The organism is Stenotrophomonas sp. Marseille-Q4652 (assembly GCF_916618915.1).
Classification (GTDB): Bacteria; Pseudomonadota; Gammaproteobacteria; order Xanthomonadales; family Xanthomonadaceae; genus Stenotrophomonas.
In genome coordinates, this window is sequence record NZ_CAKAKE010000001.1 from 3227595 (window position 1) to 3331609 (window position 104015).

Sequence of the window (104015 nt, forward strand, 5' to 3'; positions counted from 1 at the left end):
AGTTCGTGCAGGACTTCGTAGTAGGCGATCTCCGGCTGGTAGCCGGCCTCGACCAGGGTTTCGAAACCGGCCTGCACCAGCGAGGAGGCACCACCGCACAGCACCGCCTGCTCGCCGAACAAGTCGGTCTCGGTCTCTTCCTTGAAGGTGGTCTTGATGATGTTGGCGCGTGCGCCACCGAGGCCGGCGGCGTAGGCCAGCGCCAACTGCTCGGCCTTGCCGCTCCTGTCCTGGTAGACCGCGTAGATGCACGGCACACCACGACCGATCTCGTATTCGCGGCGCACCAGCGCGCCCGGGCCCTTGGGCGCTACCAGCACCACGTCCAGGTCCTCGCGCGGAGTGATCATCCCGTAATGCACGTTCAGGCCGTGGGCGAACAGCAGGCACGCGCCCTTTTTCATGTTCGGCGCCAGCACGTCCTCGTACAGCTTCTTCTGCACCATGTCCGGGGTCAGCACCGCCACCAGGTCGGCATCACGTACCGCCTCGGCCGGCGACTTGACGGTGAAGCCATCGGCGGTGGCCTTGGCCTCGGTGGGGCCGCCGGCACGCAGGCCGACGACGACGTCGTAACCGGACTCGCGCAGGTTCAGCGCGTGGGCGCGCCCCTGGCTGCCATAGCCGACGACGGCGATCTTGATCTGGGGCTGGGCGTTGCTGGTCATGGTGCGGATTTCCTTGCAGTGGAAAGAAGAACGGCCGGTGCGTCAGGACGCAGCGGCCGTGGAATGACGGGGCAGCGGACGACGGCACGACATGCCGCGGGCCGCGTCGGTGCGGGTCGAACAGTTGGGGGAAGCAGGCTTGGAGTTCATGGTTTCAGGTGAAATCGAGGCTGGAAACGAAAAACCCCGCACCGGGGTCGGTGCGGGGTCTCTGATCGAATCTGGCTTTTTTCGTTTACGCGCCAGCTCGTCCCGCACCTGTGGGTTCGGTAATAAGGACGAGTACGAGGAGCGACGCGACGACAGGTGCCGGAGTCGGGCGCAGCTCGGAGGCGGTGTGGCAGTGCAACATGAGGCCGAGTAAGCACCCGGCTTTCCCCATTGTCAACACCTTGCGAAGGAAAATCCGCCTGTCTTGGTGGAACATCTGCGGAACCCTTGTCGCACAAGGATGGTTGCCGTTGAAATCGTTGCGGAGGCAACTTTTTCAGCTCCCTGTATGCGCGTGGTGCGCGGGAAGTGGCCTCCGGGCGGCAGAACGGGAGCCCGCTGGTGGCCGACACGCCTATCGACGTTATGGTGGGCGTCCGATCCATGATCCGATCCTGCCCATGCTCCTGCGTCCGCTTGTTGCCGCCCTCCTGCTTGCCCTCGTGCCCGCCACCGTGGAAGCGGCTGACCGCATCACCGGCCACGCCTTTGCCACCCGTTCGGAAGTCATTGCCCCGCATGCCATGGCCGCGACCTCGCAGCCGCTGGCGACGCAGATCGCTCTGGACGTGATGAAGTCCGGTGGCTCGGCGGTGGATGCGGCGATCGCCGCCAATGCCGCGCTTGGCCTGATGGAGCCCACCGGCAACGGCGTGGGCGGTGACCTGTTCGCGATCGTCTGGGATCCAAGGACGCAGAAGCTGTACGGCTACAACGGTTCCGGGCGCTCGCCCAGGTCACTGACCCTGGCCGAGTTCCAGCGCCGCGGGCTCAAGGAGATCCCGGCGCACGGCCCGTTGCCGGTCTCCGTGCCAGGCACGGTCGATGGCTGGTTCGCCCTGCACGAGCGTTTCGGCCGCAAGCCAATGGCCGAGAACCTCGCCCCGGCGATCCGCTATGCGCGCGAAGGCCATCCGGTGGCCGAGGTCATCGCCTACTACTGGGACCGCTCGGTGCCACGGCTGTCGCAGTATCCCGGCTTTGCCGAACAGTTCACCATCGACGGGCGCGCGCCACGCAAGGGCGAGATGTGGCGCAACCCGAATCTGGCCGACACCCTGCAGCAGATTGCCGATGGCGGCCGCGATGCGTTCTACAAGGGCCCGATCGCGCGCACCATCGACGCCTACTTCAAGGCCAACGGCGGCTTCCTCTCCTACGAGGACATGGCCAGCCACCAGGGCGAATGGGTGGAGCCGGTGAGCAGCAACTACCGCGGCTATGACGTGTGGGAGCTGCCGCCCAACAGCCAGGGCATCGCCGCGCTGCAGATCCTCAACATCCTCGAGGGCTACGACTTTGCGAAGATCCCGTTCGGCTCGGCCGAGCACGTGCACCTGTTCGTCGAGGCCAAGAAGCTGGCCTTCGCCGACCGCGCACGCTTCTATGCCGACCCCGCGTTCTCGCCGGCCCCGGTGCAGCGCCTCATCTCCAAGGGCTACGCCGCGCAGCGCCGCGCGCTGATCTCGATGGACAAGGCGCTGCGCGAAGTGCAGCCGGGCACGCCGAAGCAGCTGGAGGAAGGCGACACCATCTACATGACCGTGGCCGATGCCGACGGGATGATGGTCTCGTTGATCCAGTCCAACTACCGCGGCATGGGCAGCGGCATGGCCCCGCCCGGACTGGGCTTCATCCTGCAGGACCGCGGCGAGATGTTCGTGCTGCAGAAGGGCCATCCCAATGGCTACGCACCCGGCAAACGACCGTTCCAGACCATCATCCCGGCCTTCATCACCAAGGATGGAAAGCCGTGGGCGAGCTTCGGCGTGATGGGCGGTGCGATGCAGCCACAGGGCCATGCGCAGATCGTGATGAACCTGGTCGATTTCGGCATGAACCTGCAGGAGGCCGGCGACGCGCCACGCATCCAGCACGAAGGCTCGACCGAACCCACCGGGCAGGGCACGGCGATGAGCGATGGCGGTGAGGTGAACCTGGAGACCGGCTTCCCGTACGAGACCGTGCGCGCGCTGATGCGCAAGGGCCACCGCGTGATCTTTGCCGATGGCCCGTATGGCGGCTACCAGGCGATCGCGCGTGATCCGGAAAGTGGCGTGTACTACGGTGCCTCGGAAAGCCGCAAGGACGGCCAGGCGGCGGGCTACTGAGGCGGAGCGCCACACGCTGCGCAGCTGGCAGCGCATGCAATGCCTCAGTCGCGGTCGATGGTCCGTGCGGCTTCGGCGCGGATCTCCTGCTGCGCTGCGGCCTCGCGCTGCACCCACTCCTCGATCATCTGCCGGGCACGCAACGACTTGAGCCGCTCGCGGGTGAACTCCGCATCAAGCACCCGGTACAGCGCCACCATCACCAGCACCATCAACAGCGCGAACGGCAGCGCGGCGATGGTGATCATACCCTGCAGTGCGGCCAGACCGCCGGCCAGCAGCAGGACCGCGGCGATCAGCGCCACTGCCACGCCCCAGGCCAGCTTGCGCGCCAGCGGCGGGTCCCCTGCCTCGTCGGTGGACATGCTGGCCAGCACCAGTACCGCCGAATCAGCCGAGGTCACGAAGAAGATCACCAGCAGCACCAGCGCAAGACCCGACAGCAGCAGCGAGCCGGGCAGGGTGCCGAACAGGGCGAACAGCACCGTCTCGTAGCCCTGGGCCAGCTGCTCGGCCAGGTCGATGTGCCCGAACAGCTGCGCCCACAGCGCGCTGCCGCCGAACACCGAGAACCAGAAGAAGCCCAGCAGCGAGGGCGCCAGCACCACGCCCACCACGAACTCACGCACGCTGCGGCCGCGCGACACGCGGGCGATGAACGCACCGACGAAGGGCGCCCAGGCAATCCACCAGGCCCAGTAGAAGATGGTCCAGTCGGCGACCCAGGTGCTTCCGGAAAACGGTGACATGCGCAGGCTCATCGTCACCAGCTGGTTGAGATACGAACCCAAAGTCGTGGTGAAAGTGTCGAAGATGAAGCTGGTAGGCCCCAGCGCCAGCACCGCAAGCAACAGGACTCCGGCCAGCACCAGGTTGAGGTTGGACAGCCATTTGATGCCGCGGTCCACGCCACTGCTGGTGGACAGCATGTAAAGAATGAAGGCGATGGCAATGATGCCCATACGCACGCCGGTGCCCGCGGAAATGCCAAACACGCGCTCCATGCCGGCCGCGATCTGGATGGTGCCAAAGCCCAGCGTGGTGGCCACGCCGATCGCGGTGGCCACCACGGCGGCGATGTTCACCACATGGCCGACCATGCCACGGTGATGGCGGCCGATGAGTGGCTGCAGCATGTCACTGATCAATCCGCGGCCGTTGCGGTTGTACTGGAACCACGCCATCGCCAGACCAATGAGCGCGTAGATCGCCCACGGATGCAGGCCCCAATGGAAGAAGGAATAGCGCATGGCGGCACGTGCCGACTCCATGCTTAGCGGTGTGAGTCCCTCCGGGGGTTTGACGAAATGTGATACCGGCTCGGCAGCGCCCCAGAACACCAGGCCGATGCCCATGCCGGCGGCGAACAGCATCGACAGCCAGCTGGCGCGTGAGAACTCCGGTTCGGCTTCCTCGCCGCCAATGCGCAGGTTGCCGAAGCGGCCAAATGCCAGGTACAGCAGGAAGCTCAGGGACAGGAATACCACCAGCAGGTACATCCAGCCGGCGGCGCCGATCACCCGTGCCAGCGCGTGCTGGACCACTTCGTTGAAGGTATCGGGGAACAGGCCGGCCAGCACGACCAGTGCGGCGACCAGCGCCATCGAGATGCGGAACACCATGTCGGGGCTTCCTTAGTAAGCCAGAGCGTGCGCCGGCTGCGGCGCGGATGAATGCGGCAAGGCTACGCAGGACCCTGTAACGGCGGTGTCGTCCGGTCGGCGCGCCCGGGGCTTTGTGATCTAATGTGCGCCGAAGCGGGGGTACCGGATCCAGGTCCGGTTGAGACAGTCCCTTGGAACCTGATCCGGCTGATACCGGCGTAGGGAGCTTTGGCAAAGCCAAGCGTGCGTGTGCCTGTGTCGTGCAGGTGTCGCGTGCGCGGGTCAATGCGCCACCGCTTCGTTCCGTTACCGCGAATTCCTCGCACGCCCGCTCCGCGTGGGCTACCAGTAAGGACGAAACGATGAATGCACAGCTCCTCGCCCTGCAGCAACAAGCCCAGCAACTGTCCGAGGCGGTGACCCGCCCGATTCCCGGCTCGCACAAGATCCACGTCCAGGGCTCGCGCCCGGACCTGCGCGTGCCGATGCGCGAGATCACGCTGACGCGTACGCCCACGGCGTTCGGCGGCCAGGAGAACGCGCCGGTCACGGTGTACGACCCGTCCGGTCCCTACACCGATCCGCAGGCGGCCATCGACCTGTGCGCCGGCCTGCCGGCGCTGCGTCGCGGCTGGATCGAGGAGCGCGGCGATACTGAACTGCTCGATGGGCTGAGCTCGGCGTTCGGCCGCAGCCGCGAGAACGATCCGCGCCTGGAGGCGGTGCGCTTCCCCAACCGCGTGCTGCCGCGCCGGGCAAGGGCCGGGTCCAACGTCACCCAGATGCACTACGCGCGCCGCGGGATCATCACCCCGGAGATGGAGTTCGTCGCCATCCGCGAGAACCAGCGGCTGGAAGCGATACGCGATGCCGGCCTGCTGGCCCAGCATCCGGGCGAGAGTTTTGGCGCCAGCGTCCCGAAGATCATCACGCCCGAATTCGTGCGCGATGAGATCGCCCGCGGCCGCGCGATCCTGCCCAACAACATCAACCATCCGGAAAGCGAGCCGATGATCATCGGCCGCAACTTCCTCACCAAGATCAACGCCAACATCGGCAACTCCGCGGTGTCCTCGGGCATCGCCGAGGAGGTGGAGAAGCTGGTGTGGGCGATCCGCTGGGGCGGCGACACGGTGATGGACCTGTCCACCGGCAAGCACATCCACGAGACCCGCGAATGGATCATCCGCAACTCGCCGGTGCCGATCGGCACGGTGCCGATCTACCAGGCGCTGGAGAAGGTCGACGGCCGCGCCGAGGAGCTGACCTGGGAGATCTTCCGCGACACGCTGATCGAACAGGCCGAGCAGGGCGTGGACTACTTCACCATCCACGCCGGCGTACTGCTTCGCTACGTGCCGCTCACCGCGAAGCGCGTCACCGGCATCGTCTCGCGTGGCGGCTCGATTCTGGCCAAGTGGTGCCTGGCCCACCATCGCGAGAATTTCCTCTACACCCACTTCGAGGAAATCTGCGAAATCATGAAGGCCTACGACGTGGCCTTCTCGCTGGGTGACGGCCTGCGCCCGGGTTGCATCGCAGACGCCAACGATGCGGCCCAGTTCGGCGAGCTGGAAACGCTGGGCGAACTGACGAAGATCGCGTGGAAGCACGACGTGCAGACCATGATCGAAGGCCCCGGCCACGTGCCGATGCAGCTGATCAGGGAGAACATGGACAAGCAGCTGCGCGAGTGCGGCGAGGCGCCGTTCTACACGCTGGGCCCGCTGACCACCGACATCGCTCCCGGCTATGACCACATCACCAGCGCGATTGGTGCGGCGATGATCGGCTGGTACGGCACGGCGATGCTCTGCTACGTAACGCCCAAGGAGCACCTGGGCCTGCCCAACCGCCAGGACGTACGCGACGGGATCATGGCCTACAAGATCGCCGCGCACGCGGCCGACCTGGCCAAGGGCCATCCCGGCGCGCAGGTACGTGACAACGCGTTGTCGCGCGCGCGCTTCGAGTTCCGCTGGGAGGACCAGTTCCACCTGGGCCTGGATCCGGAGAAGGCCAGGGAGTTCCACGACGAGACCCTGCCCAAGGAGGCGCACAAGCTGGCGCACTTCTGTTCGATGTGCGGCCCGCACTTCTGCTCGATGAAGATCACCCAGGAAGTGCGTGACTACGCCAGCGAACGCGGGGTGGATGCCGAGGCCGCGCTGCAGGCCGGCATGGCAGAGAAGTCGGCCCAGTTCCGCGAGCACGGCGCCCAGGTGTATCGCGCCGAGTGATCGGATGGGCCCCGGTGGCGCCGACCCGGCGCCACCGGGCTTTACATGGCTTCCCCAATGGCCGTGCTAGCGTCCGGCCAACTGCAACGGAGGCCCGGTCATGTCGCTCAAGCTCGCATCCCCCTGGTTGCTGCTGTCCTGCTCGCTGTTGCTGCTGGCTGCCTGCAGCAGTGCCCCGCGCATCAGTGCCGAGGCCGATCCCACGGCCGATTTCAGCCGCTACCGCAGCTTCGCCTTCTACAACCCGCTGGCCGTCGAGCAGCAGGGCTACAGCACCATGACCAGCAACCGCCTGCGCATAGCAGTCCGCACGCAGATGGAGGCGCGCGGCTATAGCTACAGCGAGGGCAACCCGGACCTGTGGGTGAACATCAACGCCTACCTGCAGGAGAAGACCAGCGTCAGCACCATGCCCGAGGTGGACTACGACTGGTACTACAGCTACCGCGCCCGCGCCTACGTTTCGGTTCCGCACTGGCGTGACCGCACCACTGTGCGCCGTTATACCGAGGGCACGCTCAACGTGGACATCGTGGATGCCCGCGAGCGGCGGCTGGTGTGGGAGGGCGTCGCGGTCGGCACGGTCGGACGCATGGATCCGCAGCGGCGTGACGAGAAGATCGACCAGGCCGTCAGCGGCATCTTCGCCCGTTATCCGTACCGGGCCGGGGCGCGCTGAGCGGCACGGGAGCCAGTCCGGCAGCCGCCACGTCGTAGCAGTGCTGCGGTTTACAGCGTTCCATCCGTGATGGGGTGGCGGTTTGCCCTGTGCGCTCATCCGGGTAGCCGCGCCTTCTGCGGAACGCCGGCGGAACAAGGCCTGTGCGTGACGGCAGCGCCGAAGCGCCGGAAAGCAGACAAAAAATCGCGCCCGGAGGCGCGAATCGTGTCGCAGTTATATTGAATGCTTCGGCGAGAGAGAGCCTGGTGTCTACCGTGCTAAGGGCACGGTTAACATGGCCTAGGCTAGTATTCGGCCCCTGGGATTCATTTGCCTTTTGCGCTTGGCCTTTTTGCCGAGTGTGGCGACTGATCCGTTCCCGCCAGGCCTACGATCCCGTGTACGTGGAATGCCCCTGAACCAACAAGATCCTCAGATGTCCGACAGGATCGCCATTGGCCAATGCATCGTCGTGCTCTCCGCACGCGAGGTACACGCACCCAATGCCCGCCGTCCGCACCGCATCACGCCCAAGGCGCTGGGCGTGCTCCTGGCGCTGGTGCGTGCCGAAGGCCGGGTGGTGACGCGCGAGGAACTGTTCGCCGGGGTCTGGGCCGGCACCGCGCCGACCAACGATGTGCTGACCCAGGCTGTCACCCAGCTCCGCAAGGCCTTTGCCGCCGGCGAAGAAGCACCCTATATCGAGACCATCGCCAAGACCGGTTACCGGCTGCTGGCACCGGTGCAGTGGCTGGACGAACCGGTGGCGGCCTCCATGCCGGTTGAAACCGCGCCAGCAGCGGAGCCGGTGACGGTTCCCACTCAGCCGGCAGCTCCCGTGGCCGGCAGGCGCGCTCGCCGGGCAAGACAGTACCTGCCCGCGCTGGTGATCGTGGTGCTGCTGTGCGCGACGCTGGGCATGGGCTGGCTGCTATGGCAGCGCGACGCCGGAGCCAGTGCGGCGCGCACCGCGGAAGGTCCGCGCGTGGTCGGCAGCCCCGGGCGACCCTACCGGCTGATCACCGCCTCGCCCGGTTTCGAGGTCAATCCGACCGTGTCGCCCGATGGTTCGCTGGTCGCCTACGCGACCGAGGAGCCCGGGAGCGGGACCAGCACCATCCACCTGCAGGCCACGGGCAATGTGCCCGCACGCCGGCTGGTCGTCCCGCCGCCGGGGCATATGGACCGGTTCCCGGCCTGGTCGCCGGATGGCCGTCAGATCGCCTTCGCCCGGTTTGGACCGCAGGGCAGCTGCGAGGTACTGATTGTCAGTGCCACTGGCGGCGCCCCGCGTCGCGCGGTGTCCTGCGACGGCACCGAGATGCTCAGCTTTGACTGGACCCCGGCGGGCGACGGCCTGGTGTTCGGCACCATGACCGGCGCCGACGCCAGCCGCGGCATCCGCTTGCTGGACATCGCCTCCGGGCGCTGGACTGCGCTGGACTACCCGATCGGTGATGGCGACTTCGACTACGCGCCGCGCTTCTCCCCGGACGGACGGCACATAGGCTTCGTCCGCAATCCGCAGCTCGGCACCCTGTGGTGGATGCCCGTTACAGGTGGCCAGGCCGAGCCGCTGACCGAGGATGCCGCCGAGATCCGTGGCTGGAGCTGGCTGCCGGACGGGGCAATCGTGTTCGGTCGGCGCGTGGACAGCGAGGCGCGCCTGTACCGGCTGGACGTGGGTACCCGCACCCTGCGCGACCTCGGCATCGACGATGCACAGATGCCGGCCGTGTCGCGTGCACACAACGTGCTGACCTTCGTGCACCGGCAGCCGCATTTCGGGCTGTACCGCGTGCCCCTGGGGGGCGGTCCGGCCGAGCGCCTGTTCCCGTCCTCCGGCCGCGACACCCAGCCGATGGTTTCGCCCGACGGCGAGCAACTGGCGTTTACTTCGGACCGTTCCGGTGTGGTGGCGCTGTGGTGGGGACGGCCTGGGCAGCCCGACACCGTACGCATGATCGAAGGCGTGGTTCCCGAGACCCGGCAGCCGCCGGCCTGGTCGCCGGACAGCAGGCACCTGCTGCTCACCGGGCGTGACCGCCACGACCGGCCGCTGATCCACGAGGTTGCCCCGGACAGCGGCCAGGCGACGACCCTGCCGGTGCCGTCGGAGGTGCCGCTGCAGGCGATCTACGGCGCGCGCGAGAACGAGCTGCTTGTGGTGGAGCAGGGCGGTGACGGGCGCATGGGCACGCGCCTGGTCCTTTTCGACCGCAGCGTGACCCCGTGGCGCCGGCTCGCGGTGCTCGAGGGGGTCACCCAGGCCCAGTTCGACCGGGTCCGCGACCGGGTGCTGTTCACCCGTCCCGCGGGCGGACTCTGGCAGGTCGCCCCTGATCTGGATGCGGCCAGCGTGCAGGTTCTGGATCCGGCCCTGCCGACCCGCTGGCGTTACCGGACCTGGGCGCTGCTGCCTGATGCGCAGGTAGCGTATCTGTCCACGCAGGGTGAGTGCGCCAGCCAGTTCAGCCTCCTGAGTGGGCCGGCGTCGACCCGCTGTCTGGACAGCACGCGGCTGAGTTCGAGCAATGGCTTCAGTGCCGCCCCGGACGGCCAGTCGCTGTATGTGGCCATGGCCCCGGCCGACGGCACCGACATCGCGGTGATGGAGGTCCAGCAGGAGCCCCGCGTACTGCTGTCCGGCTTCTCCAAGTGGTTGCCACTGTTGAAAAAAGACAATTCGTGATTCTTTCGGATTGGCCTCGGTGAGAATTCGTGGCGATCTCGTGAGGACATCCTGATTCCAGCGACCTGATCCGGCAAAACCTCCGGCCTGCAATGGCAAAGCCGAGGTTTTCATGCGTCAGTTGTTCTGGGCCGATCGTGGCCAGTCCCTTTCCCTGGACCATCGCGTCGACGAGGGTGCGGTCAGTGCCTGCATGGGCGCGGCCCGGCTCGGCAGCCTGCAGACCTCCGGCGCGGCCTTCACCGTGTGGCTGCAGTTGCGCGGCAGCTCGTGGGTCGAGGCCAAGGAAGGAAAGTTCCGCCTGCACCGCGGCGAGTGGATCGCCTTCGAGAAGGAATCCCGCCCGCTGGTGCAGGCCGGTCGTGACGGCCTGTGCATCGGCGTCAGTCTCAATGCCGAGGCGCTGCGCACCCTGGGCGAACTGGCCGATTGCGGTCTGTATGCCGGCCGCGGCAGGACCACGCGCCACGAGGCGCGTGTCGCCCTGCGGCTGTGGCGTGACGGAGCCCAGCCCGATTCGGGCACGCAGTCGCTGCGCCCGATCCTGCTGCACCTCGCCTCGCTGCAGCGTGAGCTGTTGGATTCGGTGCAGCGCTGCCCGGGGCGTTCGCGCAGCCGCAAGCGCCAGGTGTTCGGCCGCATGCAACGCGCCCGCCTCTATCTGGAAGGCAACAGCCACCGCGTGGTCCGCATCGGCGAACTGGCCGAGCTGGCCAACTTCTCCAGCTGGTATCTCTCCAAGACGTTCCAGAGCCTCTACGAGGAAAGCCCGCAGGCGTTGTCGGCGCGCCTGCGCCTGGAGCGCGCGGCGCAACTGCTGCGCGATACCGACATGATGATCGGCGAAGTTGCCTCGGCCAGTGGCTTTGACAACTGCTGCAGTTTCGCGCGTGCGTTCCGTGCGCACTTCGGGACGACGGCCAGCCGCTACCGCGATGCTGCGGCCGCAAACCTGCCGCCAGAGTCGGCAAAGTCTAAGGGCGACTCCCGCAAAACCAGCGCTGCCGGCCGAACGTAACGTTCAGGGGTGTTTAACACACCACTAACGTAACTGGAGAGATTGATGAAGTTTCGTACTCCCGCAGTGCGGATGGGCCTGCTGCCCGCTGGTATCGCGATCGCGCTGACCCCGGCGTTCGCTTCCGCGCAGGAAGCCAAGGCGACCACCGACCTGGACCGTATCGAGGTCACCGGTTCGCGCATCCGCGGCGCCAACATGGAAACCCAGCAGCCGATCCTCACGCTGAACCGCGAGGCTCTGGAACAGCAGGGCTTCACCAGCGTTGCCGACGTGCTGCAGAACTTGACCTCGGCCGGCTCCCCGGCGATCTCGCGCGCTGAAGCCCTGGCCTCGGGCGAGAACGTGGGCGGCTACTACATCGACATCCGCAACCTGGGCGCCAACCGCACCCTGGTTCTGATGAACGGCAAGCGCCTGGGCGCCACCACCGGCGGCTACCAGGACCTGAGCCAGATCCCGATGTCGGCCATCGAGCGCATCGAGATCCTGAAGGACGGCGCCTCGGCCATCTACGGTTCGGACGCCATCGCCGGCGTGGTCAACGTGATCACCCGCAAGCGCTTCGACGGTGCTGAAGCCCAGGTCTACGTCGGCCAGTACGGCGAAGGCGACGGCGACACCACCCAGTACTCGTTCACCCTCGGTGCGGAAGGCGAGCGCGGCGGCGTGACCCTGTCGGCCGAATACTCCAAGCAGGACCCGGTGTTCGCCAAGGACCGCTGGTTCTCGCGCGACGGCGGCCTGGGTCCGAACTCGACCCCGGATGACTGGAGCCCGGTGAGCCAGAACGGCTCGTGGAGCGGCCCGTGCGGCGCCGGCGGTGCCACCGCATGGTGCACCCTGAACCCGAACGGCGATCCAACCAACCCGGCCGATTACCACCCGCTGACCCCGGCCGAGTACGCCAACTCCAACCAGCAGATGATGCTGCAGACCGGTATCGAGCGTAAGTCGCTGTACGTCAACGGCAACTACGACCTCACCGACGCCATCACCTTCAACGCCGACATCCTGTACAACGAGCGCAACACCGAGCAGCAGATCGCCGGTTATCCGTACCAGTCGGGTTCCTTCGAGACCCCGCTGTCGGCTGACAGCGCGTTCAACCCGATCGGCAGCGACGTCAGCTTCCGTCGTCGCCTGTGGGAAGTGCCGCGCACCACCGACAGCCAGATGAAGACCGTCCGCTTCGCCCCGAGCCTGAGCGGCTACTTCGAGGCCGCCGGCAAGACCTTCGACTGGAACGTCGGCGCGCTGTGGAACCGCAACCAGACCACCAAGTCCAACCGCGGCGACATGAGCCTGATCGCCGCCCGCCAGGCCCTGGGCGAATCCTTCGTCGACGGCAACGGCGTGGCCCGCTGCGGCACCGCTGCCGATCCGATCGACGGCTGCTACGCCTGGAACCCGCTGCTGCCGTACGGCGTGGCTGGCGCCGGCTCGCTGGCTGATCCGGACCTGCAGAACTTCCTGTTCCCGATCTACACCACCACCGGCACCACCAAGACCACCAGCCTCACCGCTGACCTGGCAGGTTCGATCGTGAGCCTGCCGGCCGGCGAACTGGGCTTCGCCATCGGTGTGGAGCACCGCGAGGAAGACGGCCGCTACGTGCCGGATGCCTTCGCCCAGTCGGGTGAGTTCACCGGCCTGGCCGCCACCACCACCGCCGGCAAGTACGAGCTGGACGAGGTTTACCTCGAGCTGAACATCCCGGTGCTGGCCGACGTGGCCTTCGCCAAGGAACTGACCGTCAACGTTGCCGGCCGTTACTCGGACTACAGCAACTTCGGTGACACCACCAACGGCAAGTTCGGCATCACCTGGCGTCCGACCGACGACCTGCTGGTGCGCGGCACCTACGCCGAGGGCTTCCGTGCGCCGTCGATCGACAACCTGTACGGCGGCATCGGTGCTTCCTTCGAGAAGTTCACCGATCCGTGCTCCGTCGGCGTCCCGGGCAGCGTGGCTGGCAATGCCGCCTGTACCGCCGCCGGCGTTGCGCCGACCTACGTGCAGCTGGGCCAGGGCTACGTGCCGTGCACCTCGTGGCCGTGCCAGACCCCGGACCAGTTCATCTCTGGCTCGAACCCGAACCTGCTGCCGGAAACCTCCAAGAGCAAGACCGTGGGTCTGGTGTGGAGCCCGCGTTTCGTCGATGGCCTGGACATCTCGCTTGACTGGTTCAACTACCAGATCAAGGACATGATCATCTCCGACAGCGTCGACCGCATCCTGCGCGACTGCTACGTGCTCGGCAATTCCGCCCGCTGCGAAGGCATCGTGCGTGCTGCCGACGGTCACGTCTCCCAGCTGTTCTACGGCCTGGCCAACCTGGGCCAGATGGAGACCGAGGGCTACGACCTGGGCGTGAAGTACCGTCTGCCGGAAACCTCGTTCGGCCAGTTCAGCATCGACTGGCAGACCACCTACACCGCCAAGTACGACGAAGCCAACCAGAACGCCGCTGGCGAAGACATCACCATCGGCAGCGTCGGTTCGCCGGGCATCTTCCGCGTGCGTTCCAACCTGGGCGTGAATTGGTCGCTGGGTGACTTCGGTGTGAACTACACCGCGCGTTACTACTCGGGCATGAAGGAAGGCTGCATCACGCTGGATGACGGCTGGTGCGACCAGCCGAACCGCTACGCCAACGGCGAGTGGGATCCGGTGCGCACCACCGGCTCGAACACCTTCCACGACCTGCAGGTCAACTGGCAGGCTCCGTGGAACGCCACCATCGCGGTTGGCGCCAACAACGTGTTCGATCACCGCGGTGCCCTGCAGTACTCGGCTCCGAACAGCGATTTCGCCTACTACGGCGGCTTCGACATCGGTCGCTTCATCTACATGAAGTACACCCAGCGCTTCTGATCCATCGAAGCGTGAACTGAGTAACAGAAGGGCGGGCCGCAAGGCCCGCCTTTTTTCATGCGCGTGGTTTGCGATGACCTGCGGCGTGGTGTCTGGGCCGTCAGCGTGTGCGTGGGGCAGTGGCGCTGCGTGGCCTGCGCACCCACCACGCAACGCGTGGTCCACGCCTCAGCAGGATTCGGTGCGGGAGAGCTTGGAGGGACCGGACGAGCGCTTGGTCACCCGCACGCTCAATGCACACGGGAAGCCCGCAGCGGATTGTCCGGCAGCGGAGCAGGCAGACGAAGGACGGTGGCAGCACAGCCACAGCCGTGGCGCCTTGGGGCGGCAGCTGGGTGTCAGGCTGGATTACAGCAGCGCCGGCCAAGGCCGGCGTGAGGCATGCGGGGGCAGCAGGTGCCCCCGGGGGGTATCAGGCTTCGAGCGCGAGGCCGCTGAGCGCGGCAGCCTGCTCGCGCCAGGCATCGAGCTTGGGCAGCATCCCGACCTTGGCCAGGTATTCCTCGTTGACCGCAGCACCGGAGACCAGCGCCGTGGCGACGTGGACGGCACCGGTGACCCAGAAACTGCGCAGGTTGGAGCGCTGCGGCTGCATCTGGAAGGCCACGGCCTCGATGATCGGCATTGGCAGTCCCCACAGGCCCAGCAGGTAGGCACCGGCCTCGGCGTGGCCCGGGCGGTCGTCACCGGCCACCTGCGGTTCGCGTTCGTTGCGCACGCCCGGCAGCAGCAGGCCGATGTCGGCCAACAGCGCGGCGGTGGCACCGAGGTCAGCGCTGGAGGCCGGCAGCAGCTTGCCCGCCATGCGCGAAGCGGCCAGGGCGCGCATCTGCAGCGCATTGCGCTCGGCGTTGGACAGCGACTGGCCGGAGAACACCTCGCTGGCCAGCACCAGGTCGCGCAAGGTGGACAGGCCCAGACGGGTCACGGCCGCGCGCAGGTCGGTGATCGAACGGCCGGTGTTGAAGAACGCGGAATTGGACAGCTGCAGCACCTTGGCCGCGACGCCCGGGTCGCCGGCGATCAGGTCGGCGATCCTGGCGGTGTCGCAGTTCTCGTCCTCTTCCAGCGCGTGCTTGAGGCTGAGGTACAGGTGCGGCGGCGAGGGCAGCTTCTCGATGCGGCCGATGGAGGTGCGCAGGTGCGGGCTGTCCAACAGCTCGCGCAGCTCTTCCAGGCTGGTCAGTGCGTCGAGCAGCACTTCCGGGCTCAGCGGCAGCGGCAGGAAGCGGTGGGCCACGCCGATGATCCGCGCCGGCGGCGGGCGGGTGCTGCTGTCCGCGTCGATCAGCGCGATGCGGATGGTTTCCGGGCGCAGTGTGCGGATCTGGCCGAGCAGGGTGGCGGCAGTCAGGTCAGGCAGGTGGGGGGCGGTGATGACCGCATCGACCGGGCTGGACGCGATGGTGGCGATGGCGCCGTTGCCATCGGCAACCCGCTGTACCTGCCATTCGTCACCCAGGTCACCGATGTAATCGATCAGGTCAGCCGGCAGGCTGGCCTCGTCGCCGACAAGCAGAATACGCAAGACACTTTCCCCGATATCGCCGGCCGGACTGCGGGCCGGAATGCTGCATGAAATGTAGCCAATGCCCGCCGAAAGGTCATCGGGGACACGCCTGAAACGTGACCCCGATCTTGCCAGGCCAGCCCGGGGCTGGCCTGACGGGGCTCAGGCCAGGCTGGCCTTGTAGGTCTTGTTGGCCTCGATGAGGATGCGCTTGGCCTCCTCGGCGCCGCCCCAGCCTTCGACCTTGACCCACTTGCCCTTCTCCAGGTCCTTGTAGTGCTCGAAGAAGTGGCCGATGCGCTCCAGCCAGTGGCTGGACACCTGGCTGATGTCCTCGACGTGGGCATAGCCGCTGAAGATCTTGGCGATCGGCACGGCCAGGATCTTCTCGTCGCTGCCGGCCTCGTCGCTCATCTTCAGCACGCCGACCGGACGGCAACGGACCACCGAGCCCGGGACCAGCGGCAGCGGCAGCACCACCAGCACGTCGGCCGGGTCGCCGTCGCCGCACAGGGTGTTGGGCACGTAGCCGTAGTTGCACGGGTAGCGCATCGGGGTGGAGAGGATGCGGTCGACGAAGATCGCGCCCGATTCCTTGTCCACTTCGTACTTCACCGGCTCCGAATCCTTCGGGATCTCGATGATGACGTTGATTTCATCCGGCGGGTTCTTGCCCGGGGATACGAGTTCCAGACCCATGCGCCTGCTCCGAACTTTCTATTGGAAAAGTCCGCCATTCTACGATGCCCGGTTTTGCGGCGCACCAAAGCCAGCTACGTCATTGGTCGCAGGACCTCGCCCATTCAGTTTTTGGCAGGCTCCCCGCCACCCGCCGGCGGGGAGCCGCCCGGTCACAGCAGCGGTACCAGCAGCAGGGCCACGATGTTGATGATCTTGATCAGCGGATTGATCGCGGGGCCGGCGGTGTCCTTGTACGGATCGCCGGCGGTGTCGCCGGTGACCGCGGCCTTGTGCGCCTCGCTGCCCTTGCCGCCGTGGTGGCCGTCCTCGATGTACTTCTTGGCGTTGTCCCAGGCGCCGCCGCCGGTGGTCATCGAGATCGCCACGAACAGGCCGGTGACGATGGTGCCGATCAGCAGGCCGCCCAGCGCCCGGGGCCCGAGCAGCAGGCCCACCACCACCGGCACCACCACCGGCAGCAGCGAGGGCAGGATCATTTCGCGGATCGCCGACTTCGTCAGCATGTCCACCGCGCGGTCGTACCGCGGCTTGCCGGTGCCCTGCATGATCCCGGGGATCTCGCGGAACTGGCGGCGGACCTCTTCCACCACCGCACCGGCGGCCCGGCCCACCGCCTCCATCGCCATCGCGCCGAACAGGTAGGGGATCAGTCCGCCGATCAGCAGGCCGATGATCACGGTGTGGTCGGACAGGTCGAAGGCAAAGACCTCGCCGGGATTGCTGGCCTGCAGGTTGTGGGTGTAGTCGGCGAACAGGACGAGCGCGGCAAGGGCTGCCGAGCCGATCGCATAGCCCTTGGTCACCGCCTTGGTGGTGTTGCCCACTGCATCCAGCGGATCGGTGATGTCGCGGATCGCCGGCGGCAGTTCGCTCATCTCGGCAATGCCGCCGGCGTTGTCGGTGATCGGGCCGTAGGCATCCAGCGCCACGATCATCCCGGCCATGGACAGCATCGCGGTGGCGGCGATGGCGATGCCATACAGGCCGCCGTGCAGGTGCGCGAACCAGATCGCCGCGCAGACCGCCACCACCGGCAGCGCGGTGGACTTCATCGACACGCCGAGGCCGGCAATGATGTTGGTGCCGTGGCCGGTGGTGGAGGCGGCAGCCACGTGCTGCACCGGCTTGTACTGGGTGCCGGTGTAGTACTCGGTGATCCATACGATCAACCCGGTCAGCACCAGCCCGATCAGCGCGCAAAGATACAGGTTCAATGCACCGTAGCTCGAGCCGGCCATCAGCTGCGTGGTCACCGGCCAGAATGCGATGGCCGCCAGCACGCCGGAGACGATCACGCCCTTGTACAGCGCACCCATGATCGAGCCGCCCGGTTTTACCTTGACGAAGAACGCGCCGATGATCGAGGCGATGATCGACACGCCGCCCAGCACCAGCGGATACAGCACCGCGTTGGGCCCGATCTGCTCGAGCATCAGCCCGCCCAGCAGCATCGTGGCGATCACCGTGACCGCGTAGGTCTCGAACAGGTCGGCGGCCATGCCGGCGCAGTCGCCGACGTTGTCACCGACGTTGTCGGCGATCACCGCGGGGTTGCGCGGATCGTCCTCGGGAATGCCGGCCTCGACCTTGCCGACCAGGTCCGCGCCGACGTCCGCGCCCTTGGTGAAGATGCCGCCACCCAGGCGCGCGAAGATCGAGATCAGCGACGAGCCGAAGGCCAGCCCCACCAGTGCGTGCAGGTTGTCGGCCAGCGCCAGTCCCATCCGCTGCAGCACCCAGAAGTAGCCGGCCACGCCCAGCAGGCCCAGTCCGACCACCAGCATCCCGGTGATCGCACCACCGCGGAACGCCACGTCCATCGCCGCACCCAAGCCGCGGTTGGCGGCCTCGGCCGTGCGCACGTTGGCGCGTACCGACACGTTCATGCCAATGTAGCCGGCGGCGCCGGACAGCACCGCGCCGAGCGCGAAGCCGATGGCGGTATACCAGCTCAGGAACAGACCCACGAGGACGAACAGCACGGCGCCGGCAATGGCGATCGTGAGGTACTGGCGGTTGAGGTAGGCGCGCGCGCCTTCCTGGATGGCGGCGGCGATCTCCTGCATGCGTGGGTTGCCGGCGGGTTGGCGCAATACCCAGCGGGCCGAAATGATGCCGTAGACAATGGCGACGATGGCGCACAGCAGCGCCAGCGGAAGTCCGTAACGTTCCAGCATGTCCCCTCCCGGGTGATGGATGACATCCAGCGACGGATGAATCTCTCCACGGCGGGCACTACGGGCTGCAACCGATGACCAACCCGTTCAGACCGTGCCCGGTCTTCAAGCGTGTGGCGGTGTTCAGCAATCCCTGGTGCGGCGAGTATGCGGGCAAAGCCTGCGCAGCCGCCAGCACGTGCGCGTGCGATGCGTCACGCAGCGCACGTTGATTGGTGCGCAGGGATGTGCGCCGCGCTGCAGCACCGGGGTTGCGCCTTGGCGGCCGGTTCAGATCGCCGCTGGCAGGGTGGGACACCCGATGGTCAGGAGTGCCGCCATGTCCCCTCGTTCCCTGTTGAGCCTGGTCCTGTTGCCGCTGGCCGCCCCGGTGGCGGCCCAGGTGCCGGAGATGCAGCGCCCGGCTGCCAGCGCGCAGGCCGACGGCGTGGTCCACACGCTGCGGCAGATTCCGGAAGCCTGCGCGCGCCTGGAAGGAGTGTTCACCGGCGAGGCCGGCAATCCATATCGCTACAGCGCCGTGCGTACCAGCGAGCAGTGCCAGGCACGCGCAAGGTTCGTGGATTTTGACAAGGCCAGGCCCAGCGAGGCGAAGGGCTGGAAGCTCAACGACGTGATCCGCGTGCCCCGTGCGACCTGCCCGTCGCAGCAGGCGGTGGTGCGGGTCTGGCGCCTGCCGGTGCAGCAGGCGCCCAAGCTCGATGGCCAGGGGCAGGCACGCATCTATCTGGAAGAAGCCAGGCAGCAGGCCGCCGCCGGCGCCATGCCCAAGGTGCCGCTGTATGCCGCGAAGCTCACGCTGGAAGGCAAGGCCTGCCGTTGATGGGGGCAACAAAAAGGCCCGGACAACGACATCGTCCGGGCCCTGGGGTAGCGCAGTAGCTGTCAGCCGCCCTTGCAGTCCTTCAGCCACAACACCCGGTCGATCTGGTTGTAGTAGTCGACCACGCCGACCAGGTTCACCCGCTCGCTGGGACGCAGCGCCAGTGCATAGGCCGCCTGGCTGGGGGCGAAGGCGCAGGTGATCGAAACCGTTTCGAAATCGACCGCCGTGCGTCCACCCACGTCGAAACCGGCGTTGTAGGTGCCGCCGCTCTTGAGCACGCCGGTGACGCGACCGCTGATCGCGTAGGTCTTGCCCTTGTAGCGCGGCTCGATCGCCGCCGGGTTTTCCTTGTGCTGGGTACGCAGCTGGTTGGCGAAGGTGGCGGCGCTGATGTTCACCGTCGACGCTTTCGGCGTGCTGGCCGCCAGTTGCGCACCGGCTCGGCCCGGTTGCACCTGCCCCAGCAACCTGCACATCTCGGCACGGACCCCGTCGGCACGCGCCACCGCGCCTGGGCTGAGCTTGACCATCATGCCCACGGTGCCGAGCCCGGCGTCGTGGGTGGCGGTGACGATCATCGGCACCGAGCGGCGGGTCGCGGTCTGCGGCTCCTCGATCAGCATCGCGCCGGCCTCCACGTCTTCGCTCACCACGTCCATGTTCGCGTTCTTGGCGATCACCCGCATCTGGCCAATGGCGTTGGCCACGGTCAGGTCCTGGTGGCTCACCGAGGCGGTGTAGGTGGTGCCGGTGATCGGGTTGCCCTTCTTCTGGAAACTGCTTTCGCAGGTATTGGCGAAGACGGACGGAGCTGCAGCGAGCAGCATCACGGAAAACAGCGCATTGCGCTTCATCGATACGGTCCTTGTATGCGTTCCGCAGGTTGCGGAGGTCGGGTCGGCGGCCGGCCGTGTCCTGTCGGCCGGCGCTGATTCTAGGCCCCACGTCCATGGGTGGCCTCTACCCTCGTCACATTTCTGCGCTTGCTCAGCCTTCCCAGGCGGGCAGTTTTTTCGCCACCCCGACGTTCTTCAGCTGCACGTAGCGCGGCAGGCCGTCGCGGCCGTAGGGCAGCGGCGCCTCACCGCGGATCAGCGGCTGTAGGTAGCTGCGCGCACGCTCGGTGATGCCAAAGCCATCCTTGCGGATGAAGCCGGCCGGCAGCTTCTTCTCGTGGTTGGCGACCCTGGTCAGCGGCGCGGCCTCGATCTTCCAGCGGTAGGGCGCGTCGGAGGTGCGCACGATCACCGGCATCACCGCGTTCTGGCTCTTGAGCGCGAACTGCACCGCCGCCTTGCCCACCGCCTGCGCCTGCTCCCAGTCGGTCTTCGAGGCGATGTGGCGGGCGGAGCGCTGCAGGTAGTCGGGCAGGGCCCAGTGCACCTTGAAGCCCAGCGCGTCCTTGACCCGGGCAGCCAGCTGCGAGGCCACGCCGCCGAGCTGGGTGTGGCCGAAGGAATCCTTGCCACCGCCGGCATCGGCGACGAACTTTCCGTCTGCGGTCTGGATGCCCTCGCTGGCCACGACCACGCAGTAGCCGACGCGGTCGACGACGTCCTTCACCCTGGCCAGGAAGCGCGCCTCGTCGTACGCGCGCTCGGGCAGCAGGATGATGTGCGGGGCCTCGTCCGGACCTTCCCCGGCCAGCCCGGCCGACGCCGCCAGCCAGCCGGCGTGCCGGCCCATCGCCTCGTAGACGAACACCCTTGTCGAGGTGTCGGCCATCGCGGCCACGTCCAGCGCGGCCTCGCGCACCGACACGGCGGTGTACTTGGCCGCCGAGCCGAAGCCGGGCGAGGCATCGGTCACGGCCAGGTCGTTGTCGATGGTCTTGGGCACGCCGATGCACGACAGCGGATAGCCGAATGCCTTGGCCAGCTGCGAGACCTTCAATGCGGTATCGGCCGAGTCGTTGCCGCCGTTGTAGAGGAACCAGCGCACGTCGTGGGCCTTGAACACCTCCAGCAGCCGCTCGTACCGGGACCGGTCCTCGTCCAGCGACTTGAGCTTGTAGCGACACGAACCAAAGGCGCCGCCCGGGGTGTGTGCCAGCGCGGCAATGGTGGCGGCCGTTTCGCGCGAGGTATCGATCAGGTCTTCACGCAGGGCCCCGAGAATGCCGTTGCGTGCGGCCAGGACCTTGACCTTGCGGGCGCGGGCCTCGCCGATCACGGCCGCGGCAGTAGCATTGATCACGGCGGTAACGCCACCGGACTGGGCGTAGAGCAGGGTGCCTTGGGACATCGCGGGGCGCTCCGTTGGGTGGGGGGACAAGCGGGACATTATGCGGATGCGGTAAGCTGCGCTTATTGCGGTGCAGCGTGACGGTCTCCTCAGTCCCGCGCGTTGTCCCCTCCGGTTTTTTTCCACATTGGGAGTCAGGAATGCGATTGGTTCTGTTGGGGCCGCCCGGTTCGGGCAAGGGAACTCAGGCGACCCGCCTGAAGGAACAACTGCAGATTCCGCACATTTCCACCGGTGACCTGCTGCGCGCCGAAGTGGCCGCCGGCACCGAGCTTGGCCTGCAGGCCAAGGAAGTGATGGCACGTGGTGACCTGGTGTCCGACGACATCCTGCTGGGCATGCTGGAATCGCGCCTGGGTCGCGATGACGTCGCCAAGGGTTTCATCCTCGACGGTTATCCGCGCAACGTGGCCCAGGCCAACGCGCTGGACGGCCTGCTGGCCAAGATCGGCCAGCCGCTGGATGCCGTGGTGCAGCTGGACGTGGCCACCGAGCTGCTGGTCGAGCGCATTGCCGGTCGCGCCAAGGCCGAAGGCCGCGAGGACGACAACCCCGAGTCGGTGCGCAAGCGCCTGCAGGTGTACAACGACTCCACCGCCCCGGTGATCGGCTTCTACGAAGACCGCGGCACCCTGGCCAAGATCGACGGCGTGGGTTCACTGGACGAAGTGCTGGCCCGCATCCTGGCGGCAATCAAGCGCTGAGGCCTCCACAGTCCGTGCCGCCTGGCGGTGCGGGCTGCGCAGGCCGCCGTGCAATGCGCCGGCCCGTACCGGCCGAAAGATTCCGGGCAAAAAAAACCGGACCCGGTCGTTGCGACCGGATCCGGCAGGCGCGTATGACGCGTTGATACCAGCTTGAGGGCTTGCTCAGGGCCCCGCAGCGTGAGCTCCCGTGGGGATGGCCTCTTGGGGAGTAGGACCAATCGGGGGTGCTGCGGCTGGCACGGCGCACATTCTACGGACCTGTTCAGGCTTGGCTATCGGGGTTTCCCCGACAGCGCCCGGCGAATGTTCCCGCACAGGCGTAGTCCCGGCCACCGCGCACGTACCGCTGCGCCGGCGCATCGGCGACAATCAGGCGCATGAGCACGATCCACATCCTCGGCATTGCCGGAACCTTCATGGGTGGCGTGGCCGCCCTGGCGCGCGAACTGGGCTACCAGGTCGAAGGCAGTGACCAGGCGGTGTACCCGCCGATGTCCACCCAGCTCGAGCGGCTGGGTATTTCCCTCAAGCAGGGCTATTCGCCGGAACACATCTCCGCTGGTTGCGAGGAAGTGGTGGTCGGCAACGCGCTGTCGCGCGGGAACCCCGCGGTCGAGGCCGTGCTCGATGCAGGCCGGCGCTATACCTCCGGTGCGCAGTGGCTGTCGGAAAAGGTGCTGCCCGGGCGTGACACGCTGGCGGTGGCCGGCACCCATGGCAAGACCACCACGACCACGATCCTGGCCTTCCTGCTGCAGGCGGCCGGGCGCGAACCGGGTTTCCTGATCGGTGGCGTGGCTGAGGACTTCGGCGTTTCGGCGCGGATCGGCCAGGGCCGCGAGTTCGTGGTCGAGGCCGACGAGTACGACACCGCATTCTTCGACAAGCGCAGCAAGTTCGTGCACTACCGCCCGCTGGTGGCGATCCTCAACAACCTCGAATACGACCACGCCGACATCTTCCCGGACGTGGCCGCGATCCAGCGCCAGTTCCACCATCTGGTGCGCACCGTGCCCGGCCGCGGCCGCCTGATCGTCAATGGCGAGGACGAGCGCCTGGCCGAAGTGCTGGCGATGGGCTGCTGGACCCCGGTCGAACGCTTCGGCTTCGATGTGTCGATGGAGTGGAGTGCGCGGCTGGTCAACGAGGACGGCAGCGCCTTCGCCGTCCTGCATCGCGGCGCGGAAGTAGCCACGGTGCAGTGGTCGCTGCTGGGCCGGCACAACGTGCTCAACGGCCTGGCCGCGCTGGCGGCGGTGCATGCCATGGGTGTGGATGTTGCCGCAGTGGCGCCTGCGCTGGCCGGTTTCCACAGCGTCAAGCGGCGCATGGAAGTGATTGGCCAGGCCAGCGGCATCACCATCTACGACGACTTCGCCCACCATCCGACCGCCATCCACACCACGCTTGAGGGCCTGCGTGCGCGCATCGGCCAGTCGCGGATCGTGGTGGCGATGGAGCCGCGCAGCAACTCGATGCGGCTGGGCGCGCACGCCGATGCGCTGGCGCCTTCGCTGGATATCGCCGATGCGGTGGTGTTCCTGGCGCGGCCGGAACTGCCGTGGGATGCGGCGAAGGTGATCGACGCGGTGCGTGGTGATGCCATGGCAGTGGCCGATACCGACACGCTGCTGGCGCGGCTGCAGGCACAGGTGCAAGCGGGTGACCTCGTGGTGTTCATGTCCAACGGTGGCTTCGACGATGCACCGCGGCGCTTCCTCGCGCTGCTGCAGCACGCGCAACGCTGAGGCAACGACGGGACAGTGCGCCTGCCCTGGCCCGATGGGTGGGCTGCGTTACCATCGCCTCCCTGTTTCCGCTTTGCTTTCGTGCCGATGAGCCTTCCGCAGACCCTGCCGCTGTTCCCCCTGCATGGCGCGTTGCTCCCCGGGGCCGCACTGGGGCTGCGCGTGTTCGAGAGCCGCTACCTGGACCTGGTGCGCGAGTGTGGCCGCCAGGGCAGCGGCTTTGGCGTGTGCCTGATCCTCGACGGCGAAGAGGTCGGCGCGCCGGCCACGCCAGCCGCGTGGGGCGTGGAAGCGCGGATCGAGGATTTCGACGTCGGCGCCGACGGCGTGCTGGTACTGCGCCTGCGCGGCGGCCGCCGTTTCCATGTCGAGCGCACCCGCGTGCGTGACAACGGCCTGGTGGTGGGCGAGGTGCAGTGGCGCGAGCCCGACAGCGACGACGAGCTGCGGCCCGAGCATGCGCTGCTGGGCACCCTGCTGGAACGCATCCTCGAACAGGCCGGCGGCGAGTTCGCCAGTGCCGGTCCGGCGCAGTTCGAGCAGGCAGCATGGGTTGGCTGGCGGCTGGCCGAGCTGCTGCCGCTGGATGAGGAGCAGCGCCTGCTGCTGCTGCAGGAAGACGACCCGCACCAGCGCCTGGAACACCTGCTGGACTGGATGCCGGGCTGAGCGCAGGGCACGCACGGCGCCCTTTCGTTTACTCCGGGGCGCTTGCGTCGCTGCGGATCAGCAGCACCGGCATGTGCGTGTCGGGATGGATCTCGCTGCGATGGGGCAGATCGCCCAGCGACTGCAGCACCGCATTGAGCGCCGGGTCCACCCCGCGCAGCGGCCGCCACAGCCCGATCAGGCGGAAATGCCGCTGGTAGCGCAGGGTCTGCGCGCTGCCCAGCCACAGCGGCGTGTCGCCCGGCGAGAGCTGCGCCGGCGCCGGCCACAACCGCAGCGCGTATTTTTCGCCAGGGGCATCGCCATCGCGCAGCAGCAGCAGCGATTCGACATGGGTATCCAGCGTGGCCGGCAGCACCGGGACGTCGTCGGTGTCCGGGGTTGCATCCAGCATCAGCAACGCCTGCTCCCAGCCGGCCTGCGGCTGCACCCGCCAGCCCTGGGCTTCCAGTTGCTCGCGCAGCGGCTGTAGCGGACCTGCCAGCTGCACGTCCAGCGGCCAGCGCTGGTCGTCGTCGAATTCATTGCGGCGCGAGGGCAGTTGCTGCCAGTCGGCATTCCACCACTGCCCGGCATCGATCTGCACCACGGCCGGCGGCGCCGGCTCGAACTTGGCCAGCTTCAGCGGGATGTTGCGCGGGGCATACCACAGCCCAGCCAGCACGAACGCTCCGTAGAACAGCCAGGACACCGGCTTGATCCAGAACGAGCGGTTGAAGCGGCGGCGGTAGGCGACGCCCAGCACCAGCAGCCAGAAGATGCCGAACAACATGCCGCCGATGACATCGCTGAGCCAGTGCGCGCCCAGGTAAAGGCGGGCAAAGCCGATCACCGCGACCACGCCGCCGGAGACCATGTACGGCCAGACGCGGGTGCGTCCGGGCAGTTCGCGGGCGATCAGCACGGCAAAGAAGCCGAAGGTGATGGTGGCCATGGTCACCGCCACCGACGGGAAGCCGAAACCGCTGCTCGCTGCCGGCGGACGCACCACCTGCATGGTCGTGCCCAGCAGCTTGGTCAGGGCCAGGCCGAAGGCCAGTGCCGCCAGCCAGTGCGCGGCGGCCATCCAGCGCCGGCGCCAGGCCAGGTAGGCCATGCCGGCACCGGTGGCCGGCAGCAGCACCTGCCAGTCGCCCAGTGAGGCCAGCGCCGCCATCGGGTAGTCGGCCAGCGGGTTGCGCAGGGCCAGCATCGCCTCGTGCACGGCCAGGTCCAGGCCCAGCGGCTCGCCGTGCGCCAGCACCACCATCAGCAGCGCGAACCAGCCCCAGCCCAGCACCAGCAGCATCACCGCCAGCATCGCCAGCGGCACCGACTCGCGTCGGGACGGGTCGAACACCGCCACCGAGTAGCGGCCCAGCAGCGGATGCCGCTGCGACCAGTCCAGCAGTCGCGCCAGCCAGCTGTCCATGCGCGCGGCCGACCAGCGGTAGCCGTACAGCACGATCGCCCACACCAGGCCGAGGACCACGCCCAGCAGCGCCAGCACCATGAACAACCGCCCGGCTACCGCGGCCACCGCGTCATAGGCCTGGCCCAGCATCCAGCCCGGCAGCAGGAACAGCACCGCCCAGGAGAGGCAGGCCACGGCGCTGGCCTTGGCGTATCGCAGGAAGGGCATGTGCGCGATGCCGGCAATGGCCGGCACGAACGGGCGGATCGCGCCGACGTAGCGCGCCACCAGGATCGACTTGAACGCGTTGCGGCGGAACATCAGCTCGCCGCGGTCCAGCAACTGCGGGTAGCGCCGGAACGGCCACACCCCGCGCAGGCGGTTGCCCCAGCGGCGGCCAACCCAGTAGCTGATGCCGTCGCCGGCAAAGGCGCCCACGGCCGCGCAGGCCACTGCGTAGGGGCCGGAAATCTCGTCCAGGCCGATCAGCACGCCCACGGCGATCATCAGCGGCAGGGCGGGCACGATGGCGCCCAGCACGATTACCGCGTCACAGAACGCGATGGCGAAGATGACCGCACCAGCAAGCACGGGATGGGCCGCGATCCATGCGAGCGTGGCGTCGATCCAGGAATTCATCGCGGAATTATAGGGGGCCGCCCCGTCGCAGTCGGCTTCCGGTGCGCATCGAAGCCATCATCCATCCGGTCACGATTCAGTGAGGTCCGCAACGGACCCACGCGCCGGCGCCCTAGAATGGGGCGATGGACGACCTTCACGGCAGCACCGGCAACGCACTGAAATCCGACAGCTTCGGCCGCATCCTGCTGGTGCGGCAGGGGGGCGAGCGCTTCGTGCGCCGTGACCTCACCGCCACCCCATGGTGGCTGCGGGTGCCGGCCTGGTGGCTGGCCCGGCGCGAGGCGCGGGCGCTGCAGCAGCTGGGCGACATGCCGGCCACCCCGCGCCTGCTGCGCTGGGACGGGCGCTGGCTGGACCGCAGCTTCATGGCCGGCGACGCGATGTACCAGCGCCCCCCGCACGGCGACGTGGCCTACTTCCGCGCCGCCCGGCGCCTGCTGCAGCAGCTGCACCGGCGGGGGATCGTCCACAACGACCTGGCCAAGGAAGCCAACTGGCTGGTGCTGGAGGATGGCAGCCCGGCCCTGATCGATTTCCAGCTCGCCGTGTGTGGCAATCCGCGCTCGCGCTGGATGCGGCTGCTGGCCCGCGAGGACCTGCGCCACCTGCTCAAGCACAAGCGCATGTACTGCCGCGCGCACCTGACCCCGGTCGAGCGGCGCGTGCTCAAGCGCCACTCGTGGGTGCGCGACCTGTGGTTCCGCACCGGCAAGCCGGTCTACCGCTTCGTGACCCGCAGGATCCTGCACTGGGAAGACAACGAGGGGCAGGGGCCCAAACCCTGATCGGCGACGATCATCCCGCCGGCGCCGGGAATTGCCTAAAGTGACCGCCTCCAAGGCACCTGCAGACGGCAGATCCATGACCTCCCTCGCTGGCAAGACCCTGTTCATCACCGGTGCCTCGCGCGGCATCGGCCTGGCCATCGCCGAGCGCGCCGCGCGCGATGGCGCCAACGTGGCCATCGCCGCCAAGTCCTCGGTACCCAATCCCAGGCTGCCGGGCACCATCCACAGCGCCGCCGAGGCGGTCAACGCCGCCGGTGGTCGCGCCCTGGCGCTGAAGTGCGACATCCGCGAGGAAGACCAGGTGCGCGCTGCGGTGGCCGCGACCGTGGACACCTTTGGCGGCATCGACATCCTGGTCAACAACGCCAGCGCGATCTGGCTGCGCGGCACCCTGGATACGCCGATGAAGCGCTTCGACCTGATGCAGCAGGTCAACGCCCGCGGCAGCTTCCTGTGTGCCCAGGCCTGCCTGCCGTACCTGCTGCAGGCACCCAACCCGCACATCCTCACCCTCGCCCCGCCGCCGAACCTGGACCCGAAGTGGTGGGGGCCGCACACCGGCTACACCCTGGCCAAGATGGGCATGAGCTTCGTCACCCTGGGGCTGGCGGCCGAGTTCGGCCCGCAGGGCGTGGCGGTCAACGCGCTGTGGCCGCGCACGGTGATCGCCACCGACGCGATCAACATGATCCCGGGCATCGACGTGGCCGGCTGCCGGCGTCCGCAGGTGATGGCCGATGCCGCGCATGCGGTGCTGGTGCGCGAGGCCGCCGGTTTCAACGGCCGGTTCCTGATCGATGACGAGGTGCTGGCCGAGGCCGGGATCACCGACCTGTCCGGTTACGCGGTCGACCCGGCCCACCCGCTGGAGCCGGACCTGTTCCTGGACTGAGCGTGGCTCAATCCTGCGGTCGCGGCAGCTCGTGGCCGCAGCGGTTGCAGTAGCGCGCCTTGTGCTCGTGACCCTCGTGGCCGCAGATCACGCAGCCGCGGTGGTCCAGCCGGCTGATGTCCTCGCCGCGCAGCATGGTGCCGGCCAGCTCGGCGGTGTAGATGCCGGTGGGCACGGCCAGGATCGAGTAGCCGATCAGGATCAGCACCGAGGTGATGAAGCGGCCCAGGGTGGTGTGCGGGACGATGTCGCCGAAGCCCACCGTGGCCATCGTCACCACCGCCCAGTACATGCTGGCCGGGATGTTGGAAAAGCCGCGCTCCGGCCCTTCGATCACGTACATGAGGGCGCCGGCGATGATCGCGATGGTGACCACCATGAACAGGAACAGCAGGATCTTGCGCCGGCTGCGCCACAGCGCGTGCATCAAAACGCCGCTTTCCTCGATGTAGCGGGTCAGCTTGAGGATCCGGAACAGGCGCAGGATGCGCAGGGCGCGCACCACCAGCAGGCTCTGCGCGCCGGGCACGAACAGCGACAGGTAGGTGGGCAGTATCGACAGCAGGTCGATGATTCCCCAGATGCTGAAGGCGTAGCGCAACGGCCGCCGCACCACCAGCAGGCGCAGCGCGTACTCGACCGTGAACAGTGCGGTGAAGACCCACTCGATCACGTAGAACCACGTTGCCCAGTCGTGGTGCAGGCGCTGCACGCTGTCGAGCATGACCACGCCCACGCTGGCCAGGATCGCCACCATCAGGATCAGGTCGAAGTCGCGCGCCGGCCGGGTATCGTGGTGGTAGATGATGTGGAACCAGCGGTGGCGCCAGCCGCTGCTGCGGGCCGGGTTGAGCTGGGGGGTACTGAACAGTCTCATGGCCGCCATTGTGCCGCGGGTCGGCGGATGGAGGACAATGGGCGCTTTCCCCTCTCCCCCTGCTGCCACCATGACCGCCACCGACGCGCTCCTGTCCAAGTCCTCCTACTACCTGCCGGTCTACGCGCCGCGCCAGCTGGTGCTCGAGCGCGGCCAGGGCGCGCGCGTCTGGGACGTGGAGGGGCGTGAGTTCATCGACCTCGCCGCCGGTATCGCGGTCTGCTCGCTGGGCCACAACGATCCGGACCTGAAGGCCGCGCTGCTGGCCCAGGCCGAGAAGATCTGGCACGTGTCCAACGTGTTCTACACCGAGCCGGCGCTGCGCCTGGCCGAGGAGCTGGTGACCGCCTCGAAGTTCGCGCAGCGCGTGTTCTTCTGCAATTCCGGCGCCGAGGCCAACGAGGTCGCGATCAAGCTGATCCGCAAGTGGGCGACCAGCGCCGGCCGCGAGCCGGGCAAGCGCACCATCGTCACCTGCCGCGGCAGCTTCCACGGCCGCACCCTGGCCACGGTGACCGCCACTGCCCAGCCCAAGTACCAGGCCGGCTACGAGCCGCTGCCCGGTGGCTTCCGCTACATCGACTTCAACGACGTCGCCCAGCTGGAAGAAGCGATGGCTGCTGGCGACGTGGCCGCGGTGATGTTCGAGCCGGTGCAGGGCGAGGGTGGCGTGGTCCCGGCCTCGGCCGAATTCATGGCCCGCGCCCGCGCGCTGTGCGACGAGCACGATGCGCTGCTGGTGTTCGACGAGATCCAGGTCGGCATGGGCCGCAGCGGCAAGCTGTTCGCCCACTGGAACTGGAATGTCACTCCGGACATCGTGACCCTGGCCAAGGCGCTGGGCTGCGGCTTCCCGATCGGCGCGATGCTGGCCGGGCCCAAGGTCGCCACCGCGATGGGGGTCGGCTCGCACGGCACCACCTTCGGCGGCAACCCGCTGGCCACCGCCGTGGCCCGCGTGGCGCTCAAGAAGCTGTCCAGCGCGGAGATCGAGGCCAATGTCGCCCGCCAGTCGGCCGCACTGCGCGCCGGCCTGGAGGCGATCAATGCCGAGTTCAATGTGTTCTCCGAAGTGCGCGGCATGGGCCTGATGATGGGCGCGGTGCTGAAGGACGAATACGCCTCCGATGCCAGCAGGTTCCTCGACCTGGCCGCCGAGCAGCAGGTACTGATCCTGCTGGCCGGCGCCAGCGTGCTGCGCTTCGTGCCGGCACTGAACATCAGCGACGAAGAACTGGCCGAAGGCCTCAAGCGCGTGCGTGCGGCCATCGCCGCCTACCTGGCCGCGCGCTGAGGTGGCTGACTGCGTCTTCTGCCAGATCCTGGCCGGCCACGCGCCGGCCAGTGTCATCTGCGAGGACGCCCGCGTTGTGGCGTTGATGGACCTGCGCCAGGCCGTGCCCGGGCATGTGCTGGTGATCCCGCGCCAGCATGCCGAAACCCTGTACGACCTGGACGAGGACGTCGCCGCCCACGCGATGCGGGTGGCGCACCGCGTGGCGCTGGCGCTGCGCAGTGCGCTTGCTCCCGACGGCCTGAACCTGTGGCAGTCCAACGGTGAGGCCGGCGGCCAGGAAGTGCCCCACTTCCACCTGCACGTGCATCCGCGCCGCGTCGGCGATGGCCTGCTGGATGTCTATCCGGCCGGTGTGCCGGCGCCGGCGCCGCGCGAACAGCTTGATGCGCTGGCGCTGATGCTGCGGCAGCAGCTGGAGCAGGGCGCGCTGATGGCGCCAGGTGCGGCTACGTCGTGCACTCACCAGCGCTGATGCACGCCCCCGGCATGCCCAGCGCCGGGCCCGACAGCTGGCTCACAACAATCGGTAACGCCTGAGCACCTTGCGCAGCGTGCGCGCGTCGCGTGCCGTCTCCGCATGCAGCCCGGCAGCGCGGGCACCACGCACGTTGACGAACAGGTCATCGACGAACAACGCGTGGCGCGCTTCCACGCCGAAGTACGCCAGGGCGGCAACGAAGGCTTCCGGCGCAGGCTTGCGCACGCCCAGCATCGCACTGCACAGCACCTTGCCCTCCAGACGCGGGAACAGGCCCGGTGCGATCTGCCGTATCGCCTGCAGCATCAGCGCGCTGTTGTTGCTGAGGATGCCGACGGCCAAGGCTGGATCGAGCTTGCCCAACATTTCCACTACCTGGGACTTTGCCCGGCTTGCAGCCACGCGCGCCGCGATCCACCCGGCCTCGTCCAGCGGCCTGCCCAACGCCTGAGTGATCTCCCGCAGGTAGCCGGCGGTATCGATGCGGCCACTGTCATGGGCAGCTTCCAGCCCCGAACCAAAGATCGCCTGTGCCACCGCGGCCGGCTCGACATTGCAGTGGGTCGCCAGCGCCACGATGCGCGCGGCATGCGAGTAGTCGGCGACCAGGCCGTCGAAATCGAGCAACAGCAGGCGGGGTGGAGTAGTGGCGAGCATCGGGAATGGAGGGCGTGCCTGCGGGAGACAGTAACCGCCCGCAGCGGAGTGCCCGGCGGACAGGTGCGACATCCCGTCGCATGGGCGCACCGGATGCGCCGAATAGAATCAACGCCAGTACCGAATGCTGGAGTTGCCGTGAAGCTGTCTGCCGTGATGCTGGGCGTGGTGGCCTGCCTGTCTGCCCCGATGGCGCTGGCGCGCACCTGCGCGCTCAGCATCGACAGCGATGACCGCATGCAGTTCTCGCAGTCGCAGCTGCGCGTGGCGCCGGACTGCAGCCAGGTCGAGCTCACCCTGCGCCATACCGGCAAGCTGTCGGCGGCCGCAATGGGCCACAACTGGGTGCTCACCCGCAGCGCGGATTTCCAGGCCGTGGCCAGTGCCGGCATGCGCGCGAAACTCGCCGACAGCTACCTGCCGCCGAAGGATCCGCGGGTGCTGGCCTTTACGCCGGTGATTGGCGGCGGCCAGGCGACGTCCGTGCGCTTTGCCACCGCGCGCCTGCGCAAGGGCGAGACGTATACGTTCTTCTGCTCGGTGCCCGGGCACTGGGCAATGATGAAAGGCACCCTGGTCTTCGCCTGAGCCGCTGCCGCGCCGCGCCACGGCCCCTCCCGGGCGCGGCGCGCGGCGGCCGGTGCGATCAGGCGGCGATGGCCTTGAACGCCTCGCGCGCGGCAGCAAGGGTTGCTTCAATCACCGCCTCGTCGTGCGCGCTGGACAGGAAGCCGGCCTCGTAGGCGCTGGGTGCGAGGAACACGCCGCGCTCGAGCATGGCGTGGAAGAAGCGGTTGAACGCGGCGGTGTCGCAGGCGATGGCCTGGGCGTAGGTCTCCACCTTCTGGTCGGTGAAGAACAGGCCGAACATCGCGCCGACGCGGTTGGTGGTGACCGCCACGCCGGCTTCGCATGCGGCCGCTTCCAGGCCTTCGCACAGGCGTGCGGTGGCGGCGCTGAGCTGCTCGTGGAAGCCCGGCGCCTGCACCAGCTGTAGCATCGCCAGGCCAGCGGCCATGGCCACCGGATTGCCGCTGAGCGTGCCGGCCTGGTAGATCGGGCCGGCCGGGGAAATCTGGTTCATCAGCTCGGCGCGGCCACCGTAGGCGCCCACCGGCATGCCGCCGCCGATGATCTTGCCGAAGGTGGTCAGGTCCGGGGTGATGCCGTAATGCGCCTGCGCGCCGCCGAGGGCGACGCGGAAGCCGGTCATCACCTCGTCGAAGATCAGCAGCGCGCCATGCTGCGTGCACAGCTGCCGCAGGTGCTGCAGGTAGCCTTCGCGCGGCGGGATGCAGTTGGCGTTGCCGACCACCGGCTCGATGATCACCGCGGCGATCTCGCTGCCGATGTCATCGAACAGCTTCGTCGCGCCTTCGAAATCGTTGTAGCTCAGCGTGGCGGTCAGCTCGCTCAGGCCCGCCGGCACGCCCGGCGAGGTCGGCACGCCCAGGGTCAGCATGCCGCTGCCGGCCTTGACCAGGAACGAGTCGCCGTGGCCGTGGTAGCAGCCCTCGAACTTGACGATGCGCTGGCGGCCGGTGGCGCCGCGCGCCAGGCGGATCGCCGACAGCGTGGCCTCGGTGCCGGAGTTGACCATGCGCACCATCTCGCACGAAGGCACCAGGGAAGTGATGGTCTCGGCCATGGTGATCTCGGCCGCGCATGGCGCGCCGAACGACAGGCCGTCGCCGATCGCCTTCTGCACGGCCTCGCGCACGGCCGGGTGGTTGTGGCCGACGATCATCGGACCCCAGGAGCCGACGTAGTCGATGTAGCGGTTGCCGTCCACGTCGAACAGGTACGGGCCATCGGCACGCTGCACGAAGAATGGTTCGCCGCCGACCGACTTGAACGCGCGCACCGGCGAGTTGACGCCGCCCGGCAGCAGCTTCCGGGCGCGTTCGAACAGGGCGTGGGATTGGTCGTGGTTCATGGGGTCAGTCCTGGAAGCAGTCGAGATAGGCGCGCAACGCGGCCCTGGGGTCCGGCGCCTGGAACACACCGCTGATCACGGCGATCAGGTCGGCACCGGCGGCGATGATCGGTGCTGCATTGTCCGGGGTCAGCCCGCCGATCGCCACCCGCGGTACGCCCAGCATTGCCGCGCCATGCAGCAGCGCCGCGTCGGCATGGCGGGTGTTGGCCTTGGTGCGGCTGGGGAAGAACGCGCCAAAGGCGACATAGCTGGCGCCGGCGGTTACCGCCGACTGCGCCAGCGCCAGCTGGTCGTAGCAGGAGGCACCCACGATGGCATCGGGGCCGAGCAGGGCGCGTGCGGCAGCGATGTCGCCATCGTCCTCGCCCAGGTGCACCCCGGCCGCGCCCACGGCCGTTGCCAGCGCGGCATCGTCGTTGATCACCAGTGCCACGCCGGCCTGTTCGCACAGGCCCTGCAACGCCGTTGCCTGTTCAAGGCGGAGCGCGGCGTCGGCCAGTTTGTTGCGGTACTGCAGCCACGGCACGCCCGCGCCAAGCAAGGGCTGCACCTGCGCCAGCAGACGCGCGGTGTCGGTCTCGTCGGGAGTGATCAGGTACACGCCGCGCGCTTGCGCGTGCGGGAAGGAAGCGGGAGGCATGGCAATTACCGGGGTGGCGGCGGGGATGGGACAATGCCTGCAGACAGACTCGTCCAGACCGTGATTATCCGATGACCGATGCCACCACCACCACCTATCGCACCTGGATGTGCGTTGTCTGCGGCTTCACCTACAACGAAGCCGACGGCCTGCCGGAAGAGGGCATCGCCCCCGGCACGCGCTGGGAGGACATCCCGGACACCTGGACCTGCCCGGACTGCGGCGTGACCAAGGACGATTTCGAGATGGTGGAGCTGGACTGATCCACGCGGCGCGGCGTGTGCCGCGCTGTCCCGCATCAGTGCAGGCGCGGGCGCCGCGCGCCCAGGGTGATCACGCGATCGCGGATCGCGGCTGCATCGTCGGCCTGCGGCTGCCGCAGCAGGTAGTTGGCCAGGTCCTCGCGGGCGCCGGCCACATGTCCCAGACGGGCATAAGCCAGCCCGCGGTCACGCAGCGCGTCAGACTGCTCCGGCGCCAGCTTCAGCACGCGGTCGGCACTGCGCGCGGCACGGTCCCACTCGCCACGCTCGGCATAGATGGCGTGCAGGTTGCGCAGCATCCGCACCAGGATCGCGCGGTGCGGGGCCGGGTCGAGGATATGCGCCAGCACGTTGTCGTCGGGCGTCTTCCCGCCCAGGTGCTGGCTGGCGCGTTCGCGCAGCTCGTCCACGCCCAGCGGGCGGCCCCCATTGAACGGGTCCATCACCAGCACGCCTTCCTCCACCGGCATCCGCACCAGGAAATGCCCCGGGAAGGAAATGCCGTCGAGGTGGATGCCGAGCCGGCGCGAGACTTCCATCTGCACCAGCGCCAGCGAGATCGGGTTGCCGAGGCGACGGTCGAAGACCTCGTTGAGGTAGCTGTTGCGCGGGTCGTAGTACTCGACGTGGTCGCCGGTGTAGCCCAGCTCGTCGAACAGGTGCCGGTTGATCGCCGCGACCTTCAACGGCCAGGCGGCGATGGCCGCGACCTCGGTGCGCAGGTGGTCGGCATGCTCCTGCACCAGCGCGTCGTAACGGGCCGGGTCCAGGTCCGGGTACTCGTCACGGGCGATCAGCAGCGCGCTGGCCAGCAGCGGCAGGTCGTCGTTGTCGCGGGCGCCCAGCGCATCCCAGTCCGGCAGGAGGAAATTCGTATTCGGCATATCCGCACACTGGCGACGGAACCGGTTCCATTCAAGCATCCGGCGCGTGACCAGGCTGTCTGGTTCAGTCCAGCGTCGGGATGCCGGGACCGAAGGTGAGCTCCGCGCCGTTTTCCAGGTTCAGCCGCGCGGCCTGGCCAGCGTTGAGTTCGAGCACGTAGCGGGCCGGGCGACGGCTGGGGTACGACGGGCAGCCGTTGCCGCCGGTGCACGGCGGCACGTCGCGCTTCTGCGACACCAGCCGGCGCTGGTTGTCGAAGTACAGGATGTCCAGCGCCAGCCGGGTGTTCTTCATCCAGTACGACTGCGGCTCCTGCCGGTCATGGATGAAGAGCATGCCGTGGTTGACCGGCATGCTGTCGCGGAACATCAGCCCGCGCGCGCGCGACTCGTCGTCCTGGGCCAGTTCGACCTCGTAGCGCTCGCCAGCCAGCTCCACCCAGTACTTCGGCGCGGCCGAGGCGCACCCAGCGAGGGCGAACAGGGAACACAGCAGCAGGGTGCGGAGCAGGGACATGGCGGGCTCGGGAGTTGGGCACGATGGCGAACCTTCGGCCAAGGCGCGGGGGGCGTCAAGACAACGGGCGCAGGCCGCAACGGCGGCCAGCGCCACGATGGAATGGCTCAGAGCACCTGCGGCGGTTCGCCACCGATGATCACCACGTCGGCGCGGCGGCGGGCGAACAGGCCCACGCAGACCACGCCCGGGATCTGGTTGAGCTGGGCCTCGAGCTTGACCGGATCGGTGATGGACAGGTTGTGCACGTCCAGGATCACGTTGCCGTTGTCGGTGACCACGCCATCACGCCACACCGGCTGGCCGCCGGTCAGCGCCAGGATCTCGCGTGCGACCAGGCTGCGTGCCATCGGGATCACTTCCACCGGCAGCGGGAACCTGCCCAGCACCGGCACCTGCTTGGAGGGATCGACGATGCAGACGAACTGCTTGCTGGCCTCGGCGACGATCTTCTCGCGGGTCAGCGCGGCGCCGCCGCCCTTGATCAGGCACTTGGCCGGGTCGCACTCATCGGCGCCATCCACGTACAGCGACAGCGTGCCGGCGTGATTGAGGTCCAGCACCTCGATGCCGTGCTGCTTCAGCCGCGCCGTGCTCTGCTCGGAGCTGGACACCGCGCCCTTGATGCGGTGCTGGATGCGCGCCAGCGCATCGATGAAGTAGGCCACGGTGGAACCGGTGCCGACGCCGACGATCATGCCGTCCTCGACGTACTCGATGGCTTTTTCGGCGGCCAGGCGCTTGGCTTCGGACATGCTGGGACCTGCAGTAGGTAGGTGGGTTGGGATGTGGACGGGCGTGGCGCTCAGGCCTTTTCCAGCGACAACAGCAGCTTCCACTGGGCGGCGGTCACCGGGAACACCGACAGCCGGTTGCCCCTGGCGGTGAGCGGGAAACCTTCGCCCAGCTCCTCGGCATGCTGCTTGATCTCGTCCAGGGCGATCACCCGCGCCAGCTTGCGCTCGAAGGCCACGTCCACCAGCATCCAGCGCGGTTCCTCGCGCGTGCTCTTCGGGTCGTAGTAATCCGATCCGGGGTCGAACTGGGTGTCGTCCGGATACGCCTCGCTGGCCACCGTGGCCAGCCCGACGATGCCCGGTACCTTGGTGTTGGAGTGGTAGAACAGGATGCCGTCGCCGACCTTCATTCCATCGCGCATGAAGTTGCGCGCCTGGTAGTTGCGCACCCCGTTCCAGGGCTCGGTGCCCACGCGTTGCAGGTCGTCGATGGAAAAGGCGTCCGGTTCGGACTTCATCAGCCAGTAGCGCTTGCGGGCAGTCATGCGTGCGGGGATTCGGGGAACAGGGTGGTGGTTTCGGTGCAGATGGCGTCCACCGCCACATCCCAGTGCTCGACCGGAAGCGCGGGCACCTGCTGCACGGAGAAGCCGACGCCGACCAGCCACGGTGGTGCACTGCGCTGGTGGCGGAAAGCGAAGCTGCGATCATACCAGCCGCCTCCCATGCCCAGCCGGCGCCCGGCGCTGTCGAAGCCGACCAGCGGTGCCACCACCAGGGCCATTGCCTCGGCCGGCAGGGCATCGTCGGGATGGATGTCCGGTTCGGGAATGCCATAGCGGTTGGTGGCCAGCGGTTGCCCCGGCCGCCACGGCGCAAAGCGCAGCAGCTCGCCATGCAGGATCGGCAGGCAGTAGGTCTGGCGCGACGGCAACTGCATCTGCCAGCGGTGCAGGGCTATCTCGCCGTCCATTGCCCAGTAACCGGCGACCGGGCCGGCGATGTCGGCAAACGGCAGCGCCAGCAACCGTGTGGCGAGCAGTTCGGCGGCGGCCAGCCGCACGGGAGCGGACAGCTCGCGGCGCGCCTGCCGCAACTGGCGACGCAGCTCGTGACGGTCGGTGCTCATGCGAAGCGGCCGCGGCAGGGTGGGAACGTAATGCGCATCTTCAACAGGCCGGGTCAGGAAGGCGTCCATTGAAGCGCGTTGGCGCAGTTGCCGCACGCACAAAAAACAACAGCGGCACCCGTGGGAGCCGCTGTTGCAGGAAGAATTGCATTCTCCGCCATGACGATGCGTGCGAAACGACCTTGAACCCGGGGTTCAAGTGGGAACGCTGGGGAACCATCGGGCTTCCCGCTACGTGGCGGACATGCACACCCGGCGCCGTCGCGTCCCCGTGGTCGTCATTAAGGGACAAGGCGAATGTTTGCACACGCTGTCGTGCACGGCAGAGAACGCAGGGAAATTATAGCGGCATTGCCCGGCATGGCCAGCCCGTTCGTCGGGCAGTGCCGGGTTCAGCAGCGTGAGCCGTGTGTTATTCGTTCAGCGCGGGCTGCTGTCCAGCGCACGGTCAAGGCGCTGGTTGAGTTCGGCCAGGGTGCGCTGCACTTCGGCGGACTGGCGCAGCTGTTCGTCGCGCAGCTGCTGCAGTTCGTGCGCGAGGTTGAGCGCGGCCAGCACCGCGACGCGGTCGACAGCGGCCATGCGGTTGCTGCCGCGGATCTCGCGCATCTTGGCGTCGAGCATGCGCGCGGCGGCATGCAGGCTGTCGCGTTCGTCGGCATCGACGCCGACGGTGTATTCGCGGTCGAGGATGCGGACGCTGACGGGTTCGGTCTGGCTCACGTGTGCTGCTCCAGTGATTTGAGCCGGGTGATCATGGCTTCCACCCGTGAACGGGCCTGTTCGTTCTTGGTCAGCAGTTGCGCGCGCTCACCGATCAGCTGTTCCTGCTGGTGGCGCAGGCTGCGGTTCTCTTCGGCCAAGCGCTGGTTGCGCTCGAGCAGCAGCTCGAAGCGCGCGGCCAGGGCCTGCAGCTGGGCAAGGGTGTCGGCTGGATCCATGGGCGGCACGATAGGCATCGGGGCGAGGGGTGGTCAATGGGCGCCGCGCGCGGCTTTCTGCAGGAAGCGCAGGCAGGCGTCGGGTTCGAGTGCGGGTGCCACCAGGTGGCCCTGGATCTCGTCGCAGCCGTGCTCGTGCAGGAACTGCAGCTGGCCGCGCGACTCCACGCCCTCGGCCACCACTTTCAGCGACAGCGAGTGGCCCATGGCGATGATGGTGCTGGTGATGGCTTCGTCGTCCGGGTCCAGGGTGAGGTCGCGGACGAATTCGCGGTCGACCTTGAGCGTGGTCAGCGGCAGGCGCTTGAGGTAGGCCAGCGAGGAATAGCCGGTGCCGAAATCGTCGATGGCCAGGCCCACGCCCTGGTCGCGGCAGGCGCGCAGCAGCGCGGCATTGGCCGCGACGTTGCCCATCACCGCGCTTTCGGTCAGTTCCAGTTCCAGCTGGCCCGGGCGCACGCCGGTCTCGTCGAGGACGCGTACAAGCAGGCCGGAAAGATCGCCGCGCTGCAGCTGGATCGCCGAGACATTGACCGACAGGCACAGGTCCTCCTGGCCATGCCCGCGCCACGACTGCAGGGTCCGGCAGGCCTGGCGCAGAACCCATTCGCCCATTTCCAGGATCAGTCCGGTCTCCTCGGCCAGCGGGATGAACTGCGAGGGCGAGACCAGCCCGAACTCGGAGCTGTGCCAGCGCACCAGCGCCTCGACCCCGACCACGCGGCGGTCCACCAGCGAATAGCGTGGCTGGTAGACCAGGCTCAGCTCGTCGTCGAACTCGATCTTGCGCAGGGTGCTGGCCAGGGTGGCGCGGTGGCGGGTCTGCTCGTCCATCCGCGCCGAGTACAGCTGGTAGGTGCTGCGCCCGGCGGCCTTGGCCTGGTACATCGCGGTGTCGGCATGCTTGAGCAGCTCGGTCGGCAGCAGCGCATGCTGCGGATAGAGGCTGATGCCCACCGAGGGCGCCATCGCCACCTCGCGGCGTTCGTCCAGCCGCAGCGGCATCTCGAACGCGGCCAGCACCTGGCGCGCCAGCTCCTCGGCCTCGTCGGTGGAAGACAGGCCTTCGAGGATCACGGTGAATTCGTCGCCGCCCAGGCGTGCGACGGTGTGCTGCGGGCCCACCGCCTGCTGCACCCGTTCGGCCGCGGCGCGCAGCACGCGGTCGCCGACCGCGTGGCCGAGCGAGTCATTGATGTCCTTGAACCGGTCCAGGTCCAGGAACAGCACCGCCACCAGCCGGCCCTCGCGGCGGGCGCGGACGATGGCGCGGGCCAGCCGCTCGGAGGCCAGGGCGCGGTTGGGCAGGCTGGTCAGGGTGTCGTAGTTGGCCAGGTAGCGCAGTTCCTGCTCGGCCTTGCGGCGCTCGGTGATGTCCTCCAGCACGATCACGTGGAAGCTGCGGCGACCATCGATGTCGCGCACCAGGTTGTGGCGCACGTGGCAGAGGATTTCCTGGCCTCGCGATGACGCTGCCAGTTGTCACCGGACCAGTGCCCGGCCTGGCGCACCGCCTGCAGCCGTTGTTCCAGCAGGGCGGCCGGCTCGTTGCCGGTGTCGAGCATGCGCAGTGGCGCGCCCAGCACCTGGGCTTCCTCGTAACCGGTGATCCGGGTAAACGCCGGGTTGACCCAGACGAAGTGCAGGTTGCGGTCCAGCACCCCGACCGCCTCGCTCATGTTGAGCAGCACCTCGCTGGCGATGCGGCGTTCGGCGTCGGCGCGGCGGTGTACGGAGATGTCGCGCGCGGTACCGGTCACGCGCAGCGGCGTGCCGTCGGCGCCCCGTTCGGCCACCCGGCCGCGCGCACGTACCCAGTGCCACTGCCCGGGCTGGCCCAGCTCCATGCGGTGCTCGGACAGGAACACCGCGCTGCGGCCCTCCAGGTGGTCGGCCAGGCGGCGCATCACCTGGGGCAGGTCGTCGCGGTGGATCGTAGGGTCGCCTTCCTCGCGGTTGACCATGGTGATCTCGGCCGAGGCCGGGGCCAGCTCATCGGCAAGCATCCAGCGCAGGCGCCGCGTGCGCAGGTCATAGTCCCAGAGCTGCTCGCCGGAGGCCCACAGAGCCAGCTTCAGGTGCTGGTCGCGCTCGTGCAGGTCGCGGTTGCGCGCCTGCAGTTGCCGCACCTGGCGTCGCGCCCGCCACGCCAGGGTGGCCGCGGCCATCCCCAGCCCCGCCAAGGTCCCGCCCACGATCACAGCCGTATACGGGAAGACCGTGGCGACTGCGCTCGGCATGGACGATGGGTTTCATGGTGGGATCGTCCCGAGTGTAGGCGGGGCGTTCACGCATTCACAAGCGGGTTTGCAGGTCCCCGTTGCTACACTGTCGCGCTGGGCCGCGCCGACCTGCGCCGCGGCGTTTCCACCATATTTCCGGGCCTGCGACATGACCGATCTTCCCCACGTCCACGACGTAGCCCAGGCCAGCCGCGCGCTGGGCCTGGCCACCACCCCCGCCGAACTGCACGGGGGGCTGTGTGGCTGGCTGGCCGCCGGTGGCGTCGACACCCAGGCCTGGCTTGCCCGGGTGCTGGCCGATGACAGCCTGCCGGCGCCCGAAGCCGACGGCGCGCTGGACCAGCTGCGCAAGGCCAGCGCCGAGCAACTGGAGGACCGCGACTTCGCCTTCGAGCTGCTGCTCGAGGAAGAGGGCGCCTCGCTGCAGCAGCGCACCGACGCGCTGTTCGACTGGTGCCGTGCGTTCCTGGGCGGCTTTGGCATGGCCTCGGAGAAGCGCCCGGCGTTGAGCGAGGAAGGCGAGGAGGCACTCCAGGACCTGGCCAGGCTCGCGCAGGCGTCCAGCGACCAGTTCGACAGCGCTGACGAGGACGAGGACGCGCTGGCCGAGATCGAGGAGTTCGTGCGCGTGGCGGTCCTGCTGCTGCACGGCGACTGCGTAATGGGGCCGCGGCACCGCCAGCGCCTTAACTGAGCGGGGTGGCGATGAAAGCACTGACCGGGATCGCCGCCGACGAATACGTCGACCGTCGCCGCCAGTTGATGGAGGCCGCCGGTGACGATGCCATCCTGATCCTGCCGGCCGCGCCCGAGCGCGTGCGCAGCCTCGACACCCACTATCCCTACCGGCAGGACTCGGACTTCTGGTACCTGACCGGCTTCCCCGAGCCCGAAGCGGTGCTGGTGCTGGTCCCGGGCCGCCGCCATGGCGAGGTGATCCTGTTCTGCCGCGAGCGCGATGCCGAGCGCGAGGCCTGGGATGGCCCGCGTGCCGGCCAGGAGGGCGCAGTCGCCCTCTACGGGATGGATGATGCCTACCCGATCGATGACCTCGACGAGATCCTGCCCGGCCTGCTGGAAGGGCGCTCACGGGTCTACTACCACTTCGGCCGCGACACCGACTTCGACCTCAAGCTGATCGGCTGGGTCAACCGCGTGCGCTCGCAGGTGCGCCACGGCGCGCAGCCGCCGCACGAACTGCTCGAGCTGGGCCATCTGCTGCACGAGCAGCGGCTGTTCAAGTCCGAAGCCGAGATCGCGCTGATGCAGCGGGCGGCCGACATCACCATGCAGGCGCACCGCATCGCCATGCGCGCGGTGCGGCCGGGCATGGCCGAGTACGAGCTGCAGGCCGACCTGGAACGCGAGTTCCGCGCCAACGACGGCTGGCCGGCCTACGGCAGCATCGTCGGCACCGGCGCCAACGGCTGCGTGCTGCATTACCACAGCAACAACGCGCGCTGTCGCGATGGCGAGCTGGTGCTGATCGATGCCGGCGCCGAATACCGGGGTTACGCCAGCGACATCACCCGCACCTTCCCGGTCAACGGCCGCTTCTCGGCCGAGCAACGCGCCCTGCATGACCTGGTGCTCGCCGCGCAGGCCGCGGCACTTGAACAGGCGCGCCCCGGCGTGCCCTACGAGGCCGGCCACCTGGCCGCGGTGCAGGTGCTGACCGAAGGCCTGCTGCAACTGGGCCTGCTCACCGGCACGCTGGAGACCAACCTGGCCGAGCGCCACTACCAGCGCTTCTATCCGCACAAGACCGGACACTGGCTGGGCCTGGACGTGCACGACGTCGGCGACTACCGGGTTGACGGCCAGTCGCGCCTGCTCGAGCCGGGCATGGTCTACACGATCGAGCCGGGCCTGTACGTGCGCAGCGACGATCGCAGCGTGGATGCGCGCTGGCGTGGCATCGGCATCCGCATCGAGGACGACGTGCTGATCACCGCCGATGGCCACCGCGTGCTGACCGAGGGCCTGGCGCGTAGCGCCGACGCGATCGAGGCGCTGATGGCCGGCGCCTGAGTGCCGGCCGTCGATCCGGACCTGACAGCGCGACTGCTATAGTCCGGGCTTGCGCCCCGCCCGGGGCATCATGCCCGTGAACACGCCCATGCTTGAATCGCTCGCCAACCCCGAGATCTGGATCGCCCTGGCCACGCTCACCGCGCTGGAGCTGGTGCTGGGCATCGACAACATCATCTTCATTTCGATCCTGGCCGGGAAACTGCCGGAGGCGCAGCGCACCAAGGCGCGGCGGATCGGCATTGCCATGGCCGCGATCACCCGCCTGGCGCTGCTGTTTGCCATCGCCTGGATCATCGGCCTGACCGCGCCGCTGTTTTCCGCGCTGGGCCGCGAGTTCTCCTGGCGCGACCTGATCCTGGTCGGCGGTGGCCTGTTCCTGATTGCCAAGGCCACCCACGAGATCCACCAGAAGCTGGAAGGCGCCGCGCAGCCGGAAACCGGCGCCATCGCCAAGGGCGCAGCCACGCTCGGCGGCGTGGTGGTGCAGATCATGCTGCTGGACGTGGTGTTCTCGCTGGACTCGATCATCACCGCGGTGGGCATGGTCGATGAGCGCTGGGTGATGGTGACCGCGATCCTGGTCTCGATCGGTTTCATGATCGGCTTTGCCGGCCCGATCGGCGACTTCGTCGAGCGCCATCCCACGGTCAAGGTGCTGGCGCTGAGCTTCCTGATCATGATCGGGCTGGTGCTGATCGCCGATGGCTTCGGCCAGCACATTCCCAAGGGCTACATCTACGCGGCGATGGCGTTCTCGGTGTTCGTCGAGCTGATCAACCTGTGGATCCGCCGGCGTGCGGCAAAGGCGCAGGCCGCCAGCGCCGGCGGCGCGGCTGGCGGGCAGGAGTGAACAAGGTGGCGCCGGGCAGGCCGGCGCCGTTGCAGGTCAGTTGGCCGCGGCGAAGGCCGGGCGGGTGAGGTTGTCGGCCGCACCCCCGGTGCACAGCACGTCGTCCTCGATGCGGATGCCGCCGTAGGGGCGGAAGAATTCCACGCGGTCCCAGTCGACGCTGGCCGCGTTGCCGGCCTTCTTCACCTCGTCCAGCAGCATGTCCACGAAGTACACGCCCGGCTCGATGGTCACCACCATGCCCGGCTCCAGCACGCGGGTCAGGCGCAGGTAGGGATGGCCGGCCGGACGCTCGATGCGGCCACCGGCGTCACTGGCGGCAAAGCCGGCCACGTCATGCACCTGCAGTCCGATCAGGTGGCCGATGCCGTGCGGGAAGAATGCCGCGCTCACCCCGGTGGCCAGCGCGGCCTCGGGCGAAACCTTTATCACGCCGAAGTCCTTGAGGATGCCCATCAGCGCCAGGTGCGCATCCACGTGCAGCTGCCTGTAATCGAAACCGGCGCGCACCGCCGCGCACATGCGCTGCTGCGCGGCATCCACCGCATCGATCATTGCCTGGAACTCGTCGTGGCCTGCCGCCGCGTAAGTGCGGGTAATGTCGCTGGCGTAGCCATGGGCCGAGGCGCCGGCGTCGATCAGGAAGCTGCGCAGCGGACTGGGCGCACTGCGGCCCAGCTCGGTGTAGTGCAGCACCGCGCCGTGTTCGTTGAGCGCGATGATGTTGCCGTAGGGCAGGTCGTTGGCGTCCTGGCCGACCGCGCTGCAGTAGGCCATGTGGATGGAGAACTCGTCGGCACCGGCACGGAACGCGGCCTCGGCAGCGCGGTGCCCGCGCACGGCCAGCTGCTGGGCCTGGCGCATCAGCGCGATCTCGTACGGCGTCTTGAACGCGCGGTGCCAGTCCAGGTAGTGGATCACCGCCTCGGGGTTGTTCGGCACATGGCCGCCAAGCGCGCTCTGTGCCTCGCCCAGGATCGCGCAGCGCGCCGGGTTGGCCGGCAGCAGCGGCAGCGCTTCCTCGGGGGTGCGGATGACGTGGATGTCGAAATGCTCGACCCACCAGCCGCTGGGGGCCTCGGGCACCACGTGCCAGTAGTCAAACGGCTGCAGGAACACCAGTTGCGGACGCTTGCCCGGGGTGTAGACGATCCAGCTGTCGGTGACGCGGGTCAGCGGGACCCAGGCCTTGAAGTTGGGATTGACCGCGAACGGATAGTCGCGGTCATCGAAGACCTGGTAGTGGCGGGTGCCGCTGGGAATGACCAGATGGTCGAAGCCGCCGCGGGCCAGGGCCTGGTCGGCGCGCTGCCTGAGCACGTCGAGGTGATGGGAATACAGGGCGCCGGGGTCTTGCGGGGTCATCGCGGTTCTCGTGGCAGTACGGATGCCCCCGATTTTGCCGCAATCCCCCAGGCGCCGCTGAGCCGGCGCGGATCAGTGCGGCGGCAGGACGTGCTCGATCCAGTGGCGCAGCACCTCGCGGTGCTGGCGGTCCAGGGTCAGGAAGCGGAAGCCCGCCCAGGCCTGGCCGGGGGCGTGGGCCTGTTCGCTCCACAGCAGGTGCGCGCCCACGTCGATCTGGGTCTCGTGGCCGTTGCGGTCGGGTACCGGGAAGCGCAACTGGTAGAGCGCGTCCTCGACCACCGGCACCGAGGCCAGCAGCAGCATGCCGCTCTCGGACACGTTGCCGAGCCGTCCGATCGGCGCTTCGGTCATCTGGTCGAACACCGGGACCTGCGCGGTGACCGGGCGGCGCGGGGCGCGGCGGGTGTCGTTGCTCATGGCGTCTCCTGCTCGGGGTGGCTGCCCACCAGCGAGCGCAGGGTGCGGATGGTGGCCTGCCAGGCGCGGTCGATCAGGCGGCCCTTGTCCTCGGTGACGATGCGCGCCTGGTTGTGTGCCATCAGCCGCGCCAGCGCATCGAGCGAGTGCTCGGACAGCTTCTGCCCGCGCTGGTTGACGAACAGCGCGTTGTCGGTGATCAGGCTGTACCAGGACAGGCGCTGGCGGCGTACATCGCCCTGCTGGTTGGTCACGAACTCGAACCAGGTGCCGAAGGGCAGGGTACGCAGGCGCCGGTAGTGCTCTTCCTCGAGCCCGGTGCGCGGCGCCTTCTCCTTGGCCGGGGTAGTGCCTTCCTTCTGCTCGCCCAGGCGGCTGCGTGCCTTGAGCTTGGCGGCCAGCTCGGTGCGCGAGGTGAGCTCGTCCTCGCCGCCGGGCGTGGACAGGCGGCGTGCGATCGCGCTGCCTTCCTCGGCGTGGTAGCCGACCTGCAGCAGCGCTTCCTCGAGCTGGGCGCTGAAGGCGGCATCGGGTTCGCCGCCGGCCGGCTGGCAGGTGATCTCGGCAATGCGCCGGGTGGCGTCCAGCCGCTGCTGCCATTCCTCGGACTTCTCGCCCTGGCGCAGCAGGGTGAGGGTGAGCACGTCCGACCAGGCCTGGCGCAGCAGCGCCTGCACGAACTTGGGCGGCGAGCGCTGCTCGCACAGCTTCTCGATGGTGCTGGTGGCCAGCTGCTTGGCCGCCTCCAGGCGTTCGCGGCCGCGTGCGGCCTCCACGTGGCGGCGTTCGGCGACCTCGGCCTTGTGCGCGGCGCTGCGGAAGTGGTTCAGCACTTCCTCGTTGGCAGCCTCGAACACGGCCTCGTCGCCGTTGTATTCGCTGACGACCTTCTCCACCGCCTGGCCCAGCTTCTGCAGCAGGGCCGGATCGGTGTCCTCATCGCCGAGCCAGGTTGCGCCGGATTCGGCCACGGCGTTGAGCAGCTCGCGCGCCGGGTGCTGGTCACGGACGAAGAACGACGGATCGGACAGGGCGGCGCGCACCACCGGCACCTGCAGCTGGACCAGCAGGTCCGATGCCGGCGCCTCGTTGCGCACCTCGCGCTGGATCTGGCCGTAGAGCATGTCCAGCAGGTCGAAGGTGTCGGTGTCCTGCGGCGACAGCGCCGCCTCCGGGCCGTGGTCGGCGCGCACCTGCGCCAGCACCGCGCTGCGGATGTCGTTGACGCTGCGGCGGTGGCCGCCGGCGCGTGCCGGAGCCTGTAGCTGCAGCTTGCCCAGCACGTCCATCACCGCGGCGGCGGGCATGGTGCGTGTCGGCCGTTCCGGTGCCGCCGACAGCAGGGACTCGCCGGCCGGCGCGTTGCCGCCCATGGTTTCCATGCCGGCGCCCGACGCCGGACCACCGGTGCCGGTGCCACCCGCCTCGCTGCCAGTCACCGCTGCCCGCGCGGCAGCTGCCGAGCGGGCCTGTTCCAGCATCTGGTGCAGTGCGGACATCGCAGCCGGTGCGGCCGGGGCCGCATCATCGTCGTGGGCGAGGGCGGCTGCAGCCTCGGCCAGCGATGCACTGGTCGCCGCGCCGGCAGTCGCGCCCGGCATCGCGCCTGTCGTGGCTCCGGCGGCGCCAGCAGGCATGCCGCCCTGGGGCATGGCCCCGGCAGGCAGGGCTGCGGGGGCGGCGCCTGCCGGCAGGCCGCCGGGCATCGCCGACAGCAGTTGTTCCATCGCCGTCGACCAGGCGCTGGTCGGGGCCTGTCCGGTCCAGCCGGTCAGCGGGCGGCGCGCGGCGTCTGGCCTGGGTTGTGCCGGGGACTTGTCGCCCGCCTGCGGTGGCGCACCGCGGCGGGTGCCGGCCGGGCGGCCCAGGTAGGGCTGGTAGACCAGGCCCGGCAGCACGCCTTCGTGGGCGAGCAGGATGTTCACCTTGTCCAGCAGTTCGCCGTAGCGCTCGACCACCTGGCGGTCGAAGGCGCGGTACAGCTCCAGCTGCGCATCCAGCCCCAGCTCCAGGCGCTCGCCGACCTCGCGCAGCACGCGGCACAGCGCGTACGGGCCGAGCGGCAACTGTTCCACTTCGTAGGCCGGTGAGGTCGCCAGCACGCCAAAGCGCTGCCCCAGCAGCTGCAGGGCGCTGGCCGAGCGCGAGGCCTCGCGGCGCGCGATGTCATGCAGGACGATGTCGCGGTCGATGTCGGTGTCTTCGACCAAGGTCAGGGTCTGGAACGCACGCGCCTTGTCCGGGCCCGGCGACGGCGAAGCCACCGGCTGCCTGAGCCCGGCCAGGGCACCGGCCAGGGCGTCGAGGAAGTCGGTGGCGAAGATCTCGCCGGATTCGCGCAGCTTGCGCGTCTCGGCGTACAGGTCGGACTGGTGCTGGCTGCTGCGCGCACGCTCGGCCTGCTTGAACAGCTCGCGCTCCAGGTCAACGACCACCAGTTTCAACGGGTTGGCCAGTGCCTGCACGGCCAGCCCGTGGATGGCTTCGAGCAGCCGGCGCGGGCGCGGTGGTACCGGCGCGGCGGCCAGCCTGGCAAGGGCATTGCTGGAAGAGGCGGTCAAGGGCGCTGACATCCGATGTACGTTCCCGACTCCCCTGAACTGGGGCGCTGGTCACCATTCTAGCCGGATCGCGGCGGTCCTCAGCGAACCCCAGGCTCAGTCGAGGAACAGCTCGATCACGTCGTTGGTGAAGCGCCGGCCCAGCTCGGTCGGCTGCACGTGCTGGCCGTGGACCTGCAGCCAGCCGCGGCGGCAGGCCTCGGCCAGTGCCGGGCCAATCGTGCTGCGCGGCAGGCCGGTGCCGGCCTCGAAATCGGCCAGCGAAGAACCCTCGTGCAGGCGCAGCAGGTTGAGCATGTACTCGAACGGCAGGCGCGCAGCGTCGATGATGTCGTCGCCGCCGATCGCCTTCTCTGTGCCGGCGCTGACCATGTAGGTCTGCGGATGCTTGTGCTTCCAGCGGCGCAGCACGTGCTGGCCGGCTCCGGAGCTGATCTTGCCGTGGGCGCCGGCGCCGATGCCCAGGTAGTCGCCGAAGCGCCAGTAGTTGAGGTTGTGCGCGCACTGCCGGCCCGGGCGGGCGTAGGCGCTGACCTCGTACTGGGCGTAGCCGGCCTCGGCCAGCATCGCCTGGCAGTGTTCCTGGATGTCCCAGGCCGCATCGTCGTCGGGGATGCCCGGCGGCGGCTTGGCGAAGAACACCGTGTTCGGTTCCAGGGTGAGCTGGTAATGGGAGATGTGCGCCGGCTGCAGCGCGAAGGCGCGCTCCAGGTCGTGCTCGGCCTGGGCCAGGGTCTGGCCGGGCAGGGCGTACATCAGGTCCAGGTTGAAGTTGTCGTAGCCGGCATCCTGGGCCAGCCGTACCGCGCGCTCGGCCTCGGCGCTGTCATGGATGCGGCCCAGGGCGCGCAGCGCCTCGTCGTTGAAGGTCTGGATGCCGAAGCTCAGGCGGTTCACGCCGGCGGCGCGGTAGCGGTCGAAGCGCCCGTGCTCGGCGGTACCCGGGTTGGTCTCCAGGGTGATTTCCAGGTTCGGCGCAAAGCGCAGCCGCGCGCTGGCCGCCTGCAGGAAACGGTCGATCGCCTCGGGCGGGAACAGGCTGGGCGTGCCGCCGCCGAAGAACACGCTGGTCACCACCCGGCCCCAGACCAGCGGCAGGTCGAACTCCAGGTCGCGCACCAGTGCGTCGATGTAGTCGTCGAACGGCAGCGCGCCCTTGCCGGCATGCGAGTTGAAGTCGCAGTACGGGCATTTGCGCACGCACCACGGCAGGTGCACGTACAGCGACAGCGGCGGCGGAATCAGCTGCAGCGGGCCGGCGTCGATCGCGCAGGCCTCGCCCGGCAGGTGCTTGCAGTGGTCGTGGTCGTGCGGCATGGCGATGGTCAGAGGAGGCCGGCGAGCTGCTGCTTGAGCTGCTGCAGCGCCTGGGCACGATGGCTGAGTTCGTTCTTCAGCGCCGGCTCCATTTCCGCGGCGGTCAGGCCATGGACCGGATCGAGGAACACCGGGTTGTAGCCAAAGCCGTGGTGGCCGCGCGGGGCATGGGTGATCTCGCCTTCCCAGCGGCCTTCGCAGATCAGTGGCTGCGGATCGGCAGCGTGGCGCAGCAGCACGATCACCGCGTAGAAACGCGCGCTGCGCTGTCCGTCGGGCACATCACGCATGACCTCGAGCAGCTTGGCGTTGTTGGCCTGCGCGTTGCTCGGCTCGCCGGCGTAGCGTGCGCTGTACAGGCCGGGCGCCCCGCCCAGGGCGTCCACGATCAGGCCCGAGTCGTCGGCCAGTGCCGGCAGGCCGGTCGCCAGGCACGCCGCGCGCGCCTTCAGCAGCGCGTTCTCGACGAAGGTCAGCCCGGTTTCTTCGACATGACCCAGCCCGAGCTCGGCGGCCGAGGTGATCTGCAGCGGCAGCTCGGCGAGGATCTGCTGCATCTCCACCAGCTTGCCGGCGTTGTGGCTGGCCAGTACCAGTTGCTTCATTGACGGGGCTCCAGCAGGTCCCAGGTATTGCCGTAGAGGTCGCGGAACACCGCGACCGTTGCATAGGGTTCGTGGCGCGGCGCTTCGAGGAATTCCACGCCGGCCGCCAGCATCGCCGCGTGGTCGCGGGCGAAGTCGTCGGTGTGCAGGAAGAAGCCGACCCGGCCGCCGGTCTGGTCGCCGATGCGGGCCTGCTGTTCCGGGGTGCTGGCGCGGGCCAGCAGCAGGGCCGCGCCCGGGTTGCCATCAGGGGCGACGACCACCCAGCGCTTGCCGTTGCCCAGGTCCTGGTCCTGGCGCAGGCCGAAGCCGAGCGCGCCGGTGAACCACGCAATCGCGCGGTCGTAGTCGTCCACCAGCAGGGTGGCCAGGGCCAGCTGACGCTTCACGCCGACAGCGCTGCCTGCTGCGCGGCCAGCAGCTCGTTGATGCCCTTCTCGGCCAGGACCAGCAGGGCATCAAGCTCGTCGCGGCGGAAGGCATGGCCTTCGGCCGTGCCCTGCAGCTCGATGAAGCCGCCGCCGTCGTTCATCACCACGTTCATGTCGGTATCGCAGGCGCTGTCCTCGGCGTAGTCCAGGTCCAGCACCGGCACGCCCTTGTAGATACCGACCGAGACCGCGGCCACCGCGCCGAACACCGGGTTGCGCTTGATCTCGCCACGCTTGATCAGCCAGTTCACCGCATCGACCAGGGCCACGTAGGCGCCGGTGATCGCCGCGGTGCGGGTGCCGCCGTCGGCCTGCAGCACGTCGCAGTCCAGGGTGATGGTGCGTTCGCCCAGCGCGCCGCGGTCCACGCAGGCACGCAGGGTGCGGCCGATCAGGCGCTGGATTTCCAGGGTGCGGCCGCCCTGCTTGCCGCGGGCGGCCTCGCGGTCGGAGCGGGTGTGGGTCGAGCGCGGCAGCATGCCGTATTCGGCCGTCACCCAGCCTTCGCCCTTGCCGCGCAGGAAGCCCGGCACGCGGTTCTCGACGCTGGCCGTGCACAGCACGCGGGTGTCGCCGAAGCTGACCAGCACCGAGCCTTCGGCGTGGCGGGTGAAGGCGCGTTCGATGCGCACCGGGCGCAGCTGATCGGCCTGGCGGCCGCTGGGACGGGAGAAGGTCATGGGATGTCCGGGATGCGAAGAAGGGAGACGGGCCACGGCGCGGCGCAGGTGTCGTCGGGGGCGCGCGGGAAGGTCGCTAGAGTACCATTTGCCCTTTGCAGCGCATCGGAAACCGCATGATTCGGAGCATGACCGCCTACGCCGGCGGCGAACGCACAACCCCCTGGGGCACGCTTTCCTGCGAGCTGCGCTCGGTCAACCACCGCTTCCTGGAGCTGGGCCTGCGCCTGCCCGAGGAGCTGCGCGCGATCGAGCCGGCCCTGCGCGAGAAGGTCACCGGTCGCCTGAACCGCGGCAAGCTCGATGCGGTGCTGCGCCTGCGCGCGCCGGAAGTGGCGACCTCGCTGGCGGTCAACGAAGTGCTGGTCGATCGGCTCGGCGAGCTGGCCCAGCGCCTGCAGGCCAGGTTCCCGCAGATGCGCGTGGGCTTCACCGATCTGCTGCAGTACCCGGGCGTGCTGCAGGGCCAAGCGGTCGAGCCGGCCGCGCTGCAGGCCGAGGCGCTGGCGCTGATGGACGAGGTGCTGGACCAGTTCCTGGCCGCGCGTGAACGCGAGGGCGCGCAGCTGGCCGCGGCCATTGCCGAGCGCGTGGACGGAGTCGAGCGCATCGCCGCCGAGGTCCGCACCCTGATCCCGGCCATCCGCGAGGGCCAGCGCGCCAAGCTGGCCGCGCGCCTGGCCGACCTGCCGCATCCGGTGGACCCCGGTCGCGCCGAGCAGGAGCTGGTGATGTGGCTGCAGAAGCTGGACGTTGACGAGGAACTGGACCGCCTGGGCAGCCATGTCAGCGAGATCCGCCGCGTGCTGCGCCAGCGCGAGCCGGTCGGCCGCCGCCTGGACTTCCTGCTGCAGGAGTTCAACCGCGAGGCCAATACCCTGGGCTCGAAGTCGGTGGACAGCCGCACCTCCAGTGCCGCGGTGGAGCTGAAGGTGCTGATCGACCAGATCCGCGAGCAGGTCCAGAACATCGAGTAACGGCCACAGGCGCGGCCGCGGCATTTGCAGCTGCGGCCGGCGCTGGTTATCGTGCGCCGCCCGTTCCCATCGACCCCCGAGACCCGTTCGATGCGAGGCACCCTCTATATCGTCGCCGCCCCTTCCGGGGCCGGCAAAAGCAGCATCGTCAACGCCACCCTGGCGCGCGACCCGCAGATCTCGCTGTCGATCTCGTTCACCTCGCGCGCGCCGCGCCCGGGCGAGGTGCAGGGCCAGCACTACCACTTCGTCAGCGCCGAGGAGTTCGAGCGGATGATCGCCGCCGGCGACTTCTTCGAGCACGCCTGGGTGCATGGCGACTGGAAGGGCACCGCCCGGCAGTCGGTGGAGCCGCAGCTGGACGCCGGCAAGGACGTGCTGCTGGAGATCGACTGGCAGGGCGCCCAGCAGGTGCGCCAGCTGGTCCCCGGCACGGTGACCGTGTTCATCCTGCCTCCGTCGCGGCAGGCGCTGCAGGACCGCATGCGCAAGCGCGGCCAGGATAGCGAGGAAGTCATCGCCCAGCGCCTGGCTGCCGCGCGCGAGGAGATGCTGCACTTCAACGACTTCGACTTCGTCATCGTCAACGAAGTGTTCGACACCGCGGTCGACGAACTGTGCGCCATCTTCACTGCCAGCCGCCTGCGTCGCGAGGTACAGAAACAGCGCCATGCCGACCTGATCCAGGCCCTGCTGGACCAGTGATAGATTGCAACTGACTGATTTGTAAAGGTTCGGCGCGGCCTTGACTTGCGCCGGGCCGGTGCCGGCCCGTACAATCGGCGCCCTTTCCCTCATTCGACTGAGCGGCCGACCAGGTCGCCGGGAGCCCGTATGGCCCGCATCACCGTAGAAGATTGCCTGGAAGTCGTTAACAACCGTTTCGAGCTGGTCATGATGGCGTCCAAGCGCGCCCGTCAGCTGGCCAATGGTGTCCAGGCCACCCTCGACAACAGCGAAACCGAGGACAAGCCGACCGTTCTGGCGCTGCGCGAGATCGCCGCCCGCAACATCGACAACGACCTGATCGAGGAAGTCGAGAAGGCCGAGCGCGAGCGTGCCGAGCGCGAGGCGCTGGAGTGGGCCGCTGCCGAAGTCGTCGCCGACGAGGACATGTCCAAGAACGACGATTGACCGCAGCTTCCGCCGCGATCAACGCCGTGTGCGAACAGCCCGCCAAGTGCGGGCTGTTCTGCATTCCGGGGTTTGCCGTCGTTGCAGCGGTGTCATAGTCTTCCGCCATGAACCCAGGCCCTTCTGCCCAGGTAGCCGCGCCGCAGGGCGAGGCGATCCCTGACTACGTATTGCAACTGGAGCGCGCGGCCAGTTACCTGCCCGCCGACCAGCTCCCGCTGCTGCGCCGCGCGTGGGAAGTCGGCGCGGCCGCGCACGCCGGCCAGACCCGCAAGTCGGGCGAACCGTACATCACCCATCCCGTCGCCGTGGCCGTGGTGCTGGCCGAACTCGGCCTGGACCTGGAAACGCTGATCGCCGCGATCCTGCACGACACCATCGAGGACACCCCGCTCACCCGCGAGGAACTGGCCGCCGAATTCGGCGAGGCCGTGGCCGAACTGGTCGACGGCGTGACCAAGCTGGACAAGCTCAAGTTCCGCGACCGCCAGGAAGCGGCGGCCGAGAGCTTCCGCAAGATGCTGCTGGCGATGTCGCGCGACCTGCGCGTGATCATGATCAAGCTGGCCGACCGCCTGCACAACATGCGCACCCTGGGCGCGCAGAGCAGTGAGGCGCGCAGCCGCATCGCCCGCGAGACGCTCGAGATCTACGCGCCGATCGCCCAGCGGCTGGGCATGAGCCTGATCAAGTCCGAGCTGCAGAACCTTGGCTTCAAGGCGCTGTATCCGTGGCGCCACGCGATCCTGGAAAAGCACATCCGCAGCCAGCCGGTGGTGCGCCGCGAGGCCATGGCCCAGGTCGAGATCCAGCTGTCCCAGCGCCTGGCCCGCGAAGGCCTGGAGCACCGGCTGGTAAGCCGCATCAAGACGCCGTGGAGCATCTACAACAAGATGCGCGACGAGAACAAATCCTTCGACCAGGTCATGGATGTGTTCGGGTTCCGGCTGGTGATGCGCAACGTGCCCAACTGCTACCACGCCCTGGGGGCGGTGCATGCCACGTTCAAGCCGCTGGATGGGCGCTTCCGCGATTTCATCGCCATTCCCAAGGCCAATGGCTACCAGTCGCTGCACACGGTGCTGTTCGGGCCGTACGGCTCGCCAATCGAGGTGCAGATCCGCACCGAGGAAATGGACCTGATCGCCGAGCGCGGCGTGGCTGCGCACTGGACCTACAAGTTCGGCGGCGACACCCCCAACAGCGCGCAGAGCCGCGCCCACGCCTGGATCGTGGAGCTGATCGAGTCGCAGCGTGCGGCCGGCTCGTCGCTGGAGTTCCTGGACAACGTCAAGGTCGACCTGTTCCCCGACGAGGTCTACCTGTTTACGCCCAAGGGCAAGATCCTGGCGCTGCCGCGCAACTCGACCGCGCTGGACTTCGCCTACGCCGTGCATACCGACATCGGCAACCAGGCCGTGGCCTCGCGCGTGGACAAGAAGCTGGTGCCGCTGCGCACGCGGCTGGTCAGCGGACAGACGGTGGAAGTGATCATCGCCAAGTCGGCCACGCCCAAGCCGCAGTGGCTGGAATTCGTGGTCAGCTCCAAGGCGCGCACCGCGATCCGCCACCAGCTCAAGCAGCTCGAGCACGAGGACGCCGTGCAGCTGGGCCACCGCATGCTCGACCGCGCACTGGAGGCGATGGACAGCTCGCTGGAGCGCCTGCCCAAGGGGCGGCTGGATGCGTTCCTGGCCGAACACCGCTACCCGCGCCTGGAGGCGCTGCTGGCCGACGTCGCGCTGGGCAACTGGATGCCGACCCAGGCCGCGCAGGCGCTGATGGCCTACGCCGAACTGCGCGGCGCCGGCAGCTCGCGCCACTCGCAGGAGAAGATCCTGATCAACGGCAGCGAGCGCGGCGTGGTCAGCTTCGCCAACTGCTGCCAGCCGATCCCCGGCGACGAGATCATGGGTTACCACACCGCCGGCAAGGGCATCGTGGTCCACCGCATGGATTGCCCGAACCTGGCCGAGCTGCGCAAGTCGCCCGAGCGCTGGGTGCCGATCGGCTGGGACAGCAACGTCACCGGCGACTACGACACCTCGCTGGTGGTGGCCGTGGAGAATGGCACCGGCGTGCTGGCGCAGCTGGCCGCGGCCATCGCGCAGAGCAAGTCCAACATCGAACGCGTGGACTACCTGGATCGCGACTTCAACGCCGCGGTGCTGTGCTTCAACATCCAGGTCCGCGACCGCAACCACCTGGCCGAGGTGATGCGTCGCCTGCGCCGGTTGTCGGTGGTGCAGTCGGTCCGTCGCCAGTAATCCGTTTTCCACAGCACATGTGCGCCGCCACGCGCACAAGCTGTGGATAACGCCCGCCGCGCCTTGCCGGGCGGGCGTTGCGAAGTGGTGGTGAAAAATTGTCCACCTCGCGCGTGCCGTCGAGCACGCCGGCCAGGCTGGCACGGGGCAGCGGCTACAATGGCGCGTCTTCCTGCAAGTGGAGCTGCACCATGTCCCGTCAGATCATCAATACCGCCAAGGCGCCAGCCGCCATCGGTCCCTATTCCCAGGCCGTGCGTGCCGGCAACACCGTGTACTTCTCCGGCCAGATCCCGCTGGATCCGGCGACCGGCGACATCGTCGCCGGTGACGTCACCGCGCAGGCCCGTCGCGCGTTCGACAACCTCAAGGCCGTGGCCGAGGAGGCCGGTGGCTCGCTCGACCAGATGGTCCGCCTGGGCCTGTACCTGACCGACCTGGGCGAGTTCGCCAAGGTCAACGCGGTGATGCAGGAGTACTTCCAGGCCCCGTTCCCGGCCCGCTCGACCATCGAGGTCTCCGGCCTGCCCAAGGGTGCGGCGTTCGAAGTCGATGCGGTGATGGTGCTCGACTGATCCTTGTTCGTGGCAGGGGCCGGTTATCCGGTCCCTTGTCCAACGCTGCACCCATCGCGCCACTGCGCGCGAGCTCATGAGCGCCGCGCAATGCGGCAAATCCCTACCCGCATCCGCGCATCGGGCGCGCGTGTGGGGTTCCGGTCGGCAGGCGATGCCGTCATCCTTGCGCAATGCCTGCACGCCGCGACACCGCCCTGCTTGACCTGCCTACCGAGCCGCTGGACCGCCTGGCCGGCGTTGGCCCGCGCGTGGCCGCCAAGCTGCAGGCGCGTGGCCTGTACACGCTGCAGGACCTGTGGCTGCACCTGCCATTACGCTACGAGGACCGCACCTCGCTGGTGCGGATCCGCGACCTCCTGCCCGGCACTGCCGCGCAGGTCGAGGGTCGGGTGGAGGCCGTCGAGCGTGGCTTCCGTTACCGCCCGGTGCTGCGCGTCGCGCTGACCGACGACTCCGGCGCCACTGTGGTGCTGCGCTTCTTCCATTTCCGCGCTGCGCAGGTGGCGCAGTTCGCCGTGGGAACGCGACTGGTGTGCTACGGCACGCCCAGGCCCGGGCAGCACGGGCTGGAAATCGTGCATCCCAGCTACCGGGTGCTGGGCGACGACGAACACGTGGCGCTGGGCCAGGCGCTGGATCCGGTCTACCCCGCGGTCGAAGGCATCGGCCCGGCGACGCTGCGCAAGCTGATCGGCCAGGCGCTGGACCGGCTGCCGTCCGAAGCGTCGCTGGAACTGCTGCCGCCGGGACTGTTGAACGGCCTGTCGCTGCCCCCGCTGCGCGAGGCGCTGCTGACCATGCACCGCCCGCCGGCCAGTGCCGACCTCGCCGCGCTGGCGGCCGGCACCCATCCAGCGCAACGGCGACTGGCGATGGAGGAGCTGCTGGCCCACCACCTGAGCCTGCGTCGGCAGCGGATCAGCCTGCAGCGGCATCGCGCGCCGGCGCTTCGTGGCGACGGCAAGCTGGTGCAGTCGCTGCGGCAATCGCTGCCGTTCCGCCTGACCGCGGCGCAGGAGCGCGTGTTCAACGAGATCCGCGCCGACCTCGCGCGCTCGCACCCGATGCTGCGGCTGGTGCAGGGCGACGTGGGCTCGGGCAAGACCGTGGTCGCGGCACTGGCGGCGATGCTGGCGGTGGAGCAGGGCAGGCAGGTCGCGCTGGCCGCACCCACCGAACTGCTGGCCGAGCAGCACCTGGCCAACCTGCGTGGCTGGCTGGAGCCCCTGGGCATCAACGTGGCCTGGCTGGCGGGCAAGGTAACCGGCAAGGCCAGGACGAAGGTGCTCGAGTCGGTGGCCTCGGGCGAGGCGCAGGTGGTGGTCGGCACCCATGCGCTGATGCAGGAGCAGGTCGTGTTCCGCGACCTCGCGCTGGCCATCGTCGACGAGCAGCACCGCTTCGGCGTGCACCAGCGACTTGCGCTGCGTGACAAGGGGGCCGCCGCCGGCACCGTGCCGCACCAGCTGGTGATGACCGCCACCCCGATCCCGCGCACGCTGGCGATGGCTGCGTACTCGGACCTGGATGTATCGGCGATCGACGAGCTGCCACCCGGGCGCACGCCGGTGCACACCATCGTGATCAGCGCCGAGCGGCGCCCGGAGCTGGTCGAGCGCATCCGCGTGGCCTGCGCCGAAGGCCGCCAGGCCTACTGGGTGTGCACGTTGATCGACGAGAGCGACGAGGTCGTGGCCACCGCCGCGCAGAACACCTTCGAGGCACTGTCGGCGCAGTTGCCCGAGTTGCGCATCGGCCTGGTGCATGGACGGATGAAGACCGCCGACAAGCAGGCTGCGATGCGCGCGTTCAAGCAGGGCGAGACCGACCTGCTGGTTGCCACCACCGTCATCGAGGTGGGCGTGGACGTGCCCAATGCATCGCTGATGATCATCGAGAATGCCGAGCGCCTGGGCCTGGCCCAGCTGCACCAGTTGCGCGGCCGCGTCGGCCGTGGCGCTGCCGCCTCGCGTTGCGTGCTGATGTACCAGCCACCGTTGTCGGCGATGGCGCGCCAGCGCCTGGAAACCATGCGCCAGACCAACGATGGCTTTGTCATTGCCGAGAAGGACCTGGAGCTGCGCGGTCCCGGCGAACTGCTTGGCACCCGCCAGACCGGCCTGGCCAGCTTCCGCGTGGCCGACCTGGCGCGTGATGCGGCGCTGCTGCCGCATATCCAGGCCTTTGGCGAGCAAGTGCTTCAGCAGTCGCCCGAACTGGCCGACCGCATCGTCGCGCGCTGGATCGGCGGCGCGGTGCGATACGCGGCGGCGTGAAGGCCCGCGCTTCCGTTGGCCGCCGGCTGGTGCCAGACTCCATGGCCAACCCGAAACGACCCGAGCATGAGCAACAAGATCCCGCTGTTGATTGATACCGATCCGGGCGTCGACGACGCGCTGGCCCTGTTGATGGCCTTTGCCGATCCCGACCACGACGTCATCGGCCTGACCGTTGCCGCTGGCAACGTCGGCCTCGAGCACACCGTGCGCAACGCGCTCAAGCTGTGCGAAGTGGCTGGCCGCGAGGACGTGCCGGTTTTCGCGGGCACGCCCGATCCGCTGCTGCATCCGGCCGTCGATGCGGCCCACGTGCATGGCCGCGACGGCTTTGGCGACGTGGACCTGCCGCGTGCCGCGCGCCAGGCCGAAGCCGAGCACGCCGCGCTGGCGATCCTGCGCCTGTCCCACCAGTACGCCGGCGAGCTGTTCCTCGTCGCGCTGGGGCCATTGACCAACATCGCACTGGCACTGAAGCTCGACCCGACGCTGCCGCAGCGGATCAAGCGCTTCCTGGTGATGGGCGGGGCGATCAATGGCCACGGCAACATCACGCCGGTGGCCGAGTTCAACATCGCCTTCGATCCGGAAGCGGCGCATATCGTCTTCAGCAGCTTCCCGCACATCGAAGTGGCCGACTGGGAAGCGACCGTGGCCCATGGCCTGCTGCACGACGACGTTGGCCAGTGGCTGTCAGCCGATACCGACAAGGCGCGCTTCTACGAGCTGATCTCGCGCCAGACCCGGTTGTGGTCGGAAGATGCGCGCGGCGAGCGTTGGTATGCCGCCGACGCGCTGGCGATGGCGTGGGCGCTGCAGCCTGATGGCGCGACGCGCGTCGAGCAGCGTCCGCTGGCCATCGAGCTCAGCGGCACGCACACGCGTGGCGCCACAGTGGTGGACTGGAACCGCCAGACCGGCCAGCCGGACAACACCACGCTGCTGATCGGCTATGACCAGGAGCGTTTCGAGGCCCAGGTCCGCGCCGCGCTCGGCCTGGCCTGAGTTTTGGCTTGCATGCAGGTCCGTTCCGCGGCTATACTGCCGCTCTTGATCACCAGCCCACACGGTGCGAGCCCATGAAGGCCGACATTCATCCTGCTTACCGCCCCGTCGTTTTCCACGACGTGACTTCCGATTTCAAGTTCCTGACCCGTTCGACCATGTCCTCCAAGGAGACGGTCAAGTGGGAAGATGGTGAAGAGTATCCGCTCGTCAAGGTGGAAATCTCCTCGGCTTCGCATCCGTTCTATACGGGCAAGCACAAGGTGATCGACACCAGCGGCCGCATCGACAAGTTCCAGAAGCGCTACGCGCGCTGATCTTCCGATCGGTTGTGTTCCGGCAACGGCCGCGCCCTGCGCGGCCGTTGCTTTATGCCGTCCGCGGACCCGCCAAGCGGATCCGCGCCGGTGCAACGCCTTGTTGCATGGTTCGCTCCGTCTACGACTTCCGTCCTAACGACGGTAAAAATGCTGCTATGCGATAATGGCGCGATCCCGAACCCGCCAGGGAATCCATTCACGCGTCTGCCCGCATTCCCCAACAGGACAGGCGCCTTCCAACGAGGAGCGCTCACTGTGTCCGATCTTGATCAGGTCACGCTCAACGCCGGCGACAAGTCGGTCGTTCTGCCGGTACTCAAGCCCACCCTGGGCAACGATTGTGTCGACGTTTCGAAGCTGACCAAGGAAACCGGTCTCTTCACCTACGATTCCGGCTTCACCGCCACCGCCAGCTGCAAGTCGGCCATCACCTACATCGATGGCGACAAGGGCGTGCTGCTGTATCGCGGCTACCCGATCGAACAGCTGTCGGAAAAGTCCAGCTTCGTCGAAGTGGCTTACCTGCTGGTCAACGGCGAACTGCCGACCGCCGAGCAACTGAAGGCCTTCGCCGACGAGCTGACCGCCGAAGCCAATGTCGATGAGTCGATCAACACCCTGATCGGCAGCTTCGCCAAGGATGCCCACCCGATGGCCATCCTCGCGGCCGCCATCGCCCAGCTGTCGGCGATCTACCACGACTCGCTGGACCTGTCCGACGCCGAACAGCGCCGCAAGGCCGCCGTGCGCCTGATCGCCAAGGTCCCGACCCTGTCGGCGCTGATCTACCGCCACGGCAAGGGCCTTCCGGCCAACAAGCCGGACACCTCGCTGGACTACGTCAGCCGCTTCCTGAAGCAGACCTTCGAGTCGGCTGATGGCAACTACGACCTGAACCAGGACGTGGTCAAGGCGCTGGACCTGCTGTTCATCCTGCACGCCGACCACGAGCAGAACGCCTCGACCTCGACCGTGCGACTGGTCGGTTCGACCGGTGCCAACCCGTACGCCTCGGTCGCCGCTGGCGTGACCGCGCTGTGGGGTCCGGCCCACGGTGGCGCCAACGAAGCCGTGCTGAAGATGCTGGAGGAGATCGGCACCGCCGACAATGTCGAGTCCGCCGTGCTCAAGGCCAAGGACAAGACCTCCGGCTTCCGCCTGATGGGCTTCGGCCACCGCGTGTACAAGAACTTCGACCCGCGCGCCAAGGTCATCGGCAAGATGACCAGCACCGTGCTGGAGCAGCTGAACCTGAAGGATCCGCTGCTGGATGTGGCCGTGAAGCTGGAACAGGCCGCGCTGCAGGACGAGTACTTCGTGGCCCGCAAGCTGTACCCGAACGTCGACTTCTACAGCGGCATCATCTACAAGGCGCTGCAGATCCCGACCGAGATGTTCACCGTCATGTTCGCCCTCGGTCGCACCGCCGGCTGGGTGTCGCACTGGCTGGAGCAGCAGGTCGATCCGGAAATGAAGATCGGCCGTCCGCGCCAGATCTACACCGGCTCGGACGTGCGCGATTACGCCAAGTAATCGTCCTCGCCAGATCGGCAATAAAAACCCCGCTTCGGCGGGGTTTTTTTCAGGGGTTGGCCGGCTGGCGCAGTGGCCGCTCAATCCGGAGGTCAGCCCGGCCAGCTGCCGGTGGCCAAGTGCTGGCGCAACTGCGCCAGCGACGCGCGCGGCAGCCGCTGTCCGTCCATTGCCTGCACGGGCGGCTGCTGCAACGCCGAGCGCGGCAATACCAGCAGCTCGAACGAGATGCCGTCGGCATCGAAGGTCCAGCAGGGCAGGGGAACGCGCGGCCCACCGCGCTGCAGGTGCAGGTAGCGGGTGGCCAGGTCGGCGCCGATGCGCTGGTCATGCAGGAAGCACTCGATCGCCTCGGGCTCGTCCACGTGCAGGTGCACGCTGACGGCGGTGTGGGCTACCGCAGTGCCGTCCAGCACCGGCCCGGCCAGCCGCGGTTCGAAGGCGTGCAGGAACTCCAGCGCGTGCAGCGCGGCCTCGCGTTTGCGCTGCAGGCCCTGCGCGTGGCCGCCGCCGAACAGCGCCTGCTGCTGGCGCAGCGCGGCTTCGATCTCGGTACGGCTGGGCAGCAGTGCATCGTCGCGGATGCCCATCCGCGCCGCCGCCTTGTGCCGGGCCTGCGTCACGTCAGCGGCCGACCCCTCGCGCAGCAGGCGCGCGGCCAGTTCGGCGATACGGATGCGGTCGCGGCTGTCGGAACGCTCGCTGCGCATGGTCTGGCTACCTGGGCATGGCGCCCGAGCATAGCCCGGGCGCCCGTGCAGGACGCGTCCGCGTCAGAAGATGTCGAACGCCGCGTCGTCGGCCTGCTGGTCCTGCGGCTGGAAGTCGAAGTCCTGCAGGCGATCCAGATCCTCGACCTTGACCCATTCGGTCACGCCATTGAGCGTGGCCTCGACCATGCCGGCCGGCGGGTCGTTGCGGGCGATCGGCTGGTTTTCCAGCGCCACGCGCATGTAGTCGATCCAGATCGGCAGCGCCGAGCGGCCGCCGTACTCGCGGTAGCCCAGCGAACGGAAGTCGTCGCGGCCGACCCAGACCGTGGTCACCAGCGGGCCACCGAAGCCGGAGAACCAGGCGTCGCGATGGTCGTTGGTCGAGCCGGTCTTGCCGCCGACATCCTCGCGGCCGAGCACCTTGGCGGGGGTACCGGTACCGCGCTGGACCACGTCGCGCATCATCGACACCAGCTGGTAGGCAGTGCGCTCGTCGATCGCGCGCGGGGCGATGCGTGCATCCGGGTTCACCGGGCGGGCCGGCTCGCCGGCAGCTTCGGTGCCGGCCGGCGCAGGCTGCGACGGGGTGGGTGCAGCGCCGAAGTTGAAGCCGTCCACCACGCTGCTGTGGGGCGCGGCGCCGGCGCTGGGGGCCACGCCACAGCCACGGCAGGCCACGGCCGGGTTCTCCTGGAACACCAGCTTGCCGTCGCGGTCGCGGATCCTGTCGATCAGCCAGGTGTCCACGCGCGAACCGCCGTTGGCGAACGCGGCATAGCCACGGGCGACCGAGAGCGGGGTGAGCGAGGCGGTGCCCAGCGACATCGACAGGTTCGGCGGCAGTTCGGCCTCGTCGAAGCCGAACTCGCTGATGTACTTGCGGGCGAACTCCACGCCGATGCCGTCCAGCAGGCGCACCGACACCAGGTTGCGCGACTGCACCAGTGCCTCGCGCAGGCGCATCGGCCCGCGGAAGCCGCCGCCGTCGTTCTGCGGCGACCAGGTCTTGCCGCGGCGGTCGCGGAACACCACCGGCGCGTCGAGCACGATCGAAGCCGGATTGAAGCCCTTGTCGAATGCGGCCGCGTACACGAACGGCTTGAAGCTGGAGCCGGGCTGGCGCCGCGCCTGGGTGGCGCGGTTGAACTTGTTGCCGGCGAAGCTGAAGCCACCGACCAGGGCGCGCAGGGCGCCGGTACCGGCATCCAGCGACACCAGCGCGGCCTGGCCGCGCGGGACCTGGTCGATCAGCCACTCGCCTTCCTTCTCCCCCGCCTTGACCCGGATCAGGTCGCCGCGGGTGACCAGCTTGGCCGGAGTGCGGTTGGTCCAGCGGCTGGCGGCCACCGGCAGGGTGACTTCGGTGCGGTCAGCCAGCACCACCGTGGCGCTGCCGTCGGCATGGGTAGCGCTGACGATCGCCGGCACCAGCCCGGATTGCGAGGAAATACCGGACAGGCGCGAGGCCAGCGCCGCCGCGTCGGCATCGGCCGGCAGGTCGAAATGCTGCTCCACGCCGTGCCAGCCGTGGCGATGGTCATAAAGGAAGAGGCCATCGCGCACCGCATTGTTGGCGGCCGTCTGCATGTCGCCATCGATGGTGGTGGTCACGTGGTAGCCGCGGTCCAGCACGTCACCACCGAAGCGGGTGACCATCTCCTGGCGCACCATCTCGGCCACGTAGGGCGCCTGCACCTGCACCGGTGGCTCGTGCGGAGCGGCATGCATCGGCACCGCCTTGGCCGCATCGGCCTCGGCCTGGGTGATGAAGCCCAGCTCGGCCATGCGCTGCAGCACGTAGTTGTCCCGGCGCTGGCGGGCGCGTTCGGGGTTGCTGATCGGGTTGCCGCTGGACGGGAACTTGGGGATGCCGGCCAGCGAGGCCATCTCGTCCAGGTCCAGCTCGTGGAGCTTCTTGCCATAGTAGAACTCGGCGGCGGCGCCAACGCCGTAGGCGCGGTTGCCGAAGAAGCTCTTGTTGAGATACAGCTCGAAGATCTCGTCCTTGCTCAGCTCGCTCTCGATCTTCCGGGCCAGCAGGATCTCGGCGAACTTGCGCTTGAAGCTGTATTCGGAGCTCAGGAAGAACTGCTTGGCCAGCTGCTGGGTGATGGTCGAGCCGCCGGCAACGCGCTCCTTGCCCCGGGTCTTGGCCAGCAGCCAGACGGCACGGCTGATGCCCTTGTAGTCCACCCCGCCGTGCTCGTAGAAGTTGGCGTCCTCGGTGGCCAGGAACGCCTGCTTCAGGCGCTCGGGCACGTCCTTCATCTGCACCGGGTAACGCCGGGTCTCGCCGAAGACGGCCATCAGCCGGCCGTCGCTGGTATAGACGTACATCGGCTCCTGCAGCTGCACCTCGCGCAGCGCCTGCACGTCCGGAAGCTTGGAGGACACCACGTAATAAAGGGCGCCAGCAGCGACGCCGGCCAGCAGCACGAGGACGACGACCATGGCCAGCGTCCAGCGCAGCCAACGACGGAAACGGGGCATCTAGACAGATTCCGATTGCGAATTTCGTGGCCCCAGAGTATAGATTACGCGGCGAAGCGGCTGGGGCCGTGGACCGGGGATGGCAAGGGGACACTACCAGGGGGCAACGTGACGGGCTTCCCGGCTCGCACGTGGGGTGGTTGCCAATTGCGAAAATTTCGTTATTAATGCGCGGGCGCAAGATTTGCGTCCAAGTGCCCGTCGGCAGGGGAGAATCCGTGGGGCTTATCCCAAAAAGTCAGTCGCCGCTCATCGGCGTCGACATCAGTTCGACTGCGGTAAAGCTCTTGCAGCTTTCCCGCAGCGGTAACCGTTTCCGCGTGGAACACTACGCTGTCGAGCCACTGCCGCCGAATGCGGTGGTGGAGAAGAACATCGTCGAGGTTGAGGCGGTGGGCGAGGCGATCCGGCGCGCGGTGACGCGCTCGGGGACCAAGGCAAAGCATGCCGCTGCCGCCGTGGCGGGTTCAGCCGTGATCACCAAGGTGATCCCGATGCCGGCCGACCTCGACGAGAACGACATGGAAGCCCAGGTCGAGCTCGAGGCCGTCAACTACATCCCATACCCGATCGAGGAAGTGAACCTCGACTTCGAGGTGCTGGGCCCGGTGCCCAACAACCCGGAAATGGTGCAGGTCCTGCTGGCCGCCTCGCGGTCGGAGAACGTGGAACTTCGCCAGTCCGCGCTGGAACTCGGTGGCCTGACCGCCAAGGTGATGGACGTGGAGGCCTTTGCGGTCGAGAACGCCTTTGCCCTGGTCGCCAGCGAACTGCCGGTGGCCAGTGACGGCGTGGTCGCCCTGGTCGACATCGGCGCCACCATGACCACCCTCAACGTCCTCCGTGGCGGTCGCAGCCTCTACAGCCGCGAGCAGGTCTTCGGCGGCAAGCAGCTGACCGACGAGGTCATGCGCCGCTATGGGCTGACCTACGAGGAAGCCGGCCTGGCCAAGCGCCAGGGTGGCCTGCCGGAGAGCTACGAGATCGAGGTGCTGGAGCCGTTCAAGGAAGCGACCGTGCAGCAGATCAGTCGCCTGCTGCAGTTCTTCTATGCCGGCAGCGAGTTCAACCGCGTGGACCATGTGGTGCTGGCCGGTGGTTGCGCCGCGCTGGCCGGCCTGCCGGAGATGGTCGAGGAACAGCTGGGCGTGCCCACCGTGGTGGCCAACCCGCTGGCGCAGATGACCCTGGGGCCGAAGGTCCAGGCCCACGCCCTGGCCCAGGACGCCCCGGCGCTGATGATCGCTACCGGCCTTGCCATGAGGAGCTTTGACTGATGGCACGGATCAATCTTTTGCCGTGGCGCGCCGAGCGCCGCAAGCAGCGCGAGCGCGAGTTCTACGGGATGCTCGGCTTTGCCGCCATTGCCGGCATCGTGCTGTCGATGCTGGTCTGGTTCCACTACGACCGCCAGGTCAGCGGGCAGATGGAGCGCAACGCGTTCCTGCAGGCCGAGATCGACGCGGTCAAGGAGCAGAACAAGGAGATCGATCGCCTTGACCGCCAGAAGGACCGCCTGCTGGCCCGCAAGAAGGTGATCGAGGAACTGCAGGCCAAGCGTTCGCAGATGGTGCACCTGTTCGATTCGCTGGTACGCACGATCCCGGACGGCGTGGTGCTGACCGCGCTGAAGCAGGAAGGCGACATCCTGACCCTGGAAGGACGTACCCAGTCCAACGCACGGGTTTCGACCTACATGCGCAACCTCGAGGGCTCGGGCTGGATGACCAACCCGGAGCTGTCGATCATCGAGGCCAAGGCGCAGGAGAAGGACGCGGCAGGCGCCAGCCTCGATACCAAGTCGCTGCCTTATGTATTCATCCTCAAGGTCCAGCTGCCGGCACCGGGCGACAAGCCGGTGGTGGCCGCCGAGCCCGAGGACGTCGTGCCGGGCGAAACGTCGGTTGAAACGCCGGCCGCCAGTGCGGACGCGGCTGAGGAAGCGGCCGCCCCGGCGGCACAGGCCCCGGCCCAGGAGGGTGCAGCGTCGTGAGCCAGAAGAAGATCAACCTCAAAGAGCTGGACTTCAACAACATCGGCAACTGGCCGCAGCGCGCGAAGATCGTGTTCTGCACCCTGCTGGCGCTGTTCATCCTGATCCTTGCCTGGTTCCTGCTGATCAGCAGCAAGCGCGACGAACTGCTGAACCTGGATGCGCAGGAATCGACGTTGCGTGCCGAGTTCGAGAAGGAACAGGGCCGGGCGGTCAACCTGGAGCCACTGAAGCAGCAGCTGGCCCAGATGGAGCAGGTGCTGCAGCAGATGCTGCGCCAGCTGCCCAGCAAGACCGAAATGCCGGACCTGATCATCGACATCTCGCAGACCGCGCTGTCCAGCGGCCTGAACAACGAGCTGTTCCAGCCGGGCCCGGAATCGCCGAAGGAGTTCTACGCCGAGAAGCCGATCGCCCTGCGCATGGTGGGCAGTTACCACCAGTTCGGTGCCTTCGTCAGTGGCGTGGCCTCGTTGCCGCGCGTGGTGATCCTCACCATGCACGACATCAACCTCAAGCCCAAGGATCCGCAGACCGGCATCACCCGTGGAGGTGCGCTGGAACTGTCGGGCACGGTCAAGACCTACCGTTACCTGGATGATTCGGAGATGGATGCCCAGGTTGAGCCGGCCGAAGCCGGCCAGGCAGGTGGAGCATGAGCATGACCTCCTCTGGAAAGATCACGTGCGTGCTGGCGATGGCGCTGCTGGCCGGTTGCGGTCGCGGCATCACCAGCACCCCCGGGGACGCGCCGAACCTGCAGAAGTGGGTGGCCGACGTCCGTGCGCGTCCGGCCCCGCCGCTGGATCCGCTGCCGGTGATGCAGCAGTTCGAGACCTTCGAATACGCCGCGCAGGGCCTGCGTGACCCGTTTACCGATGCCTGGGTCAATCCCGACGGCGGTGGCGGCTTGCGCCCGGACCCGAACCGTCGCAAGGAACCGCTGGAGCAGTTCCCGCTCGACAGCCTGGACATGGTCGGCACCATCGGTGGCGGCAGCGGGCTGGTGGCGCTGGTGATGGCGCCGGACAAGGTGACCTACCGCATCCGTCCTGGCGTCTACATGGGCCAGAGCGATGGTCGCGTCACGGCGGTCCGCGAAGACGGGATCGAACTCATTGAACTGGTGTCGGATGGTGCGGGTGGCTGGCTGGAACGCCCGGCAGCGCTCGCGCTCGACGATAAATGATTGATAGGGGATAGCACGATGACTTTTTCCAAAGCCCTGAGCCTGCGTCCCGTCCGGCGCCAAGCAATGTTCCGTGTCTGCGCGCTGGGGATTGCGCTGGCACTGGCCAACGGCTCCTTGATGGCAGCGCCCACCGGCGTAATGCCCGACATGACCGGTCAGGTCCAGGCACCTGCCTCGATCGCGGTATCGAAGATCGACTTCAAGCGCGGCGATGATGGTGCCGGCCGCCTGGTCCTGCAGTTCAACGGCCAGGGCGCCAGCCCGGACCTGCGCAACCAGGGCAGCAACGTCGTCATCGACGTCGGCAATGCCACCCTGCCGGCCGAGCTGCAGCGTCCGTTGAACGTCACCGATTTCGCCACGCCCGTGCAGCGCATCGACGCGATGCCTTCCGGCAGCGGCACCCAGCTGGTGCTGAGCACCCAGGGTGAGTTCGAATCGCTGGCCTACCAGACCGGCAACGAGTACGTGGTCGAGATCGCCCCGCGTGCCGCCGAAGTGGCAACCGGTGCGGTGACCGCCCAGACCGTGGCCCAGGCCGCGGCGACCGTGGCCTCCTCGCGCGGTTACACCGGTCGTCCGGTCACCTTCAACTTCCAGGACGTGCCGGTCCGTACCGTGCTGCAGCTGGTCGCGGAAGAGTCCAACCTGAACGTGGTTGCTTCCGACACCGTGCAGGGCAACGTCACCCTGCGCCTGATCAATGTGCCGTGGGACCAGGCACTGGACATCGTGCTGCGGGCAAAGGGCCTGGACAAGCGTCGCGAGGGCGGCGTGATCTGGGTGGCTCCGCAGCCGGAGCTGGCCAAGTTCGAGCAGGACAAGGAAGACGCGCGCATCGCCATCGAGAACCGCGTCGACCTGGTCACCGACTACATCCAGATCAACTACCACAACGCCGGCGCGATCTTCAAAGCGCTGACCGAGGCCAAGGGTATCGGCGGCAGCGGTGGCGGCGGCTCAGGCGAAAGCCAGAACGACAACGGCTTCCTGTCCCCGCGGGGCCGCATCGTCGCTGACGACCGCACCAACACGCTGATGATCAGCGACATCCCGAAGAAGATCGCGCAGATGCGCGAGCTGATCGACGTGATCGACCGTCCGGTCGACCAGGTGCTGATCGAGGGCCGCATCGTCATCGCCACCGATACCTTCGCCCGCGACCTGGGTGCCAAGTTCGGTCTGGGTGGTACCCGCAGCTACAACAACGGCGACAACACCGCGACCATTGGCAACGGTGCCAACGGCAATACCAACGCTACCCGCGGTCTCAACGTGAACCTGCCTGCCGGCTCGTTCACCAACCCGGGTTCGGCCGGCGCTCCGAGCCTGGCCTACACGCTGCTCGGTGCCAACTTCAACCTGGACCTGGAACTGTCTGCGCTGCAGGAAGAAGGCCGCGGCGAGGTCATCTCCAACCCGCGCATCGTCACCGCCAACCAGCGTGAAGGCGTGATCCGGCAGGGCAAGGAAATCGGCTACGTGACCATTACCGGCGGCACCGCTGGTACGGCAGCCACCCCGAACGTCCAGTTCAAGGAAGTGCTGCTGGAGCTGAAGGTCACCCCGACCATCACCAAGGACAACCGTGTGTTCCTGAACATGGAAGTCAAGAAGGACGAGGTCGACCAGTACCTTGAACTGGCCGGTTACGGCACGGTGCCGTCGATCAACCGCCGCGAGATCAATACCGCGGTGCTGGTCGAGGACGGCCAGACCGTGGTGATCGGTGGCGTCTACGAGTTCAGCGACCGCAGCAGCGTGGCCAAGGTACCGTTCCTGGGCGACGTTCCCTTCCTCGGCAACCTGTTCAAGAAGCGCGGCCGTGGCAAGGACAAGGCCGAGCTGCTGGTGTTCGTGACCCCGAAGATCCTGCGCGTCGCCAAGACCCGCTGATCCGCAGCATCGTTTCACCGGAAGGGGCCGCCATGCGGCCCCTTTCCTTTATATGGCCGGCGATGGAACCTTCGCCGCGGGGATCGGTCAGAATGGGTCCATGAACCTGCCGCCTGACATTCAAGACCCAGCCCCGTCACCGGTGCAGTCCGACCGGTTGCACGATGACTTCATGGAGCTGCGCGCCGGACTGGGCGCGGCGATCGTTGGCCAGTCGGCGTTGATCGACCGGTTGCTGATTGCCCTGCTTGCCGATGGCCATCTGCTGGTGGAGGGCGCGCCTGGCCTGGCCAAGACCACGGCCATCCGTGCGCTGGCCTCGCGCCTGGAAGCGGACTTTGCCCGCATCCAGTTCACGCCCGACCTGCTGCCTGCCGACCTCACCGGTACCGAGGTATGGCGACCGCAGGAAGGCCGGTTCGAATTCCTGCCCGGGCCGATCTTCCATCCAATCCTGCTGGCCGACGAGATCAACCGTGCCCCGGCCAAGGTGCAGTCGGCCTTGCTCGAGGCCATGGGCGAGCGCCAGGTCACGGTGGGCCGGCATACCTATGCCCTGCCGCCGCTGTTCCTGGTGATGGCCACGCAGAACCCGATCGAACAGGAGGGCACCTTCCCGCTGCCCGAAGCCCAGCTGGACCGCTTCCTGATGCACGTGCGCATCGGCTATCCCGATGCCACGGCCGAGACTGAGATCCTGCGCCTGGCGCGCGAACGTGCCCTGCAGACGCTGGACCACGCCGCGCCCGCGCCACGCAAGCTGCCGTTGCAGGCCATCGAACAGGCGCGTCGCGCGGTGCTGGAACTGCACCTGGCCCCGCAGCTGGAGCGCTACCTGATCGAACTGGTGCTGGCCTCGCGCGATGCCAGTGCCTACAACCCGGCATTGGCGCGGCGTATCGCCTGGGGCGCAAGCCCGCGTGGTTCGATCGCGTTGGAGCGTTGCGCCCGCGCCCGGGCCTGGCTGGCCGGCAGGGATTTCGTCACACCCGATGACGTGCGCGCGGTGGCGCCGGACGTGCTGCGCCATCGCGTGCTGCCCAGCTACGAGGCCACGGCCGAGGGCTGGGATGGCGAACGCCTGGTGCTGGAGTTGCTGGACCGTGTGCCGCTGCCGTGACCGGACCCGGATGCCCGGCGTCGTGAGCAACCGCAGGTGGCAGCATGATTTCCGTCCAGCCATGCCACGGGCGCGCACATGATCCGGGCTGCTGCAGTTGCCGGAGGTGGGGATGGGATCCGCCCGAGCCTGGCCGAGCTCATCGCGCTGCGCGAGCGTGTGCCGCGCGCGGCGCTCGCCCGCAGGGGACAGCATGGCTCCGCCGGGCCGGCACCGTCGATGCTTCGCGGTCGCGGCATGGAGTACGCCGAGTCGCGCGAGTACGTGGTCGGCGATGACGCCCGCCACATCGACTGGCGGCTGACCGCACGCAGCGGTCGCACCCACACCAAGCTTTTCCAGGCCGAGCGCGAACGCCTGAGCCTGCTCGTGGCCGATACCGCGCCGACGTTGTATTTCGGCACCCGCGTGCGTTTCAAGTCCGTGCAGGCGGCGCGTGCCGGAGCGGTGGCCGCGTGGTGGGCACAGCGGCAGGGTGATCGCGTGGCTGCGCTGCGTGGAAGTGCGGTCGAGGCACCAGTCCCGCCCGGCGGCGGTGCCGGTGGGGTGCTGCGCGTACTCGATGCGTTGCAACGCTGGTATTCCGGGCCGCCGGCCGATGACGCGGGACTGTCGTTTGCTCTGGAGCGTGCGGCACGCATCGTGCGCCCCGGTGCCCGCGTGGTGGTGCTGGCCGATCCGCGTGGCGCCGTGGAGGTTCCGCTGTCGATGTGGTCGGCGCTGGGCCGGCATCAGGAAGTCATCGTGCTGCTGCTGACCGATCCCCTGGAGCTGGATCCACCGGCGGCCGAGCTGTCCTTCATCGCCGGTGGGCAGCGCGTGGAAGTGGATCTGCAGGCGCAGGCCGAACGTGAACACTGGCAGCACTCCTTTGGCGAGCCGCTGCGGCAACTGTGCCAATCCCTGCCAGGTCGACGCATCGCGGTCCATGTACTGGCCTGCGACCAGGACAGTGATGCGTGGCTGGCGCCGACAGTGGCCGGGGCGCGCGCATGACGCCCGAGCGGCTGCCGCTGCGTGACGTGCACCTGCCCGACGCGCCAGGGCTGTGGCCGCTGGCGCCGGGCTGGTGGCTGGTGCTGGCGGGTCTGGTCGTGCTGCTGGGCGTTGCTGTTGCGCTGCGCTGGCGCCGGCAGCGTCGCCGGGCCCGCTGGCTGCGGTTGTTCGAGAGCACGGTGCAGGCCGCCGGCACCCCCGCTGCACGGGTCGCAGCGATGTCCGAGCTGCTGCGCCGCGCCGCACGCGAGGTCGATGCGGCGGCGGTGCAACTGCAGGGCGAACCCTGGCTTCGCTTCCTCGACGGCGACCAAGGCTCGGAGTTCTCGCAAGGGCCGGGCCGGATCCTGCTCGACGGTGGCTTCCGTCGCAGCGTCGAGGCAAGCGAAGTCGAGCGCGTGTTGCCGCTGGCGCGTCGTCGTTTCCTCGAACTGATGGCGGGCGGCCGATGATCGACTGGCGCGTCCTGCTCGAGGTCTTCGCCTGGCCCTGGATGTGGCTGGCCTTGCCGCTGCCGGTACTGATGCGCTGGTGGCCGGTGGCAGTCAGTCGGGGAGCCGCGCTGCGGGTGCCTTACGCGCCAGGACAGCTGCATCCGCAGACATCGGCGACTGGCGCGCCGCACCTGCTGCGCGGTGGCCGCTGGCTGCTGTGGCTGGCATGGATCTGCCTGTGCGCTGCCGCCGCGCGTCCGCAGCAACTGGGCGAGGCGATCATGCCGCCGCAGCAGGCACGGCAGATGATGCTGGCCGTCGACCTGTCCGGCAGCATGGGTGAGGCGGACATGCAGCTGGGTGCACGCATGGTTGATCGCCTCACCGCCGCCAAGGCGGTGCTGGCCGACTTCCTCACCCGCCGCCAGGGCGACCATGTGGGCCTGCTGGTGTTTGGCCAGCGCGCCTACGCGTTGACTCCGCTCACCGCCGACCTGGCCTCCGTGCGCGAACAACTGCGCGACAGCGTGGTCGGCCTGGCCGGACGCGAGACCGCGCTGGGCGATGCGATCGCGCTGGCGGTCAAGCGCCTGCGTGCGCAGCCGGAAGGGCAGCGGGTCCTGGTGCTGCTGACTGATGGCGTCAACACCGCCGGCGTGCTCGAGCCATTGAAGGCCGCCGAGCTGGCACGCATCGAGAACGTCCGTGTGCACACCATTGCTTTTGGCGGTAGCGGGGGGCTGTCGCTGTTCGGCATGCAGCTGCCGGTCGGCGAGGATCCGATCGACGAGGAGACTTTGGCCGAAATCGCCCGCCAGACCGGCGGGCGCTTCTTCCGGGCACGCGATACCGACGAGCTGGTCGGCATCTATGCCGAGCTGGACCGGATCGAGCCGGTGCAGGTGGCCGGCACGGCAGTGCGGCCGCGCATCGAGCGTTATCCGCTGCCGCTGATACTTGCGCTGGGGCTGGGGATGCTTGCCCTGGTCTGGCCGGGGCGCGGTCCATGAGCGGGTTCTGGCAGTCACTGCATTTCCTGCGTCCGGAATGGCTGTGGGCGTTGCTGCTGGCACCGGCGGTCATGGCGTGGCTGCAGTTGCGCCAGCGCCGGCGTGACCCGTGGCGCCATCTGGTCGACCCGCACCTGCTGCCGCACCTGCTGGAGGGCGGCACGCGCCGGGCGCGGGTTTCCGGATGGCTGCCGGCGCTGGGCATCGTGCTGGCGGTGCTGGCACTGGCCGGGCCAAGCTGGCGCCAGGAATCACAGCCGGCGTGGCAGTCCAAGTCCCCGCTGGTCGTGGTGCTGGACCTTTCCAGTCGCATCCTCGCCACCGACCTGCCGCCCTCGCGATTGCTGCAGGCCCGCAGCAAGCTGGCCACCCTGCTCGCCGAGCGCGAGGGTGGCGAGGTCGCATTGGTGGTGTTTGCCGACGACGCCTATACCGTGACCCCGCTGACGTCCGATGCGGCCAACGTCGCCCTGTTCCTCGATGAGTTGGGTCCGGAGATCATGCCGGTCGATGGTCAACGTCCAGAGCGCGGGATCGAGCTGGCGGCCTCGCTGCTGCGGCAGGCAGGTGCCACGCGCGGCGACATCCTGCTGCTCGGCGATCGCGCCGGTACCGAGGCGCAGGCGGTGGCGGCACATGCCCGCAGCCTGGGCTACCGGGTCTCGGCGCTCGGACTGGGCACGGCGCAGGGCGCAGCCGTGCGCGAACGCGACGGCAGTGTCGGCCAGGCGCGGCTGGACGCGCGCTCGCTGCAGGCGCTCGCCGGCAGTGGGGGGGGGCGCTATGTGCAGCTGGGCGCAGGCACCGCCGACCTGCAGGCGCTGGACCTGCTGCGCCCGGCACTGGTCGGCTCGCAACAGGGCGAGGGCGAGGCCAGCAAGCGCTGGCGTGATGAAGGCTTCTGGCTGCTGCCGCCGCTGATGCTGCTGTCGCTGCTGGCGTTCCGCCGGCGCGCGGGCCTGGCGATGGTCGCCCTGGCCTGCCTGTTGCCGCTGTCGCTGCCGGTGCAGGCCGCCGAGGGCGGCTGGTGGCAGCGCGATGACCAGCGACAGCATCGGCAGTTGTCCGAAGGGGTGTCCGCCTACCGGCGCGGCGATTTCGCCACTGCCCAGCGCCAGTTCGAAGGCATCGACACTGCTGAGGGCTGGTACAACCTCGGCAATGCGCTGGCCCGGCAGGGCCGCTATGACGATGCCATCGACGCCTACGACCGGGCCTTGGAGCACCAGCCCGGGATGGACGACGCAGTGGCCAACCGGGCCGCGGTCGATGCCGCACGCAAGCGCCAGCAGCAATCGTCCCAGGGCCAGCCGCCGCAGCCTGGCAGTGGCAAGGGCAAGGGTGCGGGTAACGACCCGGCGCGGCAGCAGCCCAGCCCGCAGGGGCAAACCGGTGGTGACCCGCAGGCTGGCAAGCCCGGGCAGCAGTCGCCACCGTCACCGCCGCAGGCCGAGGATGCGACGGCCCAGCAACAGGCCGACCAGGCACAACGCGAACAGATGGAGCAGGCCATGCAGCAGTCACGGGCGTCGACGCCCTCGCAGGCGCAGGCGAACGAAACCGCCGAGCAGCGCGAACGTCGCCAGGCCACCGAGGCGTGGATCCGGCGCGTGCCCGATGAGCCGGGCAGCCTGCTCAAGGCCAAGTTCCGCATCGAACACGAGCGCCGCAGCCGGGAGGGGCGATGAACGCATCACCGCACTGCCGCCGGATCGTCCGCTGGGGGCTGGCCCTGCTGTTGCTGGGCCAGGTGATGCTGGCACACGCCCAGACCCGCGCATGGCTGGACCGCAATACCATCGCCGAAGGCGGGACCGTCACCCTCAATATCGAAACCGCGCAGACCGGAGCCACGCCGGACTACACGCCACTGCGTGCCGACTTCGAGCTGAGTGCGGCCACCAGCAGCCGCCAGGTGCAATGGGAGAACGGCGCGATGGCGTCCAGGGCCCTGTTCGGCATCGCCCTGACCCCGCGCCGCAGTGGCGTGATCCAGATCCCCTCGCTGCGCGTGGGCAGGGAGCAGACCGCGCCACTGACGTTGCAGGTGCAGGCCGGCCAGGCTGCTGCGCCGGCGTCGCGCGGCGACGAGGTCGCCTTCATCGAAACCGACATCGAGGATGCAACGCCCTACGTGCAGCAGACCGTGGGCGTGGTCGTCCGACTGTACTACGCCACCCAGCTGGCATCGGGCGAACTGGTGCTCGATACCCCGGCCGGTGCCTCGCTGCAGCGCGTGGGCGATGACCGGAGCCTCGTGCGGGAGGTGGGTGGACGCCGCTACAACGTGGTCGAGCGGCGCTTCCTGCTGATTCCCGAGCGCAGCGGCCCGCTGGTACTGGAAGGCGCGCGCTTCACCGGGCGCGGCGTCGGCGGCATGTTCAACGATTTCTTCGGTAGTGGCACGGCACGCATGAGTGCACGTGCACCCACGCGCACGCTGCAGGTGCAGCCACAGCCAGGCAACGCCCCGCAGCCGTGGCTGCCGCTGCATGACCTGCGCCTGCGCTACACCGCCACCCCGCACGCGGCACGGGTGGGCGAGGCGGCCACGCTGGTGATCGAGGCGGTGGCCGATGGCGCCACGCGCACGCAGTTCCCGGAGCTGCCGGTGCCCTCGCTGGGGGATGCGGCGCAGGTCTTTGCCGAACCGCCGCAGTACGACGAGACCTTTGACGGCAGCGTGCCGCGGCTGAAGATGACGCGTCGCTATTCCATCGTCCCGCAGCGCGAAGGCCGGCTGCAGCTGGCCGGCATCGGCATGGACTGGTGGGACGTGGCCAGCGGCCGCGCGCGGCGCACGCTGCTGCCGCCGCTCACGCTGGAAGTCAGTGGCGGCCAGCCCGCCCTGGCTACACCGCCGTTGCCGGTGCCGACGGTTGATCCCTCCGCGACCAACGCCGCTGACAAGCGCGGCGACGCGCTGGCCGCGACCGTGGAGACTGGCCGGAAGCCATGGCCCTGGATTGCCCTGGCCGTATTGTTCGCACTGCTGTGGCTGCTCACCCTGGCCTGGGCGCTGCGCCGTCGCCGTGCCGCCGCGCTGGAGGAAGTCCACGTCACCCTGCCCGCAGCCGGATCCAGTGTTGGGTTCGCTGACCTGCGCCGCGCGCTGGAGCGCGGTGGCCTGGATGAGGTCGAACGCATCCTGTGTGCGATGGCTGGCGTGGACTCCATCGATGCCGTGATCGAAAAGCTGGTCGATCCGGTGCAACGCCAGGCGCTGTCCCAGCTGCAGCGTGCGCGCTGGGCCGGGCAGGGTGATGTGGCTGCGGCACGGCAGGCACTGCGGCAGGCGATGAAGCCAGGCCCACGCTGGCATTCCACCCCATCGGATCGCAAGGCCGAGCTCCCGCCGCTGTATCCGTCCGCCTGAAGCGATGAATGCGTGCAGGTCCACATGCACATAGCGTCGCGACGGCGGCGCCGACCACGCATTTGCTAAGCTGCGCCGCATTCTTTGGAGGAAGGATTGTCGATGGGGAACGCTGTGAAATCCCGGGCCGGAATGCCGCTGCACTGGAAGATGGGAATCGGCTTCGGCCTGGGCCTGCTGCTGGGCCTGCTGGCCCACCTGACCAGCGCGGACAGTGAATGGGTGCGGCTGTTCACCACCTATGTCACCACGCCGTTCTCCGGACTGTTCCTCAACCTGATCTTCATGCTGATCGTGCCGCTGCTGTTCTCGGCGCTGGTGATGGGCGTGGCCGAGATGGGCGACATCCGCGCGCTGGGCCGCATCGGCTGGAAGACGCTGGCCTACACCGTGGTGCTGTCCGGCATCGCCGTGGGCCTGGGCCTGGTGCTGGTCAACCTGTTCCAGCCCGGTGCGGGCGTGGATCCGGCGCTCGCCTCGCAACTGCTGCAGGAAAACGTCGAGCGCAGCCGCGAGATCGTGGCCGGTGTCGGCGACCAGCCGCAGGGCATGCAGATGCTGCTGTCCATCGTGCCGAGCAACATCATCTCCGCCGCCTCGGACAACGGCGCGATCCTGTCGCTGATGTTCTTCGCGGTGATGTTCGGCATCGGCATGGTGCTCTCGCCGGATGAAAAGGTCGCGCCGCTGCGCAACGTCATCGAGGGCATCTTCGAGATCTCGATGACCCTGATCGGCCTGGTGATCCGGCTGGCGCCGTACGCGGTGGCCTGTTTCATGTTCAACCTGGCCGCGGTGTTCGGTTTCGACCTGCTGGTGCGCCTGGGCGCGTATGTCGGCGTGGTGGTGCTGGCGCTGGGCCTGCACATGTTCGTCAGCTACAGCGTGGCGGTGAAGCTGGCCGGCAAGTCGCCGCTGGCGTTCTTCCGCGGCAGCCAGGAAGCCATCGTGATGGCCTTCTCCACCGCCTCGTCCAACGCGACCCTGCCCACCGCGCTGCGCGTGGCCGACCAGATCGGCCTGCCGCACAAGGTCTCGCGCTTCGTGCTGACCGTGGGCGCCACCGCCAACCAGAACGGCACCGCGCTGTTCGAGGGCGTGACGGTGATCTTCCTGGCCCAGTTCTTCGGTGTGGACCTGAGCCTCGGCCAGCAGTTCATGGTGATGCTGGTCTGCATTCTCGGCGGCATCGGCACGGCGGGCGTGCCGTCCGGCTCGCTGCCCGTGGTGGCGCTGATCTGCGCGATGGTCGGGGTCAACCCGGTCGGCATTGGCCTGATCCTGGGCGTGAACCACTTCCTGGACATGTGCCGCACCGCGCTGAACGTTACCGGCGACCTGGCACTGGCCACGATGGTGGCCAAGGGCGAGGCCGACGAGCCCGGCGCAACGCAGCCGCAGGCCTGATCCACCCGGGCATTCACGCAACGGCCGCCGCAGGGCGGCCGTTGTCGTTGCGGGGCCGGGTGTTGGGCCGGCGTTCGGATCGCCCCGGGTGTCTGTGGGACAATAGGCCGCCCGCAGCTCCGCGGGAGCCTCCCGACCGAACCGAACATGACGCAGCCCACCCGCCGCCAGCTAGCCAACGCCATTCGTTTCCTCGCCGCCGACGCGGTCGAACAAGCCAAGTCCGGCCATCCCGGCATGCCGATGGGCATGGCCGACATCGCCGAAGTGCTGTGGAACGACTATCTCCGGCACAACCCGAACAATCCGAACTGGTTCAACCGCGACCGTTTCGTGCTGTCCAACGGCCACGGCTCGATGCTGCACTATGCGCTGCTGCACCTGAGCGGCTACGACCTGCCGATCGAGGAACTGAAGAACTTCCGCCAGCTCGGCAGCAGGACCGCCGGCCACCCGGAGCGCCACGAAACCCCGGGCGTGGAGACCACCACCGGTCCGCTCGGCCAGGGCTTCGCCAATGCCGTGGGCTTTGCGCTGGCCGAGAAGCTGCTGGCCCAGCGCTACAACCGCCCCGAGTTCGAGATCGTCGACCACCGCACCTGGGTGTTCATGGGCGACGGCTGCCTGATGGAAGGCGTCTCGCACGAGGCCGCGTCGCTGGCCGGCACCTGGGGCCTGAACAAGCTGGTGTGCTTCTGGGATGACAACCGCATCTCCATCGACGGCAACACCCAAGGCTGGTTCACCGACGACACCGCCGCGCGCTTCGAGGCCTACGGCTGGAACGTGATCCGCGGCGTGGATGGCCACGATGCCGCGTCGATCAAGTCGGCGATCGAATCGGCCCTGGGCCAGTTCGACAAGCCGACCCTGGTCTGCTGCCGCACCACGATCGGCTTCGGCTCGCCAGCCAAGGCGGGCAAGGAATCCAGCCATGGCGCGCCGCTGGGTGGCGACGAGCTGACCGCCACGCGCAAGGCGCTGGGCTGGGAGCACGGCCCGTTCGAGATCCCCGAAGAGATCTACGCCGGCTGGCGCGCCGGCGGCACCGGCACCCTGCGCCAGGCCGAGTGGGAGCAGCTGTTCGACAAGTACGCCGCGCAGTTCCCGCAGCAGGCCGAGGAGCTGACCCGTCGCTCGCATGGTGAGCTGCCGGATGACTTCATTGCCAGGGCCGATGCCTACATCGCCGGCGTGCAGGCCGAAGGCGCCACCATCGCCTCGCGCAAGGCTTCGCAGAACGCCATTGCCGCCTTCGCGCCGCTGCTGCCGGAGATGGTCGGTGGTTCGGCCGACCTGGCGCACTCCAACCTGACCCTGTGGAAGGGCTGCAGTTCGGTGGCCACCGACGACCCGGACGCGAACTACGTCTACTACGGCGTGCGCGAGTTCGGCATGAGCGCCATCGCCAACGGCCTGGCCCTGCACGGTGGCTTCCTGCCGTTCGATGCCACCTTCCTGGTGTTCAGCGACTATGCCCGCAACGCGGTGCGCATGAGCGCGCTGATCCCGGCGCACGCGATCCACGTCTACACCCACGACTCGATCGGCCTGGGCGAGGACGGCCCGACCCACCAGCCGGTGGAGCACCTGGCCTCGCTGCGCTACATCCCCAACAACGACGTGTGGCGTCCGTGCGACGCGGTCGAGTCGGCGGTTGCGTGGAAGCAGGCGATCGTGCGCAAGGATGGCCCGAGCTGCCTGGTGTTCAGCCGCCAGAACCTGGCCCACAACGCGCGCAGTGCCGAGCAGGTCAAGCTGATCGAGCGCGGTGGCTACGTGCTGGCCGAAGCCGAAGGCGGCACCCCGGATGTGATCCTGATCGGTACCGGTTCGGAAGTGGAACTGGCGATCAAGGCCAAGGCCGAGCTGGATGCCGCTGGGATCAAGGCCCGCGTGGTGTCGATGCCGTCGACCGACGTGTTCGAGCGCCAGGACGCCGCCTACCGCGAGTCGGTGCTGCCCCACGCCGTGCGTGCACGCGTGGCCGTTGAAGCCGGTGTCACTGGTTTCTGGCGTGCCTACGTCGGCCTGGATGGTGCGGTGGTGGGTATCGATACCTTCGGTGCCTCGGCCCCGGCCGACCAGCTGTACAAGCACTTCGGCATCACCGTCGAGGCGGTGGTGGATGCGGCCAAGGCACAGGTCCAGGTCCAGCGCTGATCGTTTTAGCACCTGTTGCAACGAAAAAGCCGGGCAATGCCCGGCTTTTTCGTGCTCCTGCTGCGACTTGTCGGGGCGTTGTCGGTGCGTTGCACAGTCTCCAGCAGGCAATAAAAAGCCGGCCCCAGAGGGGCCGGCGAACAACGCTCGGAGTATCAATGGAGGGATCCCGCCAAGCGGGATCCTGTTGTTGCTTGGGTCAGAAATCGTAGGACACCGACAGACGGGCATAACGTGGCGTCTGGCGGGCAATCGGCAGCATGAAGGTATTGGAGACCGTGTAGGGATCGGTCTCCGAAGTCACGTCCACCTGCAGCGGCTTGTCCTCATTGAGCACGTTGAACACCTGCAGGGCAACATTGAGCTTGCCGTCGAACACTTCCGGACGCCAGCCCAGGCTCAGGTCCAACTGACGGGTCCACGGGGTGCGCTTGTCCCCCGGCTTGGCGACTTCACCGAAGCAGGTGTGGTAGCTGGGGCCGTAACCGATGGGGTCACCGGCGGCCGAACCTTCATCGATGGTCCCGTCCGGGTTGTAGTAACCCAGGCAGCTGATCGGGGTGCCGGACTGCACGCGCAGGTTGCCGGCTACGGTCCACTCATCGGTGATGGCATAGCTGCCGTAGAGCTTGATCTGGTGGCGGCGGTCATTGGCCAGGTAGCCATTGGCGAAGGCCATGATCTGCCAGGCGTCCCAGTCCTGGGTCTTGGAGATGTTGGTCTGGCCGAACTCGCTCTTGACCTGGCCTTCGTTGTTGCCCTCGCTCTTGGCGTAGGTATAGGTCAGGCGACCTTCCCAGGTGCCGTCAAACGGGTGGTCCAGGTACAGGTCCACGGCCTTGTAGGTACGCTTGAGGCCATGGTTGAAGCCCCAGTCTGCGGCCGACATGGTGTACTCGGTACGCCCACCCACCGGGTTGCCGTCGGCGTCGGTGTTGGCCAGCGAGAAGGTGTTGGTGCCACCGGGGTTGAACATGTAGCAGTAGGCCACTTCCACGTTCTTGCCCGAATTGTCCTGGGCGATGTACTTGCCGTTGACGTAGTTGATGGCTTCCAGGGCGTTGTGATCCATGAAGGTGTACGGATCACAGATGTCGTCGATGGAGGACTTCAGGTCGCGGTAGGTGAACTTGGCACCGAAGGACCAGTTCGGGTTCAACATGCGGTCAAAACCGATGATGTACTCGTCCTGGTACATGTTCTTCAGGTCCTTCGGAGCGAAGGCCAGCACATCCACCGGGGTGCCGTACTCACCGTTGGAGGACACCGCGCCCGGAGCCGGTGCACCGCCCACGCCCGGCACCGGGGTCAGGCCGGTGGGGGCGCCGTTGGCATCAATGCCGCTGTAGGTGAAGTATTCGGTGGTGTAGGTCGAGGCCGATGCGCCACGGATGGCCACGTTGTTGGGCATGGCCAGGTAGTAGCGCCCGGCGTTACCGTACAGCTTGGTGGAGGCATCACCGAACACGTCCCAGCTGAAGCCCAGACGCGGGGCCCACTGGTCCTTGGAAGCCATGTAGACCTCGCCGACGTTGTTCTTGTTGGTGAACTCGTCGTTGCGGATGCCCAGGGTCAGCAGCAGGTTGTCGGTGATCTGCCAGCGGTCTTCCAGGTACCAGGCCTTCTGGTCCAGGGACATGCTGGTGTTGGTGAAGTAATAGCGCTTGCCGACATAGTAGCCGGCGCCGCCCGGTGCACCGACGCCGAGTGCGGCGTTGATATTGCTGGTCGGGTTGCCGCGGCTGTAGATCCAGTAATCGATCGGCTGCGAGGTGCCTTCGTTATCGGCCTCGAAGGTGATGTTGTCCACGCCCAGGCTCAGGGTGTGGTCGCCGACCACCCATTCCAGGTCGGCACGGATGCCGTCGGTGCTGTTCACACCGTCACGCCCCTGATAGCCGGCCAGCTTGCTGTAGACCGGGTTTCCTCCGGTGACGGCCGGATCCTGCAGGGTCGGGTTGGCAATGTGCGGCACCCCCGGCAACAGGTACGGGGTGTCCTTGGCGATGAATTCGCTGTTGCCGTAGGTGGCGCTCAGGGTCAGGTTGTCGGTCAGGAAGCCGGTGTACTTGAAGATCTTGTATTCGCTGTCGCGTTCCTGCTCGGTGGGCGTCACCGACAGACGCTCACCCAGGGTGTGGGTGTAGATGTCATAGGCACGGTAATAACCGCTGTAATCTTCCTTTTCCTTCATCCACGTGCCTTCCAGCAGGTGGTTGTCGGTGATGTTCCAGTCGATCTTGGCGTAGATCTTCGGGTTGGTGGTTTCACCGTAGGTGCGGCGCGGGTTGCCCAGCGTGGTCGGGTTGCTGGTGGATTCGCTCTTCTCTGCCTCGCCGGCGAGGAAGACGAACAGTCGGTCCTGCACGATCGGGCCACCGGCATACAGGCTGTAGGTGGTCGTTGTGCTCTTGGCGCCCTTGCCGCTGGAATACAGGGTGCCTGCGGCATCAGGGTCTTCGTAGACATAGCCGGCCGGCAGGTCCTGATCAGGCAGGTAGAGATCCTTGTATTCCTCACGCCAGGCACGTGGTGCAAAGGTCAGCTGGCCGCCGAATTCCCAATCATTGGTACCGCGCTTGCCGATCTGGTTGATCACGCCGCCGGCCGAACGGCCGTACTTGGCGCTGTAGCCACCGGTGAAGGTCTCCTGCTGGGCAATGGCGCCATACGGCAGCGAAAAGCCGCCCAGGTTGGAGACCGGCTCGCCGGAGAAGTAGCCGTTGATGTAATAGGCGTTTTCAGAGACGCCCGAGCCGCCAAAGGAGACCAGGCCGGCCAGTGCGCCGTAACCGGCCGCGCCGGCCACCGCACCCGGGGCCAGCAAGGCCAGTGCTTCGGCGCTGCGGCCCAGCGGCAGGCGGGCGATCTGCTCGGCGGTGATCACGGTACGGGTATCGACCGAGCTCAGGTCGATGGCGGCCGGGGCGCTGGCCACGACGGTCACCGTCTCCAGGTCGGTGGTGCCGCCGGCGGCGGCGCTGAACGAGGCATCGGCCGCGGCGCCGACCACCACGGTGACCTGGCGCGAGCCGATGGCCTGGCCATCTCGCTGCACGGTCACGGTGTAGGTGCCCACCGGGAGATTGCTGACACGGTAGTTGCCGTCTGCGTCGACCGGCACGGTACGGCTGAAGCCGCTGTTGTTGGTGATCAGCACCGTGGTGTTGCTGGCGCTGGCGGCGGGGACACTGCCGTTGATATTGCCGGTGGTGCTCTGGGCGTACAGCGGCCCAGCGATGCAGAGTGCGAGTGCCGCGCTGAGCGAGGCCCTGCGCAGCGTTTTGTTGCTCATCATCTAGTGCTCTCCGGAATAGTGAGGCGGATATTCCGGACGCCACGGCCGTGCGGCGACGCAGCATCCGGGAATCCTCACGTTAACCCGGCAGTCAGATTTCGTTCACCAGATGTTAATGATTTTTTGTCATAAGCGACTGTGCCAACCGGTCCCGGAATCCCGTCTTTTGCCAGGAATTATGTGATTTTCATCAAAGTACTTGCCTGTTTATGGGATGTTTCCATGACAAATCGTCATGGGTATGGACTTTGCCGAATTTGGCGGAATCATCGCCCGTATTGGTCCGTCACAAGAGGCGCGCGGTCCGGGCGAGGGCCAGGCGCAGCAGGCGCGCGTTGATGCGCTCACCCAAGGTACGCGGTTGCCCCAGCCCCATCCGCTCCAGATAGACCGGATCACCGTCGCCCGGCGGCTGCGCCAGCGCGTCCAGCACGGTACGCAGTTTCTGGCTGCGGCTGCCGGTGTTCTGCCTGAGCCACGTCAGCGCGCGCAGCAGGTCCCGTTCGACATCGGTGAAGTCGCTGCCCAGCGGATAGTCGGGCAGGCTGCCGTCATGCCGGAACGGCGCCAGGGATGCTGCCAGCGCGGGCGGGGTGTTGCGCTGCCACTGCGGCGGAGCGGTGAAGCCTTCGGCCAGCTTCTTCGCCCCGAGGGCACGCTGCAGCAGCTCGTCCTGGAAGGCGGCATCGGTGATGGCCGCCATCGCGGTCGCGCAGTCCTCGTCGGTGCGGCCGCGCAGGTCGGCAATGCCGTACTGGTTGACGTAAATGTCGCGCAGGTGGCGCGGGATGGTGGTGTGGCCGTAGTTCCAGCGCACGTTCGACTGGCGGTTGCCGCCGCCGTCGCGCACCGCGCGGAACATCAGCACGCTGCGTGCGCCGGGCAGGGCGTGGCCCATGGCGACGAAGTTGTATTGCCCGCCGACCCCTGACACCACGCGTCCATCCTCCAGTGCGTCGGATACCGCCGCGCCCAGCGCGGTGGCCATCATGCAGGAGTTGAAGAAACGTGCATCGCGGCGCTGCAGCCGCTCCAGCGCCTCGTCGCCGCCGTAGAGCTGGTTGATCTCGCTGATCCGGCGCATGCCGATGGCCCGGCACTGCTCTTCGGGCAGGTTGCGCAGCCAGTCGTAGAACTCCGGCGAGCCCAGGTAGAAGGCGCCGTGCAGATACTCGCCTTCCTCGGCCAGCCGCGCGCCGTCGGCGGTATAGGCGCTGCCGTCGGCCAGCCGGCGCATCAGCGCGATGTCGTCATGCACCTTGCGCCGGATCACGCCGGCCTGGACCAGCACGCGGAAGCCTTCGTTGAGCATCTCGCTGCAGCCGTACAGGCCGGTCTCGAATGGCTCCAGGCCACCGATCTCGTGCACCAGCGGGTTGTCGGCCAGCGTCGGATCCAGCGCGTCGAGGATCTGCCGGTAGCGCGCGTTGTCGGTATGGCGCAGCACCAGGGCGTGGCTTAGCGCATCGGCCAGCGTGCCGATGCCGATCTGCAGGGTGCCGCCATCGCGCACCAGCGTACTCGCGTACAGACCGATGGCGTGGTCCACGTCGTCCACCGGCTGCCGCGGCAGGCCGAAAAGCTTCGGGTAAGGCCCGGGCGGTGTCACCACCAGGTCGAAGAAATCCTCGTCCACCGTGGCGCTGCCGCCCAGCCACGGCAGTTGCGGATCGACCTCGGCAATGAGCAGTGGACGTGGCAGACCGCGCTCGTGGATGGCGTCGAGCGAATCCTGGGTGAGGTCGTTGTTGCATGACAGTGACAACCGCGTGCTGCCCTCGCGGCGGGCCACCTTCTGCACGATGGCGTGTGGCGCGCGCCGCGCCACCGCCTCGGCGGCATGGGTGTAGTTGAGGCTGGTGTAGGCGCGCTGCGCCTGGCTCGAGCCCAGCAACCCGCCCGACTGCATGTAGAACTCCTCCACCTGCACGTGCGGCGGCAGCCGGTCGCGGGCGATCGCATCGGCATAGGCCAGGCGCGGGAAGTCGTTGCCGAAGTGGCGCTCGACGAAGGGCCGCATCAGGCGCGCCTGCAGGCCGTCGCCGCCGGCGCGCGGCGGGTTCAGCGACAGGGCGGTGTACAGCTGCAATCGCCGCGTCGGATCGTTTTCGACGCGCGCATACAGCGCGTTGACGAGCCGGTGCGGCTTGCCCAGCGCCAGCGGCGCGGCGATGCGCAACGGACCGTCGACCCGCTGCAGCAGCCAGTCAACGGCGGCGTCGAGGTCTGTCACGTATTCGGTCATGCGCGGTTTCCTGCGGGGAGTGGGGCGATTACAGCATCTCCGGTTTGAACAGCCTGCGACGCGATGCCTCGTCGCCAGCGACCATGAACTGCCCGTCGCCGCGGTAATGCACGGTGCGCGGGATCTTCGGCCGCGACGCGACGTGGGCCTTGACCACTTCCCAGATGAAAAGGTTGTGGCGCCGTACCTGGCTTGCATCGTGCAGGCGGCATTCGAAACTGGAGTGGCACTGCGCGATCAACGGGGCGCCGACATGCGCGCCGGGCACGGCATCCAGGCCGAAGTGCCCGAACTTGTCGAGCTCCGCGCCACTGCAGTTGCCGATGCCGACCACGGTGTCGAGCAGTTCCACCGTGGGGAGATTGATCACGCACTCGCCGCTGCGTCGGACCAGTTCATGGCTGTAGTTTTCGTCCCAGATGTAGGTGGCCACCAGTGACGGCGAGAAGCCCATCACCATGTGCCAGCCCATGGTCATGATGTTGCGCCGGCCTTTCCACGCCGAGGAGACCAGCACGATCGGTCCGGGCTCGAGGAAGCGGCGCACCTGGTTGGTCGGAAAGTCGGACTTGCTGTAGCACATGGTGGAGCTCCCGCGGGACCTGGCCCGGATGCTCCCAGCGGCTGGATCAACGACCCGTCACAGGGCTTGACGGCACCTCCAATTACATGCGTAATCGAAACATCGTTTACAGGTGTAAAAGATGATCCAGATCAGCGAAGCCGAAGCCGTGGTGATGGAAGTGCTGTGGGAGCGGCACCCGTTGGCTGCCGAGGAGGTCGTGGCCGGGCTGGCCGGTCGTGGCTGGGCCGACGCCACCATCAAGACCCTGCTCAACCGCCTGCTCAACAAGGGCGCGATCAGCGCAGAAAAGGATGGCCGCCGCTACCTGTACGCGCCACGGGTGGCCCGCGAGGAATGGGTGATGGAGGAGAGCGAAGGACTGCTGCAGCGCCTGTTCGGCGGCAAGGTCGCCCCGCTGGTGGCCCACTTCAGCCAGCACCGCAAGCTTTCGCCGCAGGACATTGCAGACCTCAAGCGCCTGATCAGGGAGCTGGACGATGGCCAGTGAACCGATCCGCTGGCTGGGCGTATCCAGCCTCGCCATCACCGCGGCGATCCTCCTGGTGCTGCTGCTGCGCCGCCCGGTCCGCCACTGGCTGGGCGCGGGTGCGGCCTACGCGCTGTGGACCTGCGTGCCGCTGACGCTGCTTGCACTGCTGCTGCCGGCACCGGCCCGGGACACGACGACTGCGACGGCCGCGGTGGTGGCGATCCGCACGGTGCTGGTCGAAAGCAGCCAGGACGCTTCGACGCAGGCCTCGTTGGCGGCGGTGCTGGGATGGATCTGGATTGCCGGGATGTTGCTGATGGTGAGCCTGCTGGCCTGGCAGCAGCGCCGCTTCCTCGGTGCACTGGGCGTCTTGCGTCGTCGCAACGACGGCTGCTGGGAAGCGGCCGCCGTGGCCGGGCTGCCCGCCGCGATCGGCCTGCTGCGGCCTCGGATCGTGCTGCCGCGCGATTTCGAGCGCCGCTACGAGCCAGCCGAGCAGGACCTGGTGCTGCAGCACGAACGCACCCACATCGCCCGCGGCGACCTGCAGGCCAACGCCGTGGTGGCGCTGCTGTGTTGCCTGTACTGGTTCAACCCGCTTGTCCACCTTGCCGCGCGCCGCTTCCGCTTCGACCAGGAACTGGCCTGCGATGCACGCGTGCTGCGCTCCCGGCCGCGGGCCCGGGGCCGCTACGCGCAGGCCATGCTCAAGACGCAGTTCGATGCCGTCCCGTTGCCAGTGGGTTGCCACTGGCAGTTGCACCACCCACTCAAGGAGCGAATCGCCATGTTGAAGCGTCCGACACCGAAGCCGAACCAATGGATGGTCACCGCCGCGCTGGTCGCCGGCCTGGGCAGCACGCTGGGGTACGCCGCCTGGGCGGCAAAGCCCGCGGGTGCCGCGGGCGTGGCCTCGCCGGCAACGGCCGCCGAAGCCGTTTACCGCGTGCAGCTGCAGGTGGACGTGGATGGCGAACAGCAGCAGTTCGCACTCGAGGCCCAGGCCGGCAAGCCGTTCGCCTTTACCGTGCACACGGCAAAGGCGAACGAGTGGCATGGCACGTTCACCGCTCGCCCGGTCGATGCGGACGGCGTGTTCATCGCCGGTACCCTGTCCGTCGACGGCAAGCAGGTGGCCGAACCATCGATGTCGGCGAGCCTCGGAAAGCCAGTGAGCCTGCGCATCGACCAGCCAGCCGGTGGTGCCTTCCAGCTGGAGATGCTGGCCACGCCGGTGGACGCCGTGGCCAGGGCATCCGGCGCTGCCAGGCCTGCGCACAAGCCCAAGCCGCATTCCCCGATCAGCAGCACCGATGGCAGCAAGGTTGATGTCGAACCGGTGGTCGAACAGATGCCGCCGCCGCGCTATCCCAGCGGGGCCTTCCAGCAGGGCATCAGCGGCAAGGTCGTGCTGCACGTGGAAGTGGGCGCCGATGGCCGCGCCGGCGGGATCGACGTGGTCAGCGCCGAGCCGAAGGGCGTGTTCGAGGAAAACACCGTGGCTGCGGCCCGCAACTGGACGTTCAAGCCTGCAATGAAGGACGGCAAGCCCGTGGCCTCGACACTGCGCATCCCGGTGCAGTTCGAACTGGACGCTCCGGGCGAATGAGGGCCGCCCTTGTGCTGTGCGCGCTGCTGGCCGGTTGCGCCGGCCACGACCGCCTGCAGGTGGTCGATACCCGCGACGGCAGTGTCGGCTTCCGCGCGCTGGGCGCCCGACCGGCCGGCGCCGGAGCCGGCAGCGTGCAGGCCTACACCCTGCAGGCGGCAGAGGGCTTCCGCATGCCGCGTCTACACCATGCGCCGGAGCCGGAATGGGATGCGGCCGAAAGCCGGCAGCACCTGCCGCCCACCACGATCTGCCTGCACCTGGTGCTTGATGCGCAGGGGCAGGTGGAGCGCAGCTGGCCGCTGCTGGACCGCGAGGAATGCAGTGCCGGGGGCTTGCCTGAGAACCAGGGGCTGGCCGAGGCCGCGCGCCAGGCGGTGGCGCAGTGGCGTTTCGTGCCGGCTGCGTTGTGCCGCTACGAAGCCGCCGCGCCGGCCGATGACGCCGGATGTACGAAGGCCGCCAGCGTCGAACCGTTACCGGTCAGCCTGCTGTACGCCTTCACCTTCGAGATCGTCGCCGGGCAGCGGCTGGTGCGCAGCCAGGGACGCTGACCCGCGCGTTGCGCTCAGCCCAGATCGACCGGGCCGCCCTGCAGGTTGGCGCGGATCGACGGGCCCATCAGTCGCGGCGCGGGAAGGGTGGCGTCGCGGGCCTGGCGGGTGGCCACGAAACTGGCTTCATCCACCCCATCGCGCAGGTGGATGTTGTTGCGGCGTTGCTCGGCGATGGTGGTCTCGTTGGCCACCGCGCGACCGCCCGGGCCGTAATCGTGGCAGACGAATACGCGGGTCTGGTCGGGCAGCGCCAGCAGCCGCTGGATCGAGCGGTACAGCTGCGCCGCATCGCCACCGGGGAAGTCGCAGCGGGCGGTGCCGCCATCGGGCATGAACATCGAATCGCCCGGGAACAATGCATCGCCGACCAGGTAGGCCACGCTGTCGCTGGTGTGGCCGGGCACCGCGATCACCCGTGCCGGCAGCGTGCCGATCTGGAAGGCCTCGTTGTCGGCGAACAGGTGGTCGAACTGCGAGCCGTCGGCGCGGAAGCCTTCGGGCATGTCATAGCGCGGGGCCAGGGTGGCCTGCACCTGGGTGATGCCCTGGCCAATGGCCACGCGGGCCTGCGGCCAGTGCCTGCGCAGCCAGCGCGAAGCCGACACATGGTCGGCGTGGGCATGGGTTTCCAGCAGCCATTCAACGTGCAGACTGTGCTGTTTTACGTGCTCGATCAGGGCCTGGGCCGAAGTGCTGGCCAGGGTGTCCGTTTCCGGGTCGTAGTCCAGTGCCGGATCGATCACCGCTGCCTTGCTGCTGGCTGGATCAACAACCAGGTAGCTGAAGGTATTGGATCCGGCATGAAAGAACGGGACGACTTCCACGGACATGCGGTAACTCCGGTCAGGGTTGGCCGAGCAGCGCGTTGAGCAGGACCGCCAGGCGGTCGCCGGCCAGTCGCAGGTGCTGTTCCACCACGGGACGATGGCGCGACACGTAGCCGGTCGGCACGGTGCCGGGCCGTGCCGGGTAGACGCCCGGGGCGATGGCGATGCGGCAGACCGATTCGGACCACAGCTCGGGATCACGGTCGCCACGCACGAGTTCGGCGGCATCCGGCGCGGGAAGCGCCAGCAGCTCTTTCAGATACTCGTCATCAGTGAGCTTGCGGTCGTACACCATGCCGCTGTCCCATAGCGAATGCAGGTTGGTGCCGCGGCCGTTGAAGTGGAGCTGGAACTCGTTGCCCCCCTTGTCGTGCGCGTAGCCAGCGTGCATCGGCTGGTGGATGTCGCCGGTGAAGTGCACGACGAATTTCAATGCCTGCGTGCGCTCGGCCAGCGGACGGCTGGTATCGGCCAGGATCGCGCTCTGCTCCTTCAGCGCCTCGGTGACGCAGTCGCCGTCCTTGCAGTCGCGCTCCTTCAGGTACTGGCAGTCGTGTTCGGCGATGTTGACGTAGTGCCAGCTGGCCGTGCGCTTGCCGAGGTCCGGGTCGCTGCCGCGCAGCTCGTCGGCCCACGAAGCGATGCCGGACAGGGTCGGGTCGGCTTCGCCCTTGAGCAGTTCGTCCACCGCGGCGCGTGCCTGCGGGGTGAGCTGGGTGTCGGCGATCCGCGCCACCAGGCGGTGTCCCTGGCCGCCCCATGCCTGGGCGTCGAAAGAGGGGGATGCCAGCATCACGCCGGCAAAGAGCAGGGGGATGAACTGTTTCATCCGGTGATTCTAACGGCTGGGGCCGTCACCGGGATTGCCGCTTGCGGCGGTTGCGGCAGGTCGCGCGAGGGAACGCGACCTGCCGCGGCTGGGCCGGGTGGCTCAGAAGCGGACGACGTAGGACGCGCCGTAGACCAGCGGGTCGATGTTGACGGTGCCCAGCTTGGCACCATCCAGCCTGACGTCGGTATCGATGTCGGCCCAGCGGGCGTCCACGCGGATGGCGGCCTTGGGCGAGATATTGAAATCCAGGCCGACGTGGGCGGCCAGGCCAAACGAGTCGTCCAGCTTCAGCTTGCTGCCGGCCAGTGCGCCGCCGGTGCTTTCGCTGAAGAAGGTGGTGTAGTTCAGGCCGGCGCCGATGAACGGCGAAACCTTGCCCGCGCTGTTGAAGTGGTACTGCAGCGAGACCACCGGCGGCAGGTGCTTGGTGCTGCCGACGCGGCCGAGGCCGGCGATGTTGATGTCGTGCTTGAACGGCAGCGCGGCCAGCACCTCGATGCCGAGGTTGTCGGCGATGAAGTACTCACCGGTGATGGTCGGCTTGACGTCGTTGCCCACGTCCACGGCCAGGGTGCCACCGGCCAGCGAGCCGTTGTCCGACTTGGGGGCGACCTGGTGGACGCCGGCGCCGATGGTCCAGTCGCCCTTGGACTGGGCCATGGCCGGCGCGGCGGCCGAAACAGCCAGGGCGAGGGCGGAAAGCATCAGGGGGGTCTTGCGCATGGGGGCAGTCTCGCTGCGTTGGAAGTGGCGCCATTCTTTGCATCGACGGAGACCTGCGCCTTGATCCGGATCAAAGGTCCGCCGGCGTCCAGCGGCTGGCGGGGCAGCCCGGCATGCAAGTGGCGTGCGCGACGTGCTGGTAGAATGGCGGCCCCTTTCCACCCCGCCGCAACGTGCGGTCGCAGGAGCTTGTCAACATGGCAATCAAGGTCGGTATCAACGGTTTCGGGCGCATCGGACGCAACGTGCTGCGTTCTGCGGTGCAGAATTTCGGCAACGACATCGAGATCGTGGCGATCAATGACCTGCTGGAGCCGGATTACCTGGCCTACATGCTCAAGTACGACTCCGTGCATGGCCGCTTCAAGGCCGACGTGGCGGTGGACGGCGGCAACCTGCTGGTCAACGGCAAGAAGATCCGCCTGACCCAGGAGCGCGATCCGGCCAACCTGAAGTGGGACGAAGTCGGCGCCGACGTCGTCATCGAATCCACTGGCCTGTTCCTGACCAAGGAAACCGCGCAGAAGCACATCGATGCCGGCGCGAAGAAGGTGATCATGTCGGCCCCGTCCAAGGACGACACGCCGATGTTCGTCTACGGCGTCAACGACAAGACCTACGCTGGCCAGGCGATCATCTCCAACGCCTCGTGCACCACCAACTGCCTGGCCCCGCTGGCCAAGGTCATCAACGACAAGTGGGGCATCAAGCGCGGCCTGATGACCACCGTGCACGCTGCCACCGCGACCCAGAAGACCGTTGACGGCCCGTCCAACAAGGACTGGCGCGGCGGCCGCGGCATCCTGGAAAACATCATTCCGTCCTCCACCGGCGCGGCCAAGGCCGTGGGCGTGGTGATCCCGGAACTCAACAAGAAGCTGACCGGCATGAGCTTCCGCGTCCCGACCTCGGACGTGTCGGTGGTCGACCTGACCGTCGAGCTGGAAAAGGAAGCCACCTACGCCGAGATCTGCGCCGAGGTGAAGGCACAGAGCGAAGGCACGCTGAAGGGCGTGCTGGGCTACACCGAGGACAAGGTCGTGGCCACCGACTTCCGCGGCGAGACCTGCACCTCCGTGTTCGACGCCGAGGCCGGCATCGCGCTGGATGGCACCTTCGTCAAGCTGGTGAGCTGGTACGACAACGAGTGGGGCTATTCCAACAAGTGCCTGGAAATGGCCAGGGTCGTTGCCGCCAAGTAAGGCGCTGCTCCTGGATCACGAAAAGCCCCGGCAACGCCGGGGTTTTTTGTTGCGCCGCTGACGGCTCAGAGCGCCTGCAGCACCAGGCAGTGCCAGCCGGTGCGGTAGGTCTCGTAGCCGGGCGAGGCGGCGTGCGCGATGCAGTGCATTCGCCCTTCGTACTCAAGCACCTGCGCACCGCGCGGTTGGCGCAGCAGCTCGTCGCGCCCGGGGAAGTCGATCACGTCCTGCAGGCTGCGCCCGGCCGAGTCGGCCAGCACCAGGCCGCGGTCGTCGACGATGCACACGCGGCTGCGCGTCCATTCCTGTTCGGACAGCGGCGTGCGCTGCACCACCGTCTGCGCCAGCGCATCCCAGCGGAACACGATGCCGAGGATGCCGAGCAGGCGGCCATCGATGCGCCCGCCCTCGCGTACGCCGCAGGCGTACACCAGCACGCGCTCGCCGCCGGCCAGCTCGCTGGCGTGCACGGCCTGGAAGCCGAACTGCTCGCCGCTGGTGTTCCGCCGTGCCGCCTCGAACCATGCGCTGTCACCGACGTCCATGCCGGCGGAGTGGTACTGGTCGGGGCACCCATTGGCGATCACGCGGCCATCCAGGCCGACCAGCACAAGGTCGAAGTACACCGTGTACGAATCCAGGATCTGGCCCATGCGGCGCGAGGCATGGGCGACGTCCTGTGCCGTCGCGCCAGGGCGCGCAGCGGCGACCACCGCGCCGTCGGTCGCCCACCAGCGCACGTCGCAGCTGCGCTCGTAGAGGTTGCGGTCGATCAGGTCGATGTTGGCCAGCGCCAGCTCGGCCAGCCGGGTGCGGCGTACGTTGTCTTCCAGTTGTGCCAGCGTGTCCTGCATTTCGCCGCGGGTGGTCTCGGCGCTGCGGTCGATCTCGCGGGTAGCTTCGGCCACGCTGCGCGACAGGCTGTCCATTTCCTGGGCGATCACCGCAAAGCCGCGGCCGGCCATGCCGATGCGCGCCGATTCGATGCGGGCGTTCATCGAGATCACCAGGGTGGTGCGGTTGATCTCCTCGATCCGCTGCAGGGACTGCCGCAACTGGGCCATCAGGCGGGCCGAGAGGCCGGCCACGGAACGGATATGGTCATCGACGCTGGCCTGGGCAGGCGCGGCGGGCAGGGTCATGCAGGGCATCCTCGGCAAGGGAGATGGGGTGCTTCTTTGCTGCCAACCCAGCCTCATCGGCCAGCCGCGTGCGGACTTGAGCCGCATGGCGGTGCGCTCCGGTAGCATGCCGGCGACGGCGGCCCGGGACGGCCTGCCACCCATCACCCGGGGGAAGCATCGTTTGGAATCGATCATTGCGTTGGTGGCGCTGGCGGTACTCGCCGTACCCGTGTTGCTGGGCGTACTGGCTTTTTCGCTGCTCGGGCTGAAGCGACGCGTGCAGCTGCTGGAGCAGCACGTTGCCGCGTTGCAGGCCCGGCCGCAGCCGGAAGCAGCGCCGCCTGCCGCCTGGACGGTGGCTTCGTCGATTCAGCCTCCGCCCGCACCCGCACCCGCACCTGCGCAGCCTGCTCCGGTATCGCCGCCGCCGCTGCCCGCCACATCGCCACTGGTCCAGGCACGGGAAATGGATGCCGGCGCCGCCACGCCACCGCCCCACGCGGAGCGGAGCCGCCGGCAACCGGAACGGCCAGGCCCGCTGCAACGTCTGCTGGGCACGGCGCGACGCTGGTTCACCGAGGGCAACATGCCGGTCAAGGTCGGCATGCTGGTGCTGCTGGCCGGTGTCGCCGCGCTGCTCAAGTACGCCAGCGACCAGGGCTGGTTGAACCTGCCGATCGCACTGCGCCTGAGCCTGATCAGCATCGCCGCACTGGCCGGCCTGGTGTTTGCCTGGCGCAAGCGCGATAGCCATCGCACCTTTGCGCTGGCACTGCAGGGCGGGGCGATCGGCGTGCTGCTGCTGACCGTGTTCGCGGCCTGCAGGAACCACGGGCTGATCGGGACGGTGCCGGCCTTCGGGATCAGCGTGGTGCTGATCGCCGGGCTGGCGGTGATGGCGGTGTTGCAGGAATCACGCACGCTGGCGGTGCTCGGCGTGCTGGCCGGGTTCATGGCGCCGGTATGGCTGTCCGATGGCAGCGGCAACCACGTTTCGCTGTTCTCGTATTACGCGCTGCTCAATGCCGGCGTGTTCGCCATTGCCTGGGTGCGGCCGTGGCGCGAACTCAACCTGCTGGGTTTCGTTTTTACCTGGGGCATCGGCACGGTCTGGGGCGTGCTCGACTACGCGCCGCACAAGTTAGCTTCCACCGAGCCATTCCTGCTGCTGTTCTTCGCCTTCTACCTGCTGCTGCCGCTGCTGCACGCCCGGCGCAGCGCCACCCCGGGCAGTGCACGGGTGGATGGCGCGCTGCTGTTCGGCACCCCGCTGGTGGCGTTCTCGCTGCAGGCCGCATTGCTGGAAGGCGAACGCATGCCCCTGGCCCTGTGTGCGCTGGCCCTCGCGGCGTTGTACGCGCTGCTGGGCTGGCTGCTGATCCGTCGCGAGCGGTTCCAGGTGCTGGCCCGCGGCAACGCGATCCTGGCCGTCGGTTTTGCCACGCTGGCGGTGCCGCTGGCGCTGTCGGCGCGCGCCACCGCCGCGGTGTTCGCGCTGGAAGGCGCCGGACTGGTGTGGCTGGGCCTGTTGCAACGGCACCGGCTCGCGCGCTGGACCGGCATCGGGCTGCAGCTGGCGGCCGCAGTGGCGCTGGCCTCGGGCGTGGCGTCCGGGCCTGCGCCCAGCGTGGCTATCACCAATGCCGCCTTCATGGGCGCGCTGCTGGTGGCGCTGGCTGGCTTCGCCACCGCCTGGCTGTACCGCAATGCGAGCCACGCGTGGTTGGCGGCCGCAGCGTACGTGTGGGGCCTGGGCTGGTGGCTGGGCAACATCGCGCTTGAGATCAGTAACTTCATGCCGGCCGGCAGCCGCCTGCACGGGCTGCTGCTGTTGCTGGGCGTCACCGGTTGGGTGGCCGCGGAAGTCCATCGCCGCGCTCCGGCACCGGCGCTTGCGCTGACCACCCTGGCCGCACTGGTGCTGGCCTTCCCGCTGGCCTTCGCGCAGGCCGCCGATTACGGCCAGCCGTTTGCCGGCCATGGGAGCTGGGTGTGGCCGGTGTTCGCCGCGCTGGGCCTGCGCAGCTTGCTGTGCCTGCGCATGGGCGAGGGGCGCATTGCCGGCCTTGTCCAACTGGCATGGTGGCTGTTGTGGCCAACCGTGCTGTCGCTGCTGGCCTTGCACGTAAGTGAACGCTTCGGGCTGGCCGAAGGCTGGGTCGGCATGCTGCTGGCGCTGCCGTGGTTGGTGATGGCGGTGCTGTCCCAGGACCACTGGCGCTGGCTGGCCCAACCGCTGGGCACGTGCTTCGTCCGCCTTCGCCCGCACCTGCAGGGCATCGTCGCGCTGGTGCTCGCGCTGTGGTGGTTCGCAGCGCTGGCCAGCAGTGGCGCGGCCGCGCCGCTGCCGTGGGTGGCGTTGCTCAATCCGCTGGACCTGGCACAGGTCGCCGTGCTGGTACTGGCGGCACGATGGCTGTGGCAGAACCAGCCCGGCCAGTCCGCTTCCGCCTGGCGCGTGGGTCTGGCGCTGGCCGCGCTGGCGCTGGTCACGGTGATGACGCTGCGCGCCGTGCATCACTGGGGTGGTGAGCCGTGGAGCGACGCGCTGCTGGGCAGCCGCCTGGCGCAGACCAGCCTGACCGTGGTCTGGAGCCTGCTCGGCGTGGCCGGCTGGGTATCCGGTTCGCGCCGTGGCCAGTGGGGCTTGTGGCTGTCCGGCGCGATCCTGATGGGCGTGGTGCTGGCCAAGCTGCTGCTGGTCGACCGCGGCAACCTGGGCGACCTGCTCGGCATCGGTGCATTCATTGCCTATGGCCTGCTGTGCACGCTGGTGGGCTGGCTGGCACCTGCACCGCCGCGCCGTGGCGGTGCCAACGAGGAAGCTTCCGCATGATCAGGCAACTCTTGTGGCTTGCCCTGCTGCCATCGATGGCGCTCGCGGCCGATGACTTCGCCCGGCAGTGGCCGTTGCAGCTCTCGCGCGCCGATGCCGGTGCCTACCGGGTACCCCTGGATGCCTCGGTATACACCGCCGCGCACTGGCCGGACCTGCGCGACGTGCGCGTGGTCGATGCAGACGGGGTGCTGGTAGCCAGCGCGGTGCAGGCGGCTGCCGAACTCGGTGCGACACCGGCGCAGCGGGTGGAGCTGCCGTGGTTCGTGGTGCCGGCCTCGCCCGCCACCGCCAGCGGTGACCTGAGCGTGGTGGTGCAGCGGGGGGCGGACGGGCGGCTGTCGATCCGCAACGCCCTCGGTGCTGGGGCAGGGGATGGCGCCGACCCGGTGTGGCTGGTGGACCTGGGCGCGCAGGCGCCGCAGTTGCGCGCGCTGCGGGTCGAGTGGGCCGATCCCGCCGCCACCGTCGACGTCGGTTACCGGCTGGAAGCCAGCAGCGACCTGCGCAGCTGGCAGGTAATCGATCCGCAGGTGCGGCTGCTGCAGTCGAGCAACCAGGGGCGCGTGCTGCGCCAGGACCGCATCGCCCTTGCGACCTCGCAGCGCTACCTGCGCCTGGTGCCGCTGCAGCGCCATGGCGCCCCGGCGCTGCGCCGCCTGCTCGGCGAGCTGGGCACCCGGGCCGAAGCCGGCGACTGGCAATGGCAGGATCTGCGTGCCGACGCTGCGGGCGATCCGCGCAAGGGGTTCATCTACACGCTGCGTGGCCGCTTCCCGGTGCAGCGCATCGACGTGGCAATGCCGGCCAACACTACCGCGACCTGGCAGCTCGCCAGCCGCGAAGCTCCGGGAGGCAAGGATCGGGCCACTGCCGGCTGGCGGGTGCATGCGGCGCGCTGGAACACATGGAGCCTGACCGAAGCGGGCCAGCTGCAGCAGTCACCGCCGCTGCCGCTGGATTCCACGGTGGTGGATCGACAGTGGCGGCTGCGGGCGCAGGGTGCCGCGGTGTCCGGGGCACCGGTGCTGCGGCTGGGCTATCGCCCCGGCAGCGTGGTGTTCCTCGCCCAAGGAAAACCGCCATATGCACTGGTCGCCGGCAGCGCGGCCGAGGTTGCGGCCTCGGCGCCGCTGGCACCGTTGCTGGCCGGGTTGCGCGGGCGCCATGGGCCGCAGTGGCAGCCCGCCGCGGCCACGCTGGGGCAGGGCACCGAGCGCGCCGGCGAGTCGGCGTACCAAGCGCCCCTGCCGCCGCGTGACTGGAAGAGCGCGCTGCTGTGGGTGGTGCTGGTGGTCGGTGCGCTGGTGGTGGCCGGTTTCGCACTGGCCCTGCTGCGCGGCGGGCGCGGCCAGCCCGGCGGGAACTGAGCCTCAACCAGCGAAGTCACGTCGCAGCGGCCCGTACAGCGCGGTGTCGCACAGCTCGCCATTGACCCGCCAGCGCTCGCGCAGCAGGCCTTCGTGGACGAAGCCGAGTTTCTCAAGCAGGTGCCGGGAGGGCGTGTTGCGCGGGTCGGTATCGGCCTCGATCCGGCGCAGGCCCATCCCGTCGAACAGTGGCGCAGCACCGCGCGCAGCGCCTCGCTGGCCAGGCCGCGGCCTGCCAGTCGCGGTGCAGGCTGTAGCCGATCTCGGCGCAACCCTGCTCGTGGCGGATGGCGAATACTGCGCAACTGCCGATGAGCCGGTCGCTGGCGGCCTCGCAGATCGCCCACACCAGCAGCCCGTCCTCGCGCCGCTGGCGCAGGATGTCGGCGACCTTGCGCTCGGCCTGCGCCAGCTCGGTCCACGCCGGGTAGCTCCAGTAGCGCATCACCTGCCGATCACTGTGGATGGCGAAAAGTGCCGGGGCATCGTCCATGCGGAATTCACGCAGGCGCAGCCTGTCGGTATGCAGTTCGGGTTGCTCGAGATGACCGTCCATCGTGTCGCTCCGTGGTTTGCCCGCGCCGGCGCCGCGGGCGAGAATGCCGGTTTCCATCGCCCCGCGGAGCTGATCCTGCCATGTCCATCGTTCGCATGACCGACCTCGACCTTTCCGGCAAGCGCGTGCTGATCCGCCAGGATCTGAACGTGCCGATCGAGGATGGCCGCATCACCTCCGAGCAGCGCATCACCGCCTCGATCCCGACCCTGAAGCTGGCGCTGGAAAAGGGCGCCGCGGTGATGGTGACCTCGCACCTGGGCCGGCCGAAGGAAGGCGTGTGGAGCGAGGCCGATTCGCTGGCGCCGGTCGCCGCGCGGCTGTCGCAGTTGCTGGGTGTCGAGGTGCCGCTGGTCAAGGACTGGGTGGATGGCGTCGAGGTCGCCCCGGGCCAGGTCGTGCTGCTGGAAAACTGCCGCATGAACGTCGGCGAGAAGGCTGATGACGAGGCGCTGTCGAAGAAGTACGCCGCGCTGTGCGATGTGTTCGTCATGGATGCCTTCGGTACCGCGCACCGCGCCCAGGCCTCGACCCACGGCGTGATCCGCTTCGCCCCGGTGGCCGCGGGCGGCCCCCTGCTGATGGCCGAGCTCGATGCGCTGGACAAGGCGCTGGCCAACCCGGCGCGTCCGCTGCTGGCCATCGTTGCCGGCTCCAAGGTCTCGACCAAGCTGGAACTGCTGACCAGCCTGGTCGGCAAGGTCGACCAGCTGATCGTCGGCGGCGGCATCGCCAACACCTTCATCGCGGCCAATGGCCACGATGTCGGCAAGTCGCTGTATGAGGCCGATCTGCTGGAGACGGCCAGGAAGATCGATGCCGATGCCAACGCACGCGGCGCGCACATCCCGCTGCCGGCCGACGTGGTGGTGACCCCGGCATTTGCCGCGGACGCGCCGGCCACGGTCAAGCCGGTCGACGCCGTGGGCGCCGAGGACATGATCCTGGACATCGGTCCGCAGACCGCCGCGCAGTACGCCGAGCTGATCGCCAAGGCCGGTACCGTGGTGTGGAACGGCCCGGTCGGCGTGTTCGAGTTCGACGCCTTCGGCAAGGGCACCGAGACCCTGGCCAGGGCGATCGCTGCTTCCAAGGCGTTCTCCATCGCCGGCGGTGGCGACACCCTGGCCGCGGTCGACAAGTACGGCATCGCCGGGCAGGTCAGCTACATCTCCACCGGCGGCGGCGCCTTCCTCGAGTTCCTCGAGGGCAAGACCCTGCCGGCGGTCGCCGCGCTGGAGGCTCGCGGGTCGTGAATCGCGACGTGCTGTTCTTCGATCTCGACGGTACGCTGATCGATTCGGCCGTCGGGATCACCCGCTGCGTGGCCCATGCCCTGGAGTGCATGCAGCATCCGGTGCCGCCGCAGGAAGAGCTGCGGCGCTGGATCGGTCCGGCGCTGCGTACCAGCTTCGCGCCCCTGTTCCATGACGCCGAGCGCGTGGAGCAGGCGGTGCTGCATTACCGCGAACGCTTCGAGAGCCACGGCTGGCGCGAGCACGAGATCTACCCCGACATCGGCGAGGTCGTGCAGGAGCTGCACGCGGCTGGCCACCTGCTGGCGGTGGTGACCGCCAAGAACGAACCGCATGCCCGGCGCATCGTCGAACACCTGCCGTTCGGCCACTGCTTCACCGATGTCATTGGCGCCACCCCGGACGGTTCGCGCAGCCACAAGCCGGAGCTGATCGCCGAGGCACTGCAGCGGCTGTCGCTGCAGCCGGGTCGCTGCTGGATGATCGGCGACCGCCACATGGACATCGAGGGCGCGCGCCACCACGGCATGCGCAACATCGGCGTGCTGTGGGGTTTCGGTGGCGCCGAGGAGCTGCGCCGCGCCGGGGCCCAGTACCTGGCCAACACCCCCCGCGAGCTGCCGGGACTGCTCGGCCAATCCGGCGCGCTGGTGCCCGCCGCCCACTGACGGGCGGCCTTCCTTCCCACGCATACGTATGCGCGAGCAGCTGCAGGCGACTGCGGCTACGCTTGCCGTGCACCGTACGCGCCAGCATGTCTGACAGCGCTGTCCAGGATGTCCGCAGGACACCCCGAAGTCCCGAAAAAAGCTAGGCGGGACAATGTGATAGCGGCCTTCACGGTGTGCTAGCTTCTGTTGTCATTTCCGGGAGCCACAGCACCATGATCGAGCGCCAGCGCCGAACCAAGATCCTTGCCACCCTGGGGCCGGCGACCGACCCGCCGGGCGTGCTGGAGGACCTGTTCCGGGCCGGCGTCAACGTGGTGCGGCTGAACTTCAGCCACGGCGATCCGTCCGGCCAGGCCAAGCGTGCGGCCGAGGTGCGCGCCGCTGCCCTGCGTGTCGGCGTGGAGGTCGGCATCCTGGCCGACCTGCCGGGTCCGAAGATCCGGATCGAGCGGTTTGCCGAGGGCAAGGTGGTGCTCCGGGCAGGCGACCGCTTCGACCTCGTGGCCGCGGCCAATACCCCCCCCGGCGACGCCAGCCAGATCGGCGTCAGCTATCTGGGCCTGCCGCAGGACGTGGGCGCCGGTGACGTGCTGCTGCTCGACGATGGGCTGATGCAGCTGCGCGTGGTCGAGGTCCAGGGCGAACGCATCATCACCACGGTGCTCAACGACGGCGTGCTGTCCGACCGCAAGGGGCTCAACAAGCAGGGCGGCGGGCTGTCGCTGGGCGCGCTGACCGAGCGCGACAAGGAGCTGATCGGTATCGTGGCGAAGATCGGCGTGGACTTCATCGCCGTCTCGTTCTGCCGCAACGCGCAGGACATGATCGATGCCCGCACCATCGCCCAGTCGCACGGCTGCAATGCCGCGCTGGTGGCCAAGATCGAGCGCACCGAGGCGATCGAGAACCTGGAGGAAATCGTCGAGGCCAGCGACGTGGTGATGGTGGCCCGTGGCGACCTGGGCGTGGAGATCGGCGATGCCGAGCTGCCGGGCCTGCAGAAGAAGATCATCAAGGCCGCGCTGGCGCAGAACCGCGTGGTGATCACCGCCACACAGATGCTGCAGTCGATGGTCGAAAGCCCGATCCCGACCCGCGCCGAGGTGCTGGACGTGGCCAACTCGGTGATCGACGGCACCGACGCGGTGATGCTGTCGGCCGAAACCGCCGCCGGCGCCTGGCCGGTCAAGGCGGTCGAGGCGATGGCGCGCATCTGCCTGGGTGCCGAGCGCCAGTTCCAGACCGAGACCGACTTCAACGCCTCGCCGCGCAACCTGGAGCGCGCCGACCAGGCCATCGCCATGGCCACCATGTTCCTGTCCCAGCACGTGGGCGTGCGCGCGATCGTGGCGATGACCGAATCCGGCGGCACCGCGCGCTACCTGTCGCGCTTCCGCGCCCGCCCGCCGATCTACGCGGTGACCCGCCATGACGGCGCGCGCCGGCAGATGGCGCTGATGCGCGACGTGTTCCCGATCAACTTCGACAGCCGCGGGCTGACCCCGCGCGAGGCCGCGCGCGGCAGCATCCGCCTGCTGGTCGACGCAGGCTTGCTGCAGGCCGGCGACCGCGTGGTGTTCACCAGCGGCGAGCACATGGAAACCCATGGCGCGACCAACACCCTGCGCCTGCTGGAGGTTGGGCCGGACGGCCGCGCCAGCGGCCTGGGCGAGCTGTAAACGGTTACCGCCGAGGACGGTCGGGCAGTCTGCCGCTGCCAAACCACCATCGATGCACCGCCGCGGCCCTGGCCGGGGCGGTGTTCTGCCGTGGACGGCCAGTTCACTGCCTGTGGCGGCTATAATTCGGGTTTTCCCGCACCCGCCACAGGAAATACATGAGCATCGAACAGCTGGCCGAAACCGCCCAGGCCATGGTCGCCCCGGGCAAGGGCATCATCGCGATCGACGAATCCACCGGCACCATCGCCAAGCGCTTTGCCTCGGTGGGCATCGAGAACACCGAGGAAAACCGCCGCGCCTACCGCGAGCTGCTGCTCACCACGCCGAAGTTGAGCGACTACGTCTCCGGCGCGATCCTGTTCGACGAGACCATCCGCCAGTCGACCAAGGACGGCGTGCCGTTCGCCAAGTACATGGCCGACAACGGCATCATCCCGGGCATCAAGGTCGACACCGGCGCCAAGCCGCTGGCCGGCTGCCCGGGCGAGATGGTCACCGAGGGCCTGGACGGCCTGCGCGAGCGCCTGCAGGAGTACTACAAGCTCGGCGCCCGCTTCGCCAAGTGGCGCGCGGTGATCAACATCGGCGAATCGATCCCGTCGGGCACCTGCATCGACGCCAATGCCCACGCGCTGGCCCGCTATGCCGCGCTGTGCCAGGAAGCCGGCCTGGTGCCGATGGTCGAGCCGGAAGTGATCATGGACGGCGACCACGACATCGAGACCTGCTACGAAGTCACCGAAGCCACCCTGCGTGCGCTGTTCGACGCCCTTTACGCGCAGAACGTCGTGCTGGAAGGCACCATCCTGAAGGCCTCCATGGTCATCTCCGGCAAGGACTGCGAAGAGCAGGCCGACGTCGAGGAAGTGGCCGAGTCGACCGTGATGTGCCTGAAGTCGACCGTGCCGGCAATCCTGCCGGGCATCGTGTTCCTGTCCGGTGGCCAGACCGACGAGCAGTCCACCGCCCACCTCAACGCCATGAACCAGCTGGGCAACCTGCCGTGGCCGCTGAGCTTCTCCTACGGCCGTGCCATGCAGCAGGCCGCACTGAAGCTGTGGGCAAAGGACATGAAGGGCAACTACGCCGCCGCCCAGAAGACCGTGTACGAGCGCGCCAAGGCCAACGGCCTGGCTGCGCTGGGCAAGTGGGAAGGCTGATGCCTCCGCGCCGCGCCGGTCGACCGGCGTGGCGCACGGAAAAAGCCGGCGCAAGCCGGTTTTTTTCTTTTTCCGATGCTGGAACGGTTGCTCAAGCGGCGCTACCGGCCTGCAGCGCCAGCGAGGCATCCATGGCCGGCGGGCGCGTCAGCAGCGGCTCGGCCGGAACGCGATAACCCAGCTCGGCCAGCGCCTGGCGATAGGCCTGGGCGGTGGCGCCGTTGTAGGCGACGAGGATGATGTGTCGCGGTTCGGCATGGCTGCGCTGCCAGGCCAGGGTCTCGGCAGCAGCCACGCGCGCGGCCAGCTGCAGCGGGTAGCCGTAGACGCCGCAGCTGATCGCGGGGAAGGCGACCGAATGCAGGCCCATTTCCTCGGCCAGCTTCAGCGAGCGCCAGTAGCAGTTGGCCAGCAGGGCCGGCTCGTCGTGCTGGCCCTCGCGCCAGACCGGGCCGACGGTATGCAGCACGTGCCGTGCGGCCAGACGGTGGCCGCCGGTCGCGCGTACCTCGCCGACCGGGCAACGCACGCCTGGACGCAGCTCCGGCAGTTGCCGACACTCGTCCAGCAGCCCTGGACCGGCGGCCCGATGGATGGCGCCATCCACGCCGCCGCCGCCGAGCAGGGACTCGTTGGCGGCGTTGACGATGGCGTCCACGGCCAGTTCGGTGATATCGCCTTGCCACACTTCGATCTTCATGGAGCTGATCTTTGTCCGCCGTTGATGAGGGAAACGTGATGGCGGGCGACCCGCGGCCGGCCGCCTGCATCCAGCGCCGGTACAAGCATGTGGCGCGCCGTTCTCAGCAACTGCGACCGGCCCGGGGAGCGGAATGTAAAAGGCCCGCCTTGCTGGCGGGCCTTTGCGTGGCGGGGGGGGGGCTGGCG

At 68.2% G+C, this 104015-nt stretch carries 91 protein-coding genes, 1 other RNA gene and 1 riboswitch (1 of these 93 only partly in view); of the genes, 52 read left to right on the forward strand and 40 right to left on the reverse strand.

The annotated features are described in order from the left end of the window. A protein-coding gene (ilvC, locus tag LG380_RS15255) for a ketol-acid reductoisomerase (protein ID WP_225766254.1) crosses the window boundary here: on the reverse strand, nucleotides 1–668 show its 5' portion. It extends 307 nt beyond the left edge of the window; 668 of the gene's 975 nt are visible here — the first part of the coding sequence; the start codon lies at nucleotides 666–668; its stop codon lies beyond the left edge, outside the window. A gap of 611 nt (nucleotides 669–1279) precedes the next feature. On the opposite strand from ilvC, the gene ggt reads away from it, so the two are divergent. Further along, on the forward strand, nucleotides 1280–2989 hold the full coding sequence (ggt, locus tag LG380_RS15260) for a gamma-glutamyltransferase (RefSeq protein WP_225766256.1): 1710 nt from the start codon (nucleotides 1280–1282) through the stop codon (nucleotides 2987–2989). A 44-nt stretch (nucleotides 2990–3033) separates the two neighbouring features. Here the strand turns inward: ggt and LG380_RS15265 are convergent, their stop codons facing one another. Then, nucleotides 3034–4611: a BCCT family transporter gene (locus LG380_RS15265; protein ID WP_225766258.1), complete on the reverse strand. Its 1578-nt coding sequence runs from the start codon at nucleotides 4609–4611 to the stop codon at nucleotides 3034–3036. A 127-nt stretch (nucleotides 4612–4738) separates the two neighbouring features. After that, nucleotides 4739–4835, forward strand: a riboswitch (TPP riboswitch). 120 nt (nucleotides 4836–4955) lie between these two features. Here LG380_RS15265 and thiC point away from each other — a divergent pair. The 5 genes from thiC (at nucleotide 4956) to LG380_RS15290 (ending at nucleotide 14081) form a co-directional block, all read left to right on the forward strand. Then, the gene (thiC, locus tag LG380_RS15270) at nucleotides 4956–6833 is read left to right on the forward strand and encodes a phosphomethylpyrimidine synthase ThiC (protein WP_225766260.1); all 1878 of its coding nucleotides are present in this window, start codon (nucleotides 4956–4958) and stop codon (nucleotides 6831–6833) included. A 100-nt stretch (nucleotides 6834–6933) separates the two neighbouring features. Further along, the gene (locus tag LG380_RS15275; protein WP_225766262.1) at nucleotides 6934–7512 is read left to right on the forward strand and encodes a DUF4136 domain-containing protein; all 579 of its coding nucleotides are present in this window, start codon (nucleotides 6934–6936) and stop codon (nucleotides 7510–7512) included. Between the two features lie 418 nt (nucleotides 7513–7930). Next, nucleotides 7931–10186 (forward strand): winged helix-turn-helix domain-containing protein, encoded by a 2256-nt coding sequence (locus LG380_RS15280; protein WP_225766264.1) that lies wholly within the window; start codon nucleotides 7931–7933, stop codon nucleotides 10184–10186. Nucleotides 10187–10298: 112 nt separating this feature from the next. After that, nucleotides 10299–11204: a helix-turn-helix transcriptional regulator gene (locus tag LG380_RS15285; RefSeq protein ID WP_225766266.1), complete on the forward strand. Its 906-nt coding sequence runs from the start codon at nucleotides 10299–10301 to the stop codon at nucleotides 11202–11204. A 45-nt stretch (nucleotides 11205–11249) separates the two neighbouring features. Next, on the forward strand, nucleotides 11250–14081 hold the full coding sequence (locus LG380_RS15290) for a TonB-dependent receptor (protein WP_225766268.1): 2832 nt from the start codon (nucleotides 11250–11252) through the stop codon (nucleotides 14079–14081). Nucleotides 14082–14493: 412 nt separating this feature from the next. Here LG380_RS15290 and LG380_RS15295 read toward each other — a convergent pair whose 3' ends face one another. The 3 genes from LG380_RS15295 to LG380_RS15305 form a co-directional block, all read right to left on the reverse strand. Next, nucleotides 14494–15609, reverse strand: coding sequence for an HDOD domain-containing protein (locus tag LG380_RS15295; protein WP_225766270.1), 1116 nt, complete (start codon nucleotides 15607–15609; stop codon nucleotides 14494–14496). Nucleotides 15610–15753: 144 nt separating this feature from the next. Next, nucleotides 15754–16290, reverse strand: coding sequence for an inorganic diphosphatase (gene ppa / locus LG380_RS15300; protein ID WP_225766271.1), 537 nt, complete (start codon nucleotides 16288–16290; stop codon nucleotides 15754–15756). Between the two features lie 152 nt (nucleotides 16291–16442). Further along, nucleotides 16443–18470, reverse strand: coding sequence for a sodium-translocating pyrophosphatase (locus LG380_RS15305; protein WP_225766273.1), 2028 nt, complete (start codon nucleotides 18468–18470; stop codon nucleotides 16443–16445). A gap of 319 nt (nucleotides 18471–18789) precedes the next feature. On the opposite strand from LG380_RS15305, the gene LG380_RS15310 reads away from it, so the two are divergent. Then, nucleotides 18790–19293 carry a hypothetical protein gene (locus LG380_RS15310; RefSeq protein WP_225766275.1) on the forward strand — a complete coding sequence of 168 codons (504 nt, stop codon included), beginning with the start codon at nucleotides 18790–18792 and terminating at the stop codon, nucleotides 19291–19293. Nucleotides 19294–19355: 62 nt separating this feature from the next. Here LG380_RS15310 and LG380_RS15315 read toward each other — a convergent pair whose 3' ends face one another. Continuing rightward, nucleotides 19356–20150: an OB-fold putative lipoprotein gene (locus LG380_RS15315; RefSeq protein ID WP_225766277.1), complete on the reverse strand. Its 795-nt coding sequence runs from the start codon at nucleotides 20148–20150 to the stop codon at nucleotides 19356–19358. Nucleotides 20151–20283: 133 nt separating this feature from the next. Then, nucleotides 20284–21540, reverse strand: a complete 1257-nt coding sequence (locus LG380_RS15320; RefSeq protein WP_225766279.1) for a 6-phosphofructokinase — start codon at nucleotides 21538–21540, stop codon at nucleotides 20284–20286. Nucleotides 21541–21680: 140 nt separating this feature from the next. On the opposite strand from LG380_RS15320, the gene LG380_RS15325 reads away from it, so the two are divergent. The 3 genes from LG380_RS15325 to LG380_RS15335 all read left to right on the forward strand — a co-directional run bounded on the left by LG380_RS15325 (nucleotide 21681) and on the right by LG380_RS15335 (nucleotide 24664). Next, nucleotides 21681–22244: an adenylate kinase gene (locus LG380_RS15325; protein WP_225766281.1), complete on the forward strand. Its 564-nt coding sequence runs from the start codon at nucleotides 21681–21683 to the stop codon at nucleotides 22242–22244. A gap of 380 nt (nucleotides 22245–22624) precedes the next feature. Beyond that, on the forward strand, nucleotides 22625–23995 hold the full coding sequence (gene mpl / locus LG380_RS15330) for a UDP-N-acetylmuramate:L-alanyl-gamma-D-glutamyl-meso-diaminopimelate ligase (protein WP_225766282.1): 1371 nt from the start codon (nucleotides 22625–22627) through the stop codon (nucleotides 23993–23995). 87 nt (nucleotides 23996–24082) lie between these two features. Then, on the forward strand, nucleotides 24083–24664 hold the full coding sequence (locus tag LG380_RS15335) for an LON peptidase substrate-binding domain-containing protein (protein WP_225766284.1): 582 nt from the start codon (nucleotides 24083–24085) through the stop codon (nucleotides 24662–24664). 28 nt (nucleotides 24665–24692) lie between these two features. Here the strand turns inward: LG380_RS15335 and LG380_RS15340 are convergent, their stop codons facing one another. After that, the gene (locus tag LG380_RS15340; protein ID WP_225766285.1) at nucleotides 24693–26696 is read right to left on the reverse strand and encodes a bifunctional DedA family/phosphatase PAP2 family protein; all 2004 of its coding nucleotides are present in this window, start codon (nucleotides 26694–26696) and stop codon (nucleotides 24693–24695) included. A 125-nt stretch (nucleotides 26697–26821) separates the two neighbouring features. Here LG380_RS15340 and LG380_RS15345 point away from each other — a divergent pair, with 125 nt between their 5' ends. Together LG380_RS15345 and LG380_RS15350 are read left to right on the forward strand one after the other, a co-directional pair. After that, the gene (locus LG380_RS15345; protein ID WP_225766286.1) at nucleotides 26822–27484 is read left to right on the forward strand and encodes a serine/threonine-protein kinase; all 663 of its coding nucleotides are present in this window, start codon (nucleotides 26822–26824) and stop codon (nucleotides 27482–27484) included. Between the two features lie 76 nt (nucleotides 27485–27560). Continuing rightward, nucleotides 27561–28379 (forward strand): NAD(P)-dependent oxidoreductase, encoded by an 819-nt coding sequence (locus tag LG380_RS15350; protein WP_225766287.1) that lies wholly within the window; start codon nucleotides 27561–27563, stop codon nucleotides 28377–28379. A gap of 7 nt (nucleotides 28380–28386) precedes the next feature. On the opposite strand, the gene LG380_RS15355 is transcribed toward LG380_RS15350, so the two are convergent. Next, on the reverse strand, nucleotides 28387–29256 hold the full coding sequence (locus LG380_RS15355) for an ion transporter (RefSeq protein WP_225766288.1): 870 nt from the start codon (nucleotides 29254–29256) through the stop codon (nucleotides 28387–28389). Nucleotides 29257–29326: 70 nt separating this feature from the next. Between LG380_RS15355 and LG380_RS15360 the strand changes: the two genes are divergently transcribed. Beyond that, nucleotides 29327–30550 (forward strand): acetylornithine/succinylornithine family transaminase, encoded by a 1224-nt coding sequence (locus LG380_RS15360; RefSeq protein ID WP_225766289.1) that lies wholly within the window; start codon nucleotides 29327–29329, stop codon nucleotides 30548–30550. Between the two features lies 1 nt (nucleotide 30551). After that, nucleotides 30552–31025, forward strand: a complete 474-nt coding sequence (locus LG380_RS15365) for an HIT family protein (protein ID WP_225766290.1) — start codon at nucleotides 30552–30554, stop codon at nucleotides 31023–31025. A 42-nt stretch (nucleotides 31026–31067) separates the two neighbouring features. On the opposite strand, the gene LG380_RS15370 is transcribed toward LG380_RS15365, so the two are convergent. After that, on the reverse strand, nucleotides 31068–31688 hold the full coding sequence (locus LG380_RS15370) for an HAD-IA family hydrolase (protein WP_225766291.1): 621 nt from the start codon (nucleotides 31686–31688) through the stop codon (nucleotides 31068–31070). A gap of 156 nt (nucleotides 31689–31844) precedes the next feature. On the opposite strand from LG380_RS15370, the gene azu reads away from it, so the two are divergent. Next, nucleotides 31845–32276, forward strand: coding sequence for an azurin (gene azu / locus LG380_RS15375; protein WP_225766666.1), 432 nt, complete (start codon nucleotides 31845–31847; stop codon nucleotides 32274–32276). A gap of 58 nt (nucleotides 32277–32334) precedes the next feature. Here azu and hemL read toward each other — a convergent pair whose 3' ends face one another. Together hemL and thiE are read right to left on the reverse strand one after the other, a co-directional pair. Beyond that, nucleotides 32335–33624 (reverse strand): glutamate-1-semialdehyde 2,1-aminomutase, encoded by a 1290-nt coding sequence (hemL, locus tag LG380_RS15380; RefSeq protein ID WP_225766292.1) that lies wholly within the window; start codon nucleotides 33622–33624, stop codon nucleotides 32335–32337. 4 nt (nucleotides 33625–33628) lie between these two features. Further along, nucleotides 33629–34267 (reverse strand): thiamine phosphate synthase, encoded by a 639-nt coding sequence (gene thiE, locus LG380_RS15385; protein ID WP_225766293.1) that lies wholly within the window; start codon nucleotides 34265–34267, stop codon nucleotides 33629–33631. A gap of 71 nt (nucleotides 34268–34338) precedes the next feature. On the opposite strand from thiE, the gene LG380_RS15390 reads away from it, so the two are divergent. Continuing rightward, nucleotides 34339–34530: a rubredoxin gene (locus LG380_RS15390; protein ID WP_225766295.1), complete on the forward strand. Its 192-nt coding sequence runs from the start codon at nucleotides 34339–34341 to the stop codon at nucleotides 34528–34530. Between the two features lie 35 nt (nucleotides 34531–34565). Here the strand turns inward: LG380_RS15390 and LG380_RS15395 are convergent, their stop codons facing one another. The 10 genes from LG380_RS15395 to LG380_RS15860 form a co-directional block, all read right to left on the reverse strand. Further along, nucleotides 34566–35414: a SirB1 family protein gene (locus LG380_RS15395; RefSeq protein WP_225766297.1), complete on the reverse strand. Its 849-nt coding sequence runs from the start codon at nucleotides 35412–35414 to the stop codon at nucleotides 34566–34568. A gap of 64 nt (nucleotides 35415–35478) precedes the next feature. Next, the gene (locus tag LG380_RS15400; RefSeq protein ID WP_225766298.1) at nucleotides 35479–35931 is read right to left on the reverse strand and encodes a DUF192 domain-containing protein; all 453 of its coding nucleotides are present in this window, start codon (nucleotides 35929–35931) and stop codon (nucleotides 35479–35481) included. Nucleotides 35932–36038: 107 nt separating this feature from the next. Then, a complete protein-coding gene (gene rpiA / locus LG380_RS15405) occupies nucleotides 36039–36686 on the reverse strand; it encodes a ribose-5-phosphate isomerase RpiA (protein WP_225766300.1) in 648 nt (215 codons plus the stop codon). 50 nt (nucleotides 36687–36736) lie between these two features. Then, nucleotides 36737–37213, reverse strand: coding sequence for an EVE domain-containing protein (locus LG380_RS15410; protein ID WP_225766301.1), 477 nt, complete (start codon nucleotides 37211–37213; stop codon nucleotides 36737–36739). Beyond that, nucleotides 37210–37797, reverse strand: a complete 588-nt coding sequence (locus LG380_RS15415; RefSeq protein WP_225766303.1) for a 5-formyltetrahydrofolate cyclo-ligase — start codon at nucleotides 37795–37797, stop codon at nucleotides 37210–37212. The genes LG380_RS15410 and LG380_RS15415 overlap by 4 nt, the downstream gene beginning before the upstream one ends. A gap of 147 nt (nucleotides 37798–37944) precedes the next feature. Then, a non-coding RNA gene (gene ssrS / locus LG380_RS15420) (6S RNA) lies at nucleotides 37945–38129 on the reverse strand. 88 nt (nucleotides 38130–38217) lie between these two features. Then, the gene (locus LG380_RS15425) at nucleotides 38218–38520 is read right to left on the reverse strand and encodes a cell division protein ZapA (protein ID WP_225766305.1); all 303 of its coding nucleotides are present in this window, start codon (nucleotides 38518–38520) and stop codon (nucleotides 38218–38220) included. Then, nucleotides 38517–38738: a TIGR02449 family protein gene (locus LG380_RS15430; protein WP_225766307.1), complete on the reverse strand. Its 222-nt coding sequence runs from the start codon at nucleotides 38736–38738 to the stop codon at nucleotides 38517–38519. The genes LG380_RS15425 and LG380_RS15430 overlap by 4 nt, the downstream gene beginning before the upstream one ends. Before the next feature lie 33 nt (nucleotides 38739–38771). After that, entirely contained in the window at nucleotides 38772–40178 is a 1407-nt protein-coding gene (locus tag LG380_RS15855; protein WP_263973787.1) for an EAL domain-containing protein, read from the reverse strand. Further along, nucleotides 40127–40933: a PAS domain-containing protein gene (locus LG380_RS15860; RefSeq protein WP_263973788.1), complete on the reverse strand. Its 807-nt coding sequence runs from the start codon at nucleotides 40931–40933 to the stop codon at nucleotides 40127–40129. Before LG380_RS15860 ends, LG380_RS15855 begins: the two co-directional genes overlap by 52 nt. Nucleotides 40934–41129: 196 nt before the next feature. Here LG380_RS15860 and LG380_RS15445 point away from each other — a divergent pair, with 196 nt between their 5' ends. The 3 genes from LG380_RS15445 to LG380_RS15455 all read left to right on the forward strand — a co-directional run bounded on the left by LG380_RS15445 (nucleotide 41130) and on the right by LG380_RS15455 (nucleotide 43865). Beyond that, entirely contained in the window at nucleotides 41130–41675 is a 546-nt protein-coding gene (locus LG380_RS15445; protein WP_225766308.1) for a YecA family protein, read from the forward strand. A gap of 11 nt (nucleotides 41676–41686) precedes the next feature. Next, on the forward strand, nucleotides 41687–43012 hold the full coding sequence (pepP, locus tag LG380_RS15450) for a Xaa-Pro aminopeptidase (RefSeq protein ID WP_225766309.1): 1326 nt from the start codon (nucleotides 41687–41689) through the stop codon (nucleotides 43010–43012). An 88-nt stretch (nucleotides 43013–43100) separates the two neighbouring features. Next, nucleotides 43101–43865 (forward strand): TerC family protein, encoded by a 765-nt coding sequence (locus LG380_RS15455; protein ID WP_225766310.1) that lies wholly within the window; start codon nucleotides 43101–43103, stop codon nucleotides 43863–43865. A gap of 36 nt (nucleotides 43866–43901) precedes the next feature. Here the strand turns inward: LG380_RS15455 and pepQ are convergent, their stop codons facing one another. The 7 genes from pepQ to rph all read right to left on the reverse strand — a co-directional run bounded on the left by pepQ (nucleotide 43902) and on the right by rph (nucleotide 51244). Next, a complete protein-coding gene (pepQ, locus tag LG380_RS15460; protein ID WP_225766311.1) occupies nucleotides 43902–45230 on the reverse strand; it encodes a Xaa-Pro dipeptidase in 1329 nt (442 codons plus the stop codon). Between the two features lie 72 nt (nucleotides 45231–45302). Then, complete coding sequence (locus LG380_RS15465; protein WP_225766312.1) at nucleotides 45303–45650, reverse strand: PilZ domain-containing protein; 348 nt, start codon at nucleotides 45648–45650, stop codon at nucleotides 45303–45305. After that, complete coding sequence (locus tag LG380_RS15470) at nucleotides 45647–48223, reverse strand: DUF1631 domain-containing protein (protein WP_225766313.1); 2577 nt, start codon at nucleotides 48221–48223, stop codon at nucleotides 45647–45649. Before LG380_RS15470 ends, LG380_RS15465 begins: the two co-directional genes overlap by 4 nt. A gap of 84 nt (nucleotides 48224–48307) precedes the next feature. Continuing rightward, nucleotides 48308–49528 (reverse strand): radical SAM family heme chaperone HemW, encoded by a 1221-nt coding sequence (hemW, locus tag LG380_RS15475; protein ID WP_225766314.1) that lies wholly within the window; start codon nucleotides 49526–49528, stop codon nucleotides 48308–48310. Between the two features lie 8 nt (nucleotides 49529–49536). Further along, nucleotides 49537–50133: an RdgB/HAM1 family non-canonical purine NTP pyrophosphatase gene (gene rdgB / locus LG380_RS15480; RefSeq protein ID WP_225766315.1), complete on the reverse strand. Its 597-nt coding sequence runs from the start codon at nucleotides 50131–50133 to the stop codon at nucleotides 49537–49539. Beyond that, nucleotides 50130–50522, reverse strand: a complete 393-nt coding sequence (locus LG380_RS15485) for a VOC family protein (protein WP_225766316.1) — start codon at nucleotides 50520–50522, stop codon at nucleotides 50130–50132. Before LG380_RS15485 ends, rdgB begins: the two co-directional genes overlap by 4 nt. Further along, nucleotides 50519–51244: a ribonuclease PH gene (gene rph / locus LG380_RS15490; protein ID WP_225766317.1), complete on the reverse strand. Its 726-nt coding sequence runs from the start codon at nucleotides 51242–51244 to the stop codon at nucleotides 50519–50521. The genes LG380_RS15485 and rph overlap by 4 nt, the downstream gene beginning before the upstream one ends. Nucleotides 51245–51360: 116 nt before the next feature. On the opposite strand from rph, the gene LG380_RS15495 reads away from it, so the two are divergent. From LG380_RS15495 to LG380_RS15535, 9 genes are all read left to right on the forward strand, one after another. Beyond that, the gene (locus LG380_RS15495; RefSeq protein WP_225766318.1) at nucleotides 51361–52221 is read left to right on the forward strand and encodes a YicC/YloC family endoribonuclease; all 861 of its coding nucleotides are present in this window, start codon (nucleotides 51361–51363) and stop codon (nucleotides 52219–52221) included. 90 nt (nucleotides 52222–52311) lie between these two features. Beyond that, nucleotides 52312–52926, forward strand: a complete 615-nt coding sequence (gene gmk / locus LG380_RS15500) for a guanylate kinase (protein WP_225766320.1) — start codon at nucleotides 52312–52314, stop codon at nucleotides 52924–52926. 129 nt (nucleotides 52927–53055) lie between these two features. After that, nucleotides 53056–53355, forward strand: coding sequence for a DNA-directed RNA polymerase subunit omega (gene rpoZ / locus LG380_RS15505; protein WP_225766322.1), 300 nt, complete (start codon nucleotides 53056–53058; stop codon nucleotides 53353–53355). A gap of 107 nt (nucleotides 53356–53462) precedes the next feature. Continuing rightward, nucleotides 53463–55622, forward strand: coding sequence for a bifunctional (p)ppGpp synthetase/guanosine-3',5'-bis(diphosphate) 3'-pyrophosphohydrolase (locus tag LG380_RS15510; RefSeq protein WP_225766323.1), 2160 nt, complete (start codon nucleotides 53463–53465; stop codon nucleotides 55620–55622). A 191-nt stretch (nucleotides 55623–55813) separates the two neighbouring features. Beyond that, nucleotides 55814–56197: a RidA family protein gene (locus tag LG380_RS15515; RefSeq protein ID WP_225766325.1), complete on the forward strand. Its 384-nt coding sequence runs from the start codon at nucleotides 55814–55816 to the stop codon at nucleotides 56195–56197. A 173-nt stretch (nucleotides 56198–56370) separates the two neighbouring features. Continuing rightward, complete coding sequence (recG, locus tag LG380_RS15520; RefSeq protein ID WP_225766327.1) at nucleotides 56371–58476, forward strand: ATP-dependent DNA helicase RecG; 2106 nt, start codon at nucleotides 56371–56373, stop codon at nucleotides 58474–58476. 66 nt (nucleotides 58477–58542) lie between these two features. Next, on the forward strand, nucleotides 58543–59481 hold the full coding sequence (locus tag LG380_RS15525) for a nucleoside hydrolase (protein ID WP_225766328.1): 939 nt from the start codon (nucleotides 58543–58545) through the stop codon (nucleotides 59479–59481). 74 nt (nucleotides 59482–59555) lie between these two features. Further along, complete coding sequence (locus tag LG380_RS15530; RefSeq protein WP_225766329.1) at nucleotides 59556–59798, forward strand: type B 50S ribosomal protein L31; 243 nt, start codon at nucleotides 59556–59558, stop codon at nucleotides 59796–59798. Between the two features lie 258 nt (nucleotides 59799–60056). Next, a complete protein-coding gene (locus tag LG380_RS15535; RefSeq protein ID WP_225766330.1) occupies nucleotides 60057–61334 on the forward strand; it encodes a citrate synthase in 1278 nt (425 codons plus the stop codon). Between the two features lie 92 nt (nucleotides 61335–61426). On the opposite strand, the gene LG380_RS15540 is transcribed toward LG380_RS15535, so the two are convergent. Then, nucleotides 61427–62044 carry a hypothetical protein gene (locus tag LG380_RS15540; RefSeq protein WP_225766331.1) on the reverse strand — a complete coding sequence of 206 codons (618 nt, stop codon included), beginning with the start codon at nucleotides 62042–62044 and terminating at the stop codon, nucleotides 61427–61429. Nucleotides 62045–62107: 63 nt separating this feature from the next. Then, a complete protein-coding gene (locus LG380_RS15545; protein ID WP_225766332.1) occupies nucleotides 62108–64537 on the reverse strand; it encodes a penicillin-binding protein 1A in 2430 nt (809 codons plus the stop codon). A gap of 218 nt (nucleotides 64538–64755) precedes the next feature. Between LG380_RS15545 and LG380_RS15550 the strand changes: the two genes are divergently transcribed. From LG380_RS15550 to tkt, 13 genes are all read left to right on the forward strand, one after another. Further along, nucleotides 64756–65814: a pilus assembly protein PilM gene (locus LG380_RS15550; RefSeq protein WP_343237796.1), complete on the forward strand. Its 1059-nt coding sequence runs from the start codon at nucleotides 64756–64758 to the stop codon at nucleotides 65812–65814. Further along, on the forward strand, nucleotides 65814–66530 hold the full coding sequence (locus LG380_RS15555) for a PilN domain-containing protein (RefSeq protein WP_225766334.1): 717 nt from the start codon (nucleotides 65814–65816) through the stop codon (nucleotides 66528–66530). Before LG380_RS15550 ends, LG380_RS15555 begins: the two co-directional genes overlap by 1 nt. Continuing rightward, nucleotides 66527–67189: a type 4a pilus biogenesis protein PilO gene (gene pilO / locus LG380_RS15560; protein WP_225766335.1), complete on the forward strand. Its 663-nt coding sequence runs from the start codon at nucleotides 66527–66529 to the stop codon at nucleotides 67187–67189. The genes LG380_RS15555 and pilO overlap by 4 nt, the downstream gene beginning before the upstream one ends. Then, nucleotides 67186–67719 (forward strand): pilus assembly protein PilP, encoded by a 534-nt coding sequence (locus LG380_RS15565; RefSeq protein ID WP_225766336.1) that lies wholly within the window; start codon nucleotides 67186–67188, stop codon nucleotides 67717–67719. The genes pilO and LG380_RS15565 overlap by 4 nt, the downstream gene beginning before the upstream one ends. An 18-nt stretch (nucleotides 67720–67737) precedes the next feature. After that, on the forward strand, nucleotides 67738–69618 hold the full coding sequence (locus LG380_RS15570) for a type IV pilus secretin PilQ family protein (RefSeq protein WP_225766337.1): 1881 nt from the start codon (nucleotides 67738–67740) through the stop codon (nucleotides 69616–69618). Between the two features lie 172 nt (nucleotides 69619–69790). Continuing rightward, nucleotides 69791–70738, forward strand: coding sequence for a MoxR family ATPase (locus tag LG380_RS15575; protein WP_225766670.1), 948 nt, complete (start codon nucleotides 69791–69793; stop codon nucleotides 70736–70738). Between the two features lie 78 nt (nucleotides 70739–70816). Further along, nucleotides 70817–71734 (forward strand): DUF58 domain-containing protein, encoded by a 918-nt coding sequence (locus LG380_RS15580; RefSeq protein ID WP_225766339.1) that lies wholly within the window; start codon nucleotides 70817–70819, stop codon nucleotides 71732–71734. Continuing rightward, nucleotides 71731–72186 (forward strand): DUF4381 domain-containing protein, encoded by a 456-nt coding sequence (locus LG380_RS15585; RefSeq protein ID WP_225766340.1) that lies wholly within the window; start codon nucleotides 71731–71733, stop codon nucleotides 72184–72186. Before LG380_RS15580 ends, LG380_RS15585 begins: the two co-directional genes overlap by 4 nt. Continuing rightward, nucleotides 72183–73178 (forward strand): VWA domain-containing protein, encoded by a 996-nt coding sequence (locus LG380_RS15590; protein WP_225766342.1) that lies wholly within the window; start codon nucleotides 72183–72185, stop codon nucleotides 73176–73178. The genes LG380_RS15585 and LG380_RS15590 overlap by 4 nt, the downstream gene beginning before the upstream one ends. Then, the gene (locus LG380_RS15595; RefSeq protein ID WP_225766344.1) at nucleotides 73175–74866 is read left to right on the forward strand and encodes a tetratricopeptide repeat protein; all 1692 of its coding nucleotides are present in this window, start codon (nucleotides 73175–73177) and stop codon (nucleotides 74864–74866) included. Before LG380_RS15590 ends, LG380_RS15595 begins: the two co-directional genes overlap by 4 nt. Then, on the forward strand, nucleotides 74863–76554 hold the full coding sequence (locus tag LG380_RS15600; RefSeq protein WP_225766346.1) for a BatD family protein: 1692 nt from the start codon (nucleotides 74863–74865) through the stop codon (nucleotides 76552–76554). Before LG380_RS15595 ends, LG380_RS15600 begins: the two co-directional genes overlap by 4 nt. 102 nt (nucleotides 76555–76656) lie before the next feature. Then, on the forward strand, nucleotides 76657–77961 hold the full coding sequence (locus LG380_RS15605; protein ID WP_318780090.1) for a dicarboxylate/amino acid:cation symporter: 1305 nt from the start codon (nucleotides 76657–76659) through the stop codon (nucleotides 77959–77961). Nucleotides 77962–78108: 147 nt separating this feature from the next. After that, nucleotides 78109–80124 carry a transketolase gene (gene tkt, locus LG380_RS15610; protein WP_225766348.1) on the forward strand — a complete coding sequence of 672 codons (2016 nt, stop codon included), beginning with the start codon at nucleotides 78109–78111 and terminating at the stop codon, nucleotides 80122–80124. A 199-nt stretch (nucleotides 80125–80323) separates the two neighbouring features. Here tkt and LG380_RS15615 read toward each other — a convergent pair whose 3' ends face one another. From LG380_RS15615 to LG380_RS15625, 3 genes are all read right to left on the reverse strand, one after another. After that, nucleotides 80324–83419, reverse strand: coding sequence for a TonB-dependent receptor (locus tag LG380_RS15615; protein WP_225766350.1), 3096 nt, complete (start codon nucleotides 83417–83419; stop codon nucleotides 80324–80326). 289 nt (nucleotides 83420–83708) lie between these two features. Further along, nucleotides 83709–85667, reverse strand: a complete 1959-nt coding sequence (locus tag LG380_RS15620) for an acetyl-CoA hydrolase/transferase C-terminal domain-containing protein (RefSeq protein ID WP_225766352.1) — start codon at nucleotides 85665–85667, stop codon at nucleotides 83709–83711. 28 nt (nucleotides 85668–85695) lie between these two features. Continuing rightward, complete coding sequence (locus tag LG380_RS15625) at nucleotides 85696–86250, reverse strand: flavin reductase family protein (protein WP_225766354.1); 555 nt, start codon at nucleotides 86248–86250, stop codon at nucleotides 85696–85698. Between the two features lie 124 nt (nucleotides 86251–86374). Between LG380_RS15625 and LG380_RS15630 the strand changes: the two genes are divergently transcribed. From LG380_RS15630 to LG380_RS15640, 3 genes are read left to right on the forward strand one after another with little or no spacing between them, the layout of a single operon-like run. Next, entirely contained in the window at nucleotides 86375–86740 is a 366-nt protein-coding gene (locus tag LG380_RS15630; RefSeq protein WP_225766674.1) for a BlaI/MecI/CopY family transcriptional regulator, read from the forward strand. After that, nucleotides 86730–88331: a TonB family protein gene (locus LG380_RS15635; protein ID WP_225766356.1), complete on the forward strand. Its 1602-nt coding sequence runs from the start codon at nucleotides 86730–86732 to the stop codon at nucleotides 88329–88331. The genes LG380_RS15630 and LG380_RS15635 overlap by 11 nt, the downstream gene beginning before the upstream one ends. Then, complete coding sequence (locus LG380_RS15640; protein WP_225766358.1) at nucleotides 88328–88885, forward strand: hypothetical protein; 558 nt, start codon at nucleotides 88328–88330, stop codon at nucleotides 88883–88885. The genes LG380_RS15635 and LG380_RS15640 overlap by 4 nt, the downstream gene beginning before the upstream one ends. A 14-nt stretch (nucleotides 88886–88899) precedes the next feature. On the opposite strand, the gene LG380_RS15645 is transcribed toward LG380_RS15640, so the two are convergent. The 3 genes from LG380_RS15645 to LG380_RS15655 all read right to left on the reverse strand — a co-directional run bounded on the left by LG380_RS15645 (nucleotide 88900) and on the right by LG380_RS15655 (nucleotide 91270). Continuing rightward, on the reverse strand, nucleotides 88900–89718 hold the full coding sequence (locus LG380_RS15645; protein ID WP_225766360.1) for an MBL fold metallo-hydrolase: 819 nt from the start codon (nucleotides 89716–89718) through the stop codon (nucleotides 88900–88902). 13 nt (nucleotides 89719–89731) lie between these two features. Then, a complete protein-coding gene (locus tag LG380_RS15650; protein WP_225766362.1) occupies nucleotides 89732–90544 on the reverse strand; it encodes a S1/P1 nuclease in 813 nt (270 codons plus the stop codon). Between the two features lie 102 nt (nucleotides 90545–90646). Continuing rightward, nucleotides 90647–91270 carry an OmpW family outer membrane protein gene (locus LG380_RS15655; protein ID WP_225766364.1) on the reverse strand — a complete coding sequence of 208 codons (624 nt, stop codon included), beginning with the start codon at nucleotides 91268–91270 and terminating at the stop codon, nucleotides 90647–90649. Nucleotides 91271–91467: 197 nt separating this feature from the next. Between LG380_RS15655 and gap the strand changes: the two genes are divergently transcribed. Continuing rightward, nucleotides 91468–92472: a type I glyceraldehyde-3-phosphate dehydrogenase gene (gene gap / locus LG380_RS15660; RefSeq protein ID WP_225766367.1), complete on the forward strand. Its 1005-nt coding sequence runs from the start codon at nucleotides 91468–91470 to the stop codon at nucleotides 92470–92472. Nucleotides 92473–92537: 65 nt separating this feature from the next. Here the strand turns inward: gap and LG380_RS15665 are convergent, their stop codons facing one another. Beyond that, nucleotides 92538–93614 (reverse strand): methyl-accepting chemotaxis protein, encoded by a 1077-nt coding sequence (locus tag LG380_RS15665; RefSeq protein WP_225766368.1) that lies wholly within the window; start codon nucleotides 93612–93614, stop codon nucleotides 92538–92540. A 163-nt stretch (nucleotides 93615–93777) separates the two neighbouring features. Between LG380_RS15665 and LG380_RS15670 the strand changes: the two genes are divergently transcribed. Both LG380_RS15670 and LG380_RS15675 read left to right on the forward strand, forming a co-directional pair. Then, nucleotides 93778–96432, forward strand: a complete 2655-nt coding sequence (locus tag LG380_RS15670; RefSeq protein ID WP_225766371.1) for a DUF2339 domain-containing protein — start codon at nucleotides 93778–93780, stop codon at nucleotides 96430–96432. Next, nucleotides 96429–97802 (forward strand): DUF3999 family protein, encoded by a 1374-nt coding sequence (locus LG380_RS15675; protein ID WP_225766373.1) that lies wholly within the window; start codon nucleotides 96429–96431, stop codon nucleotides 97800–97802. Before LG380_RS15670 ends, LG380_RS15675 begins: the two co-directional genes overlap by 4 nt. A 3-nt stretch (nucleotides 97803–97805) precedes the next feature. Here the strand turns inward: LG380_RS15675 and LG380_RS15680 are convergent, their stop codons facing one another. Then, nucleotides 97806–97979 carry a GNAT family protein gene (locus tag LG380_RS15680; RefSeq protein WP_225766375.1) on the reverse strand — a complete coding sequence of 58 codons (174 nt, stop codon included), beginning with the start codon at nucleotides 97977–97979 and terminating at the stop codon, nucleotides 97806–97808. 67 nt (nucleotides 97980–98046) lie between these two features. Between LG380_RS15680 and LG380_RS15865 the strand changes: the two genes are divergently transcribed. The 5 genes from LG380_RS15865 to LG380_RS15705 all read left to right on the forward strand — a co-directional run bounded on the left by LG380_RS15865 (nucleotide 98047) and on the right by LG380_RS15705 (nucleotide 103127). Continuing rightward, on the forward strand, nucleotides 98047–98457 hold the full coding sequence (locus tag LG380_RS15865) for a hypothetical protein (RefSeq protein ID WP_263973789.1): 411 nt from the start codon (nucleotides 98047–98049) through the stop codon (nucleotides 98455–98457). Continuing rightward, nucleotides 98439–99614, forward strand: coding sequence for a phosphoglycerate kinase (locus LG380_RS15690; RefSeq protein WP_225766377.1), 1176 nt, complete (start codon nucleotides 98439–98441; stop codon nucleotides 99612–99614). The genes LG380_RS15865 and LG380_RS15690 overlap by 19 nt, the downstream gene beginning before the upstream one ends. Further along, the gene (locus LG380_RS15695; protein ID WP_225766378.1) at nucleotides 99611–100282 is read left to right on the forward strand and encodes an HAD family hydrolase; all 672 of its coding nucleotides are present in this window, start codon (nucleotides 99611–99613) and stop codon (nucleotides 100280–100282) included. Before LG380_RS15690 ends, LG380_RS15695 begins: the two co-directional genes overlap by 4 nt. A 215-nt stretch (nucleotides 100283–100497) precedes the next feature. Beyond that, nucleotides 100498–101964, forward strand: a complete 1467-nt coding sequence (gene pyk / locus LG380_RS15700) for a pyruvate kinase (RefSeq protein WP_225766379.1) — start codon at nucleotides 100498–100500, stop codon at nucleotides 101962–101964. Between the two features lie 158 nt (nucleotides 101965–102122). Continuing rightward, a complete protein-coding gene (locus LG380_RS15705) occupies nucleotides 102123–103127 on the forward strand; it encodes a class I fructose-bisphosphate aldolase (RefSeq protein ID WP_225766380.1) in 1005 nt (334 codons plus the stop codon). A gap of 91 nt (nucleotides 103128–103218) precedes the next feature. Here the strand turns inward: LG380_RS15705 and LG380_RS15710 are convergent, their stop codons facing one another. Further along, a complete protein-coding gene (locus LG380_RS15710; protein WP_225766381.1) occupies nucleotides 103219–103827 on the reverse strand; it encodes an O-acetyl-ADP-ribose deacetylase in 609 nt (202 codons plus the stop codon). Between the last annotated feature and the right edge of the window lie 188 nt (nucleotides 103828–104015).

Bases quoted from the DNA above. Each gene is read 5' to 3' on its own strand.
- ggt (WP_225766256.1), top strand. From the start codon at position 1,280: ATGCTCCTGCGTCCGCTTGTTGCCGCCCTCCTGCTTGCCCTCGTGCCC.
- LG380_RS15265 (WP_225766258.1), bottom strand. From the start codon at position 4,611: ATGGTGTTCCGCATCTCGATGGCGCTGGTCGCCGCACTGGTCGTGCTG.
- thiC (WP_225766260.1), top strand. From the start codon at position 4,956: ATGAATGCACAGCTCCTCGCCCTGCAGCAACAAGCCCAGCAACTGTCC.
- LG380_RS15275 (WP_225766262.1), top strand. From the start codon at position 6,934: ATGTCGCTCAAGCTCGCATCCCCCTGGTTGCTGCTGTCCTGCTCGCTG.
- LG380_RS15280 (WP_225766264.1), top strand. From the start codon at position 7,931: ATGTCCGACAGGATCGCCATTGGCCAATGCATCGTCGTGCTCTCCGCA.
- LG380_RS15285 (WP_225766266.1), top strand. From the start codon at position 10,299: ATGCGTCAGTTGTTCTGGGCCGATCGTGGCCAGTCCCTTTCCCTGGAC.
- LG380_RS15290 (WP_225766268.1), top strand. From the start codon at position 11,250: ATGAAGTTTCGTACTCCCGCAGTGCGGATGGGCCTGCTGCCCGCTGGT.
- ppa (WP_225766271.1), bottom strand. From the start codon at position 16,290: ATGGGTCTGGAACTCGTATCCCCGGGCAAGAACCCGCCGGATGAAATC.
- LG380_RS15305 (WP_225766273.1), bottom strand. From the start codon at position 18,470: ATGCTGGAACGTTACGGACTTCCGCTGGCGCTGCTGTGCGCCATCGTC.
- LG380_RS15310 (WP_225766275.1), top strand. From the start codon at position 18,790: ATGTCCCCTCGTTCCCTGTTGAGCCTGGTCCTGTTGCCGCTGGCCGCC.
- LG380_RS15315 (WP_225766277.1), bottom strand. From the start codon at position 20,150: ATGAAGCGCAATGCGCTGTTTTCCGTGATGCTGCTCGCTGCAGCTCCG.
- LG380_RS15320 (WP_225766279.1), bottom strand. From the start codon at position 21,540: ATGTCCCAAGGCACCCTGCTCTACGCCCAGTCCGGTGGCGTTACCGCC.
- LG380_RS15325 (WP_225766281.1), top strand. From the start codon at position 21,681: ATGCGATTGGTTCTGTTGGGGCCGCCCGGTTCGGGCAAGGGAACTCAG.
- mpl (WP_225766282.1), top strand. From the start codon at position 22,625: ATGAGCACGATCCACATCCTCGGCATTGCCGGAACCTTCATGGGTGGC.
- LG380_RS15335 (WP_225766284.1), top strand. From the start codon at position 24,083: ATGAGCCTTCCGCAGACCCTGCCGCTGTTCCCCCTGCATGGCGCGTTG.
- LG380_RS15340 (WP_225766285.1), bottom strand. From the start codon at position 26,696: ATGAATTCCTGGATCGACGCCACGCTCGCATGGATCGCGGCCCATCCC.
- LG380_RS15345 (WP_225766286.1), top strand. From the start codon at position 26,822: ATGGACGACCTTCACGGCAGCACCGGCAACGCACTGAAATCCGACAGC.
- LG380_RS15350 (WP_225766287.1), top strand. From the start codon at position 27,561: ATGACCTCCCTCGCTGGCAAGACCCTGTTCATCACCGGTGCCTCGCGC.
- LG380_RS15355 (WP_225766288.1), bottom strand. From the start codon at position 29,256: ATGAGACTGTTCAGTACCCCCCAGCTCAACCCGGCCCGCAGCAGCGGC.
- LG380_RS15360 (WP_225766289.1), top strand. From the start codon at position 29,327: ATGACCGCCACCGACGCGCTCCTGTCCAAGTCCTCCTACTACCTGCCG.
- LG380_RS15370 (WP_225766291.1), bottom strand. From the start codon at position 31,688: ATGCTCGCCACTACTCCACCCCGCCTGCTGTTGCTCGATTTCGACGGC.
- azu (WP_225766666.1), top strand. From the start codon at position 31,845: ATGCTGGGCGTGGTGGCCTGCCTGTCTGCCCCGATGGCGCTGGCGCGC.
- hemL (WP_225766292.1), bottom strand. From the start codon at position 33,624: ATGAACCACGACCAATCCCACGCCCTGTTCGAACGCGCCCGGAAGCTG.
- thiE (WP_225766293.1), bottom strand. From the start codon at position 34,267: ATGCCTCCCGCTTCCTTCCCGCACGCGCAAGCGCGCGGCGTGTACCTG.
- LG380_RS15390 (WP_225766295.1), top strand. From the start codon at position 34,339: ATGACCGATGCCACCACCACCACCTATCGCACCTGGATGTGCGTTGTC.
- LG380_RS15395 (WP_225766297.1), bottom strand. From the start codon at position 35,414: ATGCCGAATACGAATTTCCTCCTGCCGGACTGGGATGCGCTGGGCGCC.
- LG380_RS15400 (WP_225766298.1), bottom strand. From the start codon at position 35,931: ATGTCCCTGCTCCGCACCCTGCTGCTGTGTTCCCTGTTCGCCCTCGCT.
- rpiA (WP_225766300.1), bottom strand. From the start codon at position 36,686: ATGTCCGAAGCCAAGCGCCTGGCCGCCGAAAAAGCCATCGAGTACGTC.
- LG380_RS15410 (WP_225766301.1), bottom strand. From the start codon at position 37,213: ATGACTGCCCGCAAGCGCTACTGGCTGATGAAGTCCGAACCGGACGCC.
- LG380_RS15415 (WP_225766303.1), bottom strand. From the start codon at position 37,797: ATGAGCACCGACCGTCACGAGCTGCGTCGCCAGTTGCGGCAGGCGCGC.
- LG380_RS15430 (WP_225766307.1), bottom strand. From the start codon at position 38,738: ATGGATCCAGCCGACACCCTTGCCCAGCTGCAGGCCCTGGCCGCGCGC.
- LG380_RS15445 (WP_225766308.1), top strand. From the start codon at position 41,130: ATGACCGATCTTCCCCACGTCCACGACGTAGCCCAGGCCAGCCGCGCG.
- pepP (WP_225766309.1), top strand. From the start codon at position 41,687: ATGAAAGCACTGACCGGGATCGCCGCCGACGAATACGTCGACCGTCGC.
- LG380_RS15455 (WP_225766310.1), top strand. From the start codon at position 43,101: ATGCTTGAATCGCTCGCCAACCCCGAGATCTGGATCGCCCTGGCCACG.
- pepQ (WP_225766311.1), bottom strand. From the start codon at position 45,230: ATGACCCCGCAAGACCCCGGCGCCCTGTATTCCCATCACCTCGACGTG.
- LG380_RS15465 (WP_225766312.1), bottom strand. From the start codon at position 45,650: ATGAGCAACGACACCCGCCGCGCCCCGCGCCGCCCGGTCACCGCGCAG.
- LG380_RS15470 (WP_225766313.1), bottom strand. From the start codon at position 48,223: ATGTCAGCGCCCTTGACCGCCTCTTCCAGCAATGCCCTTGCCAGGCTG.
- hemW (WP_225766314.1), bottom strand. From the start codon at position 49,528: ATGCCGCACGACCACGACCACTGCAAGCACCTGCCGGGCGAGGCCTGC.
- rdgB (WP_225766315.1), bottom strand. From the start codon at position 50,133: ATGAAGCAACTGGTACTGGCCAGCCACAACGCCGGCAAGCTGGTGGAG.
- rph (WP_225766317.1), bottom strand. From the start codon at position 51,244: ATGACCTTCTCCCGTCCCAGCGGCCGCCAGGCCGATCAGCTGCGCCCG.
- LG380_RS15495 (WP_225766318.1), top strand. From the start codon at position 51,361: ATGATTCGGAGCATGACCGCCTACGCCGGCGGCGAACGCACAACCCCC.
- gmk (WP_225766320.1), top strand. From the start codon at position 52,312: ATGCGAGGCACCCTCTATATCGTCGCCGCCCCTTCCGGGGCCGGCAAA.
- rpoZ (WP_225766322.1), top strand. From the start codon at position 53,056: ATGGCCCGCATCACCGTAGAAGATTGCCTGGAAGTCGTTAACAACCGT.
- LG380_RS15510 (WP_225766323.1), top strand. From the start codon at position 53,463: ATGAACCCAGGCCCTTCTGCCCAGGTAGCCGCGCCGCAGGGCGAGGCG.
- LG380_RS15515 (WP_225766325.1), top strand. From the start codon at position 55,814: ATGTCCCGTCAGATCATCAATACCGCCAAGGCGCCAGCCGCCATCGGT.
- recG (WP_225766327.1), top strand. From the start codon at position 56,371: ATGCCTGCACGCCGCGACACCGCCCTGCTTGACCTGCCTACCGAGCCG.
- LG380_RS15525 (WP_225766328.1), top strand. From the start codon at position 58,543: ATGAGCAACAAGATCCCGCTGTTGATTGATACCGATCCGGGCGTCGAC.
- LG380_RS15530 (WP_225766329.1), top strand. From the start codon at position 59,556: ATGAAGGCCGACATTCATCCTGCTTACCGCCCCGTCGTTTTCCACGAC.
- LG380_RS15540 (WP_225766331.1), bottom strand. From the start codon at position 62,044: ATGCGCAGCGAGCGTTCCGACAGCCGCGACCGCATCCGTATCGCCGAA.
- LG380_RS15545 (WP_225766332.1), bottom strand. From the start codon at position 64,537: ATGCCCCGTTTCCGTCGTTGGCTGCGCTGGACGCTGGCCATGGTCGTC.
- LG380_RS15555 (WP_225766334.1), top strand. From the start codon at position 65,814: ATGGCACGGATCAATCTTTTGCCGTGGCGCGCCGAGCGCCGCAAGCAG.
- LG380_RS15565 (WP_225766336.1), top strand. From the start codon at position 67,186: ATGAGCATGACCTCCTCTGGAAAGATCACGTGCGTGCTGGCGATGGCG.
- LG380_RS15570 (WP_225766337.1), top strand. From the start codon at position 67,738: ATGACTTTTTCCAAAGCCCTGAGCCTGCGTCCCGTCCGGCGCCAAGCA.
- LG380_RS15575 (WP_225766670.1), top strand. From the start codon at position 69,791: ATGGAGCTGCGCGCCGGACTGGGCGCGGCGATCGTTGGCCAGTCGGCG.
- LG380_RS15580 (WP_225766339.1), top strand. From the start codon at position 70,817: ATGATCCGGGCTGCTGCAGTTGCCGGAGGTGGGGATGGGATCCGCCCG.
- LG380_RS15585 (WP_225766340.1), top strand. From the start codon at position 71,731: ATGACGCCCGAGCGGCTGCCGCTGCGTGACGTGCACCTGCCCGACGCG.
- LG380_RS15590 (WP_225766342.1), top strand. From the start codon at position 72,183: ATGATCGACTGGCGCGTCCTGCTCGAGGTCTTCGCCTGGCCCTGGATG.
- LG380_RS15595 (WP_225766344.1), top strand. From the start codon at position 73,175: ATGAGCGGGTTCTGGCAGTCACTGCATTTCCTGCGTCCGGAATGGCTG.
- LG380_RS15600 (WP_225766346.1), top strand. From the start codon at position 74,863: ATGAACGCATCACCGCACTGCCGCCGGATCGTCCGCTGGGGGCTGGCC.
- LG380_RS15605 (WP_318780090.1), top strand. From the start codon at position 76,657: ATGGGGAACGCTGTGAAATCCCGGGCCGGAATGCCGCTGCACTGGAAG.
- tkt (WP_225766348.1), top strand. From the start codon at position 78,109: ATGACGCAGCCCACCCGCCGCCAGCTAGCCAACGCCATTCGTTTCCTC.
- LG380_RS15615 (WP_225766350.1), bottom strand. From the start codon at position 83,419: ATGAGCAACAAAACGCTGCGCAGGGCCTCGCTCAGCGCGGCACTCGCA.
- LG380_RS15620 (WP_225766352.1), bottom strand. From the start codon at position 85,667: ATGACCGAATACGTGACAGACCTCGACGCCGCCGTTGACTGGCTGCTG.
- LG380_RS15625 (WP_225766354.1), bottom strand. From the start codon at position 86,250: ATGTGCTACAGCAAGTCCGACTTTCCGACCAACCAGGTGCGCCGCTTC.
- LG380_RS15635 (WP_225766356.1), top strand. From the start codon at position 86,730: ATGGCCAGTGAACCGATCCGCTGGCTGGGCGTATCCAGCCTCGCCATC.
- LG380_RS15640 (WP_225766358.1), top strand. From the start codon at position 88,328: ATGAGGGCCGCCCTTGTGCTGTGCGCGCTGCTGGCCGGTTGCGCCGGC.
- LG380_RS15645 (WP_225766360.1), bottom strand. From the start codon at position 89,718: ATGTCCGTGGAAGTCGTCCCGTTCTTTCATGCCGGATCCAATACCTTC.
- LG380_RS15650 (WP_225766362.1), bottom strand. From the start codon at position 90,544: ATGAAACAGTTCATCCCCCTGCTCTTTGCCGGCGTGATGCTGGCATCC.
- LG380_RS15655 (WP_225766364.1), bottom strand. From the start codon at position 91,270: ATGCGCAAGACCCCCCTGATGCTTTCCGCCCTCGCCCTGGCTGTTTCG.
- gap (WP_225766367.1), top strand. From the start codon at position 91,468: ATGGCAATCAAGGTCGGTATCAACGGTTTCGGGCGCATCGGACGCAAC.
- LG380_RS15665 (WP_225766368.1), bottom strand. From the start codon at position 93,614: ATGACCCTGCCCGCCGCGCCTGCCCAGGCCAGCGTCGATGACCATATC.
- LG380_RS15675 (WP_225766373.1), top strand. From the start codon at position 96,429: ATGATCAGGCAACTCTTGTGGCTTGCCCTGCTGCCATCGATGGCGCTC.
- LG380_RS15680 (WP_225766375.1), bottom strand. From the start codon at position 97,979: ATGGGCCTGCGCCGGATCGAGGCCGATACCGACCCGCGCAACACGCCC.
- LG380_RS15690 (WP_225766377.1), top strand. From the start codon at position 98,439: ATGTCCATCGTTCGCATGACCGACCTCGACCTTTCCGGCAAGCGCGTG.
- pyk (WP_225766379.1), top strand. From the start codon at position 100,498: ATGATCGAGCGCCAGCGCCGAACCAAGATCCTTGCCACCCTGGGGCCG.
- LG380_RS15705 (WP_225766380.1), top strand. From the start codon at position 102,123: ATGAGCATCGAACAGCTGGCCGAAACCGCCCAGGCCATGGTCGCCCCG.
- LG380_RS15710 (WP_225766381.1), bottom strand. From the start codon at position 103,827: ATGAAGATCGAAGTGTGGCAAGGCGATATCACCGAACTGGCCGTGGAC.